This is a genomic window from Maribellus sediminis, from assembly GCF_011799805.1.
Lineage (GTDB): Bacteria > Bacteroidota > Bacteroidia > Bacteroidales > Prolixibacteraceae > Draconibacterium > Draconibacterium sediminis_A.
The window spans coordinates 346,030-461,372 of record NZ_WXUB01000001.1; the positions used below are offsets into that span (position 1 = coordinate 346,030).

Here is a 115,343-nt window from a genome sequence, read left to right on the forward strand (position 1 = left end):
CCAATGTTGTACGAAGGTCCGCAGTGGTCTTCTCAGGGTAACAAAGACCTTGTGCCATCAATCAATTACAACGTGGATTTAAAATGGGATTTGTACCTGACACGTGGTGAACTGGTTTCGGTAACAGCTTTCGGAAAGCTGATCAAAAACCCCATTTCAAAGGTTGAAATTGCCAGTGCGAACGGATATCAATCGTATGCAAACATTGCAGAGGAAGCAAAACTCGCAGGTTTCGAAGTTGAGATCCGGAAAAATATCTTCTCGATTGGTACCGACAACATCAATAAACTGACCACCGGAATAAACTTTTCATACATCAAAACAGGTGTAAAACTTAGCAACGAAAGTGGTGGTCTTCCACTGGATTTTACCAATGAAGAATCGGAATTGGAAGGTGCGTCCCCAGTTCTTGCCAATGCCGACCTGTCGTATCAATACAAAACTCAGGATTTTGAACTGAACAGCACCCTGGTTGCCAACTATTTCAGCGACCGTATCTACTCGATTGGAGTTGGGGGCTATAACGATATTCTGGAAAATGGACTTGCAACACTCGACTTCATTTCGTCTGTAAAATTTAAAAGGCATTGGGGAGTGAGTTTAAAAGCCAAAAACCTGCTCGATCCGGAATATAAGTTGACACGTCAACCAAGCAGTGAAGATTTAGAACCAATTGTATTGAGGAGTTATAAGAAAGGTTTGGAATTTAGTTTAGGCCTTTCCTACCAGTTTTAGCAAAAAAACCAAATTAATACAAAAAATTAAAAACAGAGAAAATGAAAAAATTACTGTTTGCATTCTTAATTGGAAGCATCCTTTTTGCAGGATGTAAAGAAGATGATCCAAAACCGGATCCGACTGTAAACGAAGAACTTTTCGGTGATATTACATCGGAAGTGACACTCGATGCCAGCGTTACTTACAAGTTGGTTGGTACCTTGAGTGTAAAAGATGGCGGTGTATTGAATATTCCGGCCGGAACAACTATTGAAGCAACAAAGGGATTTAGTTCTTATGTGATTGTTGAACAAGGCGGAAAAATTATGGCGCAGGGTACTGCAGCCAGTCCGATTACTTTTACTTCAGCAGAAGCTTCTCCTGCTGCCGGCGACTGGGGCGGAATCTGGATTAACGGTTATGCACCTGTTGCAGGCGGAGTTACCGGAACTTCGGAAGTTGATGCAACAGTACCTTACGGCGGTTCAAATGCCTCAGACAATTCAGGCGTATTAAAATATGTGAAAATCCTGTATTCAGGAGCGCAGTCAAGCGAAAATGTTGAACACAACGGATTGACGCTTGATGCCGTTGGTAATGGTACCGTAATCGAAAACATTTATGTAGCCGATGGTGCCGACGATGCTATCGAATTTTTTGGTGGTACGGTTAACGTTACGAATTTACTGGCTGTAAACTGCGACGACGATATGTTCGATGTAACACAAGGTTGGAGTGGAAAATTAACAAATGCTTATGGTGTTTGGGAAGCCGGTTATTCAAGTACCGAATCTGATCCACGCGGTATCGAAGCCGATGGTAACCTGGATGGTAACTTCCCGGATCAGTCGGGACAATCTACCTTCACCATGGAGAATGTTACCATCAAAAACGAATCAGACTATGTGATGGAAGATGGTATTAAAATCCGTCGTGGTGCTACTGCTACTATTACCAATGCCTTATTAATTGGAGGTTCGGCTAAAAACTTTATCGACCTTACCGATAGTAAAGGTGATGCGGTAACTGCCACTTCAATTAGCCTTACTGTTAAAAACGCTGAAAGTACTGATCTGACGATTAAGGCTAGCGAAACCTACGACAATGTTAAAATCGAAAGCGGAAACTCAGGCGCCAGTGCAGCAGCATTCGACTGGACAGGTTATACTTTCGGAACCGGTGGAACATCTTCAACTTTAATCGGTGATATTTCTAATGATGTAGAACTTGATCCTTCAGTTGTTTATACTTTAACAGGAACCGTAAAAGTAAAAAGCGGCGCAAAATTGACCATTCCGGCAGGAACTACCATTAAAGCAAAGAAAAGCTTCGAATCCTATATCATAGTTGAACAAGGCGGACAAATTATTGCAGAAGGAACTGCCTCATCTCCAATTACCTTTACTTCAGCAGAAGCTTCTCCTGCTGCCGGTGACTGGGGCGGAATCTGGATCAACGGATATGCGCCTATTTCAGGTGGTGGTACCGGAACTTCTGAAGTGGATGCAACGCTTCCTTACGGAGGTACCAATGCCGCTGATAACTCGGGAATTCTGAAATATGTGGTTATTGCTTATTCGGGAGCTCAAACCAGCGAAAACGTTGAACACAACGGTTTAACACTTGACGCAGTTGGTAACGGAACCGTAATCGAGAATATCTACATTTATGATGGTGCCGATGATGCCGTTGAATTCTTCGGTGGTACCGTTGATGTTAAGAACCTGTTAGCAGTAAATTGCGACGACGATATGTTCGATGTAACCCAGGGCTGGAGTGGGACATTAACCAATGCTTACGGTATTTGGGAAGATGGATACAGCAGCTCTGAATCTGATCCTCGTGGTATCGAAGCTGATGGAAACCTGGATGGTAATTTCCCTGATCAGTCCGGTCAGTCTACTTTCGCCATGACAAATGTTACCATTAAAAATGAATCGGACTACTTAATGGAAGATGGTATCAAAATTCGTCGCGGAGCTACCGCTACAATTACCAATGCTTTACTTTTAGGTGGATATGCAAAAGACCTGATTGACGTAACCGATAGTAAAGGAAATGGAAATACTGCCACTTCAATTAGCCTCACGATATCAAAATCAGGAAAAACTTCAAAAGATATTCATGTTGATGACACTTACGATAATGTTGCTTTAGTAGAAGGAAATACCGGAGCTGATGCATCTGCATTCGCATGGACCGGATACGATTTCTCATTCTCTAAATCAGAGACACTTAGTGGTGATGTAACTGAAGACATGAGGTTAAACGGTCTGTATGACTATTCGTTGAATGGAACCTTGAGTGTTAAAAATGGTGCTACTTTATATGTTCCTGCAGGTACTACAATCAAAGCTACAAAAAGCTTCGAATCGTATGTGATTGTTGAGCAGGGAGGTAAAATTATGGCAGAAGGAACTGCAGGCGATCCTGTTACCTTTACTTCCGGCGAGGCTAGTCCTGCTGCAGGAGACTGGGGTGGTATCTGGATCAACGGATATGCTCCAATTTCAGGTGGCGGTACCGGAACCTGTGAAGTAAATGCTACGCTTCCTTACGGTGGTAATGATGCTGCCGATAATTCAGGAGTATTAAAATATGTTGTTATTGCTTATTCAGGTGCTCAAACCAGTGAAAACGTTGAGCACAACGGATTGACGCTTGACGCGGTTGGTACCGGGACAGTTATTGAAAATCTATATGTATATAAAGGTGCTGACGATGCAGTTGAATTCTTCGGAGGAACTGTAAACGTAACAAACATGTTATCTGTAGACTGCGACGACGATATGTTCGACGTAACTCAGGGTTGGAGTGGTACGCTGGATAACGCTTACGGTGTTTGGCAGGCCGGTTACAGCAGCTCGGAATCTGATCCTCGCGGTATTGAAGCCGACGGTAACCTCGATGGTAACTTCCCCGATCAGACCGGACAATCGAACTTCACCATGTCGAATGTTACCATCAGAAATAACTCGGACTATATTATGGAAGATGGCATCAAAATCCGTCGTGGAGCAACAGCTACTGTAACCAATGCACTGATGATTGGCGGTCAGGCTAAAAATCTTATCGATATGACCGACAGCAAGGGTGATGCTACTACTGCTTCAGCTGTTAGTCTTACTGTTGATGGTGCTACCAGCACTTCAGGCGATATCAAAACAAACGAAACATACAATAACGTTAAAATCGAAGGCGGAAATACCGGCGCAGATGCTGCTGCATTCAGTTGGACCGGTTTCAGCTTCTAGAAAAAAGATCCACTATGCAGTGTTTAAGAACAGTTGGTTTTGACCAACTGGAAAGCTCCGGGAATTTTTCCGGGGCTTTCATCTTAAACCGTTAAAAGAGATTCGAAATCAAAAACAGTTAAATTTGATAGATAAAATCCTGGTCGCACCGTTTGAAAGACAGATTAGACTGCATGTAACAAAATAATTTAAGAATGAAACGAATAATAACACTGATTTTTACTCTAATGTCGTTCGTAGTTTCTATGAATGCCCAGACAGTGAGAGAAGTAGACGGAATCTATTACCAGGGGGCCAATAAATTCACTGGCAAGTACGCCACAAATTACGAGAATGGTAATCTCAAGCAGGAATTGCATATCAAGGACGGATTAAAACATGGGAAAATTTGCATTTATTTCGAGAATGGCCAGCTAAATGAAATCCGATCGTATAAAAAGAATCAGATGCACGGTAAGTGGATCATGTACAATGACCATGGTATAAAAACCTCAGTTGCCAGGTATAAAAACGGCGAGAAAGACGGGAAATGGCGCATCTGGAATGATTACGGAAATCTGTTATACGAATTGCAATACGATATGGGTAAGAAGACCGGCGTCTGGAAGAAATATGACGAGCAAGGGAAACTTATTAGCGTTCGGGAATATTAGTAGCCGATTTTGTTTCGGATTACGAATTAATAAAAGTGTAATAATTCTTTAATTACCCCGTAACAGCCAGTTTGTAATTTTACAGTGTCAATCAAGAAATAGAAAACATGAAAAAAGTAATGCTGATCGCCTGTATGTTAATCGCAGTAATTATAGTTCAGGCAAAAGATAATGAGTCGAAATCGAAGGATACTGACACCCAGGCAACGATGGTGCTAACAGGATCGGTTGTTGACGGGCAGTCGGGAGAATCGTTGGTAGGTGTTGAAGTTAAACTAGCGGGTACCGACAAAAAGACCTATACTGATTTTGACGGTAATTTTAACTTCGAGAACATTAAGCCGGGAGAATATAAAATAGAAACCAATTATATCTCCTATCAGCAAAAGGCTGAAAAACTTACAATAGCTACGAAAGAAAACAAGATTAAAATAAAGCTGCAGTCTTCGAATTAATGACGGATTAACTGCAGTAACTTAAGATTGAATCCGCCTCTGAGAGCAGGGGCGGTTTTCATTGTTTAGCAAAGTCTCTTTTCTAATTGTTATCCTACAAATCGCAAATAAGATTTTATGATCGCCAGGCAAACCATGCATCCAACGATGTGTGGTTTTTTTTATGTCGTTGAAATGGCTTTTCCAAAGTGTTTGGCTTCGGAAAGATAAGATATGCTCAGATAAAATTCTGGACAGATTATTTTCTGATCTTTCACAATAAATAGGAAGAAATTATTCCATCGGATTTTAGAAGTGATCTGTCAAACTACTGGTTTATTGTCTTCAAGATTTTCACAGCCTGTTTCGATCCCATGCCGGAAGCTTGATTCAACAAATTGATTGCTTCCTGTTTATTTCCAACAGCCAGTTGAGCTTTTGATAAAAGGAGGTAAGCATTAATATTTCGTGGTGCCGCAGCAATTACCTTTTTTAAATCGGGAATAGCCGGGTAGTAGTCTCCCAAATCGATGTAACACCTGGCCCTGGTTTCGTATATAGCCGGTAAACGCGATTGATCGGTGCAGTACTCGGCAGATGATGAGAAACTTTGCTTGGCTTCTTCATATCTTTTCTGATCATAAAGGATGAGGCCCCGGTTAAAATGTGATAAATAATCAGTTATATTTAAAGCAACAGCTTTATCCAGGTAGTGTAAGGCCAGTTCATTGTTTTTCTTATTAATGTAAATTACTCCCAATTTGTTGTATGCCTTATACTCGGTTGGATCAAGCTTAATTGCTTCATTAAAATCAGAAATAGCTGCAGCTTCATCATTCATTTTCATTCTAGTTCTTCCCCGGGTATAAAAATAATCGGCTTTCTTTTCAAGCGATATCGCCTTGTTCAAATCATCGATGGCCAGTTTATACTGGTCGAGCTGCAAGGCGGTATAACCCCTTTTATAGTAAGCATCGGCCAACTTCGGGAATTTGGCAATGGCTTCCGAAAAACTTTTGTATGCTTCGTTGTTCATCCCTTTTTCCTGGAGTATTTCACCCTCACGGATCAGGAACTCATCTTCGGCTAAAAACAGGGGATTAATCACCAAATCGGGGTCATACTCCATGTTTACAAATTCGGGAATGTTGTTGGCATATTTATCAAACGAGAAATTATCGAGATACACGGGTGGCGAATCGTTGCCATTTTCATCAATGTGTGTTAAAAAGAGCTGCGTATAAGGGCCAAATTTTTTGGTAGAAAATACGAGCCATTTGCTGTTTGGAGACCAGGAGTGCCACGAATTCATCACGTCCTGGTTACATTTAAGCATTCGTGCTTCTCCTCCCTCAGCCGGAACAATCCATAATTTGCTGTCTTTTTGAAGCAACATAAAACTTTCGGCCTGGTTGTATACGATCCATTTTCCATCGGGCGAAATGCGTGGGAAATAATTGCTCATTCCATTTTCTGAAGCTCCTTTAAGCGGTGCTGCAATTCCTCCTTTGCCTTCATTAAAAGGTATGGTGTAAATATCGTATTTAAATAGCGAATCGCGCGAAACATAACTTTGTTCAAATTTTTTGTAGCGTTCCATGTCTTTCAACTTCGCTCTTGATCCGTTCTGTATCCCGCTTTCTTCAAAATGTTTTGCTTTTGCTCTCACGAAAAGGATATTTTGACCATCGGGTGTCCAAACGGGATTTGATTGCACCAGGTTGGTATCGGCAGCTCCCGGTAATGGAGTAAATGTTTTATTAAACCGGTCGTAGGTCATTAAAATTCCCTTAAAAGGGAAAAACAGTTGTGAAAATTCAAGGTCGTTTTGTTCGATAAAAATCTCACAATCATGTAATGTGCTGACTGAATATCTGCCATCCGGCGACATTTTAGAAAGTAAGCCGTAGGTAAATGCCCCGTTTTGCGATTCATCCCAATCAATAATGTTATCGTTGGTAAATTTTGTTTCCTTTTCGAATTCGGTAATAACATACGATCCTTTGTCATTCGCTGCATCTACGTCCATCCCAATGTATTTTCCGTCATCTGAAAATGAATGGCAGTTGGCGCAAACGGGTATATTCCCCAAAATACGATGCGGCTTTTCTTCAGTACTGACACTGCCTAAATGCCACAGCAGGTTTTTCATATTTTCCCGGGCAAATTTAAACGGCAGCGGAACGCTTCTGAAAAAAATGGGTGCTTCAACTGCATCCTGCGAAATTGAAAAAGTAACTTGCCCTTCGCTTACTTTGCGTTTGTTAATTCCCTGAACGGTAAGTGTATAATTTTGCATGTACACTTTGCACACGTCACTCCAGATTTCTTTCGACGGTTTCCACCTCGGTTCTTCAACGCTGACTTTATCAACAAGAATGTTTTCGCCCGATTTTAAGGTTACCAGCCAGTTGCTTACTTCCGGGTTGGATTCGTTCCATACAAAGTTTGGAGGAGCAATATCTTTCGGATAAAGTGTTCCTTCAAAAGGATAGAAAAAGGATATGTCTTCTGTTTTATTCTGACAAGACTGAAAGCCAAGAATCATACTAAAAACAAGAACAAAAGTGGCAATCGAATTTAACCGCGTATTTTTATCTGACATCGTATCTTGGTTATGAAGAATTAGTGACTGAAGCTTTTGGCAACAGGCACGAAATAAGTAATTTTTGACTTGAATGAGAAAAAAAACACCTCAGAGAATAGCGGGCAATGATAATTTATAAAGTGTCTAAAAAACAAAATTAAATTAAGGCATCAGCCCTCAAATTAATGACAGGATTATTGCTGTTAATTAAGATGGAATCCGCCTCTGAGAGCAGGGGCGCTTTTCGAGTTACAATACACTCTATTCTATATGTTGTTCAATCCATGACTCAGGCATCCTAAGATGTGTGGTTTTTTATTGACAAATAGTTGCTTTTTGTAATTCACATTTTGTAAATTGCATTTTGCGAAAAATATTGAATAATGAAAATGATTCGTCCTACAACACCTTTCCCCACAACAGGATATTACGGGCCGTTGTATTTTTGCGACAGGAAAGAGGAAACTGACACGTTAATTTCGAATATTAATGGGGGGCAGTCAACGACCTTGGTTGCTATCAGAAGAATAGGGAAAACCGGACTAATAAAACATTTGCAACATCTGATGTCGGATAAGCTAATTTGTATCTATACCGATATCTTGCCAACGGAGAATAGTATCGATTTTCTTAATTCCCTCACAACAGCTATCCTGAATTCAGTGCCCGAAAAGACAGGATTCGGTAAAAAAATCTGGAATTTTATTAAATCTTTACGCCCCGTAATTTCCTTTGATTCACTTTCGGGCGAGCCAAATGTTACTTTTAATGTTCAGCCAAGCGAAAGCGAACATCAGATAGAATCGCTCTTTGCCTTTTTAGAAAAGCAGAATGAACGGGTATTTTTTGCGATCGATGAATTTCAGCAAATCCTGAATTATCCTGAAAAAAACGTAGAGGCATGGTTGCGAAGAATCATTCAGCAGTTAAAAAATGTAGTCTTTATATTTTCAGGAAGCCAACAACATCTGATGAATGAGATTTTTACTAATCCTGCAAAACCGTTTTTCAGAAGTACTCAATTTCTTAAGTTGGATAAAATTGATGTTGAAGCATACCAAGCGTTTATTCAATCGAAATTTTTGGAAAACAGGAAAAGCATCTTACCGGAAACTGTTGCCGAAATGCTGGAGTGGACAAATGTACACACCTATTATGTGCAATTGCTTTGTAACAGGGTTTTTATTAACTCAGGCAGGAGTATCAATACTGAAACCTGGCATGCAGAGGCGTTAAAAATTTTAAAGGAACAAGAGTATGTATTTTTCGGTTACCGCGATATGCTTACCAAACAGCAGTGGAATTTACTAAAAGCTATTGCAACTGAAGGAAAAGTATATAACATTACATCGAAAGATTTTATGCAGAACCATAAATTAGGTAGTCCTTCAACGGTAAATCGTTCCGTTAACTCACTATTGAATAAGGAGTTGATTTTTAAAGAACATGATAATGATGGACGATTGTATTATAGTGTTTATGATGTACTTTTTCAACGTTGGATTCAAAATTTGTAAATATGCTTTGCATTCAATTAAAAAACACCAATCCATTCTTTTGCCTGGCAGCCGAAGAGTACCTGCTCAAGACTTTTTCTGATGACATTTTTATGCTCTGGCAAAGCGAGAACACCGTGGTAGTTGGCAAACACCAAAATGCGCTGGGGGAGATCAATTATCCCTTTGTTCGCGAAAACGGCATTACTGTTGCGCGTCGTATTTCAGGTGGCGGAACCGTTTTTCATGATGCAGGAAACGTGAATTTCAGCTTTATAAAAAATGTGAGCAGTCCGGCCGAGATCAGTTTTAAGATGTTTACCGAACCGGTGGTTGAAGCATTGGCACAACTCGGTGTTACCGCAACAACATCGGGGAGAAACGATTTGCTGATCGAAGGCTTGAAAATTTCAGGCAATGCAGAACATGTTTATAAAAACCGCGTGTTGCACCACGGAACGCTGCTTTTTAATTCCGATCTCGGAAACCTTGGACAAGCTATAAAAGTCGTTCCGGGGAAATATGAAGGGAAGGCTGTTCAGTCGAATCGTAGCCAGGTAGCCAATATTTCAACCTTTTTACCGCAACCAGTGCAAGTGGATAAATTTGTTGATTTTTTGATCGAGGTTCAGCTTAAGAAAGATGGAAACAGCATTTATGAGCTCACGGAAGCGGATATCGAAATCGTTTCGAAGCTGGCAATGGAAAAGTTTGTTACATGGGATTGGAGCTACGGCTATTCACCAAAATACACGTTTAAAAATACGGTTGAAATTAACAACAAAACGCTCCGTATTTTTCTCGAGGTGAAAAAAGGGATTATCCTGAATGCTAAGTTCGAAGGCAATTACTTTGTGGAACCCTATACCACCGAGCTTTCCGCATTGTTAATAGGTAAGCGTCATTTTTACGAAGACATTCAGACTGTTCTCAAAACAAAGAACGAAGCCTTGATTTACGCGTTCTTCTAATTCACAAAATTAGTATTCCCGAAATTTCCGGAAACAAGTGATTCAGAATTTACGACTCATGTACTTTTCCGCACCGTTGACTAAAATATCGGGATCAGATTTTGCACTTTTTGTTATTACGACGATGGCCGGTGGTGCATCTTTTAATGTCGAATTAAAATTTAGCTGGGTAAAATAAATCTCTTTTATATCTGCAGGATCAAGTGCTAAAAATTCATTTTTATCTTTAAATCTATCATCAACAAGAAATGCCACACGATTGTAGCTTAAATTTGAATTAGCCAAAAGTTTTCCGGGAAACTCTTTTCGAACCAATTCCTCCATACTTTTGTATTTCGCGTATTTATTGGCTTCTTCAGCCAATAGCAACTGATTCAGTTCGTCTGCTGTCATTGTTGGTAAATAAGCCAAAGCCCGTCCAGTATTTTTACTGCCGGCTTTTATCATCATATTGATATGAAGTTCTTCTGTGTCAGGTTTTATTTTAATGGTTTGTTTATAGAATCCACTACCCGAAATAACTAGTTTCATTTCCTCATTCCCGGGAACTCTGAAGTTACCTTTTAAATCGCTGAACACGGATTCTTTTTCACCATTGACTTGTATTTGAATTCCTTTCAATGGAATACTGTCGAATGCAGTTACCATTCCAAGCAGATTTTTATTCTGTGAATTTCCTGATTGTGCAAGGAGAATGCAGATGACGATTGCGGCTAAGGTTAAATAATTTGTTTTCATTTGAGTAGCATTTGAGTTTAACAATAAATATAGCGGAAATATTTCTTTTTCGCAAGAATAATTATTGATTGCAAATTCAGCCCGGGACTCATAAGCGATCAATACATCGCTTCAAGCCAGCCATAAAAAAGCGCGCCACAAAACTGCAGCGCGCCATTCCAATATTCTAATCTTCCAACCTTCCTATTTTGGCAATGGGTAGCCTTCCAGTTTTTTCAGGTTGGCAGCAATTTCCGATTCCGGGTACTCGTAATCGTGTAATTCGCCGGCCAGGTATTTGTTGTAACCTACCAGGTCCATCAATCCATGTCCGCTAAAGTTGAAAAGAATCACTTTTTCCTTGCCTTCTTCTTTCGCTTTTTTAGCTTCGCGAATGGTAGCGGCAATGGCATGAGTGGTTTCCGGTGCCGGAATAATACCTTCGGTTTTTGCAAACAATAAACCGGCTTCGAAACATTCGCTTTGATGAACGGCAATCGCATCCATTAAGCCATCGCGCAGGGCAGCACTTACCAGTGGTGCCATTCCGTGATAGCGTAATCCACCGGCGTGTATTGGTGCAGGCACAAAGTTGTGTCCAAGGCTGTTCATGGCCAGCAGCGGAGTCATTTGAGCCACATCGCCGTTATCGTAAATAAACGGTGCTTTTGTAAGGGTCGGGCAGCTAAAAGGTTCTGCACCAATAATCTGAATGTCGGCACCGTTGATTTTATCGTACATGAAAGGGAACGAAAGTCCGGCAAAGTTACTTCCACCACCGCAGCAACCGATAACTACATCGGGTTTATCGATACCAACTTTGGCCAGCTGTTTTTTGGCTTCAAGACCAATAACAGTTTGGTGAAGCATTACGTGGTTCAGAACCGATCCCAGCGAGTAACGTGTTTGGCCGGAGGTGTCGCTTACTGCAGCTTCAACAGCTTCAGAAATTGCAATTCCCAGACTACCCGGAGTATCAGGAAACTGAGCCAGGATATCGCGGCCGGCCTGTGTTTCAGTACTCGGACTGGCAACACATTTTCCGCCCCAGGTTTCCATCATCATTTTACGAAATGGTTTCTGATCGAAACTAACGCGTACCATATAAACTTTACACTCAATGCCGCCAATTTGCGCACAGGCATACGATAAGGCAGAACCCCATTGTCCGGCACCGGTTTCGGTGGTCAGTTTTTTAATACCAAACTGTTTATTGTACCAGGCTTGTGCTACAGCCGTATTTGGTTTGTGACTTCCGGCTGGCGAGACACCTTCGTTTTTGTAATAAATTTTTGCCGGTGTTCCAAGTGCTGCTTCCAGTTCGTAAGCGCGAATCAGCGGACTTGGTCTCCACTGGATTAAGATGTCGCGAATACCTTCAGGAATATCTATCCAGCGTTCCTGGCTTACTTCCTGTTCCACCAGGTTCATCGGGAAAACAGGCGCCAGCATTTCCGGATTTACCGGATTACCGTCAGGGCCAAGTGGCGGATTTAAAGGTGTTGGCAGATCGGGTGCCAGGTTATACCATTGCTTGGGGAATTCCGACTCTTCTAGAAAAATCTTCTTTTGTCTGGTCATGATTGTCTATTTTTTTGGTTGATAATTCTATTTTAGGAGTGAGTACAAAGTACATAGTACTGAGAGATCCAATGGAATCTCCTCTTTGCACCATCTAGTATGTCTGTCTCACTACTCATATCTCATAATCTATTTATCTAATAATAAAAAAAGGGACCTGCTGCGTACACAACAAATCCCTTTTTCCGGCCTTTACCGCAAATTCATAGCATTATCCCGCACTTCCATTTTCACGTTGCGCCAGTTCCATTCCTTTCCGTATATAGGCTCTTTATACATTCTCGTTTCAGTGAAGCGTAAAGCTAATTATTATTTTTTATCGCGAAAACATTTCGGTTTGTAAAATGACTTCAAATTGAGTGTCGTTTCGTTCTACATCGTTTATTTTTGCAACAGTTATTCGATTGGTTTTATGTTTGAAATGACCGATTCAATCTCCATCAATCTCTTTTCAATCTTTCTCAATCTTTTCCGATTTATTCGAAGAAGCAGTTGTTCGATAGAAATTAGTTTTCAAAATTTGTGGACAGAAATTCAATACAATGAAAAAGACAAACGCCGCGCGCTTTCTCGACACTAAAAAGGTGAAATACGATTTGGTTGAATACGATGTTGATGAAGCGGATTTAAGTGCCGTTCATGTTGCTGAAACGCTGGGACAGAATGTGGAGCAGGTTTTTAAAACGCTGGTTTTACGCGGAAATGCCAATGGAATATTTGTGGCGATTATTCCGGGAAATGCAGAGTTAAACCTGAAAAAAGCAGCAAAAGTTTCGGGTAACAAAAATGCCGAGATGGTGGCTATGAAAGAACTCTTGCCATTGACCGGTTATATTCGCGGAGCCTGTTCGCCATTTGGCATGAAAAAGAACTATCCTCTGTTTATTCATGACAGCTGCCTGAATTACGACTTTATTTTTGTGAGTGCCGGAAAGCGCGGAATGCAAATTCAGATCGATCCGAAAGATCTAATTTCCTGTGCAAATGCCCGGGTTTGCGATTTAATTAATGTGTAATTGGCAGATATTCAGCCACATTCTTCTTTGATAGGGCTTTTTGTTTAATCGCTTGCTTTTTAGCTTTTTACTTTCCTGCTGAATGTCTATTTTTGCAGCTACTTAAAAATCAGAATAGTTAAGATGAATAAACCGACAGTTGTAAGCGGAATAAGACCCACAGGATATTTGCACCTTGGAAATTACTTTGGAGCCGTGCAAAACTTTATACGTATGCAGGATGATTTCAACTGCTACTTTTTTATAGCCGATATTCACTCGCTGACCACACATCCAACGCCTGAAAATTTGCAGTCGGGTGTGCGTCAGGTCCTGGCTGAGTATTTGGCCTGTGGAATCGATCCAGAAAAATCGACGATCTTTATACAAAGCGATGTTCCCGAAGTGTCGGAATTGTATGCTTTTCTGAATATGAACGCTTATTTGGGTGAGTTGGAGCGTACCACTTCGTTTAAAGACAAAGCCCGCCAGCAACCCGATAACGTAAATGCCGGTTTGCTGACTTACCCTGTTCTAATGGCTGCTGACATCATTATTCATAAAGCGCATTTTGTACCGGTTGGAAAAGACCAGGAACAAAACCTGGAAATGGCGCGCAAGTTTGCCAAACGTTTTAATCGCATGTACAAAAGCGATGTATTCCCCATCCCGCGTCCCTATACTTTCGGTGGTGGTGATATGATAAAAGTTCCGGGCCTCGACGGCAGCGGTAAAATGGGTAAATCGGAAGGAAATGCCATTAATTTATACGAGGATCCTAAGTCGATCCGCAAAAAAGTAATGCGAGCCGTAACCGATGCAGGACCAACTGAAATGAACCAGGAAAAACCTGAGGCAGTTCAAAATCTTTTTACGCTGCTCGATATTGTATCAACACCTGATACCGTAGCTCATTTCGATGAATTGTACAACAAATGCGAAATTCGATACGGCGACTTGAAAAAACAACTGGCCGAGGATATAATTGCCTACACTTCACCGATCCGCGAACGTATTATCGATATTCTGGAAGACGACGCTTACCTGGCAAAAGTGGCTAAATTGGGTGCTGAAAAAGCCCGTGAATCGGCTGTTAAAACTTTGCAGGAAGTTAAAGACGTTATTGGCTTCAGGAAACTGTTTTAAATGATATTCACCCGGTGAATAGTCCATTGAAAAAATTATGAGCATAGAAAGAGAACTACAAAAACGCACTACGGTTTGTGAACTGTGCGGCGCGTCGGAAAACCTGGGAGTTTATACTGTTGCCCCGGCAACACAGGAAAGCGAAAAGGACAGCATTTATATTTGTGAAACCTGTTCGTCGCAGATTGAAAATCCAGAAAGTATGGATGCCAACCACTGGCGCTGTTTAAACGACAGCATGTGGAGTACCGTGCCTGCTGTTCAGGTGGTGGCCTGGCGCATGTTAAACCGTTTGAAAACTGAAGGATGGCCACAGGATCTGCTCGAAATGCTTTACCTCGATGAAGAAACAAAAGCCTGGGCAGAAGCTACCGGCGAAGGGATCGATCCGGATGATGTGGTTCGTCACCTGGATAGTAACGGTGCCGTTTTACAGACCGGTGATACCGTGGTTTTAATAAAAGACCTGAACGTAAAAGGCGGAGGTTTTACAGCCAAACGCGGAACCGCTGTTCGGAACATCATGTTGGTTCACGATAATCCCGAACAGATTGAGGGAAAGGTAAACGGTCAGCAAATCGTTATTCTTACCCAGTATGTAAAGAAGAACTAAGATTTTTAAAGAGGAAACTCCGAAGATATATTTAAACCGAGCCGGTTCGTCAGTTGACGAATCGGCTTTTTTTATGCCTTGTTTGTGCGAGAACTACAAAACAGCTTATATTCGTAAATCTAAACCAGGTTAAGGGGAATAAATTCGATTTATTGTTCCCGTTAAACTAAATCAATACCGATGAAAACTAACAGAATTATCCTTTTACTTTTTTTGCTGGTCTTCAGCTCTGCCTTTTCCCAGGAAACCGAGATCGTATTTCTGTCGGGTACCGATGCTGAAAAAACAGTTGAGTGGGATTTCTTTTGTACTGACGGAAGAAACAGCGGCGAGTGGACAAAAATTCAAGTCCCATCCAACTGGGAATTACAGGGATTTGGGACCTACAATTATGGCCACGACTGGAGTAACCGTGATAAAACGCTTGGTAAGGAACATGGGTTGTATCGTCACGAATTCATGGTACCTGCTAACTGGCAGGGCAAAACCGTGAATATTGTTTTCGATGGATCGATGACGGATACCGAGGTTAAAATCAATGGTAAACTGGCCGGAGAAATTCATCAGGGGGCATTTTACAGGTTTAAGTACAATATTTCGGAGTTGTTAAGCTTTGGCGAAACCAATCTGCTTGAGGTGGATGTAGCAAAACATTCATCAAACGAATCGGTTAATCGTGCTGAGCGGCAGGCTGATTTCTGGATTTTTGGTGGCATTTTCCGCCCCGTTTTTCTTGAAGTGTTGCCGGCCATTCACATGAGTCGCACTGCTATTGATGCCAAAGCCGATGGTTCTTTTAATATTTTGCTCGATGTTAACAGAAACGAATCGGGCTATTCTGTTTTAGTTGATTTGTTCCATCTGAATGGCGAAAGGGCCGGACAAACGGTGCATGCAGAACTGGAGAAGGGAGCCGGTTCAAAAATGATTTCAGGAAAATTTGACGGGATACAATCCTGGAATCCGGAATGGCCCACTTTATACAACATGCAAATCACCTTAAAAAAAGGTGATGAAACGTTACACTCCGTTTCTGAACGAATTGGTTTTAGAACCGTTGAATTGCGTGAGCACGACGGTTTTTACATTAACGGTGAAAAGGTGGTTTTTAAAGGTGTTAACCGGCATTCTTTCTGGCCCGAAACCGGACGCGCACTGAGTGAAGCCAACCATTTGCAGGACATTCATTTGATGAAGGAAATGAACATGAATGCAGTGCGTTGCTCGCATTATGTCCCCGATAAAAGGTTTCTTGAATTGTGCGATTCGCTTGGGCTTTTCGTACTGGATGAAGTAACGGGTTGGCAGGATGGCTACGATACCATTGTTGGGCCAAAACTGATAAAAGAGACCGTGTTGCGCGATGAAAACCATCCGAGTGTTGTGATCTGGGATCATGGCAATGAAGGTGGCTGGGATTTTGCCAACGAAAAATGGCTGAATTACTGGGATATCCAGGATCGTCCGGTGCTGTGCCCCTGGTTGCTGCACAATGGTGCCGATACACATCATTACCCGCAGTTTGATTATGCCATTGGCCGTTTTGTTTTTGGAAACGATCCGTTTATGCCTACCGAGTTACTGCATGGTTTGTACGATGGCGGTCATGGTGCAGGGCTCGAGGAATTCTGGCGGAGTTACCAATCGTCGCCACTGCTTGCCGGAGGTTTTTTGTGGGTTCTGGCCGATGAGGCTGTCCTTCGCACCGATAAGCCGGGAACGGTTTTCGATTCCGACGGGAATCATGCTCCCGATGGAATTGTTGGTCCGCATCGCGAAAAGGAGGGAAGTTTTTACACCATAAAAGAAGTGTGGTCGCCTGTTCAGGTGCAACCGGTAACCATAAATCGCGAATGGAACGGAAGATTGTTCCTGAAAAATGAATTTATTTATACCAACTTAAAAGACTGCGCTTTTAACTGGCGGGCCGTAAAAACAAAAGTGGGCAGCAGCCTGGTAACAACAGTTGGTTCAGGAGTGATTGGCGCACCCGAGGCGCTTCCCGGAGAAACAGCACTGCTTGAAGTGAATTGCGCCGATGCATTAAAAACCGCTGATGTTTTTCAGTTTACTGCGCTCGATCCAAACGGTTACGAACTGTATACCTGGAGTTGGCCGGTGGTTCAGCCTGAAGAAATAGTAAATGAATGGTCTTTAACCGGCTTAAACGAATCGGAAATAGAAATAGAAAGAACGGAAGATTTGATCGTTGCACGTGTCGGAGAGCTTGAATTTTCGTTTAATAAAGCAGATGGAACTCTTCAAAATATCCGGAACAAAAAAGGACAAATTTCACTGTCGGGAGGTCCTTTCCCTGTTGGTACAGACTCAAAAGTTGCAGGCGCCAAATGGGGAAAAGATGAAAATGGAGATTTTAAATTGGAGATTTTGTACGATGCCTATCCAAAAAAAATGGTGTGGACAGTGTATAAAAACGGACTGCTGTTTTTGGAAGCCGATCCGTTACAGGGAGGACGAAATATCGATTTTATTGGGATTTCATTTAATTATCCGGAAGAATATTGTAAATCGGTGCGATGGATGGGACGCGGTCCGTACCGGGTTTGGAAAAACCGTTTGAAAGGCAGCAATTTTGGTGTCTGGGAAAAAGCGTACAACAACACCATTACCGGCGAAAGTTTTAATAACCTGGTTTATCCTGAATTTAAAGGGTATCACGGAAATCTGTATTGGGCAACACTCGAAACAAGCGAATCTGATTTCACGGTGATCTCGGAAACACCTAATCTGTTTTTCCGACTGTTTACACCCGGAAAACCTCAGCATGTTGCTGGAGGAACCTATCCGCCGTTTCCGGAAGGTGATATTTCTTTTTTGTATGAAATTCCGGCTATCGGCACAAAGTTTAAGCAGGCCGACCAGTTAGGTCCCAAAAGCCGAAAAGGTATTTTTGGCGGGCACAACGGAGATGAAACTTATCCGATTAAGCTGTGGTTCGATTTTCGGAATTAAGCGATTGTTTTATATGTTGTCTGAAATTTCAAACTGATGCAAACTAAACTATCTTTTTTCATTATTATTTCTACGCTTTTTTTGGGCTGCAGTCAGTTAGCCGAATTTAAAAGAATTGAGATCGAGGGTGTTCAAAATCCGGTGATATTGCTGAACGGAACCTGGAAATTTACCATGGATCCGCCTGAAGAATTCTGGAAAGAAAGTATTGATTTTCAAAACTGGGCAGATATCAGGGTACCGGGTGAGTGCCAGATGCAGGGTTTTGCAATTAAACATGATACGCCTTATGTATATAAAACCGAATTTCAAATTCCTGATGATTACAATGGGAAACAAATTGGTTTGAATTTTCATGGTGTGTATAGTTATGCCCGTGTTTGGGTGAACGGACATTTTATACGTGAACATTACGGTGGGTTTACGAAATGGACGTGCGACATAAGTGATTTTGTAGAAGCTGGTGAATCTGCTGTTTTAACAGTTGAATTTACCGATCTTACCGATGACATTTCCTACGGTAGCGGGTATGCAAAACATCAGATTGGCGGAATTTTACGCGATGTAGAGCTTACTGCTCTTCCGAAACAGAACTTTAAAAAGCTCTATTTTGAAAGCGATTTAGATGACAACTATGAGCATGCCGTATTGAGGGTTTTTTATGAACTCGAAGAATATTCAACCTCCGAGCTTAAAATTCAATTGATCAGTGCTGAAAATAAGGTAATCAAATCAGTAAAAAAGCAAACGGATGGGCAAGCCGGAGTTATCGAAATTCCGGTTGAAAATCCAAAGAAATGGGATGCTGAACATCCCAATTTATACACCGTAGTTGTTTCTTTAATTCACGACGGCAAAGAGATATTAAAAACTGTGGATAAAATTGGTTTTCGTGAAGTGGTAGTTGATGGTAATCGCTTGTTGGTAAACGGGATCCCTGTAAAATTACGCGGTGCCTGTCGCCACGATATTCACCCCGAATTAGGCAGAATGACAACTTCGGAATACGATTTGAAAGATGTTGTGCTGGCCAAAGAATGCAATATGAATTTTATTCGCACATCGCATTATCCGCCTTCGGAGCATTTTTTGCGTTACTGCGACGAATATGGGATTTATGTTGAAGACGAAACTGCGGTTTGCTTTGTGGGCTCGCACCGGACGGAGGCGTATCGCGAATCCGGTGCATCGGAAAGCGATCCGGATTTTACGGCACGCTATCTTTCTCAGCTCGAAGAAATGGTAGAGAATCACAGAAACCATCCAAGTATTTTAATTTGGTCAATTGGAAATGAAAATCATTTTGGGTCGAATTTCGTCGAGTCGTATAATTGGGTGAAGGAAAATGATTTGACACGGCCGGTTATCTACAGTTATCCGGGGCAGGTTCCTGACAGTCTGGAGATTTACGACATTGTTAGTATGCACTATCCGGATTGGCGAGGAAACCTGAATCAATACGGCGTGGCAACAGTCGGTTTTGAATCGGCTGAAAAACCCATGCTTTTCGATGAATGGGCGCATGTGGCCTGTTACAATAATTTTGAGTTGAAGGAAGATCCGAATGTTCGCAACTTTTGGGGGCAAAGTCTCGATAGCATGTGGACGAATCTTTTTGAAACTGAAGGAGGATTGGGAGGAGCGATCTGGTGCATGATAGACGAAACGTTTATGTTGCCTGATGATTTGGATGGATTTAACGAATGGTGGGGCATTCTTGATAAAAACATTATTCCGGCTACCTACGAAGGGCCATGCGTTGGGTATGGCGAGTGGGGGATAATTGATACCTGGCGCCGTAAGAAACCCGAATTCTGGGCTACTAAAAAAGCGTATTCTCCAACAAAAATTTATAGCAAGCAAATCAACGATTTCGAGCCAGGCAAAGAATTGAAAATCCCAGTCCACAATCGTTTCGACCATACCAATTTTTCTGAGCTAAAAATAAAATGGAAGTACGGTGCACAAAGTGGCGTTCTGGCTGAAACCAATATTGAACCGCACCACAAAGGAATACTTGTTTTTCCGGCAAACAGCTGGAATCCTGAAGAAAAATTAAATATTCAATTCTTTCAGAATGATACTTTTTTGGTAGATGAATACAACCTTCAAATTGGCGAGAAGACTGTAAAACTACCAACATTAAAACATGGAAACCTGAGTATTGTCGATTCCGGAGAATTAAAATTGATTACCGGTAAAAATTATACGCTAGAGGTAAATACCAAAAGCGGTTTATTCCAAAATGTTAAGGTAGATGGAGATTTGCTCTTGAAATCGGGGCCGCATTTAAACCTGCGAATTCCGGGAGAAAGTGTTCAGTATTCGACCATTAAGATGGATGATTTGGCAAAAAGCTGGGAATGCGAGAAATTTAGTTTTTCCGAAGAAGATGGTGTTGCAACTATTACAGTAAAAGGTAAATACGATAATTCGATAGATTTCTCATATAGAGTTAAAATGGACGAAAGCGGTGTTTTGGTCATTAATTATTCAGCCGGGAATTTGGAAAAAGACAGGAACATTCAGGAGGCCGGTATTAAATTTATGGCCGGCAATGAATTTAACAATCTTGCCTGGCAGATGAACTCTTACTTCACGGCATATCCTGAAGCTTCTATGGGAAGTCCGGAGGGAGAAGTTTCGCTGCTAGAGAAACCACCCATGATATATCGCCAAATGCCGCAACACAGTTGGGAAATGGACAGCAAAGGATTTTACTATTTCGGCCTTGAAAACGAACTGCCGTACACCAACATTGTCAGGGGCTTAAAAGAAAATTGTTTTTCATACACATTAAAAACAAATACTTCAGCACTTACCGTTTTATCGAATGGGACGCAGGCCTGTCGCTTTGATAAAATTGAGGGAGAAAATACTTTAATTGTGAATGATTTATGGGATTACAACAGTTTAATGTGGGGAAATTATTATAAGCAAGTAAAATCTGGAAGTGCTATTGAAGGTCAGGTTAATCTGGTATTTGAATGATAGAGCTTTACTGAGTTGTTCTTTTGATGACAGGTCATAAATCTTGCAGCAAAAAAAAGTGCCAACTTTCACACAGTGAATGATGGCACTTTTTTATTTTATGAATTGATTGATTATTTGCTCAAATCTTTAATCCGGATATTGCGGAAATACAATTCAGAACCGTGGCCTAAAAATCCGATATAGCCTTTATCGCGTTTCAAACCCGGATGGTTATTGCCATCGAGCGTGCCATTTTTGCTGGCTTCTTTTATGTCGCCGTCAACAATGGTTACACCGTTTAGTACAATTTTTATTTTCGATCCTTTCACCGTAACCTCTTCGTAGTTCCAGTCTCCAACCGGATTTAGGTAACCACGTTTTGCCGGAATAACACCATATACCGAACCGTGATACTGGTAATCGTGCAGGTTGGCGTAAATTGGCGCCGTGTTGTCCAGGATCTGAAGTTCCATGCCAACGTATGCCGCATCACCTTCGAGTGGTGCGCGAATTCCCAAACCATTATTGGCACCCGGCGTGAGTTTAAACTCAAATCGGAAAACAAAATCGCTGTATTCGTTTTCGGTGAATAGGTTTCCATGGCCACCCATTTTAGGATTCACAACTAATATTCCATTTTCGGCATAATAGTCGGTAAGATTTCCCTGCCAGCCATCCAGGTTTTTACCATTGAAGAGCGTAACGAAACCTTCGTTGATCTCTTCCTGGGTCAGGCCAATATTTTTAGTGTCGATTTCGCGCACATAAACATCGCGGAAAGCCAGCTCGTTGCCATGAGCCTGCAACTCGATGGTACCTTCGCTGAAAATCGGGATGCTGCGATCCCAGTAGTTGTCCATGCGAACATTATCAACCACCAGCTCGCCATTCAGGTAAACCGTAACATTTTCGCCAATCATGGTGATGCGGAACGTGTTCCACTCATCAACCGGGTTATCGGCAACCAAAAGCGGATTGCGCACATTGTCAGCATTGTTGTTGTACAGTCCGCCCGAGCCAACCTGCGCACCCACTTCAACGCGCGAGGTGTCCCAGATTTGCACCTGCGGTGTTCCACGCAGGTAAATACCGCTGTCGCCTTCTTTGGTGATCTTCCAGTCAACAATCATCTCAAAGTCTTTGTAGCGTTTTACCGAAACCAGGTTGGCTCCCTTTCCGCTAAAAACAATTTGTCCGTCTTTCACACTCCAGTTTTCGAGCATTTTTTTGTCGGCTTCCACCTGCTCTTTCGCACGTTCTTCGTCGCTTAATTTGGCTATGGCTATCGGGTTGCCGTTTAGCAACATGCCCTGCCAGCCATCCAGGTTTTTACCGTTGAACATCGATACAAAACCTTTGTCCTTTGGCATTTCGTCGAGGTATTTCTGAATGTTTATCCGGTCGTACTGACTGTCTTCACCTGAAAGCGTGTTTTTGGCTTTTTCAAGGATCCGGCGAACGATTTCTCCCGACATTCCGGTACTTTCATCCGAACCCGGCATAGCGATGCGCATGCAGGCATAAGCTACTGTTGGTGCCAGTTCTTCCTCGTTGAAATACCTTTCGAGATACACCAGCGACAGGAAGGTTTTTAGTCTTCCGATAGATGAAATAACGTTGTTTTTGTCTTCATCAGTTTGGGCGTAAGCCATGACTTTCCGGTACTGCAACAGTTTTTGGTCATCGGGAATATCAGCACTACGAACCAGACGAACATAATTGCTAAATGCTTTCCGGCGGTAATCTCCTTCAGAAGTTTTGCAAACCTCGAACAATGGTTGCGAAGCTTCATAAGCAGTCCATGATGCCAAAGCTTCAAATGCTGCACCTTTCACTGTGCCCGAACCGTTATTGAAATAGTTGGTAACTGTTTCCAGTGCAACCGGTCCTCCGATTTTCGGAAGAATTGGGAATAGACGTTCTTTTTTATTGCTCGATTTTAACGCAGTGAGTACCTTCCCGTTTTCATGTTTTTCAGCTTCAATATTTGTTGTCGCGGCTATTATCGCAGCTTGAGTTTCTGCTATTTCTGTTAAATCAGAAACGGAATGCAACAGTTTTAAAAGTGCATCGGTATTGTCGTAGTTTGAAATACTTTTAAGCGCATTAAAAGCTGCTGTCTTTTCAACTGTATTGTTTGATGCGGTAGTTGCAAGCACTTCGTTGAAATACTGGCTTCCTGATTTTGCTGCAACAAGTTCGATAAACGCAGCTTTGGTTTCATTGTTTGAATTTTTCAGCGCTGCTTCCAAAGTATAAAGGTGTTCTTTATCCAGCAGTGTATTTAAAGTTGCTTTGGTAGTTTCAATATCTTGTCCTTCTGTCAGGTGAGCCACCAATGTTGGAATTGTTTCTTTCCCTTGTAACTGTGCCAGTGCTACAATAGCTTCCTGTCTTACTGTTTCAGCAGAAGCCTCCAGATTACTGTTTACAAAAGCTGTGGCATAAGTATCTCCACGGCGTCCCAGCATCGAAATAATATCGGCTTTAACTTCTGCCGTTTCACTTGCTGCTTTCTCTACCCAAAGACGGGTGTCGGCAATATCTCCTGTTTTTTCAGCAATGTTCAGCACCGAATAACGGAAGGCTTTGTCAGGATTATTAACTGCAACCAAAAGCATTGGAGTAACCTCGTTTCCGAGGTATTTGGCAGAAATAAATAATGCTGATGAGTAGTTGTGCAACTGATCCGCTGAACCATTGGCTTTAAAAATTGCTTTACAAGCTTTCTTCATCAGATCGGTTTCATCCTGTGCTCCAAGTCGGTCGGTGTATACGATAAACGATTCTGCGGCATTGGCCGCATCGTATTTAAAATCCACATCCGAAGCCGCTTTCAGCAAGGTTTTATACGAATCTGGCGAACCGATTTCAGCCAAAGCTGTGAGCGCCGTTTTGCGCATGGATAAATTGTCAGAAGTCGCAAAAGGAGTAATCTGCGCAACTGCTCTTTTGCATTTCAGTTGACCGAGGGCGCGGATTAAGGTCATTTTTGCACTTTCAGGAGCTGTTGGCAACGCTTCCAAAAACTTCTCCGCTGCAGCGTGCACACCTGTGGCAAGCATTGCTTGTGTGGCAGGTTCAACCAGTGCTTCATTCGTCAGGTAGCCTGGCAAAGCCTCAACGGTTTTTATTCCGCCAACCAGGTTCAGTTGGTTCATAAGAAAAGTCGAAACCTCCACATCGCTTTGCTTTTTAATCGCGATCAGCAGATTTTCTTCCGCAAAAGCTTTTTCTTTTTCTCTGCCAAAATCACTGGCATAACGCGAAAAGCTATTCAGAGCAAAACGTACGGCAGTATCGTCGCCTGTTCCCGGCGGAACAAGCAGGCCGGCCAGTTTCTGAAATCCTTCCGATCCCATTTGGTAGAATTCAGCCATCGCATTGTCAAGCTGTGCCAGGTTTTTTGCAGGCATTTGTGCCAGCAAATCGGCTACTTTTGTGTCGAGCGTTCGTCGGTCCTGCGCCGTTGCTCCCATTACCATTACTGATAATAGCAGCAGTGTAAAAAGTTGAACTATATTTTTCTTCATTGTTGTCTTATTAATTATTCTAATTCTTTGCCTCAGCCTCAGCCTCAGCCTCAGCCTTTGCCTTTCTTATATCGTCCAGGGTGCACGCATCGGTTGATCAATCAATCGGTTGGCACCTTCATCGTCGATAAATTCCAGTTTCTCCGGATCGAAATTCAGTGTTCTTCCCAAACGAACAGCGATAATTCCGAGATTCACCAGTGTTGATGAGCGGAATCCGTTCATTTCGTTCAGTGCAAATTTCTTACGGGTTTTTACCGATTCGGAAAAAATACCGATCTGTGGTTCAGGATCAGGTAAAGTTTTAATAAAACTCTGAAGATTTGGGATGTCAGAACGGAATCCCTGGTAAATCTTGCCATTCGGGCCTTCGATATAGGCCGCATCTTTGTCACGGTTCTCGCCATCAAGTATGATCTGGCAACCATCGGCGTAAGTATATGTAATGCGTCGCCAACTGCCAACTGCATCGTAATGTTGCTGTGGTGCATCCACTTCAATTTTTACAGGGCTGGTATCGTCTTTGCCCAGCATATATTGTACCGGATCGAGGTAGTGTTGGCCCATATCGCCCAGTCCGCCACCGTCGTAATCCCAGTAACCGCGGAAATTGGAGTGAACACGCAGGTGGTTGTAAGGTTTGTAAGGTGCAGGTCCTAACCACATGTCGTAATCGAGATTCGCAGGAACCGTTTCGGGAGTGAGGTTGTGTTGTCCGCTCCAGAAGAACTTCCAGTTGTAACCGGTAATTCCGCTAACTGTAACTTTTAACGGCCATCCCAAGATACCGCTGTCGATCACTTTTTTCAGTGGTTTAACATCGGTTCCAAGTCCGTAGAAGGTATCTTTAAAACGAAACCAGGTGTTCAGGCGGAACATACGTCCGTGAGCATTTACGGCTTCCACCACTTTTTTGCCTTCGCCAATCGTTCGGGTCATGGGCTTTTCGCACCAGATATCCTTCCCGGCTTTAGCAGCTTCCACAGCCATAATTCCGTGCCAGTGAGGCGGGGTGGCTATGTGAACGATATCCACTTCAGGCAATTGGCAAACTTCCCTGTAATCACTGTATTCTTTTACTTTGTAATCGATCAGGTCGCGGGCAAGTGCCAGGTGTTCGGTATCCACGTCGCAAATGGCTACCACTTTTGTTCCTTCGTAGGGAATGTGTCCGCGTCCCATTCCGCCAACACCAATAATAGCTTTAGTTAAAGTGTCTGACGGAGCCAGAAATCCATTTCCACCCAGTACGTACCGCGGAACAATGGTCAGTCCGGCGCCGGCAGCAAGGGCTCCCTTTAAGAATTTTCTTCTTGATGATTGTGTAGAACTCATATCAGTTGGTTATAGATTATTAGAATTACTCACTGTCTGTGTTCAAAAATAGTAAAGTTTTTAAAATTAATTTGTAATCAATCTGGTACTTATTAAAAAAATATGAAATAGAGTGTAGTTTCCTTTCGTTGAATAAATGTTGAAAACTAGCACTTTGTCGGTTTAGCAGCGGTGCGATCATTTTGTATCTTTCGAAATGACTTTAAACCGATAAAAATGAAGAACATACCTGTTATCACCGTTTCCGGTGTTTCGCTGGCCGAAACTTATGAAAATGCCCTTATCAGTTTGTACGAACAAGGCACACGCTTTAAAACCCAGTATGATAAACCCGGCGACCCGTTAAGCATTGATTGCACTATGAATATGACCATTCTGGAGCCTGAAACCGACCCGATGATCCACATGGCTTTTCCCGGAGGAATCGATGATTTGAAGGAGTATGTTCTGGAATTGAAAGGCTATAAAAACCACTGGGTTAAAAACATGAACGACAAAAGCGACACGCGCTGGGAATACACTTACCATGGGCGCTTGAAGAATTATGGCGTTTGGAAAGATCTGGTGGATGGGGCTTCAACCGAAGTCGGGCCGTTTAAAGTCGATCAGATTGAAAGTGTGATCAATAAACTGTCGGAGCAGCCCTTTACCCGGCAGGCGCAAATGATCACCTGGATGCCCAACCTGGACAATACCTGTTACGACCCGCCATGTTTACAATCGCTGTGGTATCGAATTTTAGAGGATGAGGAAGGTGTGTACTGGCTGAACAGCAATATACGGTTCAGAAGTAACGATGCCTGGGGAGCAAGTTTTATGAATATGTTCGGTTTTATTCAGTTTAACAAAGAAGTGATTGCGGCGGGCGTTGCCGAAAGAACAGGAAAAACCGTAAAACTTGGCCGACTGAACTGGCAGGCCGATTCGTACCACATTTACGGGAAAGATATTAAAGCCGCCAAAGAGCGTTTATTCGAGCGTATTTCCGAAATGGCTTTCGAAGAACGCACCATGCCCTTCAACGATCCGTTTATTCGCGATATGTACGACGGTGCCGAGCCTGTTGTTATTCAAAAAATAAAGGAGTTTGACGAGCGGCACTAATCAACTGCTGTTGAATTAAGCAGTTCAATAAAGTTGAATTATCTTTTGTGCCGTACTTTGGTGCGGCGATTGATAAATACTTCCAGATTTTTGAATTTTCGGGAATTTTGTAGTTTGAATAATACAAAATTCCCGAAAATTCATTGATTAGCCAATGCAATGACACCGCACTAAAGTACGGTGCAATAGATATTAAAAGAAGATAAGGGGCTTTACTTAAGTCGTTCTCACCTTAATGCTAGTAAATCTGATTGAACTTTACTTTAGCGATCTCTTTTAACTCGTCCATCGAAATTTCTTTTCCGAGTTCCTGTTGAATGGAAGTTACCGCTGAAGATGCAAATCCGCAGGGATTGATGTAGTTGTAGTAACGCATGTCGGTATTTACATTTAGCGCAAAACCGTGCATGGTTACGTAGCGACTTACACGTACTCCGATCGCACAGATCTTGCGGGCACGTACTTTATGATCGGGTTGCAGCCAAACGCCTGTTGCACCTTCTTTTCTTCCTCCTTCGAGGCCATATTCTGCAATGGTAGCAATAATGGCATCCTCCATTTTTTCGATGTACTCACGCACCCCGATTTTGTAATATTCGAGGTCGATAATGGGATAACCCACCAATTGTCCGGGTCCGTGATATGTGATATCGCCGCCGCGGTTGATCTTGTAATAAGTAGCGTCAATCTTTTTCAGGAAATCGGCATTCGCCAGCAGGTTTTTTTCGTCGCCGCTCTTACCCAGCGTATATACATGCGGGTGTTCCACCAGTATGAATTCGTTACGTGAAGTAGCTTGTTTGGTACTTCGTTTTTCATCTGTAATCTCAGTCAGCCTTGCTTCCTGGTAATCCCAGCAATCTTTGTAATCTTTTAATCCAAGATCTTTATAATTGAAATCTGCCATTTTTTTGTTTAGCTTCAAGCTACTAGCCGCGAGCTGCGAGTCTTAACCTCACTCACTCAGTAACTCATTTTAATAATTGCTAAATTGTTCTATTGTTAAACTGTCAACTTCGACTGATTACCGTTCTTTTCCCTTACGCATTTACGTGCTCTTCGGCGCGATACGAACTGCGTACCAGCGGAGAACTTTCCACAAATTTAAATCCTTTTCGGATGCCGATGTTGCGGTATTCCTTGAATTTTTCAGGAGTAATGTATTCTTCAACCGGCATATGCTTGGTAGTAGGCGCCAGGTACTGCCCGATGGTCATCACTTTAGCGCCGGCTTCCAGCAGATCGTCCATGGTTTGAAGCACTTCTTCGTGTGTTTCACCCAGCCCGAGCATAATGCCCGATTTGGCTACCCTGAAATTTTCCGAAACATATTTAATCACATCCAGACTGCGGCGGTATTTCGAAGCAAATCGAATAAAGGGTGTCAATCGTTCGGTTGTTTCAAGGTTGTGCGAGATCACATCCGGACCGGCATCAATTACCTGCTGAATGAGTTCCGTTTTCCCACGGAAATCGGGGATAAGTACTTCTATTTTTGTTTCAGGATTTACGCGTTTTACTTCGCGAATGGTTTCTGCCCAGATTCCCGCTCCCTGATCGTCGAGGTCATCGCGGTCAACCGAAGTGATCACGCAGTGTTTTACGCCCATAATACGCACCGATTCGGCCAGCTTTTTAGGTTCTTCCAGGTCGGGAGCCAGCGGTCGGCCACTGGGCACAGCACAAAATTTACAGCGGCGGGTACAAATGTTTCCAAGAATCATAAAGGTTGCGGTGCCACGTCCCCAGCATTCGCCAATATTCGGGCAATTGCCACTGGTACAAATGGTATGCAATCCGTTTTCGGCTACCAGGTTTTTAACTTTCGAGTAGCTTTCGCCTTTTGGCATTTTCATTTTCATCCACCTCGGCAGTCGCTCCCTGCCTTTCAACTCATGTGCCATAATACTAACTGACTAAAAATTTTTGCAAAGGTAAAAGATAAATATCAATTAAAGATGATAAACTCCCATTTGCTAATTTAGTGCTAAGCTGAAAATTTATGAACATGAATTATTCAGGTTAAAAGAACACTACTTTGTACTTCTGTGTTATTTTTGTAATCAAGCTGAAATAGTATGCAAAGAATCAAATATATAATTCCCTTTCTGATATTCATTTTTGTATTGAATACCGGGAGCGCTCAGCAACGAAAGCAGTCGGAACTGCAGACGAAATCGAGCCTGGCCATTCGTTATTACAATGCCAAGGATTACGAGAAAGCCATGCCCTTGCTTCAGGAGGTGTATAAGCTGACGCGCAGCACCACGTATTTTCGTTATTACGTTACCTGTCTGACCGAGCTGCATCGTTATGCTGAAGCCGAAGAAGCGATTCAAAACGAAATTAAAAAGCAGAAAGCAGCGCGTCCCGAATTTTACATTAACTGGGGCTATGTACTTGAAGAGCAGGGCAGAGCCGATGAAGCAAAGGAGAAATACGAGGATGCCATACGTGAGATTCAACCCAACCGGGGGAGTTATTTAACGGTTGCTAATGCGTTTATGGGCTACCAAAAGTTTGATATGGCCAGAGATGCCTATCTGAAAGGGCGCGAACAACTGCCCGATCAGGAGTTTAATTATGAACTTGCACGTGCTTACCTTTATTTGCGCGACTACACCAATATGATGGAAGAATATTTGAACCTGCTGAAAGAAGATGAAAAGCATCTCTCGCGGGTTCAGAGCAGCTTGTCGTCGGCAATGAGGCTGGACATTGACGATGGCTTGCGCGACCAGTTTCGAGATCAGGTTTTACTGAGAATACAGTCCGATCCCGATGTTCTGGGTTATAATCGCTTGTTTATTTGGTTCTTGCTTCAGGAGAAGAAATTTGCAAGTGCTTTGCGGCAATCAATCGCTATCGACAGAAGAACAGGTGAAGAAGCCGGCCAAATTGCACAACTCGGCGACATGGCCTTGCGCAACAAACAATATGCTGAAGCCAAAAAGGCCTACAAATACTTAATGGATAAAGGAATTGAGAACAGTTATTTTGCCCAGGCTTTTGCCCGAAACCTTCATGCCTCGTATCTGGAGTTTGTGAATGAAACTCCTGATGATTCAACTGCAGGTGAGGAACTCGCCAAACAGTTTAATGAGGGGCTGGAATATTTGAAATACGGTCCGGCAACACTTAACCTGGTTCGCGAATATGCACATCTGTTAACTTTTTATCTTAATAATACCGACACGGCCTTGAAGGTTCTGGAAAGTGGCTTAAAGATTCCCGGACTGGAACCGGAACAAATTGGAGTGCTGAAAACCGAAATGGCCGACATTTATGTGTATGCCAACGATCCGTGGGAAGCCATGTTGATTTATTCGCAGGTGATTGATGAAAACAAGAAAAGCAGTTTGGGAGATGAGGTTAAACTGAAAAAGGCAAAACTGGGTTATTACATGGGCAATTTTAGCTGGGCCAAAGCGCAGTTGGATGTACTCAAAGCGAGTACCTCGAAACTGACCGCCAACGATGCCATGGAACTGTCGATGATGATAGGGAACAACCTCAATCTGGATACTACAGCCGTTCCACTAACCATGTTTGCAAAAGCTGATTTGCTCTTTTTTCAGAATAGAAATGATGAAGCCATGGTGATACTTGATGGCCTGGCCGAAACTTATCCCTATCATTCGCTGGTTGACGATATTCTTTTCCGCAAAGCAAAACTGGCCATGACGGTTCAGGATTATGCTTTGGCAGCAGAATATTATGAAGCCATTTTAACCGATTACAGTTACGATTTGCTTGGTGATGATGCCTTGTTTAATCTTGCAGAAATATATAATTACCACCTCGACCAGAAAGAAAAGGCCAGGGACTTGTACAAACAAATGCTGACGGCTTATCCGGGGAGTGTTTATATCGAGGAGTCGCGAAAATTGTACCGCGAACTGCGCGAAGTATACCCCGACGAACAACTTGATCAGAAAACGAAGGAAGAGCTCTTTATGGAGGGAGTGAAGCCGGATGAATTCGAGTAATAAGGCATACCTTTTTGCCGGGTTGTCAGTGTTGTTCTGGTCAACCGTGGCTACTTCCTTTAAACTGGCGCTACGCGACTACGACTTTATTCAACTAATTTTTTATGCCTCGGTAGTAACCGTTATCCTGTTGTTTTTTGTGTTGCTGGCACAACGAAAAACGCATCTGATTTTTAAACAGACCCGCCGGCAGTGGACACACTCTTTGTTAATGGGCGCCTTTAATCCCTTACTTTATTACCTCGTGCTTTTTAAGGCTTATTCACTGTTGCCGGCGCAGGTAGCACAACCACTGAATATGATTTGGCCAATAACTTTGGCGCTGCTTTCGGTGCCACTGCTTGGGCAGAAAATTAGCTGGATCAGTGTGGTGGCACTCATCATCAGTTTTGGCGGTGTGTTTTTTATTTCGTCACAAGGCGGACTCGATGGCTTCAAAAATACAAATCCGCTGGGTGTAGTTCTGGCCGTGGGAAGTTCTATTTTATGGTCGCTTTACTGGATTTTTAATGTACGCGACCGCCGCGATGAGGTGGTAAAATTATTTTTGAATTTCACCATCGGAATGATTTTCCTGGTTCCGGTAGTGGCACTGTTTTCTTCGTTCAGATTTACCTGGGGACCGGGATTTTGGGCGGTTATCTATTCCGGCATTTTTGAAGTAGGGATTACCTATGTACTCTGGTTAAAAGCCATGAACCTGACTACCAGCAACGCCAAAATCGGCAACCTGGTTTTCTTTGCACCTTTTCTTTCGCTGGTTTTTATTCATTTTATTCTCAAAGAAACCATATATGCCACCACTTTCATCGGGCTGATTTTCATTATCTCGGGAGTTTTGGTTCAGCAACTTGACAGACGAAGAAAGAGAGATTGATTGGGATTTATTGTGATTCATCGTAATTGTTTGTTTATCTCAATAATTCACAACTAGTCACAATAAATTACATTAAGTCGCCACAAATCACTATTTTCAAAAAATGGAAAAACCATTGCGTATTTTGGGTATTGATCCGGGAACCACGGTAACCGGTTACGGGCTGGTGGAAATACGGCAGAACAAGCCGGTGATCCTGCACATGGGGAACATTACACCTGGAAAATACTCCGATCATTACCAACGTTTGAAATACCTGCACGAGCGGGCGCTGCATCTGGTGGAGACGTACAAGCCTGATGTGATGGCCATTGAAGCTCCGTTTTACGGTAAAAACGTACAGTCGATGCTAAAACTGGGGCGAGGACAGGGAGTGTTGATGGCGGCCGCACTGATGCACGGTGTGCCGATCCAGGAATACGCACCCTTGCTGGTGAAACAATCGATTACCGGTATGGGACGTGCTTCGAAAGAGCAGGTGGCCTATTTTCTGCAAAAGGTATACAACCTAAAGGAAATGGATAAAGTGCTCGACGAAACCGATGCAGTGGCTGTAGCCATCTGTCATTTTATCCAGATGAATAAACCGCAAAAATCGAAAGAATATAAAAACTGGGCCGATTTTATTAAAAAGAATCCCGATAAAGTGAAATAAACCGCTTGTAATGAAGAAATCAGTAAAGACATTTTTGATCGTTCTGGCAGTTATTCTGGGCTTTGTTTTTCTTCCTCCCTTGTTTGAATGGATGAACGGGGGGAAATTTGAAGTTTCGACGGTGGAACTACGTTACGGAATCTTTCTCGGGATTACTACCCCATTTTTGATTTGGCTTTCATCAAAAATAAAAAGTTCCTGGCTTTTTGTTGTGCTGGCATTGGTAATCATTAGCATTGGCGGATTTTTGTTGAGCATTATTTTTCCGATTAAATAGTCTCACGACTCATTACTTAATACTAAAGTCTTAATCATGAAACGACGTTCCTTTTTCAAAACCGGTGCACTGGGAGGTTCGGTGCTTGCGATCTCAGGGATTGCTGCCTGCACGGCAGAAAACACCGCAACTCAAACAGACATCGATCTTACCGATTTCGACTTGAATGAAGTTACTGTTAGTGCGCTTCAGCAAAAAATGGAAGCCGGCGAACTGTCTTCTGAAACGATCTGTAAAAAGTACCTGGAACGAATTGAAAAAGTCGACCCATTTCTTAGATCAGTGATTGAGCTGAATCCCGATGCGTTGGAAATTGCCAGGCAAATGGATGAGGAACGAAAAAACAATAAGGTTCGTGGTCTGCTGCACGGCATCCCGATAATGATAAAGGATAACATCGATACCGGCGATAAAATGATGACCACTGCCGGGTCGCTTGCATTGTCAGGTAATGTGGTTGATAAAGATGCTTTTATTGTAACTAAATTGCGTGAAGCCGGTGCTGTTTTGCTCGGAAAAACCAACCTAAGTGAATGGGCCAATTTCCGATCGAACAATTCGTCGAGTGGCTGGAGCGGACGGGGCGGCCAGGTGCGCAATCCTTTTTGTCTTGATAGGAGTCCCTGCGGCTCGAGCTCGGGAACAGGCGCAGCTGTTTCGGCCAACTTGTGTACTATAGGAATCGGCACCGAAACGAATGGTTCTATTGTTTGTCCGTCGGGAATAAACGGACTGGTTGGCATTAAACCTACGCTTGGTTTATGGAGCCGGCAGGGAATTATCCCGATTGCCCACAGCCAGGACACGGCCGGTCCGATGTGCCGGAATGTTTCGGATGCGGCAATTTTGCTGGGAGCCTTGGCTGCATCAGATCCAAACGATGCTGAAACACATATTGAAAAAGCAGAATTTCCAACAGATTATACACCGTTTCTAAAGGCCGATGGTTTACAGGGGAAGCGAATCGGGATTGCATCACAAATGATTCCGGACAACGCAAAAGTAAAAGCGCTGTTCGCCCGGGCGATTGCCGATTTAAAAGCTCAGGGTGCGGAAGTGATAGAGGATGTGAAATTCGAAAATAACCGCAAGTGGGGAGGGCCGTCGTACCAGGTTTTGTTGTACGAATTCAAAGCCGATCTGAACAAGTACCTGTCAGAACATCCTACAGCACCTTCACGAACCATGGCCGAGATCATCGAATTCAATAAAAATAATGCCGACAAGGAAATGCCCTGGTTCGGGCAGGAGATCTTCGAACTGGCACAAGAAAAAGGTGATCTGAATTCGGAAGAATACCTGGAAGCATTGAAAAATTCGAAATTATACGCCGGAAAAGAAGGCATCGACAAAGTGATGGAAGAGCACAACCTGGATGCCATAATTGCACAAACCAATGGTCCAGCCTGGACGATAGATTGGGTGAATGGCGACCATTTCAGTGGTGGAAGTTCGTCGCCGGCAGCCATTTCGGGTTATCCAAATATTACTGTTCCCATGGGATTTGTGGAGGGATTGCCCATCGGAATTTCATTTTTTGGCAAAGCCTGGAGCGAACCAAAACTGATTGAGATTGCTTTTGCCTACGAACAGGCTACAAAGCACCGCAAAGCACCGGGCTTTATAAAATCGTTGATGGAGTAATCTGCCAGAATTATTGGATCGGTAAGGCATCGAAATCGATTGCCGGGTGATCTTTTTTCGACTGTTCTCTTTCGAAGATGGTACCTTTCTCCACATTTTCGTTAAAGAAACCACAGTTTTTCAGGAAAAACGATTGCTTGTTTTTTGTAAGGCCGCCACTGTAGTCAGCTCGTCGTTTTGCATTGGCTGTGGCGTCGTAGGTAAATTTTGCCTCGGCCAGTTCCATCCATTCCCCTTTTTCAGTAACAATCCACTGGTTGGCAAATTCAACTTCCCGGGTCAGGTGTCCCTGCGAGGGAATAAAATTTTCGAGAAATGAATGTGGGCGGGTATACCAGGTAACCTTTTGTGGTCGCGAGAATGAAGCAATTAATCGCCAGTCGTTTTGATTCGGATCGAAAAACCACGAGGTATAAACGGTTGCTCCTTCGCGGTTCTGATCAGGATGAATACGAGTCAGGAATCTATAAGTTTGTCCGGCTTTCCAGGGATAACGTAAAAAGCTTTGACCACCTGAACCTTCTCCGCCAAATTCTTTGGTTACCACATCTTTTCCTTTTCCGAGTAAATGCACTTCAGCGTCTTCCGGAATTTCTTCAGGATTATCGGTTTTGTAAGGGCTCCATACCGAGAAAAGGATGCGTCGTTCGTCGGGCGAGTTCACCTGGATGCCACAATAGCCTTCTCCAAATCCATTCACCATGTAATACGAACCAATTACATCTTCACCTTTTGGCACTGTTACTTCGTTGTAAAAATATTCTACGTTGCCTGCCGTTTCCGGTATCTGGTAAGAAAGATGAACCGAAGGGCCACGTCTTCCGAAATAAAAATTATCGGGTTCGCGAACAAAAATAAGCGGTTCGTCTGCGGCTGCTCCATCGATGATAATATCCGAAATTTCGGCAAAAACAGAACCTGTACTCGATTTACCTTGAAAGTCAACCTGCACATGTTGATTTTCTTTCACTTTGACGCTACCAACTTTAATTATTTCCCACGTAGATTTAGTGATATTTACCGGGAATTTTTTCCCGTCAATCGTGACTAAAATTTCAGAAGTGCCTTCCGGTACTTTCGCTTTAATCGCCAGGTTTAACTCCCCGCCTTGGCTTACTTTAAACCAGCTGCTGATTACCGCATCTTTGTTGTCCCAGTTACGAAGGCCTGATTTTGAAATTTCAACATTTCCAGCTTTTTGGGTGACATAGGCATTTCCGCCAAGAGGAATGTTAACGGCCGGCTGATTTGCAAATCCGTTAATAAATGCGAACACAAGAAGAAGTGTGAATATTTGAAATTTCATCTGTAACTATTTTATTGCTGTGGGGCAAACATACCATTTAAACATTAAACGAAAAGACACTTTTGTCAGGTTTCAAAACGCTTTGTTTTTAATGCGGTCAGATTCAGGGAATAAGATGCGGCAAAAAAAGAAACTGTATCTTTGTCGAAAATTTGAAAGGGAAATGGAACGCTTATTCGGAAAAACATTAGCGGAATTGCAGGAAATTGTGATCGAACTTGGTTTGCCTAAGTTTACGGCCAAACAAATTACCGATTGGTTATACAAGAAACAGATTTCGTCGATCGACGAGATGACCAACCTTTCGCTTAAAACGCGTGAATTGTTGAGCGAGCGTTTCGAATACGGATTGACCGCTTATACAAAAGTGCAGGCCAGTGTCGACGGCACAAAGAAATACCTTTTCCCAACCATTCAGAATAAATTTATTGAAACGGCCATGATTCCTGAACGCGACCGTAAAACCGTTTGCGTGAGCTCACAGGTAGGTTGTAAAATGGGCTGCCTGTTTTGCTTTACTGCCAAGCAGGGATTTCAGGGGCAGCTTTCGGCCGGAGAAATTGTCAACCAGATTCGCAGCATCGACGAGTTGAACGAGGTAAGCAACATTGTTTACATGGGCATGGGAGAACCCTTCGATAACCTGGAAGAAGTGCTGAAGAGCCTCGAAATTCTGACTTCGGAATGGGGTTACGCCATGAGTCCGCGACGGATAACGGTTTCTACCATTGGTATTATTCCCGGCATGCTTACATTCCTCGAAAGGAGTGAAGCACACCTGGCAGTTAGTCTTCATACTCCTTTTCATGAAGAGCGCCAGAAACTGATGCCCGTGCAGGTAGCCTATCCGGTGGAACAGGTGGTGGAAGAAATAAAAAGTTGGGATTTTGGCCGGCAGCGACGTGTTTCGTTCGAATATATTGTTTTTGAAAATCTGAACGATTCGCAGGAGCATGTAAACGAACTGGCGCGATTGCTAAGCGGCTTAAAATGCCGTATCAACCTGATCCGTTTTCACCCGGTTCCGGGAACACCATTAAAAAGTCCCGACGATGCAACCATTCAGAAATTTAAGGATGCATTGAATAAAAAAGGAATTCTAACTACTGTTCGTGCCTCGCGCGGACAGGATATTTATGCCGCCTGTGGTTTGCTTTCTACAAAAGAGCTGGTGAAAAATTAATAATACTTGTATTCTCTGAGTGAGACCATCATAGGTTCCTGATCTTTGTAGGCCACGCATTTAATCCAGTTTCCGGCTGTATCGTATTCATATTTGTAAACGGTAGTACTCTGTGTTTCGTTATTCGTGCCAAAAATTTCCTGTTTATCCATAAAACCTTCAGGGTTGTGAGTAAAATTCATTCCTCCTCTAATGGTATCGGCTCGCGAAACAGTGTAACCGGTTAACTGCCCGGTTCCATCGTATTTGAAATTGTAAGTATAGGTTGGTTCACCTTTAAAGTTCCTGATTCGAAAATTATCAAATAATTTGTCTGCTTTGAGTGTGATCAATATGGATGAACGCAATGTATCCGTTTCAGGATCAAAAGTCTCGATTTTGAAAATTCCGTCATCCGTTTTAGTGATTGTTTCTTTGTGTACTACTTTATCCTTTACTATTCTTTGGGCTGAGGTGTAATAATTTTCATCGCTGTTTATTTTCCAGCTATAAAGAATTTCTCCGTTGTCGCCCAGTGTAAACGATTCTTCTGCAAATCCTAATGGGTTATACTTAACTTTAAAATCATTTGTCCAACTAATGCTGTCGCGGGCTGCTACGGTAAGTGGTTCTCCGGCTTCAATCTGGCCCTCTTTTACGACAGGCCAGAAACTGGTTTCAGTGATTTCCATTACATTCCCGTGTAGAACTTCGGGGAAGGTAAAGTACGGAGTATAGTTCCCGACAATGGTTTTTTCTTTGGCTTTTTCATTCGAGCAGGCCAAACTGAATAACAAAACACAAATAATACAAATTAGCTTTTTCATAATTTTGGTTTTTTTAGTTTTAGAAGTGCACTTGTTGATGTATTCCTATTTGCAGAGATACAAGTGCTGCTACTTTTAATGCTTTACTTATTCGTTTTTTATGCTAAAAAGTTACAGTATGCCTCTATGAATGTATTATTCAGTTTATTAGTGTATTGAAGTGAGTCAGGAAGAACATGAGATTGTATTGAAAAATTCAGTTTAAACCAACATCATCTTTTCAATATAAATATCCTGAAACGCCGGGTCGCTTTCAAGACTGATATGGGTAGTAAGATCAAGAATTCTTTGGATTTCTGCTTCCTCTTCGAATAGAAACATTTTAGCGCCGATCAGTGCTGTATTTCCCAGTTTGTGAATTTTTTCTTCAGGTGCTTCGATCAGTCCGGTTCTGATCACATTTTTCAGATTCAGGAAATTCCCAAAACCGCCGGCGATGTATATTTTTTCAACATCATCCATCGAAATTTGCAGCCGGTTTAGCAACAACTGAACACCTGTTGCAACGGCCGCCTTGGCCAGCTGGAATTCGCGGATATCCTGTTGGATGAGATTTACATTATTTGTAATTTTTACTTCCTGATAGCCACTTTCTATCTCTCCAAACATCCCGATCTTTTGTTGCTCCAGAAGAATTGCCATAATGTCAATCAGCGCACTGCCGCAGATCCCCCGCGATTCTACATTGCCGATAACGTGGCAGCTTAAATCTTCGCCCGCGAATTCAATAGAAGAAATGGCACCCGTGGTTGCCCGCATGCCCTGGCTGATTTTTGCACCTTCGAAAGCCGGCCCGGCAGCGGTTGAGGCACAAATGATTTTCTCGCGATTCCCGACAACGATTTCACCGTTGGTTCCCAAATCGATGAGAATGGAGTAAGCCTCTTGTTCAGCCATTTTTGTAGCGGCAATTCCGGCAAGAATATCGCTTCCAACAAAACTGCCGATTGAAGCATTGAACTTGATTGTAACATCCGGCTGAATTTCCCAGCCAAGTTCGGAAGCAGTAAAAATTTTAGTACCCAGGTTGGGCGATTCAAAAGGATACATGGAAAGTGGCTGTACGTCGAGGCTGCAAAACAGGTGTTGCATTACGGTATTACCAACCAGTACAACTTTTACCAGATGGATGGGGTGTTTCGCAAGCATTCTTTGAATCATCTCACCGATTTTTTCCCTGATCAGTTTTTGCAAGTCAACCTGTTTCCCGTTGAGGCAACTTTCGATGCGTGAAATCAGATCAGCCCCAAATTTAGCTTGCGGATTTACATCAGAAACCGAATCGATGATGCTGCCGTTTTGAAGATCGACAAGCTGGGCGACAATTGTGGTTGTACCCAGGTCAACCGCAATTCCTGCACCTTCCTGTGGTTTAAAATTAAACTCGGAATTATCAGCCAGAATGATGTGTTCAAACTGCGAAACCTCGAGTGTAATATCCGAAGTTGCTTTGCAATAACAGGCCAGTCTGTAATTTTTGGGGTACCTGAGTTTTCTCAGTTTTTCAGCTTCCTGAGTACCGGTCTCCATATTGCCACCGAGAAGCTTTACTTTGCAGGTGCCGCAACTTCCTTTTCCGCCACAGGGAAATTCCACACCGTATTCATGCAATACATCGATAAGAGGTGTACCTTTTTGCACTTTAACGGTTTCGCCAAGTGGTTGAAAAGTAATATGAACAGGATCACTCATTGTTTAATTATGAAATACGGGCTGAATTTTACGGTGTCGCTAATTTATAAAAGTTACGGTATGAAACGGACATGTTAATTAAGATTTCCTCACCGGAGGCTAATAATCTGCCAGCTGACTAATGTGCAAATTCCGGCTATTCCCGTAACGATAAGTAATTTTAGCAGGGGGATAGTCGTGTTATTCTTTTTCCCCGAGGTGTTGTAAAAAGATTATATGTCGAGTTGAAACCAGTTGGAATTACCTTTCAGATAAGTAAAATGAATACTTGCCGTAAGCCACGGAACAGTCGGAGTCCAGAATTTGAATCCTGTGCCAAATGATATTCGTGGCTTCCGTTTATAGATTTCGAAATAATGGTCATCAGCCATTCCCCAATTGGTGTATATAAAATGTTCCAAAGCAAACCAGTTGAAATATAGGTAGGTAAAACTGCCTCTCAACCAGGCGTTGTAATGCCCCTGTCCCGACTCCTGTCCGTTTACAATACCTTTTATTTCGTTCGAGTTCACATAGTGTAGAAGCGACGGGATGGTTGATGTACTGTATCCCGTTGAAAAGCCGGCCGACAATTCAACAACTTTGTTAAGCGTTTTAAAATATGAGGCCCCAAATCCAAAGGAATGATAAATAGGACTATTCGCATCAAGCCCGATACCAATTCCGTAAGTACCCGAAACCGAGTATCCATCTAATTGGTGCCTGATTCGGTTAATCAAACCAATGGATTCTCCAATTGAAAGTGCAAGGTAATTTATGGTGTAATCATCAACAAAGGGGACTTCGGTTTTTAAAAGCGAAGTATCGGTTTTGTGTTGAAAAAGGTTCCAGCCAAAATTAGGCGAAAAGGTGTACTTATAGTCGGTATGCCACGGATTTCCTATGTTTCCTGAAATTTGTCTGGAGTGATAGGCTACAGCCGATGCTTTTTGATCGTTTTGGTACCTAAAGCTGTTTCCCGAACCATTTGAGATATGAAAAGATAAGGTCATATTTTTATACAGTAACTGGCGGGGGATATTTATTTGTGCGCTGTAATTACTGCTGTACGTGCCAACATTTCCAATGATAGCAAGGTTAATGTTTCGGCCTAAAAAGTTTTTATCCGAAAATCCCAACGACAGATTTTTTTCATCGCTGTTGCCGTTTAGCGTAACGTAGGGAACCAGATTAAAGGCATCTTTTGCAGTGAGGTGGAACAAGTAACTGCCGGGTGAAATTGAGTCGATGGAGTAATCGACATCGGTAAAATTTCCAATGTTCCATACCTGGCTTATCGACCTGTCGAGACATTCATTGTCGATTATCTCTCCCGGATTGAACTGAAGCTCACGTAGAATGATATGATCCCGTGTTCGCCAGTTCTTAGTGATCTTTATCGAATCGATTTTCCATTCATTGGTTTCCTGTGCCAAAATGTTTACTGCAACCAACAAAAGCAGAATATGTAGAAACAGTTTTCTCATTTGAAATTGCTTTAAAAATAGCGGACAGTGTGGCAACCGAATAGTGTTTTATCGGGAATGGGATAAAGTGATGCTATAAGGGATGAATTTTATTTGAGGTGGGATAAAAAGGCGATATTTGTGGTTAACCGGAATTGACCTTTGTATACTTTTACCAGTGAATTGCATTTGGTCTGAGATGCTGATGACATTTGAAGCTATCGTCTCAAAAGTTTGTTCAGGCTTTGCCGCGAATTATGGAAAAATGAAACATATCAGATTTGATGTATAGATTTCTTTTGTTTAAGCAACCTTTTTTTCTGAAACCGCATCCATTGGTTAAAAGCTGAATCATGAAAATTACACAACTAATATTTCTGCTTGCTCTCGTGCTTCTTTCTTCCTGCCGCGACAAGGATAACAATCTTGATGATAGCATCCTTGGAAAATGGGAAATAAAGGAATTTATGTCGCTTGAATCGGTTTTATATGCTAAAGATGCCGATTATAGCCCAATTATTGAATTCAATGACGATGGAACCTACAGTTTGCAACTCGACAGGAATGGCTGTGTGGGCAGTTTTGAATTTGGTGAAGGCGATGCCATCAGTATTTCTGCGGCCGGATGTACAAAAATTTGTTGCGACAGTGATTTTTCAGAAAAAGCAACAACAATGTTGTCTCAGGTAGAAAGTTTTGTGTTACAAAAGAATGAGCTGGAATTACATGTTCCGGGCTGGGGCTGGCTGGTTCTGAATAAAGTTTCAAACTAGTTTTTAGAGATCAAATTTTGATTTGGAGCGCTTTTGTAACGATTAAGAGTCTGATTTATTCTGTTTTCAAATTGTACTTTTTATGATAGTCGGTATCCTGCGAAAAGTCCATCACGTGTTTTACCACGCCATAATAATCGTCGATACCTTTTTCAACTTTATTCGATTTCAGGTACACATCGTTTACTTTTGAGGCCACCTTTTCGTAGCTCTCCTTCTGAAGTTCAAGCCAGTGCTCCCGAATCCTGTCAAAATCTTCCTGAACTTTTGGGTCGAGCATTTTTACCAGTTGCGGATATTCTTTCAATCCTCTGGCTGTGCTGAAAAAATACCTCAAAATAAACAGATTGCCCGAATATTGTAATTCAGGAGAATCGCTTTGCGAACAGACCAGCCAGGCATAAAAATTGGCTTCCGACTCGCCGGTGATCCCAAACTGGTGTGCTTTTTCGTGGGTCAGAACCGCGGGATATTCAACCGGCAGGATTTCTTTGTTTACATGTACTTCATTGAAGAATGGTCCGTAATAGCCACTAATTCCCGATTGTGCAAACAAACGGCTAAAGGTTATCGATTTGTCTTTCCGCTTACCTGCCGGGTACTTGATTTTTAGTGCCGGTGCCAGTTTTTTATAAGAAGCTTCTATCAGACTGTCGGTGGATGTTTTGTCAATCTCTGAAAGATCGCAGTACCCGGAATTGGTTTTGTAGATCAAATACTTAATCACGTGAACCAGTTCCTGTTTATCGGGCTGTCTTTCTTCAATACCCAGACGCGTATTTAAATCAGCACGGTAATAATTAAATCCCCAGAACAGGTAAAAGGCAATGTAACTTGTGCCCAGAATATTCAGGATCAGTTTTCCGGTATTACGAAAGGTGATTTTCCGAAGTAGCAGCAGTACAATCAGGGTGGGGACCAGTGCTATGAGGGCCATGTAGAATAGGTCGTCGAGTGAGAATGGAAAAATTGAGCTGATGGCTGACAGTACGCTGGCCAATATCGGGTAAAACGCTTCAGCATACCAACGTTCAATCCATTCCGGATTTCGACCGGCAAGCAAGGTGCCTAAAAAGCAGAACACTGCCAGAATTGGTACTATCAACCACTTGTATTTCAATCTTCGTATTTCCATATTTTCCTATTAACAGCGAATAAAGAAAATAATTTCCCGGGCGATGGAGAAATATATCCCAGTTATTCCTGCAAAAAGTTCGGAACAGTTACTAAATGCATAGCTTTTATCTTTCAGCAGTTTCGACTTTAGAACGCGAAACGGGACTAAGCGTGCTGCATTCGTTTTTTCGGCAGGCGGGCGAATAAATAAATAGTAACTTATAGAAATAAAACAATCTTATGTTTGATCAATTTGTTATAATTGTACTCCGTAATATTTACAAAAAGAAAAATGATCAAAGCTGTTTTAATCTTGTTGATAATGGGAGTAGTATTTACACAATGTACATCTGAAACCCCGGAAGAAAAGTTAAATCGAATTCACGAAGGAGCCATAACGGTAGATACCCACTGTGATACGCCGATGGCCTTGCTTAATGGAGATTTTGATGTTGCAGAGCGAAATGAGTCGCCGGGGAGTAGGGTAGATTTTCCGCGTATGAAGGACGGCGGACTGGATGCCATATTTTTTGCGGCATTTACCGGTCAAAAAGAACGCACTCCCGAGAACACCCAGGCAGCCTACGAAATGGCCAATAAGATGATTGAAAAGACTTACGAAGTTTGTGAGCAGAACAGCGATGTGGCTGAAGTTGCTACCGAACCGGGCGATGTTATTCGTTTGGAGAAAGAAGGCAAACGAGCCATTTTTATCGGAATGGAAAACGGATTCCCATTAGGATCGGAACTCGGCAGGGTGGAGGAGTTCTACAACAAGGGCGTGCGTTATGTTACCCTTTGTCATTCGTCGAACAACGATATTTGTGATTCATCAACCGACAAGAAAGGCCCGGAACATGATGGTCTAAGCGACTTTGGAAAACAGGTGGTTAAAGAAATGAATCGTTTGGGAATGATGATCGACGTGTCGCACATTTCAGACAAATCGTTTTACGATGTTATTGAGCTGAGCAAAGCACCGGTAATCGCATCGCATTCAAGTGTTCGAGCCATTGCACATCACAACCGGAATATGACAGACCATATGATAAAGACTTTGGCTGAACACAATGGCGTTATCCAAATCTGTTTGCTCGATGATTACATCAAAGATCCTGATACTACTACTGTTCGTTATCAAAAACAAAAGGAGCTTCGCGAGAAGTTTACCCAACGCGATAATTTGAGTGATGATGAGATTGCAGCCTTGCGCAAAGAGTGGAGAAGCCTCGATGAAAAATACCCGAAAGCCTTACCAACAGTTGCTGATTGTGTTGATCATATCGATCATGTTGTTGATTTGGTTGGTGTTGATTATGTTGGTATCGGCTCCGACTTTGACGGCGGCGGCGGACTGGAAGATTGTGCCGACGTTAGTCAGTTCCCGAATATCACGGCCGAAATGTTGAAACGCGGTTATACCGAAGAAGAAATTAACAAAGTTTGGGGCGGTAATTTCCTTCGGGTGTTTAATGCTGTAAGCGAACTGGCAGAATAGCCTCTGCTGTAAGCGGATTTTATTTACTTCCCCCCTTGATTTATTCAATTGGATAATTGGTCTGAATCCCAGTGTTTTATGTTCAGTACAAGAAATTGTTAAGGATTGTTAAACGGAATATTGCGCTTCATTTGGTTATCAACAGATCCCATATTGGGACAGTTAACATCGAATCATTTTAAAATCCTTTATTTACAGGCTTTTTGTGAATATCTTTTTCCTGTTCCAATGATTGCTTTTGTTGATAATTCTTCGTAGTTTGGTCATTGTTGTAACGAGAAAAAATAGGTATCGTCATCAAAAAGATTACTGTATTAGGAGTATTAGTCTTACTAATAGCAGTTAACTGTAGGGCGCAACAAGAACCCATTTTAACCTCATACATGTATAATAGCCAGGTGATAAATCCGGCTTATGCAGGTATTTGGGAGAAAATAGGTTTCACCGCATTAGTGAGAAAACAATGGGCAGGAATTAACCGTTCCCCGCTCACGGAATCGTTTTCATTTCACACGCCCCTCAAGAACGAAGCTGCTGGTATGGGCCTGAATGTCATGAACGACAAATTCGGGCTTGAAAATCGTTTGAGTGTACTCGGCGATTATGCCTACGAAGTTTACGTTTCACGCAGAACACGCCTCCGAATGGGCGTTAAATTCGGATTTGTAAACTACAAAAATCCGCTTACCGAATACAAATTATATCCTGATAATAAATACGATCACGCCTTTGATGAAGATGTAGATTTGAAGTTCCTGCCCAATTTTGGTGTGGGATTTTTTCTTTATCACGAGTATTTCTATGCCGGCTTCTCAGTCCCTAAAATTGTGGAAAACGACCTGAAAGAGAATTTCCATAACTATTCAACCAGCGCCGAAGTAAGGACTGTTTATTTGAATGGTGGCGTAGTTTTGCCTGTCGATCCCCTGAATTACCTGGTGTTTAAGCCTACCGTTCTCGTTCGTGCAACATGGGGGACCCCGCTACAGGCCGATTTATCAGCAAACTTGATGATACGCGAAAAACTTTGGTTGGGAGTGATGTATCGCACCGGTTCAGCAATTTGTTTTACGGGTAACTGGATGTTCAGCAACAACATTCGGGTAGGTTTCGCTATGGACGTGACCTATAACGAAATATATCCTTACCAGAATGGAACTTTTGAATTTACGATCGGTTACGATGTCGACTTTTTTGGACGAAGTTATTTGAGATCAAGATATTTCTAATACAACAGATTATGAAAAAGAATTACAAACCCATTGGAGTATTAACAATTAAAATAAAGAGTATTGAGTGATTTTATAACAAAGAACTAAGCCTTAACAAAAAATAGGTGACTAAACAACCACATAACCAGATTTTTAAAACAGCAGTATTTATACTGGCTGTTATTGCTGTGCTTATGGGCAATCTTTCCGTATGTGGGAGTGTTGTATCACCAAATCATTCTATTCTACTTTCTTCAGAAAATCCGGAACAACAAGTCACTCAAAACGATACCACCGACCTGGTTTGTCCGGAAGATCTTTCAACATACACCGACCTGAATTCTTGCGATGCCCTCATCACTTCAGGTCTTTCGATTTTAGATCCTGAAAATTCAATTAGCTCGTTAAACTGGCAAATGACCGGTGCCACCCAGGATCAATCACCAACATCTGGTGTTAACCAACTCAGTTCATACGTATTCAACGAAGGCACTACCACCATCACTTACCGTGGCCGAACCCGTTACAACAATCCTGTTTTTTGCTCTTTTACGGTAACGGTGAGTGATAATGAAGTGCCTCGTTTGATTTATTCACCAGGAGATATCACTGTTTCGAATATACCCGGTGAATGCTTTGCAAAGGTAAGCTGGACCGAACTGATCGTTTCGGATAACTGTGTACCGAAGGAGAGCCTTATTGTTGATGGAAGTCGCAGATCAGGAGACAATTTTGTTGTCGGAGAAACCGAGGTGGTGTACCGGATTAGTGACGGTGTAAATGAAACGATGCATCGCTTTACGGTTCGGGTAGTGGACCGTGAAGCTCCGGTATTGACAGCTCCTGAACCCATTGTAATTGTTTGTGGTGAAGAAGTGGAAGATGCTTTTACCGACTGGGATCATTTTGAACAGACCGGCGGAAAAGTGAGTGATAACTGCGCTGTTGATTATTCCAGCTTCCGCTATGTGCGCCAGACCAGTAGCGACATTCGTTGCCCTTACACCATTACCAGAACTTACAGCATTGCCGATGTTAATGGTAATTTTACTGAAGTGAAACGTGTTATTCAGGTTACTGGTGAGGAGCCGGAAGAAATTCAGGAAGATAAATCAGATCTTTTTTTAAAATCAGCCATGGCTGACTTTACGGCGCAACAATCAGGTAATTGGAACGATACTGCAACCTGGGGCGGTGCCATCCCAACCTCTGCGGATGATGTAACTATTTCTTCTGGAATTACAGTGACTGTTGATTCAACAGCTTTTTGTAATTCCATTAGTTTGAATGGAACATTGAATTATGGCGTTGACTCCACGCTATTTGTTTATGGGGACTGGACAAATGATGGCTCTTTTAATGCAGGGGGGGGATCAGTTGAATTTATTGGAAGTAATACTGCACTAATTTCTGGTGGCTCAACATCTATATTTTATAACCTTACTGTAAATAAAGGATCAAGTCGAGCAACTATACTAAATGTTGGTTCTACCGGAGGTGTGACTTGTACGCATTCATTCACTATTTCAAATGGATTATTCCGTCCGATTTCCGGAACGGTTAATTTATCAATGTCTAGTGGATTCAATATTCCAGGATCTGCAGGAATAGAGATAGATGGAGCTTCTGTTACAGGTAGTGATTACTCCATCACAAATAACGGGCTTTTTAAGATAATATCAGGCGATGTATCGTTAGGGGAGGCTACTGGTAATAGCTTACAAACTGCATCTGGAGGGACCTTTCAGATGGAAGGAGGTACATTGAGTGTTGCTGGAAGGCTATTTAACACAGCAGGAACAGCAAATATTATTGGTGGGACAATATATGTTTCAAAAAATGGACATAATAGTGGAACTTATGCAAGTTTCGACATGAGTATTTCAACTGTTCTTTCAATTACAGGAGGAACAATTATTTTCGAGAAACCTAACAGCGGTTCTGCTGGGGACATTTGGATTCGTAGCGGTGGATCGAAAAACATTACCGGGGGTACATTCCAGATTGGAGGCACTTTGACCACGGCAGGTTCTACTTTTATTATTAATTCACCTTATTCGTTATACGATTTAAAAATTAATAGTAACAACAATCCATCGTTACAAATTGCTGGAAGCGATCTTGCCATAAGCCATTTATTAACCATGAATGGAGGAAACATTGATGCTACCTCTTATGACTTAATTTTGTCTAATTCTTCCACAGGCGCACTCTCATACAGTTCTGGTTATGTTTCGGGTAACTTGCAGAGAGCCATAGCAAGTTCAGGTAGTCCTATTTATTTGTTCCCGGTTGGAAATAGCAGCAATTATACTCCTTTGAGCCTTACTTTTAACAGTTTGAATTCGGGAGGAAATGTTACCATTGCTTCAATTAGCGGAGACGATTCAAATATTGGATCATCTTTTCTGAATTCAGGACAGAGTGTAAACAATTATTGGACCGTCAATAATAGTGGAGTAGCCTTTAATACAGTTAATGGAACCTTTAATTTCCCTCCCGGACTTGGAGATGGTGGAAGTTACATTGTGGGTTCGTATAATGGTTCATGGACTTATCCAACTGTCTCCTCTTCAAGTTCAACTAGTGTAAGCTTTTCCAGTGCAACATCACTGGGCTCGAGCTATGCTCTTGCTGAATGTACGCCACCTTCTGCCCCAACGGCAGGAAATGTATCTACAACCTACGATGGGAATAGCCACACAGGTACCGCAACCGCAGCTATTCCAGCTTCAGAAGTTATTGATTGGTATGATGCTTCAACAGGCGGCAATTCAACAACCGCACCATCAGGAACAAATGTCGGCACTTATTCGGCTTGGGCTGAAAGTAGGAATACACTTACAGGATGTGTAAGTGATACCCGTACTCTGGTAACTGTTGAAATTAATACAGCTTCATTGACAGTAACAGCTACTGATGATTCTAAGACATATGATGGAGTTTCATACAGTGGAGGCAATGGAGTAAGTTACTCAGGATTTATTGCGGGAGAAGATGAAACAGTTCTTGGAGGAACACTGACCTACAGTGGAACGAGCCAGGGGGCAGTGGATGTTGGTAGTTACGTGATCACGCCGGGAGGATTGACCAGTAGTAACTACAGCATCACTTTTGTCGGTGGTACCCTGACAGTAGGCCAAAGAGATTTAACAGTAACGGCAACTGCCTCAGACAAGGTTTATGATGGTAACACCACAGCGACAGTTACTTTAAGCAGTGATGCTTTGGGAGGCGACGATGTGACGATAAGTTATACGAGTGCGACCTTCGATACGAAAGATGTGGGAGCGGGAAAAACAGTTACCGTAAGTGGCATAAGCATAGGTGGAACGGATGCGGGAAATTACAATCTGACCAATGCAAGCACGACTACTACAGCAGCAATTACGGGAATTCCATTGACAGTAACAGCTACTGATGATTCTAAGACATATGATGGAGTTTCATACAGTGGAGGCAATGGAGTAAGTTACTCAGGATTTATTGCGGGAGAAGATGAAACAGTTCTTGGAGGAACACTGACCTACAGTGGAACGAGCCAGGGGGCAGTGGATGTTGGTAGTTACGTGATCACGCCGGGAGGATTGACCAGTAGTAACTACAGCATCACTTTTGTCGGTGGTAACTTGGAAATTACAGCAATTATAGTTACTCCAAGTATTACAGCTGAAAACAAGTGCTACGATGGTACAACATCTGTCACATTAAGTAGCCAAACCTTAACAGGTGTTTTATCAGTAGATGATGTTACCCTTGTAGTTGGTTCTGTATCTTTTGACAACTCTGGTGATGGAAGCGGAAAAACAATAACTGCCACTGGGCTTACATTAAGTGGTACAGATGCTACGAATTATACATTATCATCAACGACAGCAACAACAACGGCCGATATTTATCCATTACCCACAGCCACCATCAGCGGCACCACCACCATCTGTGAAGGAGATGCAACTGATCTTACAATTACTTTAACCGGAACCCAGCCCTGGAGTATTACTTATACCGATGGAACTACTCCTGTAACAGTAAACAATATTACCAGCAGTCCACACACAATTAGCGTTTCTCCTTCAGCAAACAGTACCTACACATTAACCGATGTTAGTGATGCCAATTGTGACGGAACCGTTTCCGGTAGTGCTGCGATTGCCGTCAGACCCGCACCTACAGTTACAATCTCGGGAACTACTGCAGTCTGTCAGAATTCTTCTCCCACGCCTCAGATCAACATTACAAATACGTCGGCACATGCGGTGAGGCTTACTTACAACATCAACGATACCGTTACAAACACGGTTGCATTGAATACCGGCGCATCCACATTTATTTCTCAGGCAACTACTTCAGCCGGTGTATTCAATTATCACTTTGAAAGTGTAGAATATCAGACTGCTCCCAATTGTGTTACAACACTGGATGATACGATCACCATTGCAATATACCCAACTCCTACAGTCAATCCAATTACCGACAAAACGTATTGTAACGATGATTATATAGTATCAGGTATTGCGTTTAGCGGGCCTGTACCCGGAACAACATTTGAATGGATGAACAGCAATACTTCCATCGGTCTCGGGGCTGGCGGAACAGGAAATATCCCGGAATTCAGGGCAACCAATGACACGGATGATCCGATCAGTGCAACCATTACGGTTACTCCTACAGCCAATGGTTGCGTTGGACCCGATGAGACATTTACCATAACGGTACGTCCAACTTTAAGAGCATCCATCAGTGGAAACGATACGGTTTGTCTGAACTCAGCATCACCCTTGATAACCTTTACTAACCCAATCGGCTTACCGGTTAACGTATCCTACAACATAGGCAGTTCACCGCAGCCAGCTCTTACTATCCCGGCCCATGATTCTGTGCAGGTAGCAGTTCCGACCGGAACCGCGGGAACTTTTGTTTATGATCCTGTGAAGGTGGCTTACCTGGATGGTACTTGTGATGAGTCGTTCCCGGGAACTGCAACTGTAGTTGTCAATCCTGCCGCAGTTGCCATATCCACGCCATCGTCACAAAATATTTGTTCAGGCGATTCCATCATCCCCATTGTATTGACCAGTGCTACGCCGGATGTTACGTATAGCTGGGTGAGAAACAATACCTCGGTTACCGGTATTGCAGCCTCAGGAGTAGGAGACACGATCACAGGAGCCCTGACCAATACGAGCGGCTCAGCAATTACGGTAATTTTCAACATTACACCGATTTATGATGGTTGCCCCGGTACGCCTTCAACCGCCAGGGTAACTGTTTACCCGGTTCCTGAGCTGGTATTAACTCCCGATTCACAAATGAGATGTTCTGGGGAACCGATCGGTTCCATCGCTCCTTCAACTACAAGCGGAGGAGGAGGAACCTTTACCTGGACAAGGGACCATCTCGATGATGTAATAGGTGTTGATGCTTCCGGTACGGGAGCAGTACCTTCCACCACTATAACAAATCTTACCAATGAACCGATAATTGTCAATTTTATCTTTACAACCACCTCTGTTAACGGATGCTACGTGGTTGCCGATACGGCTAAAATACTGGTGAATCCGACACCACAGATCATCGACACTTCAGAAACGATCTGCAACAGCGGAACCTTTAATGTGACTCCTGTTGACGGGCCTTACGGAGTCGTACCTTTAGGTACAACCTATAAATGGGCGATTCAGACAGTAGAGGCAGGAATTTCCGGGGCTTCAGCTAGTACGGACGATGGTGTAACAAGTATTAGCGGTACACTTTCCAATTCTTCCAGTTCAGCACAATCAGTAATTTATGCGGTTACGCCTTATTACGGGGATTGCCCCAGAGGGGAGTTGTTCCTGCTGACCGTAACGGTAACGCCTGAACCGGACATCGACACCATGTACAAGAGTGTATGTAGCGAAGAATCGTTTAACGTAACTCCGTTAAATAACACAGATGGTGTTGTTCCGGCCGGAACTACCTATGAGTGGGAAGTGTTATTTGAACCTGCCGGGGTAACAGGCGCAAATGGTGGCAGTGGATCGAATATTTCAGATACACTGGTGAATAGCAGCAATACCAACAAGGTTGTCAGCTACACGGTTTGGCCAACCGCAGGTGTTTGTGCAGGAGACTCATTTATTTTGGAAGTTACTGTTAAACCTATACCTGTTATCATTAATTTGGATACGATTGCATGTAGCGAAGAAACGTTTACGGTTACACCGGTACACGGTACGGATGGAGTGGTTCCGGCCGGGACTACCTATAGCTGGACAATACCTGATATGCCCGACGGTATGACGGGCGGATCTCCGGGAAGCGGGGCTTCTGTAATTAGCGGTACATTAACGAATTCGAGCGATACAGCACAAACTGCAATCTACACCGTTACGCCTACTGCCGGGGGGTGTCCCGGTTCACCATTCGAAGTGCAGGTTACCGTATATCCAAAACCGGCCATTAATCCGATAAGAGATACCATTTGCAGCGGCGGAGATTTTAACCTGATACCGGAAGACGGTGTCAACGGCTCTATTCCTGCCGGAACAACCTATAGCTGGTCGGCACCGGTTGTTACAGGTATCGACGGAATATCAGCAGGAACAAATGAAACAAGCATTAGCGATACACTTATCAACAATAATACGACAGTAAGAACCGTGACTTACACGGTTACACCTACTTCGGGAGACTGTGACGGAGTACCATTTTCTGTGATTATTACTGTAAATCCGCAATTTACGGTCAGCAATATGTCAGCAACCGTTTGTAGTGATGAAGCTTTCTCTATTGTGCCTGTAAATGGTATTAACGGAACGGTACCTGCAGGTACAACTTACAGTTGGTCGGCACCTACCACAGTATATGGAAGTACCGGAGGTGGAGACGGTAGCGGAACATCGATTACTGATACGCTTTTTAATCCGTCCATTCATGTTGATACCGTTACTTATATCGTTTCTCCTACTTCAGGAAGTTGTTCAGGAAACGACTTCACACTAAAAGTTATTGTAAATCCTATTCCTGATGTTACGATCGGCGGTGATGATTCTACTTGTTACGGAGCGCTGGCTCCCTATGTCACATTTACCAACAACGTGGATTTACCTGTTACGGCCACCTATAAAATTAACGGGGGTGCAGATTTTACGATCGATATTGGTGGCAATAGTTCGGATTCCGTAGCAGCTACCGTTAACCAGGAAGGTACTTTTATTTACAGTCTCGAAAGCGTATCCTACCAGTCAACTCCTTATTGTTCTACTCCTTTAACTGACACCGCTACCATAGTAGTAAGACCGGTTACCACGGTGATTATTTCCAGATCTCCATCAGGGGCAGTTTGTGAAGGAACACCGGTGACATTTACATCTGCAGTGGCCAATGAAGGTACGGGAGCCACCTACCTGTGGTATGTGAACGGAGTTTCAACTGATTCGACAGGAACAACCTATACTCCGACGGATCTAAGCAACAAAGACACAGTTCGCTTGGTGGTTACCACTACAAGTGGTACACCCTGTCCCGGACCCAATTCAAGCAACCAGATCATTATGACGGTGAATCCGCTGAATATCCCGGATGTTACCATATATGAATCGTTGAATGACATTTGTGAAGGGACTTCGGTGACCTTCACAGCCGATCCGGTGATCAACGGTGGTACTAACCCAACTTTTGAATGGTTCTTAAATGATAATCCGGTTGGTGGGAACAGTCTGACCTATGTTACTGATTCCTTAAACGATGGTGACCAGGTAAAAGTAGTGCTTACTGCGGATCCATCAGCATCCTGTCCGGGACCGCCGGATACGAGTAATGTCGTAGTGATGACGGTCAGTCTTTTGGATACTGTAAGTGTAAGTGTAAGTGTAACTGCGGATACTGTGTGCGTTGGAACACCTGTTACTTTAACTGCTACTCCTGTAAACGGTGGCAGTACTCCGGCTTATCAATGGAGAAAGAATGGAGTAAATGTTGGAACAAACAGTAGTACGTATACCTATACTCCGTTGAATAATGATCAGGTAAGCGTAATATTAACGTCGAACGCAACATGTACCGCCGGAAATCCAGCGTATTCTGATACTGTTACAATGACTATAGATCCGCTTCCCACAGCTAGTGCAGGAGGGGACACTACAATTTGTGTTGAAGAAGCTGTTACTTTGAGCGGAGCAACAGCCGGTAACGGAACTATTTTATGGACACATGATGGAAACGGTACACTGGTGGATTCAACCACATTGACACCCACTTATACTTCAGCTGCTACAGACGAGGGAACTACAGTGACACTGACCCTGACAGTAGCTGGAGAAAATTCCTGTGGAACAGATACTGCTACTGCAAGCTATACCATTAATATTGATCCGCTACCTGTAGCAATTGCAGGCGGAAACGATACGATCTGTTCGAATGCAACAGCAACTGTTAGCGGGGCTTCTGCCACAAACGGAAACATTGCATGGACTTATGCTGGTGCAGGATCGCTGATTAATCCGGGGACGTTAACTCCAACTTATATAGCGGATGCAGCGGATGCCGGGAACGATGTAATCCTGACCCTGGTCGTAAGCAGCAATAATGTTTGTGGGACAGCCAGCGATACAGCTTACTATACAATACATATTGATTCACTACCCACAGCAAGTGCCGGAGGCGATACTACGATTTGTGTCAATGAAACTGCTACCGTTAGTGGAGCAACAGCTGCAAACGGAACCATTTTATGGACAGAAAACGGAGCAGGTACAATTACTTCCGGAGCTGCAACACTAACACCAACATATACTCCGGCCGCAGGTGACGAAGGAAATGATGTTATTCTGACGATGACCGTTACAAGTGATAATACTTGTGGAATAGCTAAAGCTACCGCTTTTTATACCGTTACGGTGAATCCATCAATTGATGCAAGTGTAAGTATTGTTGCTGATGCCACAGAAGTTTGTGATGGAGATGAAATAACATTTACTGCAACTCCTGTTAACGGAGGTGCTTCTCCAGGCTATAATTGGCTTATAAATGGTGCTTCCGCCGGAGCGGTGGATAGTTCGGTATTTAAAATTAATACTCTTGCTGATGGTGATATCATTTCCGTTGAAATGACTTCTGATGCGCTATGTGCGATAGGAGTTGATACGAGTAATGCGATACCGGTAATAATTGTAGACAGTGTGCCGGCAGCACCCGACTCTATAAGTGGTCTCAGTGGTATTTGTCCGCCTTTGCCAACGGTTTATTCCATTCCTGATAACGGAGCAGATTCTTATACTTGGTTTGTACCAGGTGGGTGGATCATCCAATCGGGTCAGGGAACAACTTTGCTTACGGTATCAGTGCCGGCAGTTGCAGTTTCAGGATATGTTAAGGTAGTTGCGAATAATGTTTGCGGATCCAGTGATACAACATTCCATTATGTAAATGTTGCGGCAGCTGCTTATGTTTATGCCGGTGACGATCAGGTGCTGTGCGAAGGAGCTACTTCAGTGGATCTTCACGGACAGGTTGGCGGTGCTGTTAGTACGAACAAGAAAGATTGGGAATGGGTAGCTGTCGCAGGTAATAATGGCGATTTTAAGCCGGATGATTTGAATACCACCTATGATTTTCCAGGTGGATTTACAACAGGGATTCTTTATGTTGTGCTTACCACCGATATTGAGGTGGTAGGTGGTTGTAATGTCATAGCGGATACAATGATGATCACGGTATTGCCCAATCCAACGGTGGATGCCGGAGGACCGGATACCGTTTGTCAGTCTTCAACACCTCTGGCGATAACCTTGTCGGGTGCAAGTGTTGGTGGCGGTGCCGACTCTGCTGCCTGGTCCATAACATCAGGTGGTGGTGCACTAAGTAGTACAGCGTATACACCAACACCTGATGCGATAACTTACATTCCTGCTGCAGATTTCAACGGAACCGTTACCTTAACCTTAACAACAAATGCTCTTGGCGATTGTACTCCGGTAAGTGCCAACAGAACCATAATCGTTAATCCTGTTGCAACGGTTAATGCCGGATTAAACGATACCATTTGTGCCAATGGCGTAGTTACATTGTCTGGTTCTGTAGGAGGATCTGCAACTTCAGGAAACTGGTCGACCAACGGTGACGGTGATTTTGATGATGCTACCGATTTATTTGCCACTTATACCCCCGGTTCCACCGATAGTATTAATGGTACAGTAACTCTGACGCTAAGTACTGATGATCCTATAGGACCATGCGATGCTGTATCTGATGATGTGCTTATAACGATCACCCCGGTGGCAACAGTTGAAGCCGGTGAGCCCGATACGCTTTGTCAGTCGGCAAGTCCGGTAGCCTTCTTATTATCCGGTGCAAGTGTCGGAGGAAGTGCTTTAACTGCAGCCTGGTCCAGTTCATCGGGTATCGGATTAAGTAGTACTGCACAAACCGCTACGCCGGGTAATGTAAGCTATACTCCCCAGGCTAATTTCTATGGAACTGATACTTTAACTTTAACCACAAATGCAACGGGGGAATGTCCGGCCGCAACCGATATCCGGTTAATAGTTATAGAACCGGCTCCTACGGTTGACGCCGGCGGTCCGGATACGATTTGTGAGGAAGAATTTCCTTCTGCCATTACTCTTGATGGAGCAAGTGTTGATGGCGGAGCAACAACAGGTACCTGGTCAATTACTTCGGGTGGAGGAAGTTTAGGATTTACCTCAGCAACGGAACAACCCGATACTGTAAGTTATACACCTGCCGGCAATTATAGCGGTACGGTAATTTTGTCGCTAACCACAAATGCTCCGGCTACCTGTGATGCCGTTAGTGCCACAAGAACAATTGTTATTGAATCTGCACCAACGGTTGAAGCCGGTTTAGCGGATACAATTTGTGAAGATGGATCGGTGACGCTGGCCGGTTCGGTTGGGGGAGCTGCCACTTCAGGGACATGGAGCGGAGGAGGAGGTTCATTCGATCCCGATGCTTCTGCACTGGATGCCATTTACACACCAAATGCAGCTGAAATAGCGGCCGGTTCAGTAACACTGACGCTTACCAGTAATGATCCTCCGGGACTGTGTGGAGCTGTTTCCGATACGGTTCGAATTACGATTAATCCACTTGTTGTGGTGGATGCCGGTCCTTACGATACGATCTGCCAGGGTGATGCGGCGGCTTTGGCCGGTATTATTAGCGGAGGTGGAAGCAGCGGTTCATGGATTGGCGGCAATGGAACTTTCAGTGGAGGCAGAAATAACCTGAATGCTACTTATACGCCAACAACTGCCGAAGTAAATGCAGGCTCGGTTACTTTAATACTGCGATCTGATGATCCTGCAGGTCCTTGCGGACCATTAAGTGATACCACAAAAATCACCATTTATAAGGCTGTTGTGATAACCGCAGATCCAGAAAGCAAAGGGGTATGTGTGGGTGATTCAACTGCCTTGACGGTTGTGGCAAGTGGTAGTCAGTTGGCTTACCAATGGCACAAAAACGGAGTTCCTATCCCGGGCGCCGATACATCAATACTTCAGTTTAGCTCGGTAAGTTTAGCTGATGACGCCAGTTATTATGTGGTAGTAAGCGGTGCTTCAGAGTGCTCATCTGATACTTCAAATACGGTGACCATTAACGTTGATGCTCCTATTGCCATAAGCAATCAGCCCGATTCATTGATCCGCTGTGAAGGTACCAATGCGACCTTTAGTGTTACAGCTGATGCTGGAGGTTTGCCACTGAATTACCAGTGGCGGCATAACGGAGCTGACATACCTGGTGCTACCTTATCTGCATATATGGTAGCGGGGGTCACTGCAGCTGATTCTGGTCGTTACGATGTGGTGATCAGCTCAACAGCAGGATTTACCTGTGATTCCACAATCTCCGATATCGCAACATTGACTGTCAACGGGCCGGGAACAATGGAACGCTTAGGAACCGACTCACTAACAATTTGTATGGATTCCACGATTTCAGCTATCAAATATATTATTGGCGGTTCAGCAACCGGTTATACGCTTTCAGGCTTCCTTCCTGCCGGAGTGACGCCTTCCATGAGCGGAGATACCTTGACCATTTCAGGAGCGCCAACCGAATCAGGAACATTCGATTTTGCCGTTACAACAACCGGCAGTCCTTGCGCGGATACTTCCTTAAGCGGACAAATTATCGTTGAGGATGTGGCTACTATCAGCCTGGCCGGCGGAAATGCCACTATACCACTGTGTATTAATAATCCGCTGCCGACCATTACTTATTCAATAGGAGGAAACGCCGACTCAGCTTTAATCATATGGGATTCGGTTCCATCCGGTATCAACGCCAGCTACAACTCATCCAACGGATATTTTACCATCAGCGGAACACCAACTTCAGCCGGAATTTATCCGTTCACTGTTGCAACTGTGGGTTCGCCCTGTGGAAATCCTACCTTATCAGGAGAGATAACCGTCACTCCGGATGCAATCATCGCATTAACCAGTGGTCCCGACAGTCAGGCTATTTGTATTGGATCGCCCATCGATCAGCTTACTTATGCCATTGGAGGTTCGGCCGACGGTGCCGTTATTGCCTCAGGTTCTTTGCCCAATGGCGTGAATCTGACTCAACAAAATGACAGTGTTTATACCATTTCCGGTACACCAAGCCAGGCGGGTACCTATACCTTTATCATTTCTACAACAGGAAACTGCCTGAATGTTTCAGATACCGCAGTTATAACAGTAGATGTGTTACCAGTTGGCGGGTCATTGAGCCCAGCTACTGATAAAGAGTGTGGTGAGGTTAACGATGGAATTTTGACACTGAGTAACTATACCGGCACCATTTTACGCTGGGAATCGTCGATTGATGCAGGTTTTAGCTGGGATACGCTTATCGGAACATCAGACACCTATACCTATACCAATCTTCAGCAGTTTACGCAATTCCGGGCAGTAGTTGGAAATGCTACCTGCGGAGAAACCTATTCAAATGTTGCCACTATAACGGTGGTTCCGTCGTTCACCCCTGTGATCAATGTATCAGGAGGTAATGTATGTACCGGTGAGCCGATCACACTTTGGGCGACGGCAGAGATTTTGCCGGATACAATTGGAATTATCCAGGGTGGTCATTTTAACTATGCCAACCCTAAGGGATGGAACAGTTACCTGGATGGAGTGCTGGGAAATCCTCGCTTACCGGCGAATAACGATAACGAGAAGGAGGACAGGTGGGCTGAGACCAATGGACCAAAAACATTCTGCGGCGGAAAATTATTTGATTCAGAGGATAAGAAATTTGCCCTTGTAAGTGGTCAGTTTAGTTCCTGGCTCGAAACACCGACATTTAACCTGATTGCCATGTCATCGGCCGAACTTTCATTTGACCAGGCCTATATATTTTCAGGCGGTGCAACAGGTACAGTAGAACTGTCAACAGATGGCGGTCTTAATTACAACATTGTTTTGGCAGAATACAACGATACCTTAATGAGTGGAATGCCCAATGTTGTAAATCCTGTTGACATTGATCTATCGCCCTACCTTGGAATGAACAACCTGAAACTCCGTTTTAACTTCAACAGTCCCAACGCATGCAGCGTTTGGGCGCTGGATAATATTAGTATACCCACACCTCAGCCCGACATAGAATACGAATGGGGACCGGTAGCGGAAATCCCCGGAGGTTCAGGTGAACTGGTTGTTGTGGTACCTCCAACAACTACAACATATACCTTAACGGTTTATATCATGGGATGTCCCGGAACAGCAACGGATACGCTCATTACAGTTTACGACAATCCCGAAGTCTTTACATCGAATACCTGTGTGGGCGATACGGCAACCTTCGCTCAATCGACTTTATACGATGGAACCTGGACCGTAAGCGGAGGTGGAAGTATCGACAATAACGGGCTGTTTACCGCCGACTCTGCAGGTTGTTTCGAAGCTACTTTTACCACAAGTTCAGGAGATTGCTTCGGAACGGCCAACTTTATGGTGTTCCCGGCTGCACCGCTGCCTGATGTGGATTCAGGGTGCGGCCCTATTAACCTTACTCCTCCGCCAACTGTGGCAGGATTTGACATTCAGTATAATTTCCTTGGAGGCGACGGTGACTGGACCTATGATAACATTCCGCCAACAGCTGATAATTGTGAAGGTTATCCGATCCAAATTCGTTACATCACATCAGAAGTTTGTGATACCGTTTCAATCGGTACAATCAATGAATGTAGCGTTTCTGATGTATTCCTGAGACGTGTCGACCAGACACCGCCAACATTCACAGTGCCGAAGGATACTACGCTCACAAAAAATGAAAGCTGCGAATACAGTGCCGATCCATCGATTACGGGCTATGCATCTAACCTGGCAGACAATTGTGCACTTCTTGGGGGACAGATTGCAACCTATATCGACGATACAATTATCGGTTTATGTGCCGATACCATTTTCCGTTACTGGACACTGATTGACGATTGCGGCAACGATACCACACAGATTCAAACCATTGCTATTGCCGATAACGGTTATGCACCGACATTTACCGTTCCGGCCGACTTCACCATTTATAAAAATGCCGATTGTACCTACGATGCTTCGATTTCAATTACCGGTGATGTGACCGATGAGGACGATAATTGTGCTGTGGGGCTGGAAGCTACTTATGCCGACACCTTAAGAGATGGCTCTTGTGTGGATACCATTTACCGTTACTGGACACTTGTGGATGATTGCGGAAGCGACAGTACACAAATCCAAACCATCATAGTTGTTGATAACACTGCCCCGGAATTCGATCCGGTAGCCCAGGATTCAGGCATCCAATGTTCGACCACCGATCCCGATCTTGAACCGGCTTACCTGGCCTGGCTGGCCAACCACGCAGGGGCAGATGCTAACGACCAGTGCGACCTGAATTTGGTTTGGACGGCTGATACCGCAACTACAAGCTGGACCGGTGATCCGGGAAATATCAGCAGATTGGTAACATTTGTCGTTACCGACGGTTGCGGAAATTCGGATACCACATCCGCCACATTCACCATCGTTGATTCGATACCTCCTGATTTATACTGTCCGGGTGATTTTACCGATACCATTCCGCCTGACAGTTGTTCTATTTATAAGTTGACCATGGATACGGTTTGGGCAGTTGACGATTGTTCGATACCGGAATTAAATTGGACAATAGTGCGACCAGATGGCTCATCTTACACAGGAAGCGGGCAGGTAAACAACGAAACCTTTGAAGTGGGAATTTCTTACGTTTATTACGAAGCTGTTGATAATGCGGGACTAACAGATACCTGTTCGTTTAGTGTTGAGGTGAAACAAATTGATATTGCGGATACCATGTACCAGTGTCCTCAGGATTATTGGGAGGCAGACGCCGATGCCAGTTGTGAGGCTTATCTCGATCTCGATTCCTTGTACATTATATCCGATCCGTGTAATGTCTTTGATTCCATCTGGCACGATTCTCCATATAGCAGCGATCCGCAAGATGCCGACGGTTCGTATCCGATAGGAACCACCAATTTTAACTGGTATATCCGTAACATTTCTGGTGTGATTGAAAGCTGTCCGGTGACAGTAGTTGTGAATGATGATTATGCACCAACAATAACCTGCCCAGGCAATGTGGAAGACAGCGTATACAATGGAGGTTGTGACAAAATTCCGGATAATATTGGCCTTCCAATTTTGAGCAGTGATTGTAGCCCGCTGGAATTGTACTACGAATTAACCTTGCCGGATAGCAGCACCTATGCCGATTCCGGTTTAGTAAATAATTACCGTTTCCCAATCGGACGTACCGATGTTATGTACATCGTTCAGGATACTTTTGGCAATGCCGATTCCTGTACTTTCTATGTACTTATCAAGGATACCATCAGTGAAGGTTACGAATTTGAATGTCCAAATCCGGATACCATAAAGGAATATGCAGATGCAAACTGTTTCGCACCAATTAATCTGGGAACTCCTACCATAATTGATACCTGTGATGCCATAGATACATTCTGGCACACTTCGCCCTACGGAGATGCTCTCGATCCTAGCGACGATTACCCGATTGGAGCAACCACGTTCTATTGGGTTATCAGAAATTATGCCGGAGACCTTGATTCCTGTGAAGTAAATATCGTGGTTTACGATACACTTACTCCTTATTTTACTTACTGTCCGCCTAATGCCATCGATAGTTTGACTAACAATGATTGTGACCTGGTTTCTGATCAGGTTCAAAGTCCGCGGATTAGTGGAGACTGTAGCCCGCTGGAATTGCTGTATGAACTTTATTTGCCCAACGGAGATACAGTATACGGAACTGATTCGTCAGCAACTTATTATCCTTATCCTCCGGGACGTACTGATGTTCATTATATCTTAAGAGATTCTGCCGGAAATGAAGACTATTGCGATTTTTATGTCCTTATTAAAGTGGATCTGGAAGAAGGACAGGATATTGACTACCCCGATAATTTTGTGGAAGAATGGGCCGATCGCGACAGTTGCGGTGCATGGGTAACTCTTCTGCCGGTAACTGTGCTTGATACCTGTGATGCCATCGATTCGGTATGGCAAGATTCGGAAATCTATATTGATTCGATGAATCCGAGCGGATTCTATCCGATAGATACCACCGTATTTAACTGGTATGTAAGGGAACGCGACGGAACTGTTCACACCTATCCGGTTACGGTGCTGGTACACGATTATATGCCGGAGTTGACCTGTCCGCCGGATACTACCGTATTTGCGCTCTATAATGAAACCTATGCCATTTTGGAATTGGCGCCACCGATTTTCCACGATAACTGTCCGGATTCAACCCTGATATGGGATGCGTGGTGGCAAGCTACCCCTGTACTGACTTATGGCGATACCGCTTCAAACGGTATAAATATTCTTACCGGACCTGATACTTTCAACATAGGAGTAACTTATATCGAATATACCTTTACCGATCAGCATGGTCATGATACAACCTGTACCTTCACAGTAACCGTGGAGGCAGCACCGGAAATTGAATGTCCGCCAAGTGATACCTTCTATGCCGATGATCAGTGTGAATACTGGTTTGATCCGGGGGTAGCCACATTGATAAAAGGAGCACAACCTATTTGGTGGACCTGGACCGTGACCGATGAGAACGGAACTATCCTTGATTTTGGACGTGATACAACAACGGCTACCGATACCGTTCTGAGCCCGATTGTACCCACAGCGCCAAATGAATATCCGTTCCAGCTTGGTGTTACAACCATAACCTGGACGGCAGAGAACCTGGCCGGTGCCGATACCTGTTCGCACTTTATAGAAGTGATCGACACCACACCTCCTGTATTCTACGAACTCGACTCGCTCGAAGACTGTATGGAAGTGATTCAATTTGCCATTTACAGTTCATCGGAACAGGACCTGTATTATCCCGACCGGCCCGACCATATTGTATTCGAACAGGGCGATACCACGCTCGATTTAACTATACTGGATGAATACGACGATAACTGCGAATTAAGTTGTGTCGATAGTATCACCTGGGTGATCGATTTCTCAGCATATACCTACCAGGACGGAACCAACGTGCCTGCTCAGGACAGTGCTTACTGGGGGCATGGGCAATTGTCGGACTGGAACATATATAATAGTTCAGGAGCCTATACCGGAACGGAACTACGCTTCCCGGGCGACGGCACCTATATGGGAGATGTAGAGCACTGGATCAACTATTTTGTTACCGACTGTGCAGGTAATACCTCGCTGGTAGGACGGAGAAGGATTATTGTAACACCACGACCTAAAATTGAAAAACTGAATTTTTACTAGATGAAACGAGATTCCGACATAAAATTTACAATGATGTTCCGGGCGACAGCCCCGGATGGCACTGGCCCGGCTAAGCGGGGAGCAGCCCTGCTGCATAGCGAGGCACCACAACGGTTTGGCAGATCGTCCTGCCCGGCAGGGCGGGGTACTCTACCCGCAGGGTTGACATTTTGTATGCCCGGGACGGGTCACAAGGTCGCAGGGTTGACATTTTGTAAGCCCGGGACGGGTCATAAGGTGACAGGAAGCGTTCACAGATTGACAGGACGGATTAAAGAGCATTCTGAAGTGGTATTCGTGTGTGGGCTCTCCCCTTCAGGGGCCGGGGGTAGCAAAGGAGCAGGAAGAATGAATGATGAATATCGATTAACGATTGAAGATTTTAGAAGTAAGCTGACGAACGAAATTCGAATTGGAAGAATAGATACAACTGAAACAGTAAACAAGCTCTGGGCTCACAGCTCTGGGCTCACAGCTCTCCTCCCCACACCCTTTTCTTCCCTAAAGGGAGCCGGGATAGTGCGTTCGATCTCCTCCGCCAGCTGGCGGATTGGGGGTAGCAAAGGAGCAGGAAGAAGGAATGAAGAATATCGATTAACGAACACTTCCGTTCGTAAGAATTTCTTTCCCCTCCTTGACAGGAGGGGGTGTGAAGGATCGAGTGATGGCAGGGGTGGTAGATTAAAAGATATAACCGAAACAGCAAACAAGCTTGAAGCTAATAATATCCAGTTTCCAATATCCAATATCCAATATCCAATAAGGAATAAGAAACAGGAAATAAAAAGTAAAACTGAAATAACAAACAAGCTCGTGGCCCGAAGCTCGCGGCTCGTGGCTCAAAATATTAATTCATTTTCCCCGCAAAACGGGAAAAGGACAGTAGCTAATAAAATAAAACAATCGAGTGCCTATGAAACATGACTAATGACTAAAACCTTTTCGGATCCGTCAGCTGACGGACCGTAAAGTTGGTTCTGTACGGGGTGCTAACAACCCCCGGGGGCGATCGGGAACAGTGGTATTTTTTCTCTACAACAACAACACGTCTTTTTTGACGATACAACATACCACGTTCCCGGAAGCCGGACCATTCGAAAGAATGCCGATGGACAAGGAAAAAGCTTTTGTAAGCTAAGCAAACAAAAAGCTTATTGAGTTGCCAATCGGTATCAGGCTTCAAATCCATCCGTCGGCTGACGGATGGAATTTGACAGAGATAACAACAACAAAAGCGCTAAGCAGTTCGAAACTGCTAAGCGCATAACAAGAAATAGAAAATGATGTCGCTAGTGGAAGAAAAAAGATGATAGTTCAGATGCAGGAGTGTAGTTTTATTGACTCACCCTGATTTCGACTACGTCTCAATCGTCCCTCTCTACGCGTAGAGAGGGAGAAGAGGGAGAGTCAGAATAAGACCGATATCGATAACAAGAAATAAAATAAAAGAAAAACGAATGTTGAACAAAGGATTACATAGCGAAGGAGTTCAGAGTTCAGAGTTCAAAGTTCAGAGTAATGAAACGAACTTGACTTCAGCTTCTGGAATGCCACGTCATCCTGAACTTGATTCAGGATCTCATGCTCGTGGCTCACAGCTCGAGACTCGTAGCTATTCTTTAAATCCACAAAAACCATTTGCCTATGAAACATGCCTAACAAAAAAAGCGGTACAGTTCATATCATCGCCGACTCAACTTTCTTCAAATCTTCCGTCAGCTGACGGAGGAGATCCCGGGTATCCGGGAGAGGGGGGAGTATCTTCTGCGAATTATGATATAGTGTACCATATAAACAACCTCATTGACCCGACCCTATTGGATCTGCGTTTACCCTTACCAACACAAACTGAGAGAAGTAATACCGATTTAACAACAAAATGTCGCATTCTGTCACTACGTTCAGACTGCTCCTTTGTTGTAGCATCGGCATTAACCATTGTAAACTCCGAAATTGCCCCTGGCATTTCAGAGAACAATGGATTTAACATTAACAAAAACCGGATTGACAAACAACCTTACCGTAATGTCGATCCACAAACAAAAACGAAAAAGTTCTGTGATTTTAACTCAGAAATGATACTTGATGAAAGCGAGAATTCCTTATTCGTGCCTGGTTCGCCACGAGCACGAATTTCTCCCCCCTGTAAAGGGGGAGCGTCCCTGACCGAAGCGTCAGGAAGAGGGGGGTTGAGTGTATTCCTGTAGAAATTCCGGGAAGAATAAACAGAACCGTATTAACTTAAAAATTAATATTATGAAAAAGCAATTTTTAATTTTAATCTTGTTCGTAGCGGCTATTGTCGCCGGAACATCAAAATCCTATGGGCAGACTGATACTGTACAATTAGGTCAGTATATTACTTCAACAATGGAAATTATTCCGCTTACCTGTGTGGATAGTTCAGAGCCACTTCACCCTATTGCCGGTGAGACTTACACGTATAAATTGATAGATACTGGTTTACAAGCAGTGGACCAATGGACATGGTGGGCAACTAAGGATACATCCTTCATTGATGCCTGGGGACTTAATATGACTGATTCATTAGGCATTAGTGGAACCGAATTACTTTATCACAGTTCCAACTATGGTTCAGCTAATAGTGCCGATAGTGTTGTGATTCAATGGTCAGCTGCTATTTTATCTGCAACCGAGTATCAGGCTGATGCTACGGGGTGGCAGACAGCATCCTCTACAAATCCAACACCTACATTCGTAGTCGGATTTGGGACAGGTGAATTTTGCTCGAACAACATCCAGGTTTATGAAATCGATCCAAAACCAAACTTTACCATTGATATTGCAAATATTGATGCAAGTGGAGTTACATTGGCTTGGGATGTGAATGATTCATCTTGTGTTTCACCGGTTTACAGTGCAACATACAATACCAGCGCTAACGCTTTGGAAATGAATTATGGTTGGGATACGCTGTATTTCGAAATCAGTGCTGCCAACTTCAATACAAATTTCATGACCTACTTCTCATTGATGAGCGGATTGGAGGATAACCAGACAGCGGAAATGGATTTATACAGAAGCTTAGCAGATGCTGAAGCAGGTACAGATTCTATATGGGGATGGAGCTGGGACAATACGGATGTTCTAGGTGACAGTATATTGGTTCCGGATACATTCTATGCTGGAGACCCAGCGGATATTACTGATGGTGTTTCAGTATTCTTGCGCGCGATTATTGCCAATAATCAATACGAATCATTAGCATATAATCCATTTACGATTGCAGTTGATGCCCGTGATGGTAATAACCAGGGAATTTGGGATATGGAAGATGACGATTGCGGAACTTCAGCTTTAGATGAGTTCGATCAGATCGACCAGGCAACTCATGTTATTACTCCACGTCCGAGAATCGATCATGGTACACAGGATAGAGGAGCTCCGGATCCAACTACGATTATACCAAAAGGTGGTGGCGCAGTTTTCCATAATCCTGACTACCCTGAATGGTAGAATTGTATGAAACTTGCTTTTTCATAACCTAAGATATTCAACAAGGTTTGTTCTGTTCCACTGGTGCTTTGGCACCGGTGGGGCGGGCAGCCGGGTTGGAAGGAGCAAATGCTTAAATGCAGAAATGCTTTAATGCGTGAATGGTTATGAAGAAGTGATATACAAGGCAAAATAGAAGTTATGGGTTTAGGATTTGTAGTTAAGCTCATCCCCCTGAATCCCCCCTGTCTACCGAACAGGCAGGCTTCGAAGGGGGAAGCGCGACGAAGGAGCGCAGGGGATGAAATTGAGGAAACCTGCCAGTAGCTTTGACTTGTAGCTCTGATGGAATTCCGGAGGCAAACGTGTTGAGGGCAGTGAAGCTGTCCGAAATCCTGATCCGTCAATTGACGGACGTCAGTGCCAAACGGAAATACGAAAAATAAAGCTTTGAGGTCCTTTGTGACTCCTTAGTGCTCTTTGTGTCCCGACTCGTCGGATGTTACACAAAGTGCCACAAAGCAAAAACGAAGAACCACTAAGATTTAAATTTAAAATATGGAAAAATGTGAACGATAGATATCGCAACATCTGGAAAGGCAATGCCCCGCCAATGGCGAGACTATTGCTAAATATGCGCGACGGGCCTCGTGGCCGTGAACCTGCAATCGGGTTTACCCGGCTTGCTACGGCCGACGGGGTTCCTGTCACGCTGAAAAATAATTCCTTTGTGAATCTCTGTGTGCACGCTGTGTACTCTGTGGTAAAAATCCGTCAGCTAACGGAAAACCACGAAGAATTACACAGAAGCCACAGAGAATTCAGAGGGTTATTAAACAGAGGTAGACCGCGCGCACTGCATCCCGAGTGCTCGGGACTTGCAGGAGGTTTATGCTTTTGTTTAAAGGATGTTGTGTATGGAAATTGATTCACAAAGATTAATTGAAAAAGTCGCAGAGTTGCACGGAGAAGACAGACAAACTTAAAAATAGAAGTCCACAGCATGCCTGGATTTCCCCTTTAGGGGCCAGGCGTAGCGCAGGAGAGATTAACGATGTATGATTGCAGATTGAAGATGGCACAGGCTGAGGCACAGGCGAAGCAGAAAGTGAACAGCCACAGTATTCAGTCGCAGTTGACAGTCATACAATTTGGCAATGAAACAGTTTAGCAATTTTGCAATAAATAAGTATGAAGAAAATTTACATTTAAAAGTTTTACATTTTAACAGTGATACAATTTTGCAGTATCACTAAATGGAATGACAAATCAAAAGAAGAAATGGATAGCTTGAGGCTTGCAGCTAAAGAATGACTAAAAAGTCTACACATATCATCCGTTGGGTACCGGGATTGCTCCTGGCACTGCTTACCATGACCAATGCTTTGGCTCAGGTAGGAGATAAACCTGTGCCTGTAATTCCGCCGGTGACGCAGTGTGATACGATCGTAGTACAGGTTGAAGATTTTCCTGCTGACCGGTACACCTGGGATCTGTATAGCGATCCTGATGGTGATTTTGCTATCAACCAGGGCGATATGGAATCGGTTCTTTATTTTGAGAATGGTATGTACGAAGGCTTTAAAGTACGTATCATAGATCTCCCTACAGGAACGTACTTTTTAAGAGTTATGGCCTGGGACGAAATAGAATGTACCAATAACCTGATGGTGTTTAAGCTGGAGGTAGTTGAACCTCCACCGCCTATTGTTATTGGCGATTCGGTTTGTGTGGATGAAGTTGCTAAAGTTCATATAGTATTTACAGGTACCGGACCATGGCAGTTTACCTACACCTATGGCGATGGAGTTAACACTATAAATGGTATTGGAGAAAGTGAAATAGAAGATTATATGTTGGAAATCACAGAACCTTTACCTGTTGGAGTAACCTCTTTCTGGATTATGGAAGTAATTGATGGCTGTGGAATTGCGCGTGAATTTACAGGAGATGAACGACCGGGAACAGGAATCCTGATCTACCCGAAACCGGCGAAGCAACCGATTTATTTAAAGGAGGAATAGCGTATGGTGAACATAAGTTGTATTTTTAAACAAGGCAAAAGTGAAAAGGAACAAGTTGAGGAAGGTGAAACCGACTGAAATCCCGATCGAAGCATCGGGAGCAAAAGGATGGATGACGGAAGCCGGAAGAAGGCTGAAGAAGTGTTCAGTGTTCAGTTCAACACGAACCAGTGACTAATGACCGATGATTGGTGACAAAAGAATGATGAATGATTGCTATTGTAGTTATGAGAATAGATACAAGAAATAAAGATTGCTTCTCCCGAGTCTTCGGGATCGCAATGACAGGTTGTTGTGGGATCATTGCTCGCTTCGCTCGCGCGACCGCAGGGAGCTCTTTCTCTATACTGAACTGTCATTCCGAGGAGGTACAGCTTGTCCCGATTATTCGGGAACGAAGGAATCTTTTATTGACTGGTTGACACTTTTACAATTTAGCAATGAAACAGTTTTGCAATTTATATGAAAGACATACATTAAATAAAAGATAAACAAGCTCGCGGCTCGTGGCTCGCAGCTTCAAGCTGGATTAACGAATGATGATTAACGATTTAAGATTTAAGATTGAAAAGGCACAGGCGAAGGCTGAGGCGAAGACAGCCCTGAAGGGGCGACAAGTAATAGCGCAGGGCAACGCCCTGTGGTAGAAAGCCCACCGTCATCCCGCGCTCCACGTTCCGGCGTTGAGTAAAGACCGATGGCAGCATGGAGCAAGAATTAGAAAGATTAGAGAAAGAATAACGAATATTGATTAACGACTGCAAAATGAAGAAGGCAAAGCCAAAGGCGAAGAAGAAAGTGATCAGTGTTCAGTCGCAGTTAACAGTTTGACAATAGAACAGTTTTACAATTTATATGAAAGACAAACATTAAGTAGAATAAAAAGAAGCTCACAGCTCGTAACTCGCGGCTCAAACAAAATATGAAAAAATTGATGTACATAGTATTCTTCCTGCTGATGGCGGCAAATCTGCTCGCCCAGGAGACCTATGTCATCGATTCAGTATGTGTGGGAGCCGAACGTACCTATCGCAGGGATGGCGGAGCCGGTTATACCTACGATTGGGAAATTATAGATTTACAAGGAGGAGATACCATTTATGTTACGGGCAATGATTTTATTGAAGTAAATGGCTCGGATACGACCTGGGGTAACGAAATTGAATACCTCTGGGATGCTGAAGGAGAATTTGATATTGTAGTTCAGGTTTTCAGTGAACACCGCTGTGATACGATTGAACAGGGCATTGTGAAGGTATTTGAGGAACCTTTTGTTGATGCCGGGCCTGACAGCATCCTCTGCGATGAAATAATAGAAATGACACTTGCGGGAGATACTGCCTGGAATTACAGCGCGCTCTACTGGGAAACACTTGGCGATGGAACCTTCACAGGAGATGCAGGATTGCATCCGACCTACCGGTTTGGAGCCACGGATATTGCAAACGGAGAGGTATCCCTGGTTTTAAAAGCTGACGGTTTTGCCTTAAACAATACCTGTGAACCGGCTTACGACACCGTAACCTATTACTTTAGCACACCTGAACTGACTTCCGACTGGCATGACCCGTACTGTTACAACGACAGCTCCGGTTGGATAAAAGTGAGTGTCAGCGGTGGCTTGCAACCGTTTGATTACTACTGGGAAGGTCCACCGGGGTTTGTTAGCTCGAATACCGACAGTATTGGCGGCCTGTGGGCCGGAACCTATTATGTAACGGTAACCGACCGCAACTTCTGTACCGATATCGATACGATCGTGCTTTTCAATCCTCCGGAATTGCTGCTTTCAATTGACAGTGTCAGAGATGTGAGCTGTTACGGCTATTCCGATGGATTTATTTGGGCCTCAGCCACAGGAGGAACCGGCGAACTTTCATTTAACTGGGAAGGACCTGACGGATATGTAGCTGGCGAAGATTCGATAAGTGATCTTAGGGCCGGAATTTATGTACTTACCGTTTGGGATGAATACGGCTGTACGCTGATTGATACCGTAACAGTTGAAGAACCGGATCCATTGATTGCCGTGATCGACAGCTTTATGAATGTGCAGTGTTACGGTTTCAACAATGGCTATGCCCATGTTGAAGTGACCGCCGGAACAGGGCCGTATACTTACTCGTGGAACAGCGATCCTGCGCAGGATTCAACCTGGGCGACCGACCTCGGCCCGGGATGGTATACCGCCACCATTACCGACCTGAACGGTTGTATGGCCTGGGATTCGGTTTACATTGATGAACCGGAACTGCTTGTGGTAACAGGCGACAGCATCGATGCACGTTGTGACGGCGGTAAGCCCGGCGAAATTCACCTCCAGGTTAGCGGTGGAAACCGACTGGCCAATGCACCTTTCTATTATTTTGAATGGTATAACGAAGCCGACAGCTTAATTGCTACCACTCAGGATATTTACGGGCTTGCCGGTGACCAGTATTATACGGTTTATGTTTCCGATTCATTGGGATGTAACGATTCACTGAGCATTTATGTAAACGAAATCCCGATGATGGAGATGGTTTACAAAGTGGATACAGCGCGTTGTTACGGAGATTTGTGGAATGTCGCCATTGACGTGAGTCTCGGAAGGCCTCCATATATTTATGAATGGATCGACACTGCAGGAACAGTATTCGCGACAACAGATTCAGTGACGGTTCCGGCCGGATTTTATACAGTGAATGTGATCGATCAGGATTCCTGTGTGCTGACCGAACTGTTCAACCTGGTTGAACCTCCGTTGGTTAAAGTGGACATTTCGGGCGATTCCATTTTGTGTTATGGCGACGAACTGATGCTGCACGGTAATCCACAGGGAGGAACGGGCGTCCTTGCTCAAAGCTGGACCGGTAACGGTTCCTATTATCTGAATTTTACGGATAGAGCTAATGTAAACTTTGCCTATCAACCACCCGCTGGTGCTTATGACTTTATATACACCATAGTTGATGAAGTGGGTTGTGATGCTACCGATACCTTCCTGGTTAATATCTATCCGCCAAGTTATTTCAACGATACTTTGGAGGTTTGTGCTTTCTCAGAACCATTCCAGTACAATGAACATATAACGATTACCAGTGATGCCGACCGTATATACCGGGATACCATTTTCGGAGGAAGTCAATACGGCTGCGACTCGCTGATAACAGTGGACGTAAAAGTGCTCTTCCCCGAATATTACGATACCACAATATATGTTTGCGAGAACGTAGCACCCTACCAACCCTACGGAAACATTACCATTTATCCCGACCGCGATAGTATTTACTTAGATACATTATCCTATGTGGGAACGGACTGTGACTCCTTGTTGATTACGATCAATGTCTTCACCAAGCCACTCACTTACAGCGAACACGATTCAACGCTTTGTGCGGGTGCCGACGAATTCCAATGGAATAACCGCTGGATCCAAACGGATTCAAGCCAGGTATATCTTGATACTCTTTTGGGAGCGAATCAGTTTGAATGTGACTCGATACTGACCTATATTGTAACGATCAATCCGCCCGATACGACATATCTTTTTGACACGATTTGTGAGGGATCAGATCCTTATGTTTGGATTGAAACCAGTACAGATACAATAATCGTTCAAACAGCTTACGACAGCATTTATGAGGCTGCACTTCCCAATCAATTTGGTTGCGATTCGATTGTGATACTGGATGTCCACCTGCTGCCAACAACAGATACCGTAATCGATACCATGCTGTGTTACAACGAGACTGATTTCTATGCCTGGAACCACCGGGTTGTTTATATGCAGCACGATAGCACTTATCTTGATACGCTGGTCAATCAGTGGGGTTGTGACTCACTGCTGACACTTAATGTGACGATCAGGTTCCCGGATACAACAAACATCGACACCACAATTTGTGAGGGCGAACCAATCTTTGCCTGGGGAGTAAATACCATCCACCAGGTGGATGCCTATACCGACAGCATTTATACCGACGTTCTTCAGAATCAGTTTGGTTGCGACTCCATTGTAAATCTTGATGTGAGGATACTTCGACCTGCTTATTTCGCTGATACGATCGATATCTGCGAAAGCGAACCTGCTTATTCGTGGTACAGTCACACGATACTGACCGACCGCGACAGCATTTATTACGATACGCTTTATTATGCACAAGGATGCGACTCGCTGCGTCTGCAGTTAGAGATTATTTCGCACCCGGTTTATGATATCCCATTCGATACAGTTCTTTGTGAAGGAAGCGATGGCTTTGTATGGAACAGTTACACTATTAATACCTTCGTTGATAGCCTCTACACTGATTCGCTGACTACGGTTTGGGGTTGCGATTCGATAGTAAGTCTGGATGTTAAAATAGTTCCGGCTTTCAAAGACACATTGCGTGAAGCTTTCTGTTTCGGAGAGCCAATAGCAGACTGGAACGGTCTGGTCATCTCCAATGAATCAGACGGCGTTTATCTTTATACTGTGCCCGGCCCCGGTGGTTGCGATACCCTGATCTTCTACGAAGTGACCATTAATCCGGTAACGGATACTGTTCTTGATACTGTGCTGTGTTATGGTTTGGATGACTTTATGTGGAATAACCGTTTGATCTCCGGCACTGTTGGTGGTTCTTATCTCGACACCCTGAAAAACAGCTATGGTTGCGATTCCCTGTTAACCTATAACGTAACCATTCTGCCTCCGGATACAGTTCGCATGGATACCATCCTTTGTGTAGGCACTCCGGAATATGACTGGAACGGTAATACCGTTTCAACCACTTTGGAAGATGTTTACGAAGCAACGTTGCAAACGGCTTTAGGCTGTGACTCAGTTGTAATTTTGACTGTGTCATTAATTGAAGGAACAACCACATATGATACCCTTTATGCCTGCGGAGAATATACCTGGATGGAAGGAACCGGAGAGACCTATTATGTATCTGATGATTATCTGCATACTTTAAATGCTGAAGCCGGATGTGCCGACAGTTTATGGCTGCACCTGGTGATCAGTAATCCGGTCATCATTGCTGATTCAGTAAATGTGCTTTGCTATGGCGACAGCACCGGATCAATTGATATTACTGTTACAGGAGGGGTTGAGCCATACACTTATTTATGGAGTAACGGAGCTACCACTCAAGATATCAGTGGACTGCCGGCCGGAACTTATACCGTAACCGTTACTGATGCATTATCTGATACGCTTCCTTGTTTTGCAACACTTGATATTACCATTGAAGAGCCTAAAGAATTGCTTCTTACACTGGATGCCGTAACAAATGTTGATGTTATGGGCGAATCGACGGGAAGCATTGAGGTTCTGGTTAGCGAAGGTACTCCGGATTATAGATTCCAGTGGACAAACGAAGCCGGTACCGTGGTTGACTCGGTTCAGAACCTGTATAACCAGCCCGCAGGAGATTATACATTAACTGTTTGGGATGCATACGACTGTCCGGCTACAATTTCCGCAACGATTACTGAACCTATTCCGCTGCAAAGATATATGGAGCCGGTTGATACTTCAATTTGTTATGAAGACCGCTACAATTTCCCTCTTCTGGATTCTCTGAAACAATATATTGCCTTACACCCTGACATTGATGTCTTCTCACTTGCGGGTCTCGATACCAGCACCTTTAGGCTTGATTCTGTAATAGTTGTAGGAAGCAGTTATTGTTACGAAGAAATACGTACCTACAGCATTATGGATTTTGATGGTGAAACCTTAAGCGCCACCCATCGGATTATTGTTGATGACCAGGAGGATCCGGTAATAAATTGTCCGGATGACTTCTCAGTTTCAGATGGAATTGTTCCTGATCATCTTGATTCTATCGGATTCCTGACTGCAGGTGGCTGGTTTAGTGATAACTGTGGCGTTGTACGTTTTGACTATGTCGGTCAGCAAAGTGATGGAAACTCTGATCCGGAGATAATATGGAGAACATATGAAGTTGAAGATTATTGCGGCAATATAAGTCAGTGTATTCAGGAGATTACCGTTTACACCACTGCCGATCTTGCACTCAACTGCGACGATCTGCCGGATGTTTATTATGATTGCAAAGATTTCAGACCAAACTATAGAAATATTGCAGACTTCGAAGCTGCCGGTGGTAAGTATTACAGTTCGGTGCCAATTGACACCTTCTTTTATAATGATAATGTGAAAGGCAGTTTCTGTCCGACTATTACCCGGACTTATACACTACGTAATGTTGCAGGACTGGAAGAAAAATGTACTCAGATATTTGAAGTACTCGATTCAGTGAAACCGACACTGATTCTTCCCGATAAACACATTTATTGTGATGAAACCTGGCCGACATATGCCACTTATTCCGAAGTAAACAGGTATCGGAACTCCCACGGAAATTTAGCTTCTGATAATTGTGGTAATGGATCGATAGATTATTTGACTTATGTAAGACAACGAGTGATAGGATCCTGTCCAACAGAGATACAAAGAACCTATCGCTTATATGATAAATGTGGAAATTTCAGGGAAACTGTTGAAAGTATATTTGTTTACGATACGATCCCACCTGTAGTAAACAACTTCCCGGATGAAATTACTGCCGATTGTGATATTCCAACACCATACACTTTAGCCGATTTAGATGTATTTGATGATTGTGTTCCTGCTGTTCAGATATCTTATCGCGATTCACTGGGTGATGTAAATGAATCGGGAGTCATGTACCGCATTTACACCTTCACCGATGGATGTAATCCTGTGGTGAAAGTTCAGAAGATTACTATTATTTTAACAGAAGTTCCCGAGTTTGACGCCATCGGCCCGATCTGTCAGTTTAACGAAGCTCCGGCATTACCAACTACTGATATTAATGGAATAACGGGATACTGGTTGCCTGATAGTATTAATACCGCAATTGCCGGAACTTCCGATTATATTTTCTATCCCGATTCAGGCCAGTGTGCAGGACCATTTAGCCTTGCAGTTGAGATCCGTCCGGCTATTGATGTGTATGAAGTGTTGCATGTTGACCAGGCATATAATCCCGATTCGGTTGGAGAAATTCGGATTGGTGTACTGGAGGGAACTGCTCCATTCGATTATTTATGGAGTAACGGAGGAACAACAAATTACATTGATAATCTGCCTGCGGGAACCTATACGGTTTATGTAAACGATGCTATCGGTTGTACAGATACTTTAACCATTGAAATTACTGCTGCAGAACCTGAACTGGCCTGTATCCCGGATACGACAATCGAATGTCCTGATCCGTTGCAATATCCGCCGGCTTCCACTATTGCTGAATTTATTGCCTATGGTGGCTCCTATAAACCGGACAGTCTGGTAGCAAGAGTGAGCAGCTTTGAAATGGCAGGCGATCGCGATTCATGTTTAAGCATCGATCGTTACTATGTGATTGAAAATATTTTCGGACGCAGTGACACCTGTGTGCAACATGTCGACTTCTATGATAATGTTCCACCTGTGATCATTGCTCCTGAAGGCGATACAGCTGAATGTTTGTCGACCGTAGTTCCGCGGATTGAAACATTTGCAGACTTCCTGGCGATGGATGGCGCAGATGCCTACGATCCGAATTGTGAGCTTGATCCTACCACATTCACGGTTCGTGATACAGCAATTCTCCTGGCACCTGGTCGCTCGCAAGTGATCTATTCCTACAGCATTGCCGATTTCTGCGGAAATATTGCACGCGATACCAGCTACTACATCAGTACCGATGACCAGGCACCGGAAGTATTCTGTGCCGATATTACGGTTTATCTGGATGAAAACGGCGAATATAAACTAAGTGTGCAGGATTCAATTGCTATGGTCGATAGCGTTTATGATAATTGCACTGCACCCGAAGACCTGGAAGTTCGTCTTTCATGGCGGGCAGTGACCTGTGAAGATGTGGAATCCGGACTTCAGGTTCGTATTGAAGTGTACGATGAAGCTGGTCTTTCTGATGCTTGTGTAGCTACTGTTACTGTGGTGGATACTGTACCTCCCGTAGCCCTTTGTAAACCGGATACCATTTATCTGGATGAAAATGGACAGGCAAGTATCACTGCCGATATGATCAATGATGGTTCGTATGATAATTGTACGGATGTAACACTGGAGCTTGACCGGTATAATTTTGATTGTGTTGATTTAGGAGACAATACGGTTACCTTAATCGTTACTGACGGATATGGATTAAAAGATAGTTGCCAGACTACGGTTACAGTATTGGATGCCATATCTCCTGAAATTAGCTGTATCGTTCGTGATACTGTTCGTTTGAGTGAAGAAGACGGTACTTATACTTTGACTTATGATATGGTAACTACTTCAGAGTGGGAGAATTGTGAAATTGTAAGCCGTGAACTGGATAGATACGTACTGAATTGCGACGATATAGAGGCAAGCCCGGTTACCATAACGGCAATCGCAACCGACCAAAGTGGTAATATTGGTTACTGTACAGCGGAATTTGTGGTATACGGAAATATTCCACCGGTAGCATTGCCAGATTACGATACCACCATTGTAGATGTGCCAATTTCGGTTTATGTAGTTGAGAACGACTACGACATAGGACTGAAAACCGATATACGAAATAGCACGCTTACTATCCTGACTCAACCTGGAAGCAATATTGGAACGGCAGAAGCGGATACTGTTAGCGGATTTATCAAGTTCACTCCGGCACCGGGATATGTTGGACGGGCTGTGATTCAATATAAAATTTGCGACGATGCTATTCCATGTAAGGAAGAATGTGCTGAAACTTACCTGTACATAATGGTTCTTCCGGCTAATAAGCCACCGCTTGCAGTAGATGATTACTTCGATGTGCCATGTATTAGTCTGTCAGGAGATGTATCGTTTACCGATTCCGATCCGGATGGCGATGAAATTGAGATCAATCCGGTTCCGCTTGTGTCGCCGGTTAACGGAACACTGGTGTTGTACAGTGATGGTCATTTCGAATACGAGCCATTTATCGACTTTACCGAAGGAGTTGACAGCTTCCAGTATGAAATTTGGGATAAACCTACATTTGGCGAAAGTCTGCGCGATACAGCCTGGGTATACATCACCCGTGTACCTGATAACGACTGTGACGGTGTAGCCGATGCAATTGATATCGACGATGACAACGACGGTATCCGTGATAACATTGAAAACGGAGGCTTCTGGCCGGAAGATCCGGGTGCGGAACTGATCGACTCCGATAACGATGGAATACCGAATTACCTGGATATTGATTCGGACAATGATGGAATTGTGGACAATATCGAAGGTCAGTGGGAAAATGGTGACGGATGGGCAAATTGGAATGAACCTGTGGGATGGCGCGACCAGAATAACAACGGCTGGGATGCTCATTACGACTGGGAAGAAGGTGCTGGTGGTATTCCGTTTGATATGGATTTGGCTGATACCGATGGAGACGGAGTTCCCGATTACCTTGATAGCGACTCGGATAACGACAATGTTCCCGACTACATTGAAGGACATGATGACAATGCCGATGGTATTGCCGATGTGATACGTATTTACAGCGATGTAGACCGCGATGGTTTGGATGATGCTTACGACTGGGTTGACGGTTGGGGAATACCTGACCTGATTGATAACGAAACAGGAAGCTCGGCTCCGCTTCAGGACTTCGATGGCGATGGTACACGCGACTGGCGTGATACCAACGACGAAGACGATGAGTACATGACCATCAACGAAGACATTAACGGTAACGGCGATTATAGTGATGATGACCTCGACCTCGACGGCCATCCGGAATACCTGGATACTGAACTTGAATGTGATCTCTTCATTCCTGAAGGATTCTCACCAAACGACGACGGTGTCCACGACTTCTTCCAGATCCTGTGTATCTACCCGCGTTACCCGGATGCGAAACTGATGATCTTTAACCGAAACGGTAACCTGCTCTGGGAAAAAGAACACTACGGAAACTACGATTACTGGGGATGGAACGATGCCTGGTGGTGGGGTACTTCCGATAATAAGCTCACTATTGGTAGGTCAGGAGGATTGCCGGCAGGTAACTACATTTACGTCCTCTTGTTGAACGACGGCCTTGGCGGCGTTCGTAATGGTACGGTTATGATCGCTTACTAAGGCAACTTACCCCAAATTATAAGGAATACATGTGACAATTGTCTTTACGAACTGCCTTTCAGCGGTGAGGTAATATTCCGTTTTGACAATACACTTCGGATTAATTTTGTTGTGATAAACCTACATTTTGTTAATTTATGGAACGAAGTTTGTATCTTGACTGCCAGAGTACTAAATAGCCGTCAGCATGTACAAAACACTTGTCCTCATTGTTTTTTTTCTTGGAAATATTTCGGTGGGTTTGGCTCAGGATTTAACATTTATTGAACACGAAAAGGCCATTCCTTTCGAGAAGGTATATTTGCAAACCGACCGCGAATTTTATTTTATGGGCGATACACTTTGGTTTGCCGCCTACCTTGTGAATGCCCAAAGTCATACACCCATCGCGGGGAAATGTAACCTTTATGTCGACCTGATAAATGCTGAAGGTGATTTTATTCGTCGCGAGCTGTTTATGCTTGATGATGGAACCTGTCCCGGCTATCTGAGTTTTTACGATAAAACGCTGGAAGAAGGCAATTACCTTCTGCGGGCTTATACCGACTACCTCAAACCTTTTGGCGATGATTTGTATTTTTCGAAGTCGATAAAACTGCTAAAGGTAAAGAACAGCTTCGGATTTAATGAGGAAGCGGAGAATACGACACCCAAAAAAATCGATCTTCAGTTTTTTCCTGAAGGAGGATTCCTGTTAAACGGGGTGATTAATCATGTTGCATTTATTGCCACCGACGAGAACGGAAGAGCTATTGATGTGAACGGCAGGGTGGTGGATAATACCGGAAAAGAACTCCTGCGGTTTGAAACAGCATACAAGGGGATGGGACGTTTTATTTTTATTCCCGAAACTACAAATACTTACTTCGTAGAGATCGATGGAGTTGGCGACCGCTTTGAACTGCCCGAAATAAGGAAAAAAGGGGCAAAACTTATGGCCGGTTTGCCAAACAGCGAATTTGTAAATGTGGTAGTGTTAACACCGCAATATATCGCTGATCAGAAATATTCGATTGCTGTTTTGCATCGTGGCGAAGGACTCGCAATACTTCAGCCCACCTCTGCATCACTTTCCAAAAGCATTAAAATAAGTAACGAATACCTTCGGCCGGGCATTAACAGGTTGGTGCTGCTCGATGAAAAAATGGAACCGGTTTCGGAGCGTCTGGTCTTCATGGATTTTAAGGATGAAATAAACGTCACAATAAAACTAAATGCCCAAGCACTGACAACACGCGATAAAGTAGATTTAAGACTGGAACTTCCGGATAACCTTGCTTCGGCAGAGACGGCAAAATTGTCGATGGTGGTGGTTAACGAAAATATTTTGAATGCTTCGGGGCCGTCGCAGAACATGAAGTCGTACCTGCTTGCAGATTCGGAGCTGAAAGGCAATATCGATGCACCGCTCGACTACTTTTCCGATGATGATAAGCTGAATTCGGGACAAAAACTCGATTTACTGATGCTAACACATGGCTGGCGAAACTACCTGTGGAATACCATTCGTACCGGCGACGTGGACTTTGAACCAAAAGCACAACAGGGAATTTCGTTTAGCGGGATGGTTAAAGCACCCAACAATAAAAAAGTTGTTGCAAACACCGAAGTGGTGTTCAGTTTAGGTGCCGGTAGCGAATCATACCTTATTTTCGGCAGCACCGATCTAAACGGTTATTATGCTTTCAACAATATCGTTTTTCACGATAGTGCATTGGTTTTAATACAGGGGAAAAACCGGCGCGACAAAACCAATACTACAACTGTTTTGGACGATCCCTGGTTTGCAGCGCCCGAATTGGGCAGGATTAGTGAAAAGAAGCTAAAGGATTTTCACGATATTCCTGTGTCTGCATTTCGGATGAAGTATTTAAATGAACTGGCACTGGAAGAATTCTATCCCGACAGGAATTCAAGGATGTTGGGGGAGATCAATATACTTGGACAGAAAAAGGAAGAACCGGAAGACGAACATTTTCGAATTTATGGTACGCCTGACTATTCGATTAAAGTTGATGAAAACAGTTATATGTACACTAACATTTTCCAGTTTCTGGTTGGCAGAGTGCCCGGAGTGCAGGTTGTTGGTGAGGAAATTAATATCAGGGGAGCAACATCCTTGTCGGGTGGCGATACAAATCCGCTGTTTGTGCTCGACGGGATTCCGACAGATAAGGACATGGTTGCCGATATTCCGATGGCTGATGTGGATAAAGTGGAAGTTCTTAAAGGAGCATCAGCAGCCATTTTTGGCATGCGCGGTGCCAATGGAGTGGTTATAATATTCACCAAGACAGGTGCTTCCTCCAATTATATTTCGCAGCCTATCCCCGGAACGGTTATAAAAAAGATAAAGGGATTTGCTCCTTATCGCGAATTTTATTCACCACAGTATACCGCTTCGAATATTAGTTCAGTAATCCCTGATTTCAGGACGACCTTGTATTGGAATCCCGAAATCCTGATGGATCAGCCGACAAAAAGCTTTTCCTTCTTTACCTGCGATAACTTATCGCATTATAAAGTTTTTGTGGAAGGCATTACTTCCGATGGCCGGATTTGTTTGGGTGAAGCCGATTTTGTGGTTGACCGGCGTCGCGAAAATTAATCAAGTGCCTGTTCAATATCAGCAATTAAATCGCCTGCATTTTCAATTCCAACCGACAAACGCATCATGGTGTTGCGGATATTTACCTTTGCTCTTTCAGCTTCCGAAAATTCGGCATAAATCGTCGAGTCAGGATGAATGATCAGCGATTTATTGTCGTTGAGGTTGGTAGCCCGTCGGATGATCTTTAGTTTATTCATAAAGCTGTAACAGGCTTCTTTCGATTCGAGGTCGAAACTCATGATTGTTCCGGGTACCCCTCCAAAATATTTTTGAGCCAGCTTGTAACCTTTATCCTGCGGAAGGCCCGGATAATCTACTCTTTTTACTTTTGGATGAGCCGATAAAAATTCACTAAGAACCATACAATTTTTGTAGCAGCGTTCAACCCTGATTTCGAGTATATCGAGCCCCTGAATTTGGTAGCGGGCAGTTTGCGGAGCCATACTTCCGCCGGTGTTCCGGTAGATGTTTTTTCTGATTTTTGCCAGGAAGGCATTTTTACCAAATTTTTCGGTGTAGCTTTTAACGTTCGGCTGGTTTGTCCAGTCGAAATTACCATGATCAACGATGGCTCCACCAAACGATGTAGCACCACCTGAAATGTATTTTGTTGTGGAAATGACCTCGATGTTCACGCCAAAATCGGCAGCCCTGAAAACATTTGGAGGCGTAATTGTACTGTCAGTAATAAGCAGTAGTTTGTGCTTCCGGGCAACTGAAGCCAGCAGCTCAATGTCGCTTACTTCAAGTTGCGGGTTGGTTACTGTTTCGAAATAAATGGCACGGGTATTACTATCGATCAGCGTTTCAATTTCATTTGCATCCCTTAAATCAGAAAAGCGGGTTTCGAGGCCAAATTCCGACAATGTTTGTTGAAACAGTGAGAGCGTGTGGCCAAAAAGCCGGTTGCCGGCAATAATGTTGTCGCCCGAACGTGTAATGGCGAGTATGGAATTGGATATGGCTGCCATGCCCGAACTCACCGCAATAACACCGTGACATTCGGTGAGCGCTTTTAATTTTTGTTCGAAATATTCAACGGTAGGGCTCGATGAGCGGGAATAAACATGTGCAATATATTCTCCCTTAAAATTGGCTTCTATTTGCTCTGCTGAATCAAATTCAAACGCTACTGCTTCGTAAAGTGGCATTTGTAATGCGTTGTGCGGATCTTCTTTTGGATAGGGTACATTAAGCGCTTTAGTAGTGAAACCGGTTTTTGACATCATTAAGTTTTTAGGAAAAACAATCGTAAAACATAAAAAGTTTTGAAAGAATTTAAAAAGTTGGTACGGTATTTGTAAGCTGTCCAACAGTTTTAGATTAATAATTAAACAGCATTTAAGAATTTATTACTAAACCATGGCGCCCCCCGTCATGGTTTTCTCTTTTTTAGCTGTTCACGAGCGAAAATTACGAAAGACTTTAACAGTTCAAAAACATATTCACGGAGTTTTAAAAAATCAGTTCATGAAAAATGTAATTCTGAACTTGTTTTTGTAACTTATTCTTCGGTTTTAAATTAATAATTAAAACCATTTATAGTAGATATAGCCATGGCGCCCCCGCGTCATGGCTTTTGCTTTAACTTCGTTACCTCTTCACAATCAACGCTAATCAGTACTGTGGCTGCAAATCAAAGGAAAAATAATACGATTTGTATTCCTTGTTTTCTGCGTTTCCATATCTTTATAAAAAAAGGGGTGGGGTATTCGGTGTAAGCAGAAAATGATTATTTGAAACGGTTAAATACTAGAAATCAAATGAAAAAGTTGCATGCGAATTTCATAAGTCACCACCTGAAACTAAAAAATCGATCGAATGAAGAAATACCTGCCTAAACTTGTTCAGGACGATCCCTGGCTGGAGCCATTTTCAAATATAATTTCCGACAGAATGATTGTGGCCGAGAGAAAAGAAAAAGAGCTGACCGGAGGCAAATCGCTTTATGATTTCGCATCGGGATATCTTTATTTTGGATTACATAAAACTCCACAGGGGTGGACAATGCGGGAATGGGCTCCTAACGCCACGCATATTTATCTGGTGGGCACCTTTAATAATTGGGAAGAACAAGCAGAATATTCTTTTGCTCACATTGGTCACGGGGTATGGGAGCTTAATCTGGCAGAGAGCGCTCTCAGGCATGAAGACTTGTATGCCTTGCACGTGCATTGGTCGGTAAATTTTGGAAAACGCATACCGGCCTGGGCAAAAAGGGTGGTTCAGGATGAAGAAACAAAAATGTTCAATGCCCAGGTATGGGCTCCTGAACAACCTTATGTGTGGAAACATGCCGATTTTGAACGAACCGATGAACCACCTTTGATTTATGAGGCGCATGTGGGAATGGCCGGCGAAGAACCGCGCGTGCATACTTACAAGGAATTTAGAGAACTGATGCTTCCCCGGATCAAGGAGAACGGTTACAACACCATTCAGTTGATGGCCATACCCGAACACCCGTATTACGGAAGTTTCGGCTACCACGTAAGCAGCTTTTTTGCAGCTTCATCGCGGTTTGGAACACCCGACGAACTTCGCGAACTCATCGACGAAGCACACGGTATGGGAATTGCAGTAATCATCGATCTGGTGCACTCGCACGCAGTAAAAAACGAAGTGGAAGGTTTGGGGAAATACGACGGGACCCGTTTTCAGTTTTTTCACGACGGGCCAAAAGGTGAGCATCCTGCCTGGGATTCGTATTGCTTCAACTACGGGAAGAACGAAGTGCTTCATTTTTTGCTTTCGAATATCAAGTTCTGGATGGAGGAATACCGCTTCGATGGATTCAGGTTCGATGGCGTGACCAGCATGTTGTATTTCAACCACGGCCTCGAGATTGCTTTTACCAATTATGGCGACTACTTTAATGCCAATGTCGATCACGAAGCAACCACTTATTTCAAAATGGCGAATAAGCTGATGAAACAGGTGAATCCAAAGTCGATTTCAATTGCAGAAGATATGAGCGGAATGCCGGGTTTGGCTGCGCCGGTGGAATACGGTGGCCTGGGATTCGACTACCGCATGGCGATGGGTATGCCCGATTTCTGGATTAAAGTGATCAAAGAAAAGGCTGACGAAGACTGGGATGTTGGCGATATTTTCTATCAACTCACTTCGAAGCGTCTTGAAGAAAAAGTGGTGAGCTACTCCGAATCACACGATCAGGCACTGGTGGGAGATAAAACCATCATCTTCCGCCTGATTGATAAGGAAATGTATTTCAGCATGCGAAAAGATCAGCCCAATCTGATTGTCGATCGTGGAATTGCCCTGCATAAAATGATCCGGCTTGCTACCGCCAGTTCGGCCGGTGGCGCTTACCTGAATTTTATGGGCAATGAATTCGGCCATCCCGAATGGATTGATTTTCCGCGTGAAGGGAATAACTGGTCCTTTAATCATGCCCGTCGTATATGGAGCATTGCCGATGATCCGGAGTTAAAATTCCACTGGCTCTACGACTTTGATAAGGAAATGGTACAGTTGATTAATGAAAACAGAATTCTAACGGTGCCTTCGGTAGATCTGGTGGTGGATAATAAACCCGATCAGGTGCTGGTATACCACCGCGGACTTTTCCTGTTTGTGTTCAATTTTAGTCCTGATAAATCATACGCTGATTACGGCATCCCATTAGGGGCAGGCAAATACAAAGTGGTGCTCAGTACCGATTCCGGCCGTTTTGGTGGTTTCGACCGGATTGATGAAGAGATTAGTTATTACACCATGCCAAGCGCCGGGGTGAACAGTCAGCACTTCCTGAAATTGTATTTGCCGGCCAGAACAGCGATGGTGCTTAAAAAAGTTGATATTCCAAAGGCCAAGTAAATGGGAGACGCCAAATTTCAGACACGGGTTGCGATTCCGGATTATCAGTGGAAGACGGGCTATCAGTGCAAGAACATTTTTATGGGCTCCTGTTTTACCGAGAACGTGGGACAAAGAATGGAGGACCTGAAATACCCGGTAGATATTAATCCTTTTGGAATTTTGTACAATCCCATGTCGGTCGCAAGTGGTCTGGAACTTTTACTGGCAGCAAAACATTTTTCCGAAAATGATCTTGTCGAACACAACGGATTGTGGCACAGTTTTTCACACCACGGGCGTTTTTCGGCTACCGGTAAAAGTGAAATGCTCGAAGGAATTAATAACAGACTTGAAGCTTCGACAAAATCGTTGAAGGAGGCCGATTTTCTGTTTATTACCTTTGGCACTGCCTGGATCTACCGTTATAATAAAACCGGAAAAGTGGTTTCGAATTGCCATAAAATACCGGCGGCAGAATTTAACCGCGAACGCTTATCTGTAACCGGGATAGTGGCTACTTACAAGGATTTACTACCCCGGATCAGAAAGCAAAATTCTAACCTGAAAGTTGTTTTTACAGTTAGCCCGATCCGTCACTGGAAAGACGGCGCCATCGAAAATCAGCGAAGTAAAGCCACTTTGCTACTGGCCATTGATGAACTTCAGAATCAGTTCCCCGGGTTTTGTACCTATTTCCCTTCTTACGAAATCGTTATGGACGAACTTCGCGACTACCGCTTTTATGCTGCCGATATGTTGCACATTAGCGATGTGGCAATCGATCATATCTGGCAGATATTCGAGGAGAATTTAATTGATGCCGAAAGCAGGCAGCTGGCTAAAAAAGTGTTAAAAATAAGGAATGCTGTTTCACACCGGCCTTTCAATATGAATACCCCCGAATTCAGTAAATTCATTCAGAAATTTTACAAAAACATACTTGAACTCGAGGCAGAATATCCTTATCTTAACTTAAAGTTAGAAAAAGAACATTTTATCCTTCATTTGTAGGATTTGGGAAGAGTTGACTCCAGAAAGTGAGATAAATCATATAATTTTGTTTGTGGAGGTTTAACCTTTCTCTCTAACTTTCTGAATCAATAATTCACACACAATATTTATAGGTTATGCATTACCTCAGTTTTGATCAGGAACAGTTAATCAATCTCGAATATTCGCTCAATAAGGAAATACTGCGCACCAATAAGGCGGGTTCATACCTGTGTACAACGCTGAACGGCTGCAACACGCGTAAGTACCATGGTCTGCTGGTAAGCCCGATTGAAAATTTTGGCGGAGAGAAGCATGTTTTGCTGTCAGCTCTGGATGAAACGGTTATTCAAAACGAAGCCGAGTTCAATCTGGGTATACGGCGTTATCAGGGAGGAACTTACGAGCCCAAAGGCCATAAATACATCAGAAACGTACAATTTGGGAATGTACCTAAAATAACCTATCGTGTAGGAGGTGTAGTGCTGACGAAAGAGCGTTTACTGGTTGAAAAGGAAGAGCAGGTACTGATCAGGTATACACTCGAAGAAGCTAAATCGCCAACCGTGCTGCGCCTGAAACCTTTTCTTGCTTTCCGGAATATTCACGCGCTGAGCAAGGCCAACATGTTTGTGAATACGCATTATCACAAAGCCGACAGCGGAATTTCAGTCAGATTGTACGAGGGCTATCCCGATCTGTTTATGCAAACCAGTAAAACTGTCGATTTTGTTCCCGTACCCGATTGGTATTACAATGTTGAATACCTGAAAGAATTAAACCGGGGTTATGATTATCTCGAGGATTTGTTTGTGCCGGGTTACTTCGAGTTCCCCCTGGCAAAGGGTGAATCAGTAATTTTTGGCGCCGGATTAAAGGAAGTGAAATCGGTTTCTTTAAAACAAAGGTTTACACGCGAACTGAAGAAAAGAGGGCAAAAAGAAACTTTTTCCAGTTCGCTTGAACATGCAGCCAAACAGTTTGTCATGCACAAAAAGAAAACGGCCGAGATCATTGCCGGCTTTCCCTGGTATGGAAGCATTACCCGGCAAACATTTATTTCGTTGCCGGGGCTTTGTTTGTCGCTCAAAGATCGGAACCTGTGCGCTACTATCCTTGATTCGTACCTGAAATATTTCAACGATGGTTTTTTCCCTGATAATATTGGTGACGGCGAACTCACTTATCATTCGGCTGATACCTCGTTGTGGTTTATTTGGGTGGTTCAGCATTGTTACAAAAAGAGGGGAAATCCGGAACAGACCTGGAAAATCTACGGGCCGGCCATTAAACGCATTTTGGAAGGTTACAGAGAATCGAAGTTGGGTTATGTTGAAATGACCAGCGACGGTTTAATCCAGGCAGCCAAAGATGATGTTGCACTTACCTGGATGGATTCCTATATTCTCGGTCACCCGGTTGTACCCCGGGCAGGAATGCCGGTTGAAGTGAATGCGCTGTGGTTTAATGCCATTTGCTTTGCTCTTGATCTGGCAGATATGGCCGGTGATATGGATTTTATTGAAGAATGGAAAGATATGGTTGAGAAAGTAGCCCGGTCGTTCCTGAAAACATTCTGGAGCGATGGACATGCTTCGTTAGCCGATTACGTATTCGACGGACAGGCCGACTGGGCCGTGAGGCCAAATATGGTAATAGCTGTTGCGCTCGATTACAGCCCACTTTCAAAAGAACAACAAAAACAGGTACTCAGTGTAGCCAAACGTAAATTGCTCACCAACCGTGGCTTGAGGTCTTTATCGCCAGATCACTTGCGGTACAAAGGCAGCGTGAGAGGGAATCAGCAGGAGCGTGAAGCAGCGGTACATATGGGAGCGGTTTATCCCTGGTTGTTGCAGTTCTTTGTCGAGGCCTACCTCAAGATTCACAAAAGAGGGGGACTTCCTTTTGTGAAGCAGATTGTGGAAAGTTTCGAACAGGAAATGACCGAAAATTGTGTGGGTACCGTTTCTGAAATGTACGACGGAAACCCGCCACACAGCGGAAAAGGAGCTTTATCGCAGGCCTGGAATGTTGCCGGGGTATCATATGCTCTGAACCTGATTCAGAAATACAGGGAGTAGTAGAAAAGGGGAAGGATTTTTGGGGAGGAAAACAGAAAACTAAAATTAGTAAACATGAAAATACTAATGTTTGGATGGGAATTTCCACCGCATATCTCAGGAGGCCTGGGGACAGCTTGCTACGGCCTTACCCGGGGGCTTTCGGAGATAAAAGATTTGGAAGTAACCTTTGTTGTGCCCAAAGCCTTTGGCGATGAGGAACAGACGGCCATGAAACTGATTGGAGCTAACAATATCCCGATAAACAGGAAAGAGATATTTTTGAAAGAAGGCAGTAAATCGATGGATTACATCGAAGTGGATTCGTTGATTGTTCCCTATGTTGGAGAAGAAGAATTCTGGAAGCAGAAGAGCAAAAAATATCCGCGTTCTACACGCTTTGTTGAAACCAACGATGGTGTTACCGTTAATTTTAGCGGAAGCTATGGTGACGGCTTGTTACAGGAGATAAAAAATTACGGTCTGGTGGCCGAAATAATTGCTGCCACTACCGATTTCGATATAATCCATGCCCACGACTGGCTGGCTTATCCGGCAGGGATAGCAGCCAAACAAGTGAGCGGAAAACCCTTGGTAGTTCATGTGCATGCTACCGATTTCGATCGCAGTGGCGGAAGTGTCAATCCGAATGTCTATTCCATCGAACGCGAAGGAATGGAAATTGCCGATAAAGTGATCACCGTAAGCAATCTGACACGCGATACTGTAATTAATAAATATGGTGTTGATCCTGAAAAAGTGAAAACCGTGTACAATGCGGTTGAACCCGTTGACGATGAACCCGGAACATTGCCACCCAAAGGAATCGACGAAAAAGTGGTGACTTTCCTGGGAAGGGTCACGATGCAAAAAGGTCCGGAGTATTTTATTGAGGCAGCCAGTCTGGTACTTCGTAAAATGAACAACGTGCGTTTTGTAATGGCAGGCAGCGGAGATATGCTCGATGCCATGATCAACCGAACTGCTGAACTTGGTATCGCCGACAAATTCCATTTCACCGGCTTTCTCAAAGGTTCCGATGTTAACGATCTCTTTAGAATGACCGATGTGTTTGTAATGCCTTCGGTTTCTGAACCATTCGGAATTGTACCGCTTGAAGCCATGCAGTTGAAAGTACCGGTTATTATTTCGAATCAGTCGGGTGTTGCCGAAGTTTTGGAAAATGCGATTAAAATCGATTTCTGGGACACCTTCGCCATGGCCGATTCCATTTATGGAATATTAAACTATGCCTCGCTGGCAACGTATTTTAAGGAAGAAGGAAAGCACGAAGTCGATGAACTACGGTGGTTAGATTCGGCCTTAAAAGTGAAAAATATATACGACCAGGTGTTAACCTGATAATTATAATTCAGCAAGATGAAACGACCATTGAATAATAATTATTTGAATAGAAGAAACGAATATCGAAGAATACTTTTAATGTACAGTGCCATGACTGAGGGAGTTACATCGAATTCCATTGAAAACATACAATTTTAATGAGATGAAATCAATTTGCTTATTTTTTCAAGTTCATCAGCCATTCAGGCACCGTCGTTACCGTTTTTTCGATATTGGTAACGACCACTACTATTACGACGATTATTCAAATGATGCCATTTTGCGAAAAGTGGCGGATAAATCCTATCTCCCGGGAAATAAATTATTATTGGAGCTGATTGATAAACTGGAAGGGAAGTTTAAGGTTTCGTTTTCGATAACCGGAACAGCGCTCGAACAATTCGAATTATATGCCCCCGAAGTGCTCGATTCGTTTCGCGATCTGGCCAAAACAGGCTGTGTTGAGTTTTTGTCGGAGACCTATTCTCATTCCTTATCCTCGTTAAAGGATGAAAATGCTTTTAAGGATCAGGTAAAACAACATAGCGAAAGGATTTTCGGTTTGTTTGGACAAAAACCGCGGGTTTTTCGAAATACCGAAATGATTTATTCGAACGAAATTGGAGAGTTGATTTCGAAAATGGGATACACGGCCATACTCACCGAGGGAGCTAAACAGGTGTTAGGCTGGAAAAGCCCGAATTTCGTTTATGTAAATGCACTTAACCCGCGCCTAAAGGTTTTGATGCGCAACTTTAAACTCAGCGACGACCTTGCTTTTCGTTTTTCAAACGGCAACTGGTCGGAATTTCCGCTAACGGCTGAAAAATATATTGGTTGGCTAAACCGTCTCGATAAAAGCGAGGAGGTGGTAAACCTGTTTTTAAGCTATGAAGCCTTTGGAGAACGCCAGCCTGCTGAAAGCGGTATATTCAATTTCCTGGAAGCTTTTGCTTCTCAGGTTGTAAAAAGCGATGAGTTGAAGTTTGCAACTCCATCAGAAGTAGTTGAGAAGCTGCAACCAGTTTCAGTGGTAAACGTTCCGGAATCAATATCCTGGGCCGATGAAGAGCGCGACCTTACTGCCTGGTTAGGTAACGGCATGCAAAAAGAAGCCTTCAATAAACTTTACGAGCTCAGTTCGAGAATGAAGCGATGCACCGATGAGAATCTGCTTAAGGATTGGAATTACCTGCAGGTCAGTGATCATTTTTATTACATGTCGACCAAGCATTCGCTCGACGGTAATCCGAACCGCCAGCAAAATCCTTTCGATTCGCCCTACGAAGCTTTCATCAATTACATGAATGTACTGAGTGATTTTAAGATTAGGTTAAATGCTGTTGAGCCTGAAAATGAAACAGAAAGCGAAATTGCCATCCTTCAACGGATTATTCAGGAAAAAGATGAAAAACTGAAAAAGCTGGAAGCCGACCTGAGTCGCCTGCAGAAGCCTAAAAGGCCAAGAAATCCCAGATCAAAAAAGAGCTGATATTTTGAACATTGAGTTAAAACAGGACCAATCCTATAAAATTGTGTAAATAACAGTAAGTCAAAATAAAAATTAATTTTGCATTCCTTTTTCTGAGGGTTCAGAACAATGAACCAATAACACAGAAGTCTGTTTCAGAATAGAATTTAAGATGCATAGTTGTTAGTTATTAATTTAATATCCGAAAACAATGAGTACTGAAAAATTAAGATATATCCCGACTCCGGAAATAGAGATGCCTGAGTGGAAAAAAATTAGTGTTGATTCGAACCTGCCTGACAGTTTGCAACCCTTGCGCGAGCTTTCGAAAAACCTTTGGTGGGTTTGGAACAGCGATGCGAGAGACTTGTTTCGTGCGATCGATGAAGAAATTTGGGAAGAATGTGAACACAATCCAATCCTCCTGCTCGACAGGGTAAGTTACAACCGCCTTATCGAGCTTACCAAAGATGAGGAGTTCATCGCCAAAATGCACCATGTCTACAATTCGCTGAATGCTTACCTCGAAGATAGAAAAGCACTGGAAGGACCTGAAATAGCCTATTTTAGTATGGAGTATGGTCTGCACGACAGTTTGAAAATATTCTCCGGAGGATTGGGAATTCTTGCAGGTGATTACCTGAAAGAGGCCAGCGATTCAAAAGTAAACCTGATTGCTGTTGGCTTGCTTTACCGTTACGGATACTTCAAACAAACCTTGAACCTGCACGGCGAGCAAATGGCCAATTATGAGGCGCAGCAATTCACTAAAATACCGGTTCAACCTGCCGTTGATAAGGACGGAAATTGGGTAAGTGTTGAGGTTGAGTATCCCGGCCGTAAAGTTGTTGCGCGTGTATGGCAGGTGAATGTAGGTTCCGTAAAACTGTTTCTACTCGATACCGATCATCCCGGAAACAGCGATGAAGACCGTTTTGTAACACACCATCTTTATGGTGGCGATAATGAAAACCGTTTGAAACAGGAAATGCTGCTTGGTCTGGGAGGTATTAAAGCTCTGAAAAAATTGGAATACAACTCCGATATTTATCACTGTAACGAAGGGCATGCAGCCTTTATAGGTATCGAGCGGATCATCAATATAATCAGCGAACAAGGACTGTCTTTTGCCGAAGCGCAGGAAGTGGTTCGCGCTTCAACAGTATTTACTACGCACACCCCTGTTCCTGCGGGTCACGACTCCTTCCATAACGACATGTTCAAGCATTATATGGGCGGATTCCCGGATAAATTGGGATTGAAATGGGAAGAGTTTGATATGCTGGGTAAAGCGTTTAAAACCGAAGATCATTTTAACATGAGCTACCTGGCCAGCAACTTGTCGCAGGGAATTAACGGTGTGAGTATGTTGCATGGCGATGTTAGTAAAGAAGTGCTTAAAAACCTGTATCATGGCTATCTTCCGGAAGAACTCGAAATTGGTTACGTAACCAACGGTGTCCACTATCCGTCGTGGACGGCACCTGAATGGAAACAGGTTCATAAACGCTATTTCGGAGAGAACTTCCCGGCTAACCAGTTGGATTTTGATGTTTGGAAAAACATATACAATGTTCCCGATCAGGAAATCTGGGAGCTTCGTAAAACACTGCGTTTGAAAATGATCAATTACGTGAAGCAGCGTTTTACCAACAACTGGATCAAAAGGAATGAGAATCCAAAAATTATTACCGAAATTTTGGGTAAACTCAATCCAAACGTGCTTACCATTGGTTTTGCGCGAAGGTTTGCTACCTATAAACGTGCGCACCTCCTATTTCGTAACCTCGATCGTTTGGCAAAGATTGTAAACAATCCCGAACGACCGGTACAGTTTATTTTTGCAGGCAAAGCTCACCCGGCCGACAAAGCCGGGCAGGATTTGATCAAATACATTGTTGAAGTATCAAAACAACCTGAATTCCGGGGAAAGATTTTGTTTGTACAAAATTACGACATCAACCTGGCAAAGATGCTGTTACAGGGAGTTGACGTTTGGATGAACACACCAACTCGTCCGCTGGAAGCATCTGGTACCAGTGGTGAAAAAGGCGTGATGAACGGAACCTTGCACTTCTCTGTACTCGACGGATGGTGGGTTGAAGGTTATCGCGAAAATGCCGGTTGGGCCTTACCTGCCGAGCGTGCTTACGATGTGCAGGACTTCCAGGATGAACTGGATGCTGAAACCATTTACAATATTCTTGAAGAAGAAGTTGTGCCGGCTTATTACGATCGAAACATGGGCGACATTCCTGAAAGGTGGATTGGTTATGTAAAAAATACAATTGCCCAGGTGGCTCCTGATTTTACAACCGGAAGGATGATCCGTGATTATCAGGATCGTTACTATAATCCGCAGTTTGAACGTTCGAAGCGTGTAATTGCTGACGATTATAAAATGGCCAAAGAATTAGTGGCCTGGAAAGAACACATCATCTCGAAATGGGGGGGAGTGAAAGTGAAGAAAGTTGAAATGGTGGAAGGTTTCACAACCAGTTTTGTGATGGGCAACGATTATCCGGTGAAGGTGAAAGTCGACCTGAACGGATTGTCGCCAAAAGAGGTGGGAGTAGAATTGGTAATTACTGAAACCAGTGAAGAAGAAGGCACCAAAATATTTGATGCCTGGGAATTTGAACCAACAGGTTGCGAAGGAAATCTTTGTACTTATGAATACCTGGTAAAACCCGATCATCCGGGATCATTCAATTACAGTTTCAGGTTGTTCGCTAAAAACGAAAACCTGCCACACCGCCAGGATTTTAAATACATCAAATGGATTTAATTTTAAATTAAGTATACAGCAAGGTGCCATTTGGCACCTTTTTTTATGTCGTAAAATGTGGCAGGTTTAAGGAATCGGTATATAATCTGAAAATCGATATGGATTGATTGACAAAGATTTTTTTCAATTCATTCAAACTGTTATTTTTACTGCTCAATAAAAAAACCGATTACTTTTAAGACAGTTGCAGCGGTTTTCCCTGGGATTTTTGTGCACGCTTATAAGTTAATGCTTAAAGGAATTCTTATGAAGAACAAAAAAAGAATAGGTAAGAAGATAAAGGATTTTAGAGAGTTTCGTCAGATTAGCCGTGAAGACCTGGCATTAAAAGCAAATCTCGATCCGGTTCAGTTGGAAATGATCGAAGAAAAGGGATCGGTTCCTTCACTAGGGCATCTAATAAAAATTTCCAGGGCCTTTGGCGTGCGAATTGGTACCTTCCTCGATGATCAGGAAAAAATCGGTCCTGCTATCGTAAAAAGAGGAGAGGAGCAGGCAGGGTTCAGTTTTTCAACAAAAGATGAAACGGCGCGTGAACATCTCAACTTCTTCTCACTGGCTCAGGCAAAAGCCGGAAGACACATGGAGCCTTTTATCGTAGAAATTGAACCAACAGCAGAATCTGATTATAAATTGTCGTCGCACGAGGGTGAAGAATTCATGTATGTGCTTGAAGGCAGAATAGAGATCAATTATGGCAAAGAGATATACCAGCTCGAACAGGGCGACAGTATTTATCTCGATTCAATAGTGGCACACAATGTACATGCAGTTGCCAACGAAAAAGCCAAGTTGCTGGCCGTTGTTTACACACCGGTTTAACCATAAACAGAAGCATTATGCAGCTACTCGATTATACCCTTGGCCAGATGCTCGAAAAATGGGCCTACGAAACTCCCGACCAGGATTTTATTGTTTATCCCGACCGCGATCTGCGTTTTTCGTACAAACAATTTAACGATCGGGTAGACCAGTTGGCAAAAGGTTTATTATTTATAGGGATTAAACCCGGCGACAAAGTAGGAATATGGGCCAAAAATGTTCCTGATTGGACAACGTTGATGTTTGCGACTGCAAAAATCGGCGCAATTCTGGTTACCATTAATACCAATTATAAACTGCACGAACTCGACTTTCTGCTGCGTAATGCCGATATCCATTCTTTGTTTCTTTTTGAAGGATATCGTGACAGTGATTATGTGCAGATGATCTTTGAGTTGGTTCCCGAATTGAAAACTCAAGCACGTGGCGAGTTAAAAAGCGAACGTTTTCCGGAACTCAAAAATGTAGGTTTTATCGGTCAGCAAAAGCACCGTGGAATGTACAGCACTGCAGAGTTGATCTTGCTGGGTACTCATATTGATGACCTGGAGCTGGAGAGTGTAAAAGAAACGGTGAATTGTCACGATGTGGTGAATATGCAGTACACTTCGGGAACAACAGGCTTTCCGAAAGGAGTAATGTTGTCACATCATAACATTGTGAACAATGGTTTTGCTACAGGCGAATGCATGAAGTACACACGCGATGAACGTTTGCTGGTATGTGTTCCGCTGTTCCATTGCTTTGGATGTGTGCTTGCCGTGTGCGCCATTGTTACTCACGGGGCAACCATGGTGCTTACCGAAGATTTCGATCCGCTAATGGTTTTGGCTTCGGTTCAAAAAGAAAAATGTACGGCACTTTACGGTGTCCCTACTATGTTTATAGCAGAGTTGAATCATCCCATGTTTGAGATGTTTGACCTGTCGAGCCTGAGAACTGGAATCATGGCAGGTTCTCCCTGTCCGATCGAAACCATGAATCAGGTGATGGACAAAATGAACATGAAGGACATTATTATTGTGTATGGTTTAACTGAGTCGTCGCCCGGAATGACGGCCACGCGAACACACAATTCCCCTGAAGTTCGTTCGACAACCGTTGGATTTGAATATCCGAATGTTGAAGTAAAGATTGTGGATCTCGAGACCGGTGAAGATTGTGAAACGGGAAAACAGGGAGAAATTTGTTGCCGTGGTTACAATGTAATGAAGGGTTACTATAATAATCCTGAAGCTACAGCAAAGGCCATCGACGATAATGGTTGGTTGCATTCGGGCGACCTGGCAGTAAAAACACAGGAAGGCTTCTACAAAATTACCGGACGTATTAAAGATATGATCATCCGGGGTGGTGAAAATATTTACCCGCGTGAAATAGAGAATTACCTGTACGGAATGCCCGAGATTGAAGCAGTTGAAGTGGCTGGTGTTCCGAGTAAAAAATATGGTGAAGCAGTTGGTGCATTCATCAAATTGAAAAAGGGGCAGACCCTGACTGAGGCTGACGTGCAGGATTTCTGCAGAGGCAATATTTCCCGTTTTAAAATTCCTAAGTACATTTTTTTTGTTGATGAGTTCCCGATGACTGCCAGCGGTAAAATTCAGAAATATAAATTAAGCGAGCTTTCGCTTGAACTTTGCAAGCAAAAAGGCATTGAAATAATATAATTGAAAGCCTGGATTTATTTCCGGTAATGATTGTATTTTCCAAATTTCACCGGGCTAATATAAAACATATTTGTTCGGCTGTAATTCGCTGTAATACTGACTTTCATCATTTTTACACCCTGCGAAAACAATCAACTTTGCAGCGAAATAGTTATGAGCAATTTTTATAGATTTTTTAACCCATTTTACGAAGGGTAATAATTAGACAGCGCAGTAAAAAAGGCCAACCGTCAATTGACAGTTGGCCTTTATATTTACCCAAAAACTATTTTATCTTTGCAACAGAAAATTCAATTCTTATGGCAAAATACAAACGTATTTTATTAAAACTTAGCGGAGAGTCGCTAATGGGCGACCAACAATATGGTATCGATCAACAGCGACTGAGCGATTACGCTGAAGAAATCTCAGAAATAGTTAAGGGAGGTACGCAGGTCGGCATTGTAATTGGTGGTGGCAATATTTTTCGCGGACTTAGTGGGGCAGCCAAAGGTTTCGACCGTGTAAAAGGTGACCAGATGGGGATGTTGGCAACAGTGATCAATAGCCTGGCACTGAATTCTGCTCTGGTAAATGCAGGTGTAAAGTCAAAAGTACTAACAGCCATAAGAATGGAACCCATTGGTGAATACTATTCGAAAGATAAAGCCGTTGAGTTATTGGAGAGAGGTGAAGTGGTAATTATTTCTGCAGGTACGAGTAATCCGTATTTTACGACAGATACAGCAAGTGCGCTGCGCGGAATAGAAATTGAAGCAGATGTGATGCTGAAAGGAACCCGGGTTGATGGTATCTATTCGGCCGATCCGGAAAAAGATTCTTCGGCAACCCGTTTCGATGAAATAAGCTTTGACGAGATTTATGCCAGAAATCTTAGAATTATGGATTTGACGGCAACCACTTTATGTAAAGAAAATAATTTGCCGATCCTGGTATTCAACATGGATCAAAAAGGTAATTTAAAGCGAGTTATGCAAGGTGAACCAATTGGAACTATTGTGCATAACTAGAGGAATCTTATTTTAACTCGCAATAAATTATTTAAAAAATTTTCAAGTATTTATATTTTTTCTATATTTGCTAACAGTCCTTGGTTGGAAACTCAGTGTTTTAACGAATGCAAGAAGAAGTAGATTTTGTTTTAGACGTTTGTAAGGAGAAGATGGAGGGGGCAGTTGAACACCTCGATAAAGAGTTGGCTCATATTAGAGCCGGAAAAGCAAGTCCAGCCATGTTAGACGGCGTTCTCGTTGAATATTATGGAAGTCAAACACCTTTAAATCAGGTGTCGAATGTAAGCACACCGGATGCGCGGACAATTGCCATTCAGCCCTGGGAGAAGAATCTGATCCCGGAAATCGAAAAGGCAATTATCAACTCAAATCTCGGGCTTAATCCGGATAATAACGGTGAGATCATTCGATTAAATGTTCCGGTACTTACCGAAGAGCGAAGAAGATCGCTGGTAAAACAGGTTCATGGAGAAGGTGAAAAGGCGAAGATAAGTGTTAGAGGGGCAAGAAAAGATGCCAACGACAGCTTAAAAAAGCTTCAGAAAGATGGTTTATCCGAAGATTTGGAGAAAGATGCTGAGGCTGATGTTCAACAAATGACTGATGCTTATAATAAAAAGATTGATGCTTTAGTGGAAGCTAAAGAAAAAGATATTATGACAATATAATTGTTTCTAGTTTTCTGTTTTCTGAACATTGTTTAATTGTTTTCATGGCTTTGAGGCAGCTTGTAGAAGCTGCCTTTTTTTTGTCCTTTTTTTCGGGATTATCTTCTTTTGAAATAGTAACTTTTCTTTTCCGATCGCACATCATAGGTAAATACTTCCCTGTGTCTGTAAAAGATTGAAAGTAGTCCAATATCTCCCGCACAAAAGAAACTATGTACAGCCATAATCATGATCATCAGATAGAATACCGGAGAGTTGAAAAAAATTAGCAGACCTATTATTGTTAATATTTTCACCACAACCAAAGGAGCTAATGCGATCAATTCGAATTGCGACTTGTTCAGTACGTGTTGGTCAGCTTCAGCATAAAAAATGAATTTTCGAAAATAAGCCCCGTAATAAATTTTTTCTGCCCCGGTTAATTTAAGTGCTAAACCGTGTAATAATTCATGAATGGGAATAAGCAGGGTGAAGCAAAATAGCAGGGCAATTCCGCTGAGAATTAAGGGCTCGTTTATACCGTGGTATGCCATTACGATAGAACGGGTCACGAAAAATATTCCAGCTAACAACATAATCACCTGGTACACCATAAAAGCAGTAATTATTTTACCGCCTGTAGCCAGTTGTTCCAGAACAAATTCTTTGATGGTAGCATGTTCCAGTTCTGCTATCAACTCAAATTGTTCCCCGTCGAGTAATTCTTCAATTGTAGGATTTGACATACCTATTCGTAACGGATTATCTTATAAAGGTCTTTCAGATTAAAAAGTTTAATTAGAACGGCAAAAACTACCGAAGCCAGAATCATAGTCAGATAACCGGTGAACCAGTGGCCGATATTTTTAGAGAATGTTCCGACAGCGAAAACTACACCTATGAAAATCAGAATCTGAAATACATACCTGAAGTTGGTCTGAAGTCGAAAAATTTTAACCGCAAGAAAGAGTTGTACGCCACCTGTGAAAAGCTGTGTGACCAGGCTGGCATAGGCTGATCCGAATGCCTGGTAGCGCGGAATTAAAACGATATTTAGAATCAGGTTAATTACCATGCCGGTGAAGGCCATAATGTTGAGTTGTTTCAAACTACCATTTGCCGTTAACAGCGTTCCAAAAATGTAGGTGGTAGCGATTCCGATAAAACCCGTCATAAGAATACCCAGAATATCAGCATATTCTCCGGTGTCGGAAGTGTACAATGCATCCATGATTTCGCCGGAATAATAGATGCTTGAAATGGCCAGAATAATGGCCGGCACAATTAGCAAGGTAAACGATAGTTTTACCATTTGCCCAACATGCTTCTTCTGTTTGAGCATTTTCGAAAAAATGGGAAGCAGTAATCCGGCAAACAAAACGCCGAACATCGAAACGGCATCGAGCAAACGGAAAGCCTGGGCATAAATACCAGCCTGTTCCTTACCCAGTGGGTGAGGCAAGAGGCGTTCGAGCATCACCGAATCGATCCGGTTATAAAACGACATCAGCAAAATCAGCAAGGCATAGGGATATGATTTTCGGAGGAAAACCATAAAGAATGCGGGGTTAAACTGAATTTGTATTCTACCCGATTTTTGGAGTACTATAATCATCGTAATAAGTGCAGTGATGGCATAGGCAATCGTCTGTGCATAAACAAACCAGTTGATGGTAAATTCAATTTTGAAAACATTCGTGAACAGCAAAAGACTGCAAATAATGATCATCAAACTGCGGTCGAGTACCGAGATCAGGCTGTCGGTTCTGAAGAGGTGAAGGGCGCTGATATTTGACCGGAGGTAAAGTGTGAATGAAATGAGAAACTGATTAAAAACCAGGAAGACCAGCAAATGAAACTGTACTTTATTATATCCAATAATTGCAGCGACACCAAAGGTAAAAACAGCATAAACAATCGCCAGCAGGAACTTCAAACTAATAATGTGCGACAGGTGCTTTGGTAAAAGGAAGTTGTGCTGCGCAATGTTTCGGTTGTTAAAATTGGTGATTCCAACATCGAGCAAAATATTCAGCAACATCGAAAAGTTGAACAGGGCAAAATATAAGCCGTAGGTTTCGTCGCCAACCATATTCTGAACCGTTCTGTCGATACCGAAAATCCAGAATGGTTTGATCAGCAGGTTGAGGAAAAGTAATAATATGAGGTTGGTTACAAATTTACGTTTCAAAACGCCAGGATAAGTTATTTGCCGTACTGTAATTAACGCCTAAAAGTAGCAAATATTGAACAACCCAACTGATAAAATAAATACAAACTTTGTACATTTACGGAAACTTGAATTCTACTCAATGGTTATTGCGGTTAATACGCGTTTACTTTTAAAAGGCAAGCTCGAAGGAATTGGCTGGTTCACTTACGAAACCCTGAAACGGATGACTTTGAACCACCCCGAGCACGAGTTTATCTTCATTTTCGACAGGCCTTATAATCAGGATTATATTTTTGCCGATAATATAAAGCCGGTAGTGATCGGACCACCAACAAGGCACCCGGTTTTGTGGTACCTGTGGTTCGAATTCCAGATACCACGAATATTGAAAAAGTATAAGGTGGATCTGTTTCTTTCGCCCGATGGTTATCTTTCGCAGCGGACAAAAGTTCCTCAGTTGGGTGTGATCCACGATATTAACTTCGTGCACCGTCCCGATGACCTTCCGTGGCTGAAAGCCAAATATTATAACTATTATTTCCCGAAATTCGCGCGTTTTGCTAAGCGCCTGGCAACGGTTTCGTTTTATTCGAAGGAGGACATTAGCCGCTCGTTTAAGGTTGATTACGACAAAATCGACGTGGTTTACGACGGCATCAACCAGATATTTGAACCCATTTCTAAAGAGGAGATCGTTAAAATCAGAGAGAAATATACCGGAGGAGCCGAATATTTCCTATTTGTTGGTGCACTGCATCCGCGGAAAAATGTAAGTGGTTTGCTGAAGGCTTTCGATGCGTTTAAGAGTGTGAACGGCAACAATACAAAATTGGTAGTGGTTGGTGGCGAAATGCATAAAACGGGCGATATTTTTGAGACATACGAGAACATGCGGAATAAAGATGAAGTAGTGTTTACCGGCCGTGTATCAACAAGCGAACTGCACGATATTTTCGGGGCAGCTCTTGCGCTTACGTTTGTTCCTTTTTTCGAAGGTTTTGGTATCCCGATTGTGGAAGCGATGAGCGCCGGAATTCCGGTAATTTGTTCCAATACTACATCAATTCCGGAGGTGGGTGGCAATGCTGTTCTTTATGCCGATCCAATTAAAATTGAACAGATTACCGATGCCATGATCAAAATTCAAAAGGATGTTGAACTGCGCAAAACACTGGTGGAAAAAGGATTTATTCAGAAGAACAAATTTAGCTGGGACGAAACCGCCCGACTGCTCTGGATGAGCGTAGAGAAAGCGTTGCAGTGATCAGTCACAGTTTAAAGTCTCAGTTTGAACTATGGCAATTTATCAGTTTAATAACTGACTTCGATTTTAGAATGATGATTAACGATTTGCGATTTATGAAGTGGCATCAAACAAACTTTTAGCAGAACAGTTGATTTTGAATGGAAGAAAAAGCTTAGCTCGTGGCTTGTGGCTCATAACTAACAACAATGAAGAAACAAAAGCTAGTATCATATTTTAATGAGGGACAGATAGAAGCCGGTTGCGATGAAGCCGGCCGCGGATGTTTGGCGGGGCCTGTTTTTGCTGCCGCGGTTATTCTTCCTCCCTATTTTGAAAGTGAGCTGTTGAACGATTCAAAAAAACTTACCGAAAAACAGCGTTATCAGCTTCGTCCCTTAATCGAAGAACAAGCCATTTCCTGGGCTGTGGTGGCGGTCGATAATCACGAGATTGATGAGGTAAATATTCTGAATGCGTCATTTCTGGCCATGAACCGGGCAGTTCAGAAACTGGAAACAAAACCTGAGCATTTATTAATTGACGGAAACCGTTTTCGTCCGCAAACAAAAATTCCGTATACCTGCATGATAAAAGGCGACGGACGGTTCTATTCCATCGCCGCGGCTTCGGTGCTGGCAAAAACTTACCGCGACGATTTCATGCTGAAAATTCATGCCGAGTTTCCACATTACGACTGGGACCGCAACAAAGGTTACCCCACCAAAAAACACCGCGCCGCAATAAAAGAATACGGGCCTACAAAATACCACCGGATGACATTTCGCCTGCTGGATGAACAGCTGGTGCTGGATTTCTGAAACGCGAAACAATGGCGGGGAAGAATTACTGCAAAATTCTTGCCGCGCATGAAAAGGCCGACGACGTTACCATAACATTCCCTGCTCAATCGACAGGAGGAGCAACGTTACCATAACGTTTGTCGCCCAATTGAAAAGTGAGGCAATGTTACCGTAACGTTTGCCATCCGGTGTAAAAACGAAGCAATGTACCCGGTTCATTAGTGGTTTGAAGCCGGAGATAGTAAAAACCATATTTTTTTAGCGGGCAGGCAACGTTTAACCAACATTCTGCATTTTACTAATGAAAGAAAAACAAACTGACTAAGTGCAGCTTCAAAAAATAATTCATAAGAGCTCGAAAGGAGACCGACGGGCACAAAAGCAGTTTTTCGAACTGTATGCCGATCGTTTGTTTGCCGTGGCCAAACGGTATGCGGTTTCGTATGAATCGGCGGAAGAGGCGCTTTTTCAGGCTTTCCTGAAGATATTTGAAAAATTACCGGATTTCGAGTTTATCAATGAACCTGCACTGGTTGGCTGGCTTTCTCGTATCGTTATCAACCAAGCGTTGATGGACAGACGAAAGGAGCTAAGTACGCTTTACAAACTGGAAACCATCGATGAAGAGCACTATAACATTGCTGGGACAGAAACCGTGGACGATGCCGTTTTAATTGAAGTGGTGAACCGACTTCCCGACGGGTACAAGACGGTTTTTATGATGCATGTGGTTGATGGATATGCGCACAAAGAAATTGCAGAAACGCTGGGGATCTCGGAAAGCACTTCGCGTTCGCAGTTTTTTAAAGCACGGAAATTATTACAAAAGAAATTGAATTACAACTATGGACAAGCTGGAACATAACATACAAAAGGCATTTGAAGAAGATGATGCCGGATTCCGTTATCAGGGGAAAGAGGTCATGTGGAAACAGCTCGACAATTCGCTGGGCACTTCCAAAAAAGTGGCGGCCTGGTGGCGGGTGGCTGCCGTTTTTCTGGGCTTGTTACTTGCAGGTGGCGTTTTTGCCGGACTAAACTACCAAAGGCAGCATGCGGCCGAAATTGCAGAGCTGGAAAATTTCAATTCGCAACTTCAGTTCGAGCTTGATTCCATAAAATCGATACCAACTCAGGTAAAAACAGAAACAAAAATTGTGGAGAAGGTGGTTTACCGCGATCGATTCGTTCAGCAAAAACAAGGAGCAAATGAAACCGACTGGGAGCAAAAATACGTGCAGTTGCAGGACTCAACTGAACACATACTTTTTGAGCAGCATCAAACCTACAAAGAAGAACTCGCAAAACTGACGGCTGATTTACAGGCTGCCCAAACCGAACTTACCGCACTTAAAAATGCAGATAACCCGGAGCAAACAGAGCCTTTTCAATTAAAAAGCGAGCGGGTGGAACTGGGCGTTCAGAAAAAACCGGCGGTAAATAATCCGGAATTGGAAGTCAAAATATTTCCGAAAAACTTCGGCGGCAAAACAAACGACTTAAACAGAACACTTTTTAAAAAATAGCCATGAAAACAATTAAAACCATTGCAATCGTAATTATTCTCACCATTATTTCTCAATCGGCGAATGCTGTAAGCGATATTTTTAAAGGAGATACCATCCGGTACAAATTCGATAAGATGTTGGTGGAGGTGGCAAGTACCAATTTTATAGCGAATAGCCCCGAGAAACTGCAACTGGCAGAAAAAACCGGGCAGCTACAAAAAATTCTTGACCAGCTGGCGATTGTCAGTCCAGCTGAAGATGAGTATGTGCTTATTGAGTATAAAAGTACAAATGACAACCAGTATGTTGAAAACACCAGGGATCTTTCATTGAAAAACCAGAAAAAGAATACGAAGCAGTTGGTCATTTTCGGCGATGGCACCATTTTCGAAAAAGACTTTGGGAAATATTGCCTGCACCTTATTTACCGTGAAATTGAATTCAAAATCTTTGTCGATCAGCCTTCAGATCTGTCTTATTTTTCTTCGGAAGCGTTTAAACAGAAAAGCAAAAGCGGGACAGTTGCATTAGGTGATAAGATAGGTAAAGGCTATCGTAAAAATCCCGTTCAGGCCTGGGTCGATTTACGTGATGATGAAGCGAAAGTTTTTATACAGGAACCAGCGTATAAGCCAATGGATATGCTTATTCTTAGCGGAGGAATTGGCGCCGGTTGGGTAAAAAATACCTTTGTTTCTGATTTCAATTTTCGACTTGGCCTTGGATTCGTGAATCGGGGAATGATGAAGAATATCTACTCCATCGACTGGAGCATGATGTATGATTTTTCCAATTCAAGCGATGACAATTATTTCGATCTGAATCATTTTGTATCCCTGGGTTGGGAACATAACTTTTCGAATTCTCCGTTGGATGAAAAATGGTACGGACTTTCCTTTGGTTACCTCGTCAGTCGAAACAACGATTTCTTCAAAGAAAATACCTTCCGCTTATCGATGAACAAGAAGATCAACAATACATTTTCGGTAAAGCCGGAGCTGTATTTCAACGACTTTTTCAAGAATATTTACCCGGGCATTCGCGTTTCGGTGGCCTTCTAACAAACATTGTTCAAGTCTGAAAGTTATCCCGGAGAAATCCGGGATTTTTACAGTTGGCGGAATTGAATAGCTAATCCTGAATTCGGCCGAATATCAAAATTCAACAACGAAGTGGAATTCACTTCCTGCTTATCAATACGTACTTTTGTAGGAATGTCAATTTCGGGATCGTACGAATAAACAATGGCTTCGTAACTCTTCCCGGTATCCAGAAAAGATAAGTTCAGTTGTAATGCATGTGAATTTTTTCCCGTTAAGGAGCCGAGAAACCAGTCGTTACCCGATTTTCTGGCAACGGTAGCGTAATCAGCAATTTTACCTTCCAACACTTTTGTATCGTTCCAAACCGTTGGCATATTTTTGAAAAATTCCAGTTCAGGAGTCAGTTCAATATAATCTTTGGCTCCGGGAACGCCGCCAATCACATCCGAAGAATTTGGTGGCCTGTCGTACCAGAACAAAAACTGCCACGGGCTGTAAAGCATTACAGCTTTGGCGAGTTGCGACACGTGTCCGCCCATTTTTTCGGTAACTCTTGGGGCAAAGTAACAAATGGTGTTGTCGCCGGCGCCGGCAAGCATGCGTGTAAAAAGCGTGGTAAGTGTGTGCGCATTCGCTGGGCTTTCTTCGTCGCCGCGAATACCTTCCTGCGTCATTAAATTAGGATAAGTGCGCGAAAAACCGGTGGGGCGATATTCGTCATGGATGTCAACCATCAATTCATTTTCAGCAGCTTTTTTTACTGCCTCGTGGAGCCAGGTCGTCCACTCCTGCGAACCCACCTGGACGAACCCATATTTTAAGCCTTTCACTCCCCACGACCGGTAAAGCGGAAGAATCTCATCAATTTGTTTTTCAAGGGCGCGCCGGTTGACATAGAGAATGATGCCAATTCCTTTGCTGTTAGCATAGTCGATTACTTTGTGCAGATCGAGCGGGCCAGGCGAGCGTTTCGGATCGACGGTAATTGTTGTGGCATCCGAGGCATCGTCGTATTCAAGCCCGTACCAGCCGGCATCAAATTCAACATATTGCAAGCCGTTTTCAACAGCAAAATCCACACAGGCAATTCCTCCTTTGGTGGTAAGTGTAACTTCGCGAATGACCTTACCCGATTTTATCCACGAAACATCATCAATTGCGCAGGGATCATTCAGGTTTTGCAGGAAATAATTGTGCTCAAGCAGTTCTCCCGGAGAATCCCCAACCATAATTGTCCGCCAGGGTGTTGTGTACGGAAGCGTGACTGTTGGTTCGTCGTGGAGTGTGGCCACAAGCGTGTTCGCACTTTCTCCTGCCATCAACTTCATGCGCGAAAAATCGATCAGTTTTGCTTCGCCGATTGCCAGGTATTTTTTATCTGCCTCGATCACCAGCGGCCGTTCAACAGGTGCAGCGATCTCGCTTATCGGAACCTTTCGGTATTCGGATTGTGCCCGGTCAGAAACCCAGCATTCATAATCATTTGCCAATTTGAACTCGGTAAGTTCTTTCTGAATAGTAAGTGTCGGATTGTTATCGTCGGAAAGAAAATTCAGATTAAAAGCCACTCCCTCGTTGTACACCCGGAATGTTAGTTCAAATTCCCTCGGAGTTTGGGTAGTTTCCTTTAGTCGAATTACTATTTGATTATATACATCAGGCACTTCAGCGAGTTCTCCGTAAACTGGTGTCCAGCTGTCAGCTACTTTTGTTTTCTGAACTGAAACGATCTTTACATTCGTCCCGATTTTCTCTCCATTTTCAAGTTCGAACCCCAAAAATGAAGGTTGAATAAGGATTTCCCCATCCTGGTTTACTGAATAATAGTTGTTGGATGCTTCGTCGATCCAATAGTCGACTTTTATTTTTCCATCGGGACTTTGTACGGAAACAGAGTTGGAATTGCTGCAGGCAAACAGTGCAAATGCCAGAATAACAAGAATCAGGTTTTTCATGGTTCAGTTTAGTTTATGAACCAAATATCACAAATGTTGCTGAGATTTCAGGAAAGTTTTGGAAAAAATCTGGTGAAATTTCTGATGTATTACAGGCCATTCAGTGGCGATGCAATCTTTTCGCCCATCTTAATGGTCGTTTCCAGTTCTTTGCCGGTGTTATCAATAAGGTCGGAATCGAATTGAATTTTGCCTTGTTCGAAAAGCAGCACCAGCGTTGAACCGCCAAAAGCAAAATAGCCCTTTTCGTCGCCTTTTTTAACTTCGCCCGGCTGGTATGTTTGAAGAATACTACCAACCATTGTGGCGCCAACATCTACAATCAGAATTTCTCCAAATTCCTGTGTTGCAAGGGTGCAATATTCACGTTTGTTCTCGCAAAATATCTCCAGGCTTTTTTGCAGCGCCAGTGGCGAAACCGAGAAATAATGCCCTTTTATTTTTGTTGTTTCCGACGCCAAACCTGAAGCCGGGAAATGGTAACGGTGGTAATCGGGTGGTGCCAGTCGGACAATGGCCATTGCGCCACCGGCATATTTTTCTGCCAGGACCTTATCTCTCAGGAAGTCTGTCAACGTGAATTCTATACCTTTTACAAAGAAGGAAAGAACATCTTTGATTGTGGGAAAAACCAAAATCTTTCCATCGGCCGGCGAAACCAGGTGTTCACCAATTGGCCGCGCTCCGGGCTTTAGTTTTCTGTAAAAGAAATCATTAAAGGAACTAAAATCCTGAACCGAGTCGCGTTGGTATTCATTCAGGTTTATATTGTGTTCTGCTATGAATTCGGGAATTCTGTTTTTCGAGATTCGTGTATTCATGTACCAGCCTCCCAATGCAGAAAAGAACTTCCGTTTAAACAACACGTTCAAAGCCAGCTTCCCCGATGGCGATGAATACAGCCATTTTAGCATTCCTTCGCTCGGAACCTTCTCGGTGCGGGCTTCTCCACTTGCCCTGTCTATGTAATTTATGGTTTTCATTTTTTGGCCTGAATCATCTTTGTTTTGGCAGGCAATCAGTGTCAAAAACAAAACGATCAAACTAAAGTACTTCATTTATTCCGGTTTATATCCCACGTCTTCCAAAAGCACCGGCTTGAATGATGCTTCCACAGCAAGCTCATCGCAGCGTTCGTTTAGCGGATTGTTGGCATGTCCTTTCACCCAAACAAATTTAACAAGATGCTTTTTGTAAATCTCGAGAAAACGCATCCAAAGATCGGGATTTTTCTTCCCCTTAAAGCGCTTTTTTACCCAGTTAAAAACCCAGCCTTTTTCAACAGCGTCGGCAACGTATTTCGAGTCGGTGTAAATGGTGACTTCGCTTCCGGGTATTTTCAGCGTTTCCAGGGCAACGATCACCGCCAGTAATTCCATGCGGTTGTTGGTCGTAAGCTTGTAGCCTTCTGAAAGTTCCTTGCGGTGTTCCCCCGACAAGAGAACGACTCCGTAGCCTCCCGGCCCCGGGTTTCCGCGTGCAGCGCCGTCAGTATAAATGGTTATTTTGGGTCGAGCCATTTTCTTTGTTGGTGAGTATTGAGAAAATTGTATCGAGTACAAAGTAGTGAGCTTTATTTGGAAGTTGCAACATTTATTAGAATTAGTCGCACTACTTACTACTAATAATCTCAAATTTAAAAAAATAAAACCCCGCCATAACTGACGAGGTTTTATGCTTTATTTTTTTGAAAATTATTTGATAATTTCCATTTCTTCGATGAGGTGGTCGGCACCGGCATACACATCGATTACCCACAGTACAAAGCGAATATCGACATTGATACAACGTTGCAGTTCTGGCTCAAAAGCCAGGTCACCACTCATGGCTTCCCAGTTGCCGTCGAAGGCAATACCGATCAGTTCGCCTTTACCGTTAATGACCGGGCTACCTGAGTTACCACCAGTAATGTCGTTATTGGTGATGAATGCCGCGTGTAATTTTCCATCGGCATCAGCATATTGTCCGTAGTTTTTGTCCAGCAAGAGTTCCTTCATGCGGGCAGGTACATCGAACTCGTAATCGCCCGGAATTTCTTTTTCAAGGTAACCGTCGGTGGTGGTGTAGAATTTATAGGTTACACCGTCGCGTGGGTCGTAATCGAGCACCTTACCATAAGTTAAACGCATGGTGGAGTTGGCGTCGGGATAGAACTTCTTGTCGGGCTGCATTTCCATTAAACCGGCAAGGAACAGTCTTCTTCCTTTTGCCAGTTCGTCGCCTTTTGTTGAAATCTGGTTGCTGATTTCGCGGTATTTTGCGAAAATATCATCGGCAGCCATAAATGCCATATCTTTCTTCAGCACTTTAACCGACGGATTATCCAGGAAGGCCATGAACTCGTCTTTATCATCGAAAATCGACTTCTGGAACATCTTGTCGGCATACTTATCGTAATCGCCTTTGTATTTCTTCTGAATCTCAGCAAAGAAAGCGGGCTGATATTCCGAAGTGTTTTTAGCAGCATAGATACGCATTAAAGCACCAGCGATCTGCTGGTCGGTATATGCGCTGTAATCTTTAAAATATTCTTCGGCAGCAGCTTTCAGCGCCTGAGAATAGCGTTCGATTCTGTCCTTATTCCCTTTCGGATCTTTTAGTAACTCTTCCAGGGGTTTTACACGGTTGGCAAACAGGAAGATCTCCGGTCCGCGCAATAAAGCCTCCGACATGTATTCACGAGCTTTATCGGCCTCAATATTGGTGTAGTAATTTTCGATCAGATTCAGTGCTTCACCATATTTTGCTTTTCTGCTTTCACTGGCGTTTGTCCAGCTGGTGAATTGCTTTTCGAGACCTTGCTTTTGAGCAATCACTTTTAACTTGGTAAGCGCTTCGTTCTGACCGATAGCATTTTTGTAGTAGTTGGCGCTTCTGGCGTGTTTTGAAGCGTATTGGATTTTTGCTTTTTGGCTGCTGGCCATGTAGTCGGCAATAATATCCAGTTTTTTCTCCCTTACTTCGATACGTGCGGTGTTGGTCACTTTCATGGTGTAGTCGATACCGTATGAAGTTTTGTATCGGGCAGTGCTGCCGGGATAACCCATCACCATGGCAAAATCACCTTCCTGAACACCTTTCAACGAAATAGGCAGAAAATGTTTTGGCTGGTAAGGAATGTTGTCTTCCGAGTATTCTGCAGGTTTTCCATCGGGACCGCAATAAACGCGGAACATCGAGAAGTCGTTGGTGTGACGAGGCCACATCCAGTTGTCGGTGTCGCCACCAAATTTACCAAGTGCTTGCGGAGGTGCGCCTACCAAACGAACGTCTTTGAACGTTTCGGTAACAAACAGGTAAAATTTATTTGAATTGAAAAAGTCGCGCACATAAACTTCGTAATGAGTGGTGCCTTTTGCTTCCTCTTTTAGTTTGTCGGCGGCTTCGTTAATTTTTGCATCACGTTCCGATTCGGTCATCTCATCAGTTACCTCGGCAAGTACTTTTTCGGTTACGTCATCAACACGAACCAAAAAAGTAACCGTTTTTCCCGGATTAGGGAGTTCTTCTTCTCTCGACATGGCCCAGAATCCGTCCTGCAGGTAGTCGTGTTCAACACTCGAATGTTTTTGAATTTCGCCAAAACCACAGTGGTGGTTGGTCAGCAGGAGTCCGTCTTTCGAAACCAGTTCAGCAGTACACGATCCGCGATCGAGTGCCACGACAGCATCTTTCAGGCTCGAATTGTTAATGCTGTAAATTTCTTCAGCACTCAGTTCGCAACCCATTTCCTGCATGGTGTTAATATTCAGTTTGTGAATCAGCGAAGGAAGCCACATCCCTTCGTCGGCTACTGCTGTACCGAAAAGAAACACAGTTAAGAGCAGTATCAGATTTAATCTTTTCATTATTTGAAATTATTACAACACCCAAAAATTAACTATGAAATTTTCCCTACAGGTAAGGTATAGTCAATTTAGGTGTATCCTTATTAAAATTAAAGTCGCAAATATAGTTTTTCCCAGCACTTCTAAAAGTGATATTTCTCTTAAAAATCAGTTTATTTCAATCTGTTTTTAGGAATTCGATTAGCGTTGAATTCAATTCTTTTAGGAATGGTTTCAAGGATAGGTATCAGATAATCTTCAAAAATTACACCCTTAAGAGTTTTTAAGTTTATTCGTAAAGATCGTGAATGTTGCTCTCCTCCAGTTCCACAAAATAGGCGGCGATTTTTTCGGTGACATCATGCACAAATTTTTCGCCTTTGGTGGCAGTGGCTTGGCGCGGATCGCCAATTCCGGTGTCTTCCGAAACCTTATCCCATTGCCGCGGTGCCCAGGCCGTTTTTTCGCGAATGGCTTTTAGTTTTGATGCTTTTTGTTTTCCGTTTCCTGCTTCGGAAAGTGGCAACACCAGTTCGGGGAAGAAGTGTAAAATGATGCTGGTCTCCATTTCGTTGGCATGGTCGCCACCCTTTTCAAAATAGTTTTCTTCATCAAGAATCTTGAACCATTCAACCAACGATAAAAATAGTTCGGGAAACTGTGGCTGAAGTTCGCGGATCATCGGTTTAAAATCGTTTCCGCCGTGGCCATTCATAATTACCAGTTTTTTTATGCCTTGCCTGTCGAGCGCAGAAACAAGGTCTTTCAAAATAAGCATTTGGGTTGAAGGTGGCGTGTGCAAACAAAAGGGCATATCGATTTGCCCCACATTTTGCGCTCCTAACGGAATGGTTGGCAACACCATGACTTTTGCGCCCTGTTCCCAGGCTTTTTCGGCAGCCAATGCTGCAATTTTTTCTGTTTCCAGCGAATCAGTTCCGTATGGTAAATGGTAGTTGTGGGGCTCGGTAGCACCCCAGGGAAGGATGGCCACTTCGTATTTCTGGTGTTTGATCTGTTTCCAGTTAGTTTCTTCAAGTATGTAAGGTCTCATAGCGTCTATTTTTCAATTTGAACAGTAGTGAAAACAATCCCTTGATAAGGATTCTCCATTCCTCCTTCGAACAAACAGCCTATGGTGTTTTTGTTTATTTGGCACAAGTCGGAATAAGCCGCCGGTCCGGGATGAAGTACCGTATGAGTTTTCCAGGTTTTACCCTCGTCGCTACTCATTTTTAAGGTCATATTGGTGCGGCTGTCAGTGTTTGCCGGATTCAGAAACCACAGAAAATTGTTGTCACTGGTGTACAGTAAACTAGCCTGGCAAATTGGTTCAATTAAGGCCGTATCCGACTGAATATCCGACCAGGTTAAACCACCGTCCTCACTGCAACTTATTTTTCGTGCTTTCTGCGAGCGGTCGTAGTTTCGCATGTTTAGCAGAAGTTTCCCGTCCGGGAGTTCTGCAACTGTGCTTTCGTTAACCTGATGTTGCGGAGTAGTTCCTCCAAGTAACCAGGTTTTTCCGTGATCATCGGAAAATATTGTATGCGAATAATACTGCTTGCTTTCTGCTTCAATGTGATCGCAGGGAATAAGCAAACGGCCTTTGATTTTGCTTGATTTTAGTTGAATGCCATGACAGGGACCTGTGGCATACCAGGTCCAGTTTTCTTTTTTTACGCTTGAAGTGATTTCTTTTGGAGTTGTCCAGCTATCGCCGTCATCCGACGATGAAGAAACAAATACGCGCCTTGTATCTTTACTTTTCAGGTCGATAATGTCACGTTCATGATCCTCACCTAAATTCCAGGTCATCAACAAATGAATTTCACCGGTTTGGACATCAACAACCGGCGCCGGATTTCCACATACATTGTTGCCGTCGTCCCAAATTATTTTTAGAGGGCTCCAGGTTTTTCCATCGTCGTCCGAACTTCTCATTACCAGATCGATATTGCCCGTGTCGGAACTTCCGTTAACACGTCCTTCGGCAAAAGTAAGCAGCCTGCCCGAGTTTGTTTGTACAATTGCAGGTATGCGAAAGGTGTTATAACCTTCGGAACCGGAAATATAAATACTACCTTTTAAAGCATTGTCTTTTTGTGAAAACAATAAAAAAGGTAGGGAAATAAAAATGAGGATGAACAGATGCTTCATCTTTTTCGGTTTAATTTGGACAGCTATTTTTTTCTGAATTTCATTTTAAAATCGTATCAGCGTAATCCCAAATGAAAAAGGTGTTAATTCAGGTCCCTTTTCTTCTTTGAAAAAGCTGACCAGATCGTAACTCGCATACAGGTTTATCCAGCGATAGCCGGTGCGAAACATCAGACCGTAATTAAAGTCGCGCAACGAAAAATGATCAACTACTTTGAGTTTTTCATTCTGTTCGACCTTGTACTTAACTTTTGTGTGGCTTGTAAGTTTTACTCCGCCGTACATTCCTCCGGAGATATAAATGCGGTTTTTGTAGTTATTGACAGGAATCTGAACCTCCGCCAGAACCGGAAGCACCAGCGACATTATTCCGAGTTTTGATTTTTTTATGTTTTCGAAATTGGGTTCATGGGGTTGTACCACATTGTTGTTATCAAGCACGATTGTGGTGTTATCATCCAAACGGTAACTTTGTAATCGGAGTCCGAGCCCGGTAACCAGTCCAAATGTATTCCGGTAGCGTTGCAGGCTTATACTTTGCTGCACAAAATTGATGTACATAGAATTTGAACGAAGCACATCGTTACTCATAAAGTCGGTTTCATATGCGCTGTAATCCTCATTCAGAAACATGTTGAATCCAAAGTCGATACCTGCCCAATGGCCAGAGAAATCATCCCTCCATAAATTAAACCCGTTAGTTGATATGTTTCGAATGTCGATCCTGCTCAGAATTTTCTCAGTATCTTCATCAACCGGCACGATGGTATCGCTAACCTGAGCAAAGGTGCTGGCAGAAATACTGAGCATCAAACTCCAAAAAAACAGTAAGTGATTGAGGTAAAAGTTATTTTTCAGTGGACTCGAAAGCTTCATATCTTCGTTTTTATTAAAACAAATGTAAGAGAATCCGTACTAAAATGCCGTGCATCCGATCGTAAAAATCGTAAACAAAAGTTGGAACAAACAGCCGCTGTTTTTGTGCGAAGTTCCTTGAACGTTAAATTTCATGAAAGTTTTTCGTAAATCGCTGTAATACAAATAAAACAAGTACCTTTGCGGCCACTTTTAAAAATTATAAATGAATTTATTTGAATCAATGGGTTTAAGGTCTGAAATTCTGGAGGCTATTCAGGAAATAGGATTTGAGAAGCCCACGCCGATACAGGAAAAAACAGTTCCGTTTTTACTGGAAAGCGATCAGGATATGGTTGCGTTGGCTCAAACAGGAACAGGAAAGACCGCTGCTTTTGGCTTGCCCATCATTCAGCAAATTGACCACACAGTTAACTCACCCCAGGCACTGATTTTAAGTCCAACCAGGGAACTGGCGCTGCAAATTGCAGCCGACCTGAATCAGTTCTCGAAAAACCTCAGCAAACTAAATGTTGCAGTTTTATATGGTGGATCCGATATTAGGAAACAGATTAAGGATCTTGAGAAAGGTGCACAGGTAGTGGTGGGAACACCAGGTAGAACTTTCGACCTCATTCGCAGGAAAAAGCTGAAAGTTCAGGGTATTAAATGGTTGGTGCTCGATGAAGCCGACGAAATGTTGTCCATGGGATTTAAAGATGATCTGGATGGCATTCTGGAAGACACACCGAAGGAAAAGCAAACCTTGCTTTTTTCGGCCACCATGCCAAAAGAGATCGTTACGATTGCCAACAAGTACATGACCGATCCGCATGAAATTTCAGTAGGAAAGAAAAACATCGGTGCTGATAATGTGGAACACCATTATTACCTGGTTCATGCTAAAGACCGTTATGTAGCCCTAAAACGAATTGCAGATATCAACCCGAATATATACGGAATTATTTTCTGCCGCACGCGCGCTGAAACTAAAGATGTTGCTGATAAACTGATGAAAGATGGTTACAATGCCGATGCATTGCATGGCGATCTTTCGCAGGCTCAACGCGATCACGTAATGTCGCGTTTCCGTACAGGACACTTACAAATGCTGGTAGCTACCGATGTTGCTGCCCGTGGTCTGGATGTAAACGATCTTACTCACGTAATCAACTACAACCTGCCCGACGATCCTGAGGTGTATATTCACCGAAGTGGCCGTACAGGCCGTGCCGGTAAGCGTGGTATTTCAATCACCCTTATCCACATGCGCGAAAAGGGTAAACTGAAAGATGTTGAGCGCAAGATAGGGAAACAGTTTGCGAAAGTGGCGGTTCCAAGCGGAAAAGAAATTTGTGAGAAACAGTTGTTTAACCTTATCGACAAAATGGAAAAGGTAGAGGTTAACAACGAGCAGATTGAACCATTTTTGCCGGTGATATATAAAAAACTGGCCTGGCTCGATCGTGAAGAATTGATCAAACATTTTGTTTCGGTGGAGTTCAACCGATTTCTGCAATATTACGAGAATGCCGAGGATATTAATGTCGATGAGACTTTTGAAAGAGAGTCGCAGCGTGGCGAACGCAGTAATAAACGTGGTCGCG

General features: G+C 43.3%; 68 protein-coding genes (2 of these 68 only partly in view). 46 read left to right on the plus strand and 22 right to left on the minus strand.

The window, feature by feature from the left end; translation table 11 throughout:
• From HFD85_RS01360 to HFD85_RS01375, 4 genes are all read left to right on the plus strand, one after another.
• Positions 1–735, plus strand: partial view of a TonB-dependent receptor gene (locus HFD85_RS01360; protein WP_167604809.1) — the end only. The gene continues 1,989 nt to the left of window position 1, outside the view; 735 of the gene's 2,724 nt are visible here — the last part of the coding sequence; its start codon lies off the left edge, out of view; it ends in the stop codon at positions 733–735.
• A 41-nt stretch (positions 736–776) separates the two neighbouring features.
• Entirely contained in the window at positions 777–3,971 is a 3,195-nt protein-coding gene (locus tag HFD85_RS01365; protein WP_167604810.1) for a hypothetical protein, read from the plus strand.
• A 194-nt stretch (positions 3,972–4,165) separates the two neighbouring features.
• Entirely contained in the window at positions 4,166–4,624 is a 459-nt protein-coding gene (locus tag HFD85_RS01370) for a toxin-antitoxin system YwqK family antitoxin (protein WP_167604811.1), read from the plus strand.
• Positions 4,625–4,731: 107 nt separating this feature from the next.
• Entirely contained in the window at positions 4,732–5,079 is a 348-nt protein-coding gene (locus tag HFD85_RS01375) for a carboxypeptidase-like regulatory domain-containing protein (protein WP_167604812.1), read from the plus strand.
• 307 nt (positions 5,080–5,386) lie between these two features.
• Here HFD85_RS01375 and HFD85_RS01380 read toward each other — a convergent pair whose 3' ends face one another.
• Positions 5,387–7,663 (minus strand): tetratricopeptide repeat protein, encoded by a 2,277-nt coding sequence (locus HFD85_RS01380; protein ID WP_167604813.1) that lies wholly within the window; start codon positions 7,661–7,663, stop codon positions 5,387–5,389.
• 365 nt (positions 7,664–8,028) lie between these two features.
• Between HFD85_RS01380 and HFD85_RS01385 the strand changes: the two genes are divergently transcribed.
• The gene (locus HFD85_RS01385) at positions 8,029–9,162 is read left to right on the plus strand and encodes an AAA family ATPase (protein WP_206081828.1); all 1,134 of its coding nucleotides are present in this window, start codon (positions 8,029–8,031) and stop codon (positions 9,160–9,162) included.
• A gap of 2 nt (positions 9,163–9,164) precedes the next feature.
• Complete coding sequence (locus tag HFD85_RS01390; RefSeq protein WP_167604814.1) at positions 9,165–10,112, plus strand: lipoate--protein ligase; 948 nt, start codon at positions 9,165–9,167, stop codon at positions 10,110–10,112.
• Positions 10,113–10,154: 42 nt separating this feature from the next.
• Here the strand turns inward: HFD85_RS01390 and HFD85_RS01395 are convergent, their stop codons facing one another.
• Positions 10,155–10,850, minus strand: coding sequence for a hypothetical protein (locus tag HFD85_RS01395; RefSeq protein WP_167604815.1), 696 nt, complete (start codon positions 10,848–10,850; stop codon positions 10,155–10,157).
• Between the two features lie 183 nt (positions 10,851–11,033).
• Positions 11,034–12,410: a TrpB-like pyridoxal phosphate-dependent enzyme gene (locus HFD85_RS01400; protein WP_167604816.1), complete on the minus strand. Its 1,377-nt coding sequence runs from the start codon at positions 12,408–12,410 to the stop codon at positions 11,034–11,036.
• A 542-nt stretch (positions 12,411–12,952) separates the two neighbouring features.
• Between HFD85_RS01400 and ybaK the strand changes: the two genes are divergently transcribed.
• The 5 genes from ybaK to HFD85_RS01425 all read left to right on the plus strand — a co-directional run bounded on the left by ybaK (position 12,953) and on the right by HFD85_RS01425 (position 21,128).
• Positions 12,953–13,426 carry a Cys-tRNA(Pro) deacylase gene (gene ybaK / locus HFD85_RS01405; RefSeq protein ID WP_167604817.1) on the plus strand — a complete coding sequence of 158 codons (474 nt, stop codon included), beginning with the start codon at positions 12,953–12,955 and terminating at the stop codon, positions 13,424–13,426.
• 123 nt (positions 13,427–13,549) lie between these two features.
• Positions 13,550–14,551 carry a tryptophan--tRNA ligase gene (gene trpS / locus HFD85_RS01410; RefSeq protein WP_167604818.1) on the plus strand — a complete coding sequence of 334 codons (1,002 nt, stop codon included), beginning with the start codon at positions 13,550–13,552 and terminating at the stop codon, positions 14,549–14,551.
• A gap of 37 nt (positions 14,552–14,588) precedes the next feature.
• Positions 14,589–15,164, plus strand: a complete 576-nt coding sequence (locus HFD85_RS01415; protein WP_167604819.1) for a PhnA domain-containing protein — start codon at positions 14,589–14,591, stop codon at positions 15,162–15,164.
• Positions 15,165–15,344: 180 nt separating this feature from the next.
• The gene (locus tag HFD85_RS01420; RefSeq protein WP_167604820.1) at positions 15,345–18,137 is read left to right on the plus strand and encodes a glycoside hydrolase family 2 protein; all 2,793 of its coding nucleotides are present in this window, start codon (positions 15,345–15,347) and stop codon (positions 18,135–18,137) included.
• Between the two features lie 36 nt (positions 18,138–18,173).
• Positions 18,174–21,128, plus strand: a complete 2,955-nt coding sequence (locus HFD85_RS01425) for a glycoside hydrolase family 2 protein (protein ID WP_167604821.1) — start codon at positions 18,174–18,176, stop codon at positions 21,126–21,128.
• 113 nt (positions 21,129–21,241) lie between these two features.
• Here the strand turns inward: HFD85_RS01425 and HFD85_RS01430 are convergent, their stop codons facing one another.
• Both HFD85_RS01430 and HFD85_RS01435 read right to left on the minus strand, forming a co-directional pair.
• On the minus strand, positions 21,242–24,643 hold the full coding sequence (locus HFD85_RS01430; protein ID WP_167604822.1) for a 3-keto-alpha-glucoside-1,2-lyase-like domain-containing protein: 3,402 nt from the start codon (positions 24,641–24,643) through the stop codon (positions 21,242–21,244).
• Positions 24,644–24,709: 66 nt separating this feature from the next.
• On the minus strand, positions 24,710–25,978 hold the full coding sequence (locus HFD85_RS01435; protein WP_167604823.1) for a Gfo/Idh/MocA family oxidoreductase: 1,269 nt from the start codon (positions 25,976–25,978) through the stop codon (positions 24,710–24,712).
• Between the two features lie 216 nt (positions 25,979–26,194).
• Between HFD85_RS01435 and HFD85_RS01440 the strand changes: the two genes are divergently transcribed.
• The gene (locus HFD85_RS01440) at positions 26,195–27,082 is read left to right on the plus strand and encodes a thymidylate synthase (RefSeq protein WP_167604824.1); all 888 of its coding nucleotides are present in this window, start codon (positions 26,195–26,197) and stop codon (positions 27,080–27,082) included.
• Between the two features lie 238 nt (positions 27,083–27,320).
• Here the strand turns inward: HFD85_RS01440 and lipB are convergent, their stop codons facing one another.
• Both lipB and lipA read right to left on the minus strand, forming a co-directional pair.
• Entirely contained in the window at positions 27,321–27,989 is a 669-nt protein-coding gene (gene lipB, locus HFD85_RS01445) for a lipoyl(octanoyl) transferase LipB (RefSeq protein ID WP_167604825.1), read from the minus strand.
• A gap of 133 nt (positions 27,990–28,122) precedes the next feature.
• Positions 28,123–28,986 (minus strand): lipoyl synthase, encoded by an 864-nt coding sequence (gene lipA / locus HFD85_RS01450; protein WP_167604826.1) that lies wholly within the window; start codon positions 28,984–28,986, stop codon positions 28,123–28,125.
• A gap of 174 nt (positions 28,987–29,160) precedes the next feature.
• Between lipA and HFD85_RS01455 the strand changes: the two genes are divergently transcribed.
• From HFD85_RS01455 to HFD85_RS01475, 5 genes are all read left to right on the plus strand, one after another.
• Positions 29,161–31,071, plus strand: coding sequence for a tetratricopeptide repeat protein (locus HFD85_RS01455; protein ID WP_167604827.1), 1,911 nt, complete (start codon positions 29,161–29,163; stop codon positions 31,069–31,071).
• Positions 31,058–31,948 (plus strand): DMT family transporter, encoded by an 891-nt coding sequence (locus tag HFD85_RS01460; protein ID WP_167604828.1) that lies wholly within the window; start codon positions 31,058–31,060, stop codon positions 31,946–31,948. The genes HFD85_RS01455 and HFD85_RS01460 overlap by 14 nt, the downstream gene beginning before the upstream one ends.
• A gap of 103 nt (positions 31,949–32,051) precedes the next feature.
• A complete protein-coding gene (gene ruvC / locus HFD85_RS01465) occupies positions 32,052–32,603 on the plus strand; it encodes a crossover junction endodeoxyribonuclease RuvC (protein ID WP_167604829.1) in 552 nt (183 codons plus the stop codon).
• Between the two features lie 10 nt (positions 32,604–32,613).
• Entirely contained in the window at positions 32,614–32,880 is a 267-nt protein-coding gene (locus HFD85_RS01470; protein WP_167604830.1) for a hypothetical protein, read from the plus strand.
• 36 nt (positions 32,881–32,916) lie between these two features.
• Complete coding sequence (locus HFD85_RS01475; protein ID WP_167604831.1) at positions 32,917–34,524, plus strand: amidase; 1,608 nt, start codon at positions 32,917–32,919, stop codon at positions 34,522–34,524.
• A gap of 10 nt (positions 34,525–34,534) precedes the next feature.
• On the opposite strand, the gene HFD85_RS01480 is transcribed toward HFD85_RS01475, so the two are convergent.
• Positions 34,535–35,830 (minus strand): DUF3472 domain-containing protein, encoded by a 1,296-nt coding sequence (locus HFD85_RS01480; RefSeq protein ID WP_206081829.1) that lies wholly within the window; start codon positions 35,828–35,830, stop codon positions 34,535–34,537.
• Positions 35,831–35,993: 163 nt separating this feature from the next.
• Between HFD85_RS01480 and rlmN the strand changes: the two genes are divergently transcribed.
• Entirely contained in the window at positions 35,994–37,013 is a 1,020-nt protein-coding gene (gene rlmN, locus HFD85_RS01485; protein ID WP_167604832.1) for a dual-specificity RNA methyltransferase RlmN, read from the plus strand.
• Here the strand turns inward: rlmN and HFD85_RS01490 are convergent.
• The 3 genes from HFD85_RS01490 to HFD85_RS01500 all read right to left on the minus strand — a co-directional run bounded on the left by HFD85_RS01490 (position 37,010) and on the right by HFD85_RS01500 (position 40,977).
• Positions 37,010–37,819, minus strand: coding sequence for a hypothetical protein (locus HFD85_RS01490; RefSeq protein ID WP_167604833.1), 810 nt, complete (start codon positions 37,817–37,819; stop codon positions 37,010–37,012). The genes rlmN and HFD85_RS01490 overlap by 4 nt on opposite strands.
• 201 nt (positions 37,820–38,020) lie before the next feature.
• On the minus strand, positions 38,021–39,511 hold the full coding sequence (locus tag HFD85_RS01495) for an ASKHA domain-containing protein (protein WP_167604834.1): 1,491 nt from the start codon (positions 39,509–39,511) through the stop codon (positions 38,021–38,023).
• A gap of 212 nt (positions 39,512–39,723) precedes the next feature.
• A complete protein-coding gene (locus tag HFD85_RS01500) occupies positions 39,724–40,977 on the minus strand; it encodes a POTRA domain-containing protein (protein WP_167604835.1) in 1,254 nt (417 codons plus the stop codon).
• 332 nt (positions 40,978–41,309) lie between these two features.
• Between HFD85_RS01500 and HFD85_RS01505 the strand changes: the two genes are divergently transcribed.
• The gene (locus tag HFD85_RS01505; protein ID WP_167604836.1) at positions 41,310–41,729 is read left to right on the plus strand and encodes an META domain-containing protein; all 420 of its coding nucleotides are present in this window, start codon (positions 41,310–41,312) and stop codon (positions 41,727–41,729) included.
• A gap of 55 nt (positions 41,730–41,784) precedes the next feature.
• Here HFD85_RS01505 and HFD85_RS01510 read toward each other — a convergent pair whose 3' ends face one another.
• Complete coding sequence (locus tag HFD85_RS01510; protein WP_167604837.1) at positions 41,785–42,864, minus strand: DUF3810 domain-containing protein; 1,080 nt, start codon at positions 42,862–42,864, stop codon at positions 41,785–41,787.
• Between the two features lie 303 nt (positions 42,865–43,167).
• Here HFD85_RS01510 and HFD85_RS01515 point away from each other — a divergent pair, with 303 nt between their 5' ends.
• From HFD85_RS01515 to HFD85_RS01565, 11 genes are all read left to right on the plus strand, one after another.
• Complete coding sequence (locus HFD85_RS01515) at positions 43,168–44,343, plus strand: dipeptidase (protein ID WP_206081830.1); 1,176 nt, start codon at positions 43,168–43,170, stop codon at positions 44,341–44,343.
• A gap of 305 nt (positions 44,344–44,648) precedes the next feature.
• Positions 44,649–45,572, plus strand: coding sequence for a PorP/SprF family type IX secretion system membrane protein (locus tag HFD85_RS01520; RefSeq protein WP_277345448.1), 924 nt, complete (start codon positions 44,649–44,651; stop codon positions 45,570–45,572).
• Positions 45,573–45,679: 107 nt separating this feature from the next.
• Positions 45,680–63,349 carry a PKD-like domain-containing protein gene (locus tag HFD85_RS01525; protein WP_167604839.1) on the plus strand — a complete coding sequence of 5,890 codons (17,670 nt, stop codon included), beginning with the start codon at positions 45,680–45,682 and terminating at the stop codon, positions 63,347–63,349.
• Positions 63,350–63,697: 348 nt separating this feature from the next.
• Positions 63,698–64,273: a hypothetical protein gene (locus HFD85_RS01530; protein ID WP_167604840.1), complete on the plus strand. Its 576-nt coding sequence runs from the start codon at positions 63,698–63,700 to the stop codon at positions 64,271–64,273.
• A 533-nt stretch (positions 64,274–64,806) separates the two neighbouring features.
• Positions 64,807–65,556 (plus strand): hypothetical protein, encoded by a 750-nt coding sequence (locus HFD85_RS01535; protein ID WP_167604841.1) that lies wholly within the window; start codon positions 64,807–64,809, stop codon positions 65,554–65,556.
• Between the two features lie 49 nt (positions 65,557–65,605).
• Entirely contained in the window at positions 65,606–66,826 is a 1,221-nt protein-coding gene (locus HFD85_RS01540; protein WP_167604842.1) for a hypothetical protein, read from the plus strand.
• A gap of 547 nt (positions 66,827–67,373) precedes the next feature.
• The gene (locus HFD85_RS01545) at positions 67,374–67,733 is read left to right on the plus strand and encodes a hypothetical protein (protein ID WP_167604843.1); all 360 of its coding nucleotides are present in this window, start codon (positions 67,374–67,376) and stop codon (positions 67,731–67,733) included.
• A 382-nt stretch (positions 67,734–68,115) separates the two neighbouring features.
• Entirely contained in the window at positions 68,116–68,829 is a 714-nt protein-coding gene (locus tag HFD85_RS01550) for a hypothetical protein (protein WP_167604844.1), read from the plus strand.
• 40 nt (positions 68,830–68,869) lie between these two features.
• The gene (locus HFD85_RS01555) at positions 68,870–69,007 is read left to right on the plus strand and encodes a hypothetical protein (protein WP_167604845.1); all 138 of its coding nucleotides are present in this window, start codon (positions 68,870–68,872) and stop codon (positions 69,005–69,007) included.
• A 744-nt stretch (positions 69,008–69,751) separates the two neighbouring features.
• The gene (locus HFD85_RS01560; RefSeq protein WP_167604846.1) at positions 69,752–78,928 is read left to right on the plus strand and encodes a T9SS type B sorting domain-containing protein; all 9,177 of its coding nucleotides are present in this window, start codon (positions 69,752–69,754) and stop codon (positions 78,926–78,928) included.
• Between the two features lie 187 nt (positions 78,929–79,115).
• Positions 79,116–81,536: a TonB-dependent receptor plug domain-containing protein gene (locus tag HFD85_RS01565; protein ID WP_167604847.1), complete on the plus strand. Its 2,421-nt coding sequence runs from the start codon at positions 79,116–79,118 to the stop codon at positions 81,534–81,536.
• Here HFD85_RS01565 and HFD85_RS01570 read toward each other — a convergent pair.
• Positions 81,533–82,768, minus strand: coding sequence for a PLP-dependent transferase (locus tag HFD85_RS01570; RefSeq protein WP_167604848.1), 1,236 nt, complete (start codon positions 82,766–82,768; stop codon positions 81,533–81,535). The two genes, HFD85_RS01565 and HFD85_RS01570, sit on opposite strands and share 4 nt — an antisense overlap.
• A gap of 592 nt (positions 82,769–83,360) precedes the next feature.
• Between HFD85_RS01570 and HFD85_RS01575 the strand changes: the two genes are divergently transcribed.
• From HFD85_RS01575 to frr, 10 genes are all read left to right on the plus strand, one after another.
• Complete coding sequence (locus tag HFD85_RS01575) at positions 83,361–85,379, plus strand: alpha amylase C-terminal domain-containing protein (RefSeq protein ID WP_167604849.1); 2,019 nt, start codon at positions 83,361–83,363, stop codon at positions 85,377–85,379.
• The gene (locus HFD85_RS01580) at positions 85,380–86,372 is read left to right on the plus strand and encodes a GSCFA domain-containing protein (protein WP_167604850.1); all 993 of its coding nucleotides are present in this window, start codon (positions 85,380–85,382) and stop codon (positions 86,370–86,372) included.
• A 116-nt stretch (positions 86,373–86,488) separates the two neighbouring features.
• Positions 86,489–88,435 (plus strand): amylo-alpha-1,6-glucosidase, encoded by a 1,947-nt coding sequence (locus tag HFD85_RS01585; protein ID WP_167604851.1) that lies wholly within the window; start codon positions 86,489–86,491, stop codon positions 88,433–88,435.
• Positions 88,436–88,489: 54 nt separating this feature from the next.
• On the plus strand, positions 88,490–89,776 hold the full coding sequence (locus HFD85_RS01590) for a glycosyltransferase family 4 protein (protein WP_167604852.1): 1,287 nt from the start codon (positions 88,490–88,492) through the stop codon (positions 89,774–89,776).
• Between the two features lie 145 nt (positions 89,777–89,921).
• The gene (locus HFD85_RS01595) at positions 89,922–91,250 is read left to right on the plus strand and encodes a glycoside hydrolase family 57 protein (RefSeq protein WP_167604853.1); all 1,329 of its coding nucleotides are present in this window, start codon (positions 89,922–89,924) and stop codon (positions 91,248–91,250) included.
• Positions 91,251–91,440: 190 nt separating this feature from the next.
• A complete protein-coding gene (gene glgP, locus HFD85_RS01600; RefSeq protein WP_167604854.1) occupies positions 91,441–94,017 on the plus strand; it encodes an alpha-glucan family phosphorylase in 2,577 nt (858 codons plus the stop codon).
• Between the two features lie 246 nt (positions 94,018–94,263).
• Complete coding sequence (locus tag HFD85_RS01605; RefSeq protein ID WP_167604855.1) at positions 94,264–94,839, plus strand: helix-turn-helix domain-containing protein; 576 nt, start codon at positions 94,264–94,266, stop codon at positions 94,837–94,839.
• Between the two features lie 17 nt (positions 94,840–94,856).
• On the plus strand, positions 94,857–96,509 hold the full coding sequence (locus tag HFD85_RS01610) for an AMP-binding protein (RefSeq protein ID WP_167604856.1): 1,653 nt from the start codon (positions 94,857–94,859) through the stop codon (positions 96,507–96,509).
• Between the two features lie 299 nt (positions 96,510–96,808).
• Entirely contained in the window at positions 96,809–97,519 is a 711-nt protein-coding gene (gene pyrH / locus HFD85_RS01615) for a UMP kinase (protein WP_167604857.1), read from the plus strand.
• A gap of 107 nt (positions 97,520–97,626) precedes the next feature.
• On the plus strand, positions 97,627–98,190 hold the full coding sequence (gene frr, locus HFD85_RS01620; protein WP_167604858.1) for a ribosome recycling factor: 564 nt from the start codon (positions 97,627–97,629) through the stop codon (positions 98,188–98,190).
• A 98-nt stretch (positions 98,191–98,288) separates the two neighbouring features.
• Here frr and HFD85_RS01625 read toward each other — a convergent pair whose 3' ends face one another.
• Positions 98,289–98,915 (minus strand): DUF3267 domain-containing protein, encoded by a 627-nt coding sequence (locus tag HFD85_RS01625; RefSeq protein ID WP_167604859.1) that lies wholly within the window; start codon positions 98,913–98,915, stop codon positions 98,289–98,291.
• 2 nt (positions 98,916–98,917) lie between these two features.
• The gene (locus tag HFD85_RS01630; RefSeq protein ID WP_167604860.1) at positions 98,918–100,360 is read right to left on the minus strand and encodes an oligosaccharide flippase family protein; all 1,443 of its coding nucleotides are present in this window, start codon (positions 100,358–100,360) and stop codon (positions 98,918–98,920) included.
• Positions 100,361–100,481: 121 nt separating this feature from the next.
• Here HFD85_RS01630 and HFD85_RS01635 point away from each other — a divergent pair, with 121 nt between their 5' ends.
• The 5 genes from HFD85_RS01635 to HFD85_RS01655 all read left to right on the plus strand — a co-directional run bounded on the left by HFD85_RS01635 (position 100,482) and on the right by HFD85_RS01655 (position 104,957).
• On the plus strand, positions 100,482–101,606 hold the full coding sequence (locus HFD85_RS01635; RefSeq protein ID WP_167604861.1) for a glycosyltransferase family 4 protein: 1,125 nt from the start codon (positions 100,482–100,484) through the stop codon (positions 101,604–101,606).
• A 188-nt stretch (positions 101,607–101,794) separates the two neighbouring features.
• Positions 101,795–102,406, plus strand: coding sequence for a ribonuclease HII (locus tag HFD85_RS01640; RefSeq protein WP_167604862.1), 612 nt, complete (start codon positions 101,795–101,797; stop codon positions 102,404–102,406).
• A gap of 307 nt (positions 102,407–102,713) precedes the next feature.
• Positions 102,714–103,253, plus strand: a complete 540-nt coding sequence (locus HFD85_RS01645; protein WP_167604863.1) for an RNA polymerase sigma factor — start codon at positions 102,714–102,716, stop codon at positions 103,251–103,253.
• Entirely contained in the window at positions 103,234–103,914 is a 681-nt protein-coding gene (locus HFD85_RS01650; protein WP_167604864.1) for a hypothetical protein, read from the plus strand. The genes HFD85_RS01645 and HFD85_RS01650 overlap by 20 nt, the downstream gene beginning before the upstream one ends.
• A gap of 2 nt (positions 103,915–103,916) precedes the next feature.
• The gene (locus tag HFD85_RS01655) at positions 103,917–104,957 is read left to right on the plus strand and encodes a hypothetical protein (protein WP_167604865.1); all 1,041 of its coding nucleotides are present in this window, start codon (positions 103,917–103,919) and stop codon (positions 104,955–104,957) included.
• Positions 104,958–105,004: 47 nt separating this feature from the next.
• Here the strand turns inward: HFD85_RS01655 and HFD85_RS01660 are convergent, their stop codons facing one another.
• The 7 genes from HFD85_RS01660 to HFD85_RS01690 all read right to left on the minus strand — a co-directional run bounded on the left by HFD85_RS01660 (position 105,005) and on the right by HFD85_RS01690 (position 113,757).
• Positions 105,005–106,894 carry a glycoside hydrolase family 97 protein gene (locus HFD85_RS01660; RefSeq protein WP_167604866.1) on the minus strand — a complete coding sequence of 630 codons (1,890 nt, stop codon included), beginning with the start codon at positions 106,892–106,894 and terminating at the stop codon, positions 105,005–105,007.
• Positions 106,895–106,983: 89 nt separating this feature from the next.
• The gene (locus HFD85_RS01665; RefSeq protein WP_206081831.1) at positions 106,984–107,952 is read right to left on the minus strand and encodes a phosphatidylserine decarboxylase; all 969 of its coding nucleotides are present in this window, start codon (positions 107,950–107,952) and stop codon (positions 106,984–106,986) included.
• Complete coding sequence (gene rnhA / locus HFD85_RS01670; protein ID WP_167604867.1) at positions 107,953–108,414, minus strand: ribonuclease HI; 462 nt, start codon at positions 108,412–108,414, stop codon at positions 107,953–107,955.
• A gap of 174 nt (positions 108,415–108,588) precedes the next feature.
• A complete protein-coding gene (locus HFD85_RS01675) occupies positions 108,589–110,742 on the minus strand; it encodes a S46 family peptidase (protein WP_167604868.1) in 2,154 nt (717 codons plus the stop codon).
• A 268-nt stretch (positions 110,743–111,010) separates the two neighbouring features.
• Entirely contained in the window at positions 111,011–111,775 is a 765-nt protein-coding gene (locus HFD85_RS01680) for a creatininase family protein (RefSeq protein WP_167604869.1), read from the minus strand.
• A gap of 5 nt (positions 111,776–111,780) precedes the next feature.
• Positions 111,781–112,881, minus strand: a complete 1,101-nt coding sequence (locus HFD85_RS01685; protein ID WP_167604870.1) for a sialidase family protein — start codon at positions 112,879–112,881, stop codon at positions 111,781–111,783.
• 45 nt (positions 112,882–112,926) lie between these two features.
• Positions 112,927–113,757, minus strand: a complete 831-nt coding sequence (locus tag HFD85_RS01690; RefSeq protein WP_167604871.1) for an outer membrane beta-barrel protein — start codon at positions 113,755–113,757, stop codon at positions 112,927–112,929.
• A 205-nt stretch (positions 113,758–113,962) separates the two neighbouring features.
• Between HFD85_RS01690 and HFD85_RS01695 the strand changes: the two genes are divergently transcribed.
• Positions 113,963–115,343, plus strand: partial view of a DEAD/DEAH box helicase gene (locus tag HFD85_RS01695; protein WP_167604872.1) — the 5' portion only. 290 nt of this gene lie beyond the right edge of the window; the window shows 1,381 of its 1,671 coding nt (coding positions 1–1,381); its start codon is at positions 113,963–113,965; its stop codon lies off the right edge, out of view.

Coding starts and splice junctions, on each gene's coding strand:
- HFD85_RS01365 (WP_167604810.1), top strand. CDS start 777: ATGAAAAAATTACTGTTTGCATTCTTAATTGGAAGCATCCTTTTTGCA.
- HFD85_RS01370 (WP_167604811.1), top strand. CDS start 4,166: ATGAAACGAATAATAACACTGATTTTTACTCTAATGTCGTTCGTAGTT.
- HFD85_RS01375 (WP_167604812.1), top strand. CDS start 4,732: ATGAAAAAAGTAATGCTGATCGCCTGTATGTTAATCGCAGTAATTATA.
- HFD85_RS01380 (WP_167604813.1), bottom strand. CDS start 7,663: ATGTCAGATAAAAATACGCGGTTAAATTCGATTGCCACTTTTGTTCTT.
- HFD85_RS01385 (WP_206081828.1), top strand. CDS start 8,029: ATGAAAATGATTCGTCCTACAACACCTTTCCCCACAACAGGATATTAC.
- HFD85_RS01390 (WP_167604814.1), top strand. CDS start 9,165: ATGCTTTGCATTCAATTAAAAAACACCAATCCATTCTTTTGCCTGGCA.
- HFD85_RS01395 (WP_167604815.1), bottom strand. CDS start 10,850: ATGAAAACAAATTATTTAACCTTAGCCGCAATCGTCATCTGCATTCTC.
- HFD85_RS01400 (WP_167604816.1), bottom strand. CDS start 12,410: ATGACCAGACAAAAGAAGATTTTTCTAGAAGAGTCGGAATTCCCCAAG.
- ybaK (WP_167604817.1), top strand. CDS start 12,953: ATGAAAAAGACAAACGCCGCGCGCTTTCTCGACACTAAAAAGGTGAAA.
- trpS (WP_167604818.1), top strand. CDS start 13,550: ATGAATAAACCGACAGTTGTAAGCGGAATAAGACCCACAGGATATTTG.
- HFD85_RS01415 (WP_167604819.1), top strand. CDS start 14,589: ATGAGCATAGAAAGAGAACTACAAAAACGCACTACGGTTTGTGAACTG.
- HFD85_RS01420 (WP_167604820.1), top strand. CDS start 15,345: ATGAAAACTAACAGAATTATCCTTTTACTTTTTTTGCTGGTCTTCAGC.
- HFD85_RS01425 (WP_167604821.1), top strand. CDS start 18,174: ATGCAAACTAAACTATCTTTTTTCATTATTATTTCTACGCTTTTTTTG.
- HFD85_RS01430 (WP_167604822.1), bottom strand. CDS start 24,643: ATGAAGAAAAATATAGTTCAACTTTTTACACTGCTGCTATTATCAGTA.
- HFD85_RS01435 (WP_167604823.1), bottom strand. CDS start 25,978: ATGAGTTCTACACAATCATCAAGAAGAAAATTCTTAAAGGGAGCCCTT.
- HFD85_RS01440 (WP_167604824.1), top strand. CDS start 26,195: ATGAAGAACATACCTGTTATCACCGTTTCCGGTGTTTCGCTGGCCGAA.
- lipB (WP_167604825.1), bottom strand. CDS start 27,989: ATGGCAGATTTCAATTATAAAGATCTTGGATTAAAAGATTACAAAGAT.
- lipA (WP_167604826.1), bottom strand. CDS start 28,986: ATGGCACATGAGTTGAAAGGCAGGGAGCGACTGCCGAGGTGGATGAAA.
- HFD85_RS01455 (WP_167604827.1), top strand. CDS start 29,161: ATGCAAAGAATCAAATATATAATTCCCTTTCTGATATTCATTTTTGTA.
- HFD85_RS01460 (WP_167604828.1), top strand. CDS start 31,058: ATGAATTCGAGTAATAAGGCATACCTTTTTGCCGGGTTGTCAGTGTTG.
- ruvC (WP_167604829.1), top strand. CDS start 32,052: ATGGAAAAACCATTGCGTATTTTGGGTATTGATCCGGGAACCACGGTA.
- HFD85_RS01470 (WP_167604830.1), top strand. CDS start 32,614: ATGAAGAAATCAGTAAAGACATTTTTGATCGTTCTGGCAGTTATTCTG.
- HFD85_RS01475 (WP_167604831.1), top strand. CDS start 32,917: ATGAAACGACGTTCCTTTTTCAAAACCGGTGCACTGGGAGGTTCGGTG.
- HFD85_RS01480 (WP_206081829.1), bottom strand. CDS start 35,830: ATGAAATTTCAAATATTCACACTTCTTCTTGTGTTCGCATTTATTAAC.
- rlmN (WP_167604832.1), top strand. CDS start 35,994: ATGGAACGCTTATTCGGAAAAACATTAGCGGAATTGCAGGAAATTGTG.
- HFD85_RS01490 (WP_167604833.1), bottom strand. CDS start 37,819: ATGAAAAAGCTAATTTGTATTATTTGTGTTTTGTTATTCAGTTTGGCC.
- HFD85_RS01495 (WP_167604834.1), bottom strand. CDS start 39,511: ATGAGTGATCCTGTTCATATTACTTTTCAACCACTTGGCGAAACCGTT.
- HFD85_RS01500 (WP_167604835.1), bottom strand. CDS start 40,977: ATGAGAAAACTGTTTCTACATATTCTGCTTTTGTTGGTTGCAGTAAAC.
- HFD85_RS01505 (WP_167604836.1), top strand. CDS start 41,310: ATGAAAATTACACAACTAATATTTCTGCTTGCTCTCGTGCTTCTTTCT.
- HFD85_RS01510 (WP_167604837.1), bottom strand. CDS start 42,864: ATGGAAATACGAAGATTGAAATACAAGTGGTTGATAGTACCAATTCTG.
- HFD85_RS01515 (WP_206081830.1), top strand. CDS start 43,168: ATGGGAGTAGTATTTACACAATGTACATCTGAAACCCCGGAAGAAAAG.
- HFD85_RS01530 (WP_167604840.1), top strand. CDS start 63,698: ATGAATGATGAATATCGATTAACGATTGAAGATTTTAGAAGTAAGCTG.
- HFD85_RS01535 (WP_167604841.1), top strand. CDS start 64,807: ATGTTGAACAAAGGATTACATAGCGAAGGAGTTCAGAGTTCAGAGTTC.
- HFD85_RS01540 (WP_167604842.1), top strand. CDS start 65,606: ATGAAAAAGCAATTTTTAATTTTAATCTTGTTCGTAGCGGCTATTGTC.
- HFD85_RS01550 (WP_167604844.1), top strand. CDS start 68,116: ATGACTAAAAAGTCTACACATATCATCCGTTGGGTACCGGGATTGCTC.
- HFD85_RS01560 (WP_167604846.1), top strand. CDS start 69,752: ATGAAAAAATTGATGTACATAGTATTCTTCCTGCTGATGGCGGCAAAT.
- HFD85_RS01565 (WP_167604847.1), top strand. CDS start 79,116: ATGTACAAAACACTTGTCCTCATTGTTTTTTTTCTTGGAAATATTTCG.
- HFD85_RS01570 (WP_167604848.1), bottom strand. CDS start 82,768: ATGATGTCAAAAACCGGTTTCACTACTAAAGCGCTTAATGTACCCTAT.
- HFD85_RS01575 (WP_167604849.1), top strand. CDS start 83,361: ATGAAGAAATACCTGCCTAAACTTGTTCAGGACGATCCCTGGCTGGAG.
- HFD85_RS01580 (WP_167604850.1), top strand. CDS start 85,380: ATGGGAGACGCCAAATTTCAGACACGGGTTGCGATTCCGGATTATCAG.
- HFD85_RS01585 (WP_167604851.1), top strand. CDS start 86,489: ATGCATTACCTCAGTTTTGATCAGGAACAGTTAATCAATCTCGAATAT.
- HFD85_RS01590 (WP_167604852.1), top strand. CDS start 88,490: ATGAAAATACTAATGTTTGGATGGGAATTTCCACCGCATATCTCAGGA.
- HFD85_RS01595 (WP_167604853.1), top strand. CDS start 89,922: ATGAAATCAATTTGCTTATTTTTTCAAGTTCATCAGCCATTCAGGCAC.
- glgP (WP_167604854.1), top strand. CDS start 91,441: ATGAGTACTGAAAAATTAAGATATATCCCGACTCCGGAAATAGAGATG.
- HFD85_RS01605 (WP_167604855.1), top strand. CDS start 94,264: ATGAAGAACAAAAAAAGAATAGGTAAGAAGATAAAGGATTTTAGAGAG.
- HFD85_RS01610 (WP_167604856.1), top strand. CDS start 94,857: ATGCAGCTACTCGATTATACCCTTGGCCAGATGCTCGAAAAATGGGCC.
- pyrH (WP_167604857.1), top strand. CDS start 96,809: ATGGCAAAATACAAACGTATTTTATTAAAACTTAGCGGAGAGTCGCTA.
- frr (WP_167604858.1), top strand. CDS start 97,627: ATGCAAGAAGAAGTAGATTTTGTTTTAGACGTTTGTAAGGAGAAGATG.
- HFD85_RS01625 (WP_167604859.1), bottom strand. CDS start 98,915: ATGTCAAATCCTACAATTGAAGAATTACTCGACGGGGAACAATTTGAG.
- HFD85_RS01635 (WP_167604861.1), top strand. CDS start 100,482: ATGGTTATTGCGGTTAATACGCGTTTACTTTTAAAAGGCAAGCTCGAA.
- HFD85_RS01640 (WP_167604862.1), top strand. CDS start 101,795: ATGAAGAAACAAAAGCTAGTATCATATTTTAATGAGGGACAGATAGAA.
- HFD85_RS01650 (WP_167604864.1), top strand. CDS start 103,234: ATGGACAAGCTGGAACATAACATACAAAAGGCATTTGAAGAAGATGAT.
- HFD85_RS01655 (WP_167604865.1), top strand. CDS start 103,917: ATGAAAACAATTAAAACCATTGCAATCGTAATTATTCTCACCATTATT.
- HFD85_RS01660 (WP_167604866.1), bottom strand. CDS start 106,894: ATGAAAAACCTGATTCTTGTTATTCTGGCATTTGCACTGTTTGCCTGC.
- HFD85_RS01665 (WP_206081831.1), bottom strand. CDS start 107,952: ATGAAGTACTTTAGTTTGATCGTTTTGTTTTTGACACTGATTGCCTGC.
- rnhA (WP_167604867.1), bottom strand. CDS start 108,414: ATGGCTCGACCCAAAATAACCATTTATACTGACGGCGCTGCACGCGGA.
- HFD85_RS01675 (WP_167604868.1), bottom strand. CDS start 110,742: ATGAAAAGATTAAATCTGATACTGCTCTTAACTGTGTTTCTTTTCGGT.
- HFD85_RS01680 (WP_167604869.1), bottom strand. CDS start 111,775: ATGAGACCTTACATACTTGAAGAAACTAACTGGAAACAGATCAAACAC.
- HFD85_RS01685 (WP_167604870.1), bottom strand. CDS start 112,881: ATGAAGCATCTGTTCATCCTCATTTTTATTTCCCTACCTTTTTTATTG.
- HFD85_RS01690 (WP_167604871.1), bottom strand. CDS start 113,757: ATGAAGCTTTCGAGTCCACTGAAAAATAACTTTTACCTCAATCACTTA.